The organism is Silvania confinis (genome assembly GCF_025564085.1).
Lineage (GTDB): Bacteria > Pseudomonadota > Gammaproteobacteria > Enterobacterales > Enterobacteriaceae > Enterobacter > Enterobacter confinis.
Map to the genome: position 1 here is coordinate 1 of NZ_JAMGZJ010000071.1, position 115,343 is coordinate 115,343.

The following is a 115,343-nucleotide window of genomic DNA, read 5'->3' on the forward strand; positions in this document are numbered from 1 at the left end:
CCATGAAACAACAGTCTGGCTGCTATCTCGGAGAATATGGTGCATCCGGGAGGATTCGAACCTCCGACCGCTCGGTTCGTAGCCGAGTACTCTATCCAGCTGAGCTACGGATGCATCGGGATTTACTACTGGTACTGCTGATACGACATGCCGCTTTAAAAGCCACACGAAGTAAAAGATGGTGCATCCGGGAGGATTACTCGGCTGCGCCTCACCCTTCGGGCCGTTGCTCACGCAACGTTATCCTCCCTGGTGCTTGCGATTGTCTCGCAGACCATGAAACAACAGTTTAGCTGTTATCTCGGAGAATATGGTGCATCCGGGAGGATTCGAACCTCCGACCGCTCGGTTCGTAGCCGAGTACTCTATCCAGCTGAGCTACGGATGCATCGGGATTTACTGCTGTACTGCTGATACTTCGTCCCGTTTCGAAAACGACAGGAAGTAAATGATGGTGCATCCGGGAGGATTCGAACCTCCGACCGCTCGGTTCGTAGCCGAGTACTCTATCCAGCTGAGCTACGGATGCAAAATGGCGGTGAGGCGGGGATTCGAACCCCGGATGCAGCTTTTGACCGCATACTCCCTTAGCAGGGGAGCGCCTTCAGCCTCTCGGCCACCTCACCACACAACGCCTCTTTCGAGTGCTTCGAGTTGCTCGTTAAGAGCTTCTCGTCGCTGCGTGGCGCATATATTACTTTCTGGGACTTATAAGTCAAACCTTTTTCCATACTCTTTTTTCGTTTGCACAAATCGCAGGCAAATTGCATGTAAAAGCCACAAACAGAGTGTTTTATAAGCGTATTTTTCAGCCCTGATAGCAATAATGTGCAGGTATAAAGAGGATGTCAGCCAGAGATAGCCGATGCTGAGAGGTTAAAAAGGGAGCAGTTGAAATCGAACGGTAACTTTTGATAGGAAGTATAGCGAGTGGGTTGCGTCTCGCCAGACAGCGAGACGCGATAATATCAGTAACTGGACTGCTGGGATTTTTCAGCCTGGATACGCTGGTAGATCTCTTCACGATGAACAGAGACTTCTTTAGGGGCGTTCACACCAATACGTACCTGGTTGCCCTTCACCCCTAAAACTGTCACGGTGACCTCATCCCCAATCATGAGGGTCTCACCAACTCGACGAGTCAGAATCAGCATTCTTTGCTCCTTGAAAGATTAAAAGAGTCGGGTCTCTTGTATCCCGGCATTATCCATCATATAACGCCAAAAAGTAAGCGATGACAAACACGTAATGTGTAGGCAGTCACGGCATTACATTCTGTTAAACGTAAGTTTAGCCGATATACACAAACTCAACCTGACTTTATCATTATCGATAGCGCAGTGCGCCACAACGAAAACGTCATGGCGCCTGTGTACGCTTTGTAGTTTTTACAGTTTAGATCTTACCCAGTCTTCTACACTGGCTAATGCTGCCGGGAGGGCTGCCGCATCGGTACCACCGGCTTGCGCCATGTCCGGACGACCGCCTCCTTTACCGCCCACTTGCTGAGCGACCATACCAATCAGTTCCCCTGCTTTAACACGGTCGATCACGTCCTTAGATACGCCCGCAATCAGAGAAACCTTACCTTCCGCTACCGTTGCCAGAACGATAACCGTTGAACCGAGCTGGTTCTTCAGATCGTCGACCATAGTACGAAGCATTTTCGGCTCAACGCCTGCCAGTTCACTTACCAGCAGCTTGATGCCGTTGATCTCAATCGCTTTGCTGGAGAGGTTAGCGCTCTCTGCAACAGCTGCCTGCTCTTTCAGTTGCTGCAGCTCTTTCTCAAGCTGACGAGTACGCTCCATAACGCTGCGTACTTTCTCGCCCAGGTTATGACTGTCGCCTTTCAGCAGCTGTGCGATATCGTGCAGCTGATCGCTCTGCGCATGCAGAACCGCAATTGCACCTTCACCGGTGACCGCTTCGATACGACGCACGCCTGCCGCTGTACCGGATTCGGAAATGATGCGGAACAGACCGATGTCACCGGTGCGCGCAGCGTGCGTACCGCCGCACAGCTCGGTTGAGAAATCACCCATGCTCAACACGCGTACGCGTTCGTCATACTTCTCGCCAAACAGCGCCATCGCGCCTTTATTTCTGGCGGCGTCGAGATCCATGATGTTGGTTTCGATTGGCAGGTTACGACGGATCTGCGCATTCACCAGATCTTCCACCGCGCGGATTTCCGTCGGTTTCATCGCTTCGGTATGCGAGAAGTCGAAACGCAGCACTTTGTCATTCACCAACGAGCCTTTCTGCGCAACGTGCGTGCCCAGAACCTGGCGCAGCGCGGCATGCATCAGGTGCGTCGCGGAGTGGTTTAGACGAATACGCGCACGGCGAGCTTCGTCAACCAGAGCCTGCACGCCATCACCCACTTTCAGCGCGCCGAAGGTCAGCGTACCCAGGTGGCCAATCGCCTGACCGTATTTCTGCGTGTCGGTCACGGTAAAGCCGAAGTCAGCGCCTTTCAGTTCGCCTTTATCGCCTACCTGACCACCGGACTCTGCGTAGAACGGGGTTTTGTCCAGAACCACGACCGCATTCTGGCCAGCACTGATGCTGTCTACAGCTTTGCCGTCAACAAACAGCGCGGTCACTTTACCGTTCAGTTCCAGATGCTCGTAGCCCTGGAATTCGCTGCTGCTATCCACGCGGATCATTGCGTTGTAGTCGGCGCCAAAACCGCTGGACTCACGCGCACGGCGGCGCTGCTCTTCCATTGCGGCTTCAAAGCCCACTTCGTCAACTTTGATGTTGCGCTCGCGGCAAACGTCAGCCGTCAGGTCAACCGGGAAGCCGTAGGTGTCGTACAGGCGGAAAGCGGTTTCGCCATCCAGCGTGTCGCCTTTCAGCTTAGACAGTTCGTCGTCGAGCAGAGCCAGACCACGCTCCAGCGTGCGCGCAAACTGCTCTTCTTCGGTTTTCAGAACCTGCTCAACCTGCGCCTGCTGGCGTTTCAGTTCGTCACCGGCTGCGCCCATGACGCTCACCAGCGGTCCCACCAGCTTATAGAAGAAGGTGTCTTGTGCGCCCAGCATGTTGCCGTGACGGATAGCGCGGCGAATGATGCGACGCAGCACGTAGCCACGGTTTTCATTCGACGGGATCACGCCATCAGCAATCAGGAACGCACAGGAACGGATGTGGTCGGCAATAACGCGCAGTGATTTGTTACTCAGATCGGTCGCGCCAGTCACTTCGGCCACAGACTTAATCAGGGTGCTGAACAGGTCGATATCGTAGTTGGAGTTCACGTGCTGCAGCACGGCTGCGATACGCTCCAGACCCATGCCGGTATCCACGGATGGCTTCGGCAATGGCTCCATGGTGCCGTCAATCTGACGGTTGAACTGCATGAAGACGATGTTCCAGATCTCAATGTAACGATCGCCGTCCTCTTCTGCGCTGCCAGGAGGGCCGCCCCAGATGTGATCGCCATGATCGTAGAAAATTTCGGTGCATGGGCCGCAAGGACCGGTGTCGCCCATCTGCCAGAAGTTGTCAGACGCATACGGCGCGCCTTTATTATCACCGATGCGAATAATACGTTCGCGCGGGATACCTACTTCTTTTTCCCAGATGTCATAGGCTTCATCGTCGGTTTCGTAGACGGTAACCCACAGACGCTCTTTCGGCAGGTTGAACCAGTTTTCACCGGTCAGCAGTTCCCATGCGTACTGTATCGCGTCATTTTTGAAATAGTCGCCGAAGCTGAAGTTGCCCAGCATTTCGAAGAATGTGTGGTGACGTGCGGTATAACCGACGTTTTCCAGATCGTTATGTTTACCGCCCGCGCGCACGCAGCGCTGCGAAGTGGTCGCGCGGGAATAATTACGCTTGTCGAGACCAAGGAAAACATCCTTGAACTGGTTCATCCCGGCGTTGGTAAACAGTAAAGTCGGATCGTTATTTGGTACCAGGGAGCTGCTGGCAACAACCTGGTGTCCCTTACTATGGTAAAAATCGAGAAACGCCTGTCGGATCTCAGCGGTGCTCTTGCTCATAATTATCCTGAAATCAAGCTAACGAAATGTCACAGCGAGTCGCAACGCAACGTTTGTTGGACGGACCAGCTACTGGAAAAAGTGGGAATAAGATAAGTTTTCTTGTGAGGGAAGTAAAATCCCGCATGCGCTCATTCGATAAAATTACGCCAGATATCCTGAATATCCTCCATCAGATAGCCGCGATAAAGCAAAAAACGCTGAATTTTAACTTTTTCTGAAAACTCGCGCGACAGCGGCTCACCAAACTTACGCACCGCCTGCTCCCGCGCCTGTTCGCACCAGTCGATGTCGCATTCGCGCATCGCTTTTTCGCTGGTTTCTCGCGCAATGCCTTTTTGATTTAACTCCTGACGGATGCGCGCCGGGCCATAACCTTTACGGCTGCGGCTGGCAATAAAGCGTGCGACAAAACGCGTGTCATCGAGATAGCTGTGCTCATAGCACCAGGCGATGACGCGGTCATAATCTTCTGCGGTAGCGTCGATGGCTTCTGGCCCGTTTTTAGTCATAACCGGCGCGACGAGTTTGCGGCGAAGTTCCTGTTCACTGTGGTCACGAACCGCAAGAATGCGTACTGCGCGATCTAACAGGCGGGCATACGCCGGGCGACGTACTGTAGATTCACTCATAGATAAACCTGCTACGGTTGAAAAGCAAAAAGGGCCGCATTATGCGACCCTTGTTTATACCCGTCATACTTCAAGTTGCCTGCGCGTTGGCTTTCCTCGCTCACCCCAGTCACTTACTGGAGTAAGCTCCTGGGGACTCCCTGCGTCACCGCCTTCCTGCAACTCGAATTATTTAGGGTATATTACATCCGATTATCAGAAATCTTCGTTGGTTTCTTCCGCGCCTGCGCCGTCAACGGCGAACTGCGGTTTGGCATCCTGATTGGTGAGCAGAAGCTCACGCACTTTCTTCTCGATCTCTTTTGCTGCAGCCGGGTTATCTTTCAGCCAGGAGATTGCGTTCGCTTTACCCTGACCAATCTTGTCACCGTTGTAGCTGTACCAGGCACCCGCTTTTTCAATCAGCTTCTCTTTCACGCCCAGATCAACCAGTTCACCGAAGAAGTTGATACCTTCGCCGTACATGATCTGGAATTCAGCCTGTTTAAACGGTGCCGCAATTTTGTTTTTAACCACCTTCACGCGGGTTTCGCTACCCACCACGTTGTCACCGTCTTTTACGGCACCGATACGGCGGATATCCAGACGCACAGAGGCGTAGAATTTCAGCGCGTTACCACCGGTGGTGGTTTCCGGGTTACCAAACATCACACCAATCTTCATACGGATCTGGTTGATGAAGATCAGCAGCGTGTTGGACTGCTTCAGGTTACCGGCCAGCTTACGCATCGCCTGGCTCATCATACGTGCCGCGAGGCCCATGTGAGAGTCGCCGATTTCGCCTTCGATTTCTGCTTTCGGAGTCAATGCGGCAACGGAGTCGACGACAATCACGTCTACTGCGCCAGAGCGTGCCAGTGCGTCACAGATTTCAAGCGCCTGCTCACCGGTATCCGGCTGAGAACACAGCAGGTTGTCGATATCCACGCCCAGTTTACGCGCGTAGACCGGATCCAGCGCATGCTCAGCATCGATAAAGGCACAGGTTTTGCCTTCGCGCTGGGCTGCAGCCACAACCTGTAACGTCAGGGTGGTTTTACCGGAGGATTCTGGCCCGTAGATCTCTACGATACGACCCATTGGCAGGCCGCCAGCACCCAGTGCAATATCCAGAGAAAGCGAACCGGTGGAGATAGTTTCTACATCCATGGAACGGTCTTCACCCAGGCGCATGATGGAACCTTTACCGAATTGCTTTTCGATCTGGCCCAGTGCTGCCGCCAACGCTTTCTGTTTGTTTTCGTCGATAGCCATTATTTCCTCTCATGCCGGGAGAAGCGACTGTGCTTCACCGTGGATTTCTGTTCTGTTGCTGCAATTATACTGTATGGTCATACAGTATCAAGTCTTTTGTAGAAATTGTTGCCAGAGCGTTTTTAACGCATAGGCGGCCGCCTGCCGACGCACGCTTTCACGGTCGCCGCTAAAGCACTCCCGTCGGGTGACCCCCTCTCCCTGCGCCGTCGCAAAGCCAAACCACACGGTGCCGACAGGCTTCTGTGCACTGCCGCCGTCCGGCCCGGCGATGCCGCTTATCGAAATCGCGTAATCCGCACGGGCGGCACGCAACGCGCCAATCGCCATCTCGACCACCACCGGTTCGCTCACTGCGCCATGCTCTATCAACGTCGGTTCACGCACGGCGATCATCTGCATTTTTGCTTCATTACTGTAGGTGACAAAGCCGCGATCAAACCAGGCGGAGCTGCCGGCAATATCGGTGATGACTTTCGCCACCCAGCCGCCGGTACAGGATTCTGCCGTGGTTACCGTCGCGCCGCGCTGTTTGAGCGCCTGCCCCACCGCTTCACTCAGCTGCATCAATTCATGGTCAGTCATCGTGTTTTGCTCCAAAAGAACCTGCTGCACAAGATAACACTTTACCTGACGACCGGCAGGATCGGGCTGCAGTTTTACGAGCGCCCTTCCGCAAAACCAGCCCAGCATGCACGCAAAGTAAAAAAGGTGAGCGGAGGTCATCCGCTCACCTTTCTTCCTGCACAATCAACCCATTAATTGAACGGGGATGTGGCCTGCGCCTGCGCCACCGCCAGCCCTAACTGCCAGACCGCCATCGCATAGTGGGTGCTGTGGTTATAGCGGGTGATGGTGTAAAAGTTCGGCAAACCGTACCAGTATTGATAACCCGTACCAATGTCCAGACGCAACAGGCTGACCTGCTGATTACCGGCGATCGGCTGCTGCGGCGTTAACCCTGCTGCGGTCAGCTGCGCCGCGCTGTACTTGGTTTTGAAGCCATTTTCCAGCCCGACTGCCTGGCCATTGGCCTGAATAGCAACCGGCTCGCCTTTCTTCCAGCCGTGGCCTTTGAAATAGTTGGCGACGCTGCCAATCGCATCTTCGGGATCCCACAGGTTGATGTGTCCGTCCCCGTTAAAATCGACCGCGTATTCCTTATATGACGACGGCATAAACTGCCCATAGCCCATCGCCCCGGCGAAGGAACCTTTCAGATCCAGCGGATCGTCCTGCTCATCGCGCGCCATCAGCAGGAAGGTTTCCAGCTCGGAAGAGAAGTACTCCGCGCGGCGCGGGTAGTTAAAGGAGAGGGTCGCCAGCGCATCAAGAATGCGGGTTTTACCCATCACCCGGCCCCAGCGGGTTTCGACGCCAATAATCCCGACGATGATTTCCGGCGGCACGCCGTACACCTGCCACGCGCGGGTCAGCGCATCCTGATATTGATTCCAGAACGCCACGCCGTTTTGCACGTTGTCCGGGGTAATAAATTGCTGGCGGTAGCGCAGCCACGCGCCGTTCGGCCCGGCCGGTGGCTGGGTGGTCGGTGCCTGGCGGTCCATCAGACGCAGGACATAGTCCAGACGTTTGGCCTGAGAGAGGATCTCCTGCAGCTGGGTCTTATTAAAACCGTGTTTGCTCACCATTTTATCGATGAACTGCTCTGCATTCGGGTTGTTGGCAAAGTCGCCCCCCATCTGCATCACATTGTGCTGAGGTTCCAGCAGGAAGCCGCCGGAAGGCGCACCCGCGGTTTGCTGGGCCGCTGCTTCGGTTTTCGGTTTACTGCTGCAGGCTGAAAGCAGAATTAGCGCAGGCAATAAGACTGCATAACGACGCTTGAACATGGCACATCCATTCCAGGGAATTCGATAAGTGGCAAGTATGGTAAAGCATCCGGGACACCTCAAGGAAGGGGCGCGGACCTGCCCCGCAAAATCTTTACGCTGCCCAAAGACAAATTCAGCGCCTTCTCAGCCAGAGATGACGTCCATGCATCAAAATCTTTCAAAATGATCTATTTTTCTTTCATTGTGAGATCTGTTTAACACTTTAAAACCTTTCAAAGTGATTATTATTAGCGTGTATCAGACATGTACCCCCACATCCACAGGAGAGAAGAATGATAGAAACCATTACCCACGGTGCCGAGTGGTTTATCGGGCTGTTTCAGAAAGGTGGCGAGGTCTTTACCGGGATGGTCACCGGGATCCTGCCGCTGCTGATCAGCCTGCTGGTGATCATGAATGCGCTGATCAACTTCATTGGCCAGCAGCGGATCGAAAAATTCGCCCAGCGCTGCGCCGGTAATCCACTGTCCCGTTACCTGCTGCTGCCTTTCGTCGGCACCTTTGTGTTCTGTAACCCGATGACCCTGAGCCTCGGACGGTTTATGCCCGAGCGCTACAAGCCGAGCTACTACGCTGCGGCCTCATACAGCTGCCATTCGATGAACGGCCTGTTTCCGCACATCAACCCTGGGGAGCTGTTCGTCTACCTCGGGATCGCCAGCGGCCTGACCACCCTTGGGCTGCCGCTGGGTCCACTGGCGGTCAGCTATCTGCTGGTTGGGCTGGTCACCAACTTCTTCCGCGGCTGGGTCACCGACCTCACCACCGCCATTTTCGAAAAGAAAATGGGCATTCAACTTGAAGAGAAAGTCCATCTGGCAGGAGCAGCAGCATGACGCGCATTCGGATTGAAAAAGGCACGGGTGGCTGGGGCGGCCCGCTGGAACTGGACGCCACCGCCGACAAAAAGATTGTCTATATCACCGCCGGCACGCGCCCGGCGATCGTCGACAAGCTGCGCGAGCTCACCGGCTGGGAAGCGGTCGACGGCTTTAAAGAGGGCGAACCGCCGGAAGCAGAAATTGGCGTGGCGGTCATCGACTGCGGCGGCACCCTGCGCTGCGGGATTTACCCTAAGCGACGCATTCCCACCGTCAATATTCATTCGACCGGCAAGTCCGGGCCGCTGGCGCAGTACATCCTGGAGGACATTTACGTCTCCGGGGTGCGGGAAGAGAACATCACCCTGGCGGACGGTGCCACGCCGGTGAAAAAGAGCGCGCCGCGCGAGTACGACACCAGCAAGAAAATCACCGAACAGAGCGACGGCCTGCTGGCCAAAGTCGGAATGGGGATGGGTTCAGCGGTGGCGGTGCTGTTCCAGTCCGGGCGCGACACCATCGATACGGTGCTGAAAACCATTCTGCCATTTATGGCATTCGTCTCGGCGCTGATCGGCATCATCATGGCCTCGGGGCTTGGCGACTGGATCGCCCACGGCCTTGCCCCGCTGGCCAGCCATCCGCTGGGGCTGGTGACGCTGGCGCTGATCTGCTCCTTCCCCCTGCTATCGCCCTTCCTCGGCCCCGGGGCGGTGATCGCCCAGGTCATCGGCGTGTTAATCGGGGTACAGATTGGGCTGGGCCATATCCCGGCGCATCTCGCCCTGCCCGCACTGTTCGCCATTAATGCCCAGGCCGCCTGCGACTTTATCCCGGTCGGCCTGTCGCTGGCCGAAGCGCGGCAGGACACGGTGCGCGTCGGCGTGCCATCGGTGCTGGTCAGCCGTTTCCTGACGGGTGCGCCTACTGTGCTGATCGCCTGGTTTGTCTCCGGCTTTATTTATCAATAAGAGGTGCTTGCGATGACTGTGATTTACCAGACCACCATTACCCGTATCGGCCAGAGCGCCCCGGATGCGCTCTGCGACCAGATGCTGATTACCTTTCGCGAGGGCGCGCCTGCGGATATCGAAGAGTTTTGCTTTATCCACTGTCACGGCGAGCTGAACGGCGAACTGCTGCCCGGCAGCCAGCTCACCCTTGGGGAAACCTGCTACCCGGTGACAGCCGTGGGCAGTGTCGCCGGGCAAAACCTGCGCGAGCTGGGGCATATCACCCTGCGTTTTGATGGCCAGACCGAGGCGGAATATCCGGGCACCGTGCATGTCGCCGGGCCGGTTCCGCAGGCGGTGATGGCCGGTTGTGTCCTGAAATTTGTTGCTTAATAAAGGAGAGAAAGATGAATCAGGTTGCTGTTGTCATTGGTGGGGGACAAACCTTAGGGGAATATCTCTGCCGTGGGCTGGCCGCAGAAGGTTATCGCGTCGCGGTCGTGGATATTCAAAGCGAAAAAGCCGCTCGGGTTGCCAGCGTCATCAATCAGGAGTTTGGCGAGGGGATGGCATACGGCTTTGGTGCCGACGCCACCAGCGAACAGAGCGTGCTGGCGCTGTCGCACGGGGTGAATGAGATTTTTGGCCGCGTCGACCTGCTGGTCTACAGCGCCGGGATCGCCAAAGCCGCGTTTATCAGCGACGTGGCACTCGGGGATTTCGACCGCTCTTTACAGGTGAATCTGGTCGGCTATTTCCTCTGTGCCCGCGAGTTCTCCCGGCTGATGATCCGCGACGGCATTGCCGGGCGCATCATTCAGATCAACTCCAAGTCCGGCAAGGTGGGCAGTAAACATAACTCTGGCTACAGCGCAGCGAAATTTGGCGGCGTGGGGCTGACGCAGTCCCTGGCGCTGGACCTGGCCGAGTACGGCATCACCGTGCATTCCCTGATGCTCGGCAATCTGCTGAAATCGCCGATGTTCCAGTCTCTGCTGCCGCAATACGCCAGCAAGCTGGGAATTGAAGCGGATCAGGTGGAGCAATATTACATCGACAAAGTACCGCTCAAGCGCGGTTGCGATTATCAGGATGTGCTGAACATGCTGCTGTTTTATGCCAGCCCAAAAGCGTCTTACTGCACTGGCCAGTCGATCAATATCACCGGCGGGCAGGTGATGTTCTGATCGTGCTTAAACGCTGACTTGTAGGCCGGGCAAGCGCAGTGCCGCCCGGCAAAACCACAGGAGCCAAACATGGTCACCACATTAATCACCGTCGCCGTTATCGCCTGGCTGTGCCAGCTGGTGCTTGGCGGCTGGCAAATCCACCGTTTCAATCGCGCCTTCGACGCCCTTTGCCAACGCGGTCGCGTCGGCGTGGGCCGTTCCGGCGGGCGTTTCAAACCGCGGGTGGTGATTGCCATCGCGCTGGATGATAACAACCGGGTCTGCGACTCGCTGATGATGCGCGGGCTGACGGTCTTTGCCCGCCCGATGAAAATTGCCGCACTTAACGGCCTCCCCCTGCAGGAATTAGAGCCGGGTGTGATCTTTCCCCATGATTCACTCTGTCAGAATGCACTATCATTAGCGCTTAAATTGAAACATGGATAATTTCGTTGTGAACGTTATAAGCTTGCGAAATTATCATTTCGCAACGTAAGGAACTCAACGTCTATGAAACCACGCCAGCGGCAGGCGGCCATTCTTGAGCATCTGCAAAAGCAGGGAAAGTGCTCAGTCGAGGATCTGGCCCACTACTTTGATACCACCGGCACCACCATCCGCAAGGATCTGGTGATCCTCGAAAACGCCGGGACGGTGATCCGAACCTACGGCGGCGTGGTGCTGAATAAAGACGAAGCCGATCCGCCGATCGATCACAAAACGCTGATCAATACTCACCAGAAAGCGCTGATCGCCGACGCTGCCGTGAAATTTATCCATGACGGCGATTCAATCATCCTCGACGCCGGCAGCACGGTGCTGCAGATGGTGCCGATGCTGAGCCGCTTTAATAACATCACGGTGATGACCAACAGCCTGCATATCGTGAATGCACTGGCGGAATTCGACAACGAACAGACCATCCTGATGCCCGGCGGAACCTTCCGCAAAAAATCCGCGTCGTTTCACGGCCAACTGGCAGAAAACGCCTTCGACCATTTCAGCTTTGACCGCCTGTTTATGGGCACCGACGGCATCGATCTCAATGCGGGCGTCACCACCTTCAACGAGGTCTTCAGCGTCAGCAAAGCCATGTGCAATGCCGCCCGGGAAGTGATCCTGATGGCCGACTCATCGAAGTTTGGCCGCAAAAGCCCTAACATTGTCTGTGCACTTGAAAGCGTCGATACGCTGATCACCGACGCAGGTATCGATCCGGCGTTCAAAACAGCGCTGGAAGAGAAAGGAATCAACGTGATCGTAACCGGAGAGAAAGATGAGTGATTTTCTGATCAACGCAGGCCGGCAAACCCTGATGCTGGAACTGCAGGAAGCCAGCCGCCTGCCGGATCGTCTGGGTGATGATTTTGTGCTTGCCGCCAACACCATTATTCAGTGCGAAGGCAAAGTGATTGTCGCGGGCATCGGTAAGTCCGGGCATATCGGCAAAAAAATCGCCGCAACGCTTGCCAGCACCGGCACCCCGGCCTTTTTTGTCCATGCGGCCGAAGCGCTGCACGGCGATCTGGGGATGATTGAGAGCCGCGACGTGCTGCTGTTTATCTCCTACTCTGGCTCGGCGAAAGAGCTGGATCTGATTATCCCGCGCCTGCAGGAAAAGTCGGTCGCGCTGCTGGCGATGACCGGCAAATCCCGCTCGCCGCTGGCGCTGGCCGCCAAAGCCACGCTGGATATTTCGGTCGAACGCGAAGCCTGCCCGATGCACCTTGCGCCTACCTCCAGCACCGTCAATACGCTTATGATGGGCGATGCGCTGGCGATGGCGGTGATGCAGGCGCGCGGCTTTAACGAAGAAGATTTTGCCCGCTCCCATCCGGCAGGCGCGCTGGGCGCACGCCTGCTGAACAAGGTGCATCACCTGATGCGCACCGACGACGCGGTTCCACAGGTGAAGCTGGATACCAGCGTGATGGACGCGATGCTGGAGCTGAGCCGTACCGGGCTGGGGCTGGTAGCGGTCTGCGATGACGACCATCAGGTCAAAGGCGTCTTTACCGACGGCGACCTGCGCCGCTGGCTGGTGGGTGGCGGCAAGCTGGAGGTGAAGGTCAGCAGTGCGATGACCCACGGCGGCCTGACCCTGAACGCTGATAGCCGCGCGGTAGAAGCCAAAGAGCTGCTGATGAAGCGCAAAATCGCTGCCGCCCCGGTGGTGGACGACAGCGGCCGCCTGTGCGGGGCCATTAACCTGCAGGATTTCTACCAGGCCGGGATCATTTAAGGCTTCAGCCCCAGACGTTTTGCCAGCCGGTGCAGGTTGGCAACGTCTGTCTCCAGCGCCCTTGCGCTCGCCGCCCAGCTGCGGCTGTTCTGCTCCAGCGCCCGGCTGATCATCTGGCGCTGAAAATCTTCCGTGGCTTCGCGCAGATTTTGATTCGCCATCAGCGGCGTCTCCGGCATCACCACAGGCGTATTCTCATCGTACAGCGCAAAGTGCCGGGCGTGGATCACCACTTCATTGCCCCCGCGTGCGGCTCTCGCCAGCACCACGGCGCGATGAATGGCATGTTCCAGTTCGCGCACGTTGCCCGGCCAGCCGTAGCTCAGCAGGTGCGTGCGGGCACCCGGGCTAAGCACTACCCGGGATAAGCCCATCCGTAACCGGCACTGCTCGCAGAAATAACCCGCCAGCAGCACCACATCCTCGCCCCGCTCGCGCAGCGGCGGCACCAAAAGCGGGAACACGCTCAGCCGATGGAACAGATCGGCACGGAAGTTCCCGGCCAGCACCTCTTCGCGCAGATCGCGGTTGGTGGCCGCCAGCACCCGGACATCAACCCGCAGGCTGCGGTCGTCGCCCACCCGCTGGATATCACCATACTGCAGCACGCGCAGCAGCTTGGCCTGTAACGCCAGCGACAGCTCGCCAATCTCATCGAGGAACAGCGTGCCGTTATCGGCCATTTCAAACTTGCCGCTGCGGTTGCTGATGGCCCCGGTAAACGCCCCTTTAACGTGACCAAACAGTTCGCTCTCGGCCACGCTCTCCGGCAGCGCGGCACAGTTCAGGTACACCAGCGGGTTAACGGCGCGTGGCGAAGCCTCGTGGATGGATTTCGCCACCAGCTCTTTGCCGGTGCCGGTTTCACCCTCGATCAGCACGTTGAGGTCGGAAGCGGCAACAATTTCAATCTCTTTCTTTAACTGCATGATGCCCGGCGACAGGCCGATCATTTCCGTGTGCGCCACCTGCTCAAACGCCGGCGGGCTGGCGGGCAGGCTGTTTTGGCTCTCCAGCTGTTCAATCAGCAGCGCATTGTTCAGCGCCCCGGCGGCCAGGGCGGCAATCAGGCGCAGCTCCTCATTGCTGAAGGTATCGAACTGATCCGGCGACAGACCGTCGAGGGTCAGTGCGCCAATCAGGTTTTGCCCGGCAAACAGCGGCAGGCCAATGCAGGCGTGGACTTTCAGGCTCTCCTGACCGGGGATCAGGCCGTCGTAGGGATCGGGCAGGTCGCTGTCGGCCGGGAAGCGCACCACGTCCCCGGCGCGGGCGATGGTCTCCAGCCGCGGGTGGCCTTCGAGGGTAAAGCGACGACCCAGTACATCCTGCGCCAACCCGTCGATCGCCAGCGGAATAAACTGTCGCCCTTCATAGCGCAGCAGCGCCGATGCATCGCAGTCCAGCACGTGGCGCAGGGTGGAAATCAGGCGCTGAAAACGATCCTGATGGCCAATCCCGGTCTGCAGCTCAATTGCGATCCTCGCCAGTACCTCTACGGAGAAACTCATTCGCACCTCACAGTCTTTTTGACAATGCATCATGTCATATTGACTACATCAGCGACAGTCAAATTGACTACCCATAAAGCATTAATTTATAATTAATTCATATAAATCAATTAATTAAAAAGTTGGCACACAACCTGCAATAAGCAAAACAACTTAATCCTGATTTGCTAAATAATTTTTCGAGGTTGCTATGTCTATTCTGGTTAAAAACAACATTCATTGGGTGGGTCAACGTGACTGGGAAGTGCGTGATTTCCACGGGACCGAATACAAAACTCTGCGCGGCAGCAGCTACAACAGTTACCTCATTCGTGAAGAGAAAAACGTGCTGATCGACACCGTCGACCATAAATTCAGCCGTGAATTCGTGCAGAACCTGCGCAGCGAAATTGACCTCGCCGACATCGATTACATCATCATTAACCACGCCGAAGAAGACCACGCCGGTGCGCTGACCGAGCTGATGTCCTGCATCCCGGACACCCCAATTTACTGCACCGCTAACGCCATCGACTCCATCAACGGCCATCACCATCACCCGGAGTGGAATTTCAACATCGTCAAAACCGGTGACTCACTGGATATCGGTAACGGCAAACAGCTGATCTTCGTTGAAACGCCAATGCTGCACTGGCCTGACAGCATGATGACCTATATGACCGGCGACGCGGTGCTGTTCAGTAACGACGCCTTCGGTCAGCACTACTGCGACGAACGTCTGTTCAATGACGAAGTGGATCAGACTGAGCTGTTCGAACAGTGCCAGCGCTACTACGCCAACATTCTGACCCCGTTCAGCCGTCTGGTGACGCCAAAAATTACCGAAATTCTCGGCTTTAACCTGCCGGTGGATATGATTGCCACCTCTCACGGCGTGGTATGGCGTGATAACCCTACCCAGATCGTTGAAATGTACCTGAAATGGGCCGCTGACTATCAGGAAGATCGCATCACCGTCTTCTACGACACCATGTCCAATAACACCCGCATGATGGCCGACGCGATTGCCCAGGGCATCAACGAAGTGGATCCTAACGTGGCGGTGAAAATCTTCAACGTGGCGCGCAGCGACAAGAACGAGGTGCTGACTAACGTCTTCCGTTCTAAAGGCGTGCTGGTGGGCACCTCCACCATGAACAACGTGATGATGCCAAAAATTGCCGGCCTGGTGGAAGAGATGACCGGTTTGCGCTTCCGTAACAAACGCGCCAGCGCCTTCGGCTCCCACGGCTGGAGCGGCGGCGCGGTTGACCGTCTGTCCACCCGTTTGCAGGATGCCGGCTTTGAGATGTCCCTGAGCCTGAAAGCGAAATGGCGCCCGGATATCGACGCGCTGGAAATCTGCCGCCAGCACGGCCGCGACATTGCACGTCAGTGGGCACTCGCTCCGCTGCCAGCAGCGACTACCCCAGCCTCTGTTCAACAGCAGGAACAATGCGCCTGTGCCGCAGCGGCCGCCGCCGATCTCGGTCCGAGCATGCAGTGCAGCGTCTGCCAGTGGATTTACGATCCGGCAGTCGGCGAGCCGATGCAGGATGTCCAGCCAGGTACACCATGGAGCCAGGTGCCAGACAACTTCCTGTGCCCTGAATGCTCGCTGGGTAAAGACGTGTTCGACGAACTGGCCACGGAGGCAAAATGAACCACGGCATCGTGATTATCGGCTCGGGCTTTGCCGCCCGCCAGCTGGTGAAAAACATTCGTAAACAGGATGCAAACGTCCCGCTGACGCTGATTGCCGCCGACAGCATGGACGAGTACAGCAAGCCCGACCTGAGCCACGTCATCAGCCAGAGTCAGCGTGCCGACGACCTCACCCGCCAGACGGCGGGGGCGTTTGCCGAAGAGTACAACCTGCGCCTGTTCCCCTATAGCTGGGTGACAGACATCGACGCCGCTGCCCACGTGGTCAAAGCGAAAGACACCCAGTGGTCGTATGACAAACTGGTGCTGGCAACCGGCGCTGCGGCCTTTGTGCCGCCAGTCGACGGCCGCGAGCTGATGCTCACCCTCAACAGCCAGACCGAGTACCGGGCCTGCGAAACCACCCTGCGTGATGCACGAAGGGTGATGATTGTCGGCGGGGGCTTGATCGGCACCGAGTTGGCGATGGATTTCTGCCGGGCCGGAAAAGCCGTCACCCTGGTTGACCATGCCGCCAGCATCCTGTCTGCGCTGATGCCAGCCGAAGTAAGCAGTCGCTTACAACATCGTCTGACCGATATGGGCGTACACCTGCAGCTCAAATCCCAGCTGCACAGCCTGACCCAAACCGGGAACGGGATTTGCGCCATGCTCGATCGTGACCGCTGCATTGAAGTGGATGCGGTGATTGCCGCCACCGGCCTGCGGGCCGAAACCGTGCTGGCCCAGCGCGCCGGTGCTGAGGTGGATCGCGGCGTGAAGGTCGACAGCTACCTGCAAACCACCCAGCCAGATATTTATGCTCTGGGCGACTGCGCCGAAATTAACGGTCAGGTGTTACCGTTCCTGCAGCCGATTCAGCTCAGCGCCATGTATCTGGCAAAAAACCTGCTCGGCGGCAGCGCGCCGTTGAAACTACCCGCCATGCTGGTGAAAGTGAAAACACCGGAACTGCCGCTGCATCTGGCCGGTGCAACGCAGCGCCAGGATTTGAGCTGGCAGATTGCCATTGAGCCGCAGGGAATGGTGGCGAAAGGTGCCGATGCCGAAGGCAACCTGCGCGCTTTTGTGGTCAGCGAAGATCGGATGAAGGAGGCGTTCGCCCTGCTGAAGTCATTACCCGTTTAACCCTCTGTCGTTTGTCTTACTTATTGTTCGTATGTTCGATTTTTACCTTTTCAGCCCCGCTGCCCCGGGGCTTTTTTATGCGGAACAGCTGCAAAATCTCGCCCTGTTTTAATCCCCTTTCCCGGCCTACTCTGGTGTGGTAATCCTCAACCAGAGACCGGACATGGCTAACTTCACCAAAGAACTTGCGTATCTTGCGGCCTACTTTAAACAGGTCCACAACAGAGAGCGCATCCTGTTTAGCTGGCTGTACCTTAGCCCGCAGGCACGAATGGAGAGACTCAACGAGTTGATGGCCCCGGTTAGCAAGATAAAACGCTAAACGCCAAAAACCGGAACAGTTCTTTTATCTAAACCTTATTTCTTCCGCAAAAGCCCCTACACTCTCGGTATCCGTGTGATTTGTATCAGGACGCTATGCGCCAGCTTCAAAAAATTCGCCAGTATCAGCGGCTCTCTGTGCATTACGGCTTTACGCCACAGCTCACCACCCTCGCCGACGTTGCCGGGGTGATGCTGTGCAGTGAACGCCACGCCCGCACCCTGTTACGCCAGCTGGCGCAAAGCGGCTGGCTGAGCTGGAACGCCCAACCGGGACGCGGGCATCGCGCCACTCTGCACTGCATGGCGACCACCCACGAACTCAGCGCCCCGCTGATGCACGCCTGTCTGGAAAAAGGTGATTATCAGAGCGCGTTGCAGCTGGCGGACGGCGATCCGGCCAGCCTGCACCACATCATTACGCCGTTTCTCGGCGGCAAATGGCTTAAGCACCAGCCGACGCTGCGTATTCCCTGGCACCGTCCGCTGACCTCGTTGCACCCGGCCCTGCATCGCCGCCGCGCCGAACAGCACATCATCTGCGCAGTCCACGCCGGGCTGACGCGCTACGAGCCGGGGCAGACGCAGCCGGTGGCCGACCTGGCGCACCACTGGGCCTGCTCCGAAAACGGGCTGCGCTGGCATTTTTACCTGCGCAGCGGCGCGCACTGGCATAACGGCCAGCCGGTCAGCGATGACGATATTCTGAGCGCCGTGCAGCAGCTGCTGGCCGATCCGGCCCGTAACAGCGGCTTGTTGCATATTGCGGCAGTGACGCTCGCCGCCCCCTGGTGCCTGGCCATCAACCTGCACAGCGCCGATGCGCTGCTGGCACATCGCCTTGCGCACCACGCCTGCCGCTTGCCGCATCCCCGACAGCCGGAAGTGGGTGCCGGGCCATTCACCATCGCCCGCCATCATTCGCATTTTCTGCGCCTCGAGCGCCAGCCGTGGTACTTCGCCACCCATCCGCTGCTCCACGCCATTGAATTCTGGCGTACCGGCGTGGCGACGGAGAAACCGGCCTGGATAACAGTGGGCAAAGGCCACGTCCCGCAGGAAGCGGTCACCTCCACCAGCGGCGGCTTTGCCTGGCTGATGGTCAATGCGAAACTGCCCGCGGCGCTGGCCGCCAGCCTGCGACAGCAAGCCTTAAGCCTCACCCGCCAGCGCTTTGCCCGGCGTGATGATCTGCAAACCCGCACCGAAATTCTGCCCGGTATGCCGGTACCCGACCTGCCTGTACCTGACAACGTCGCGCTGCCGACACGCCTGACGCTGGTGGGCTACGACGCCCCCGAGCTACGGGAACTGGCGGAAAAATGGCGGGTTCAGCTCCAGCAGCGTGGCTGCGAGCTACACACAAACTGGAAGGATCGCGACGGCTGGTATGCACCGGAGACGCTGGACGAGGCCGATCTGCTGCTCGGCGATCATCTGGCAAGTGGGATGGCAGAGTTTGCACTGGCGGAGTGGTTTGTGCATGAACCCGCGTGGTCAATGGCGCTGGGCGAGGCGCGTTGGCAGACCAGCAAGCGCCAGCTAATGCAACACAGTGACAGCGAAGCGCATTTCCACACGCATCTGACGCACCTGTTCCAGCAGCTGCTGGCCCAGGGGATTTGTACGCCGCTGTATCACTATCGCTATCGCATCAACGCCCTGGAAAACGTTCAGGATATGGTGCTGACCGCAGGCGGCTGGCTGGATTTCACCCGCGCGTGGCTGCCTCCGTCTGCAGTGCTTTAAGGTCAGCGATGCGGGCCAGGCATCACTGAATCGCGCAGGATCAGCTCCCCGTCGAAGGTCTGACGGAAGGTAAAATCGCCCCCGTCGAGCATAAAGATCACCCGGCTGATGGTCTCTTTCACCATCTCGGTGACCGGCACCCGCACGCTGGAGAGCGCCGGGATCACGTACGGTGCCATCGCGATGTCATCGAACCCGGCCACCGACACCGCGCCAGGCACAGCCACCCCGCTTTCGTGCAGCTGCTTGATAGCGCCAATCGCCATGTCGTCGTTACTTGCCACCAGCGCCGTAAAATGTTCGCCCCGCGCCAGCAGTTCTGTTACGCCTGCCGCCCCGCTGGCCGGGGTCCATTTACCTTCGACAATCAGCGATTCACGCAGCGGGATCCGCTGCGCTGCCAGCGCATCTTTATAGCCCGAAAGACGCTCAATCCCGGTGGGTGAATCGAGTGAGCCGGTGATAAACGCGATATCCCGATGGCCCTGGCCGATTAGCTGCGCCACCGCCGCCTGGCTGGAGGCTTTATGATCCGACCACACGCAGTGGCTGCTGTGCTTGCGCAGGCGGCGGTTCAGCACCAGCACCGGCTGCTCATGTTTCTCAATGATTTCGTCCATCTCATCGACGCTGAGAAAACGCGGGTAGATGATGATCGCATCGCAGCGCATATCCAGCAGATACTGAATCGCTTCACGCTCTTCATTGGCGCTGTGCTTGCCGTCGGCGAGGATCAGCTGCCGCCCCTTTTCTTCGGTCATTCTGGCCGCGTGGAACAGCAGCTCGCTGAAATACACGCCGTGGTAGAGGGTGTTGGTCACCACCAGCCCGAGAGTTTGCGTGCGTTTAGTCGCCAGGTTGCGCGCCAGTAAGTTCGGGCGATAGCCGCTCTCTTCAATCGCCTGAAATACCCTGTCTTTTGTCTCCTGGCTCACGTAGCCATTGCCCGACAGCACCCGGGAAACCGTCGCCTTCGAGACCCCTGCCCGCTTCGCCACTTCCAGCATCGTGGTCATAATCTGTTCCATCTAAAACCGATGAGCGGCAGTGTACTGCACCGCGTGAAAATTGTCCCCGCGCGGATCGCATACGCTTTAGCACCTTTAGTGATCGCTATCACGAATAGAAAAAATGACCAAAACACAGTCTTGTTTCATTCAAAGAAACTCTTCATGATTTTGTGGAACCGGTTTCCTATATAAGTTTCATCGCGCAGGCGGTGAAGACGTACCTTACTGATAAAACAGGATATAACCCGATGGCCAAAAATTATGCTGCGCAGGCGTTTGCCATTGTCAGCGCGCTCGGCGGTAAAGACAACATCGTTGCCGTCACTCACTGCATGACGCGCCTGCGTTTTGTGGCGAAAGATGAAAGCCTGATCGACAGCGCCACGTTGAAAAGTATCAGCGGCGTGATGGGCGTGGTGCGTAATGACAACCAGTGCCAGGTGATCATCGGGAATACTGTTTCCCAGGCGTACCGCGAAGTGCTGACTCTGCTGCCGAGCGATATGCAGCCTGCCGCGCCGCAAGGGCCGCAAAAGCTGACCTTCAAGCGCGTTGGCGCGGGGATCCTGGATGCGCTGATCGGCACCATGTCGCCGCTGATCCCGGCGATCATCGGCGGGTCGATGGTCAAGCTGTTAGCAATGATCCTCGAGATGAGCGGTGTGCTGACCAAAGGCGATCCCACGCTGACCATTCTGACGGTGATCGGCGATGGCGCGTTCTTCTTCCTGCCGCTGATGGTGGCCGCCTCTGCCGCAGTAAAATTCAAAACCAACATGTCGCTGGCGATTGCTATCGCGGGCGTGCTGGTCCATCCGAGCTTTATCGAGCTGATGGCTAAAGCGGCGCAGGGTGAACACGTCGAGTTCGCGTTTATTCCGGTAACGGCGGTGAAATACACCTACACGGTGATCCCGGCGCTGGTCATGACCTGGTGCCTGTCGTACATCGAACGCTGGGTGGATAAGATCACCCCGGCGGTGACCAAAAACTTCCTTAAACCGATGCTGATCGTGCTGATTGCCGCCCCGCTCGCCATCGTCCTGATTGGGCCGCTGGGGATCTGGATCGGTAGCGCCATCTCCGCGCTGGTGTACACCATTCACGACTATCTGGGCTGGCTGTCGGTCGCCATCATGGGCGCACTGTGGCCGCTGCTGGTAATGACCGGGATGCATCGCGTCTTCACCCCAACTATCATTCAGACCATTGCCGAAACCGGCAAAGAAGGGATGGTAATGCCATCCGAAATCGGTGCCAACCTGTCACTTGGCGGTTCATCGCTGGCGGTGGCATGGAAAACCAAAAACCCGGAACTGCGCCAGACGGCGCTGGCCGCGGCGGCCTCTGCCATCATGGCGGGTATTTCTGAACCGGCGCTGTACGGCGTCGCCATTCGCCTGAAACGCCCGCTCATTGCGAGCCTGATCAGCGGCTTTATCTGCGGCGCGGTTGCCGGGATTGCCGGACTGGCCAGCCACTCGATGGCGGCACCGGGCCTGTTTACCAGCGTGCAGTTCTTCGACCCGGCCAACCCGATGACCATCGTCTGGGTATTCGGGGTGATGGCGCTGGCCGTGGTGCTCTCCTTTGTTCTGACGTTGCTGCTGGGCTTTGAAGATATCCCGGTTGAAGACGAAGCAGAAAAAGCGCGCGCCCTGCAAACCGCACCGGTTCAGGCCAAAGCAGCACAAGCATAAATTTTAGCGAGGTAAAGATGTCTGTTTTTCCAGAAGGATTTTTATGGGGCGGCGCACTGGCTGCCAACCAGAGTGAAGGCGCATACCGTGAAGGCGGCAAGGGCCTGACGACCGTCGATATGATCCCCCACGGCGCAAACCGTCTGGCGGTGAAAGTCGGTAAGGAAAAACGCTTTGCGCTGCGTGAGGACGAGTTCTATCCGAGCCACGACGCGATTGATTTTTACCATCGCTACAAAGAAGACATCGCCTTAATGGCCGAGATGGGCTTCACGGTGTTCCGCACCTCGATTGCCTGGAGCCGTCTCTACCCGAATGGCGACGAACCGCTGCCCAATAAAGAAGGCATTGCGTTCTATCGCGCGGTCTTTGAGGAGTGCAAAAAGTACAACATCGAGCCGCTGGTCACGCTGTGTCACTTCGACGTGCCGATGCACCTGGTGACCGAGTACGGCTCCTGGCGCAACCGCAAGATGGTCGACTTCTTCGCCCGCTATGCACGCACCTGTTTTGAAGAATTTAACGGTCTGGTGAAATACTGGCTGACCTTCAACGAAATCAACATCATGCTGCATAGCCCGTTCTCCGGTGCCGGGCTGGTGTTTGAGGACGGCGAAAACGAAGACCAGGTGAAGTATCAGGCGGCGCACCATGAGCTGGTCGCCAGCGCGCTGGCCACCAAAATCGCCCACGAAGTGAACCCGGAACATCAGGTTGGCTGCATGCTGGCGGGCGGCAATTTCTATCCTTACTCCTGCAAGCCGGAAGACGTGTGGATGGCGCTGGAAAAAGACCGCGAAAACCTGTTCTTTATCGACGTGCAGGCGCGCGGTCGTTATCCAGCCTATTCCGCGCGCGTGTTCCGCGAAAAAGGGGTGGCGATCGTGAAAGAGCCGGGCGATGACGCGCTGCTGATGAACACCGTCGATTTTGTGTCGTTCAGCTATTACGCCTCGCGTTGTGCCTCGGCAGATATGAATGCCAACAACACCAGCGCGGCCAACATCGTTAAATCCCTGCGCAACCCGCACGTCGAAGTGAGTGAATGGGGCTGGGGTATCGATCCGCTGGGCCTGCGCATCACCATGAACATGATGTATGACCGCTACCAGAAACCGCTGTTCCTGGTGGAAAACGGGCTGGGCGCGAAGGACGAGATCGACGCCAACGGCGAGATCAACGACGACTACCGCATCAGCTACCTGCGCGAGCACATCCGCGCAATGGGCGATGCCATCGAAGACGGTGTTCCGCTGATGGGTTACACCAGCTGGGGCTGTATCGACCTGGTGGCGGCCTCAACGGGCGAGATGAGCAAACGCTACGGCTTTATCTATGTCGATCGCGATGATGCCGGGAACGGCACCCTTGATCGTAAACGCAAAAAATCGTTCTGGTGGTACAAGAAAGTGATCGCCAGCAACGGCGCAGAGCTGGATTAACCTTCCCTTGTGCCGGGCGGCGCTGCGCTTGCCCGGCCTATAACCCTTCAGATAAATTCAATAATTTCATCGCGTTATTGTCATTCATTGACACCATCAATGTATCATTGTATAAAACTCCGCCGTAATAATGATATTCATTCTCAGCCAGGTGCCCCGGCTGTCAAAATACATCAATGAAGGAAAGCGTTTCATGAAAAAGGTCATCAGCGCATTAGGATTACTCATCGCAACAGCAGGTTCCGCTTTTGCGACCACGTATCCTCTGACGATTGAGAATTGCGGATTTAAAGAAACCTTCACCAAAGCACCTGAACGCGTTGTCGCGCTGGGACAAAACACCGTTGAAATTCTGCTGCTGCTGGGCCTGCAGGATAAAGTCGCCGCCAGCGCCTTCTGGCCGACCAAAGTGCTGCCGCAGCTGGCCGAAAAAAATGAAAAAGTGAAAACGCTGACCGTGGAGATCCCGACGTTAGAATCCATTCTGGCGCAAAACCCGGACTTCATACCTGCCCAGCTGCCTTTACTGCTCGGCCCGGAAAGCAAAGTCGCGAAACGCGAAGATCTGGCGACCCTCGGGATCAACAGCTATTTATCGCCGGGCATGTGCGCGACCAAAAAAGGGATCGGCGATATGTACGGCAGCCGTCAAAAGCTGTGGGACATGGCGTATCTCTACCAGGAGATCGCGGATTTCGCGACCATCTTTAACGTGCAGCCTGCCGGTGACGCACTCATTTCCGACTTCAAAAAGCGCGAAGCGGACCTGCGTGCTGAATTCAGTAAAAACAAAAAAGACCTTTCGTATGTGTTCTGGTTCTCCAGCTCGTCGCCGTCATCTGACGCCTACGTTGGCGGCAAAAACAGCGCCTCCGGCTTTATTGCCAACGTACTCGGTGGCCACAACGCCATCACCTCCGAGACCGAATGGCCGACCGTCGGCTGGGAAAGCATCATTGCCGCCAACCCGGACGTGATTGTGGTCTCCAGCCTCGACCGTAACCGCTGGGCGCTGGACAGCGCCGAGGAAAAAATCAAATTCCTGAAGAGCGACCCGGCCATCAGCCAGCTGGATGCCGTCAAAAAAGGTCACATTGTGATCATGGATGGTCAGGCGATGAACCCGACCATCCGCACTATCTACGGCGCGGAACAGATTGCTGAGCAGCTCAGAAAAATGGGGCTCAATTAATGACCGCAGTGGTTCAGCCCACCCGGCGGGGGTGGTTTCTGCCTGGCGCCTTCGCGCTGGCGGTGGTGCTTTTGCTGCTGGTGATTGCCACCGGCGTCAGCGTGGGGGAACTGTCGATCCCCCTGCAAAGCGTGTTCTATGCCTTCAGCAATAAAATCGGTTTAACCGACGTCCCCCTCAACCGCATCTATGAGAGCGTGATCTGGGACTTTCGCCTGAGCCGGGCGCTGGTCGCCGCCTGCTGCGGCGCGGGGCTGGCCATTTGCGGCGCCGTGCTGCAAAGCCTGCTGAAAAACGCCCTCGCCGAACCTTACGTGCTGGGCGTGTCGGCGGGTGCCTCGACCGGTGCCGTCTCCGTGGTGGTACTGGGCATTGGCAGCGGCACAGTGACGCTGTCTGCAGGGGCCTTTGCCGGGGCCTTTGCCGCGTTTGCCTTTGTCGCCTTCCTGACTAACGGCGCGCGCGGCGGCAGCGAACGCACCATTCTGGCCGGGGTCGCCGCCTCGCAGCTGTTTAACGCCATTACCGCCTGGACCGTCAGCACCTCCGCCAGCGCGCAGCAGGCGCGAGACGTGATGTTCTGGCTGCTGGGCAGCTTCAGCGGCGTGCGATGGCCGGAGTTCCAGCTGGTGCTGGTGGTGGTGCTAATCGGTCTGGCCATCTGCCTGTATTATTCCCGGGCGCTGGACGCCTTCACCTTTGGCGACGATGCCGCAGCCTCGCTTGGCATTGCGGTGCCGTGGGTGCGCCTGATGCTATTTGTCACCACCGCCATCATTACCGCAACCATCGTCAGCATGGCGGGCTCAATTGGCTTTGTCGGGTTAGTGGTGCCGCACGTGATGCGCTTCTTCTTTGGCCCGCTGCACCGCACCTTGCTCATCGCCAGCGCGCTGGCCGGTGCGATCCTGATGGTGCTGGCGGATATCGCCTCTCGCCTGCTGATCGCCCCACAAAGCCTGCCTGTTGGCGTGGTGACGGCGCTGGTTGGCGTACCGTTCTTCGCCATGATCATCTATCGCTCCAGGACTAAATAATGAGTATCAGCGCTGAAAACATCACCTGGAAAGTGGGCAAAAAGGTGATCGTTAATAATGTCTCCCTTGCGGTATCGCAGGGGCAGACGGTGGGTCTGCTGGGGCCGAACGGCTGCGGAAAATCCTCTCTGCTGCGGATCCTGGCAGGCCTGCGTCGCCCGCATACCGGCACCGTCGCACTGGACGGCACAAGCATCGCCGGGATGGCTAAAAAGCAGTTCGCCCGTCGGGTGGCCTTTGTTGAACAACACGGTATGACCGATGCCAACATGCGCGTGCGCGACGTGGTGAAGCTGGGGCGTATCCCGCACCACTCGCCGTTTTCCAGCTGGACCCCGCAGGATGATGAGACGGTCACCTCGGCGCTGAAAACCGTCGATATGCTGGATCACAGCGATCAGGGCTGGCAGAGCTTGTCCGGCGGCGAGCGCCAGCGGGTACACATCGCCCGGGCGCTGGCGCAAATGCCTACCGAGATCCTGCTGGATGAACCGACTAACCACCTGGATATTCACCATCAAATCCAGCTGATGCAGTTAATCAGCCAGCTGCCGGTGACAAGCCTGGTCGCCATTCACGACCTGAACCACGCCTCGATGTTCTGCGATGCGCTGATCGTGATGCAGCAGGGCCAGATTGTCGCCACCGGCACCCCGCAGGACATTCTGACAGAAGCGTTGCTGTGGGATGTGTTCCGGGTAAAAACCAAAATTGAGCGCTCGCCTTTCCATGGCAAAAAGCACATTCATTACCTCGTCTGAGGCGAGGTAAGTTGTGATCGCACTCCGCCCTGCAACCCAGCTCTGGCCGCCCGTATTACTGGGCAGCCAGTTTGTGTTCAACATCGGTTTTTATGCCGTTGTCCCCTTTCTGGCGATATTTTTACGCGACGATATGCTGCTCTCCGGCGGGCTTATCGGGCTGGTTCTCGGGCTGCGTACCTTCTCCCAGCAGGGGATGTTTATTGTCGGTGGCGCCCTCTCCGACCGTTACGGTGCCAGAACGATCATCCTGTGCGGCTGCATCGTACGCGTGGTGGGCTATCTGCTGCTGGCCTACGGACATTCACTGCCGCTGATTATTGCCGGGGCCTGCCTCACCGGGATTGGCGGGGCGCTTTTTTCCCCTTCCATCGAAGCCTTACTGGCGAAAGCCGGCACTCGCAGCGAAGCGCAGGGCAAACGCAGTCGTGCGGAGTGGTTCGCCCTGTTTGCTGTCTGCGGTGAGCTGGGAGCGGTACTTGGCCCGGTGGCGGGCGCGCTGTTGACAGGGTTGGGTTTTCGCCAGGTAGCGCTGGCGGGTGCGGCGGTGTTTGTAGTGGCCTTAATTGTGCTGTTCTTTTGCCTGCCCCCCGCCGCTAGCAAAAATCAGCCGCTGCAAATTACCCCGTGGTGGACCACCTTTCGTCAGCCGCGCTTTGTGGCGTTTATCATCGCCTGGAGCAGCTGGTTATTAAGCTATAACCAGCTCTATCTGGCGCTGCCGGTAGAGATCCAGCGGGCCGGCGGCAGCGAAAAAGATCTCGGTCCGCTGTTTATGCTGGCCTCGGTGCTGGTGATTCTCTTCCAGCTGCCGCTGGCCCGCGTTGCCCGCCGGGTGGGGGTGGTGCGGATCCTGCCTGTGGGGTTCATGCTGATCTCAGCGGCGTTTCTGAGCGTGGCGCTGTTCGCCGCCTCAGAGCCGGCACAGGGCTGGCTGCGTCTGCTGCCTGCCGCCTGTTTCGTCACCCTGCTGACCTGCGGGCAGATGCTGCTGGTGCCGTCCGCGAAAGACGTGGTGCCATGGTTTGCCAGCGAATCAACGCTGGGGGCGCATTATGGTGCGCTCGCCACCGCAGGCGGCTGCGCGGTGCTGGCGGGGAATTTACTGCTCGGCGACCTGCTCGACAAGGCGCTGACGCCCTCTGCCGAAGCGGCCTTCCCGTGGCTGCTGCTGGCGGTGTTCCCGCTGTGCAGCGCTATCGCCATGATCTTTATCTGCCGACCGATGCGTAGACCGCAGGCCTGACATTACTTTTTAGGGCGATATTTTTCCGGTAGTTCGGGCACCGGGCGGCGATCGTCAATCAGATGGCGGATCGTTAAAATCGGGTGTCGCCAGAGCATACGCGGCCCTGCCCAGCGCATCACCTGCTTCATCTCTTCACGTTTGGCAGGCTGATAACAGTGGACCGGACACTGCTTGCAGGCCGGTTTTTCTTCGCCAAACACGCATTTATCCAGTCGTTTGTCGGCGTAATCGTTCAGCGCCGGATAGTGCCCGGCCTCTTTCGAGGCCTGCGGGCACTGCTGTTCATACAGCGCGATCATCTTGCGGATGGTCTCTTTTTCACGCGTGATTCGTTTTCCAGACATAGCAGCGTTCCGACCGATAAGTTGTATTTATGATACCCCTTTCAGGTTGCGTTTTCAGCCCGATTTCATCTTTTGCATGTCGTTTTCTGAAGGCGCTCCGCAGTTATAAATTTGTCCTCGCTGCTTTTTACTGGCATTTTATACAGGTGTTTATGTCATCCGGTGTAACCGAAGAAAAAGGAGTTTCTATGTCAGAGATGTGTATTGCCCTGCCGAGCCGCCGTTTAACGGTTGGCTATTTCAGAAAGCGTCATGAAGATCGCAAAACCAAGATCCCGCGACGCTACAGCGTGCATGCGTCGCTGAGCCTGAAAGGCGACTGGCTGGAAGAGGCCGGGTTTAAAACCCACGCTCAGGTGCGGGTGCTGGTCGAGCAAGGCAAATTAGTGATTGAACTGGTTGCGGAAGAGGCCTCGTAAAGTCGCGACATTTTGCTGCGCGGTGCCATTTTTTCATGCGACAATAGCGCCAACTTATGGCCCTAATGTCGCCTGAACCGCACTAATTTCAAAGAAATGGACATCATCACTCCATGACCACTACAGACAATCTCGACGCCCACACCCCAATGATGCAGCAGTACCTGAAGCTCAAAGCACAGCATCCGGAAATTCTGCTGTTTTATCGCATGGGTGACTTTTACGAGCTGTTTTATGACGATGCGAAACGCGCCTCGCAGCTGCTCGACATCTCGTTGACCAAACGCGGTGCGTCCGCCGGGGAACCGATCCCGATGGCGGGCATTCCGCATCACGCGGTAGAAAACTACCTCGCGAAGCTGGTTAACCAGGGCGAATCGGTCGCGATTTGCGAACAGGTTGGCGACCCAGCAACGTCAAAAGGCCCGGTCGATCGCAAAGTTGTCCGCATCGTGACGCCAGGCACCATCAGCGATGAAGCCCTGCTGCAGGAGCGTCAGGACAACCTGCTGGCGGCCATCTGGCAGGACAGCAAAGGTTTCGGCTATGCCACGCTGGATATCAGCTCCGGGCGTTTTCGCCTGAGCGAACCGGCCGACCTCGAGACCATGGCGGCCGAGCTGCAGCGCACCAATCCGGCAGAGCTGCTGTATGCCGAAGATTTTGCCCAGATGTCGCTGCTGGAAGGCCGTCGCGGCCTGCGCCGTCGTCCGCTGTGGGAATTTGAAATCGACACCGCGCGCCAGCAGCTCAACATGCAGTTTGGCACCCGCGATCTGGTCGGCTTTGGCGTCGAAAACGCCCCGCGCGGCCTGTGCGCCGCAGGCTGTTTGTTGCAGTACGTCAAAGACACCCAGCGCACCTCCCTGCCGCATATTCGCGCCATCACCCTCGATCGTCAGCAGGACAGCATCATTATGGATGCCGCCACGCGCCGCAATCTGGAGATCACCCAGAACCTGGCGGGCGGTGTGGAAAACACCCTGGCATCGGTGCTCGACAGCACCGTGACGCCGATGGGCAGCCGCATGCTCAAACGCTGGCTGCACATGCCGGTGCGTGATACCGACACGCTCACTGGCCGCCAGCAAACCATCGGCGCGCTGCAGGACCGATACAGCGATTTGCAGCCGGTACTGCGTCAGGTGGGCGACCTGGAGCGTATTCTGGCCCGACTGGCACTGCGCACGGCTCGTCCACGTGACTTAGCCCGCATGCGCCATGCGTTCCAGCAACTGCCGGAACTGCGCAGCCAGCTGGCAGAAATTGACAGCGCACCGGTGCAGAAGCTGCGTGAAACCATGGGTGAATTCAGCGAGCTGCGCGAACTGCTCGAGCAGGCGATCATCGACGCGCCGCCGGTACTGGTGCGCGACGGCGGCGTCATCGCCCCGGGTTACAACGACGAGCTGGACGAATGGCGCGCGCTGGCCGATGGCGCGACGGATTATCTGGATAAGCTGGAGATCCGCGAGCGCGAACGCCTCGGGCTGGATACGCTGAAAGTGGGCTATAACGCCGTGCATGGCTACTTCATTCAGATCAGCCGTGGGCAGAGTCACCTGGCACCTATTCACTATGTGCGCCGCCAGACGCTGAAAAACGCCGAGCGCTACATCATTCCTGAGCTGAAAGAGTACGAGGACAAAGTACTCACCTCGAAGGGCAAAGCGCTGGCGCTGGAAAAACAGCTGTACGACGCCCTGTTCGACAGCCTGATGCCGCATCTGGCGGATCTGCAGCAGAGCGCAGCCGCGCTGGCAGAGCTGGACGTACTGGTGAACCTGGCAGAACGTGCCGAAACCCTGAACTACAGCTGCCCAACCTTTAGCGATAAGCCCGGCGTGCGCATAACCGAAGGCCGCCACCCGGTGGTCGAGCAGGTGTTGAACGAACCCTTTATCGCCAACCCGCTGAACCTGTCCCCGCAGCGTCGGATGCTGATCATTACCGGTCCAAACATGGGCGGTAAAAGTACCTACATGCGCCAGACGGCGCTGATCGCGCTGCTGGCCTATATCGGCAGCTACGTCCCGGCGCAAAAAGTGGAGATCGGCCCCATCGATCGCATTTTCACCCGCGTGGGCGCAGCGGACGATCTGGCGAGCGGGCGTTCAACCTTTATGGTGGAGATGACCGAAACTGCCAATATTCTGCATAACGCCACCGAAAACAGCCTGGTGCTGATGGACGAAATCGGTCGCGGCACCTCGACCTACGACGGCCTGTCGCTGGCGTGGGCCTGTGCCGAAAGCCTGGCGAATAAAATCAAAGCCATGACCCTGTTTGCCACCCACTACTTCGAGCTGACGCAGTTGCCGGAGAAAATGGAAGGCGTGGCAAACGTGCATCTGGATGCGCTCGAGCATGGGGACACCATCGCCTTTATGCACACCGTGCAGGACGGCGCCGCCAGCAAAAGCTACGGGTTGGCCGTTGCCGCACTGGCGGGTGTACCGAAAGAGGTGATTAAGCGCGCGCGCCAGAAGCTGCGCGAGCTGGAAAGCCTGTCGCCAAACGCGGCGGCAACCCAGGTTGATGGCACCCAGATGTCGCTGCTGTCGCCAGCTGAAGAGACCTCACCGGCACTGGAAGCGCTGGAAAACCTTGACCCGGACTCCCTGAGCCCGCGCCAGGCGCTGGAGTGGATCTACCGGTTAAAAAGCCTGGCATAAGTCCTAATGATTACGGAGAAAGTATGAACGCCTATACAGCAGAAATTATTGATGCCCACATCGCGCTGGAACAGTGGTTAGGCCAGGGTGAAGGCGATCTTACGGCGCTACTCGCGCGTTTTCGCCCGGACTTTATGATGATTGCCCCGACAGGCGCGCATTTTGATCACGCAGGGCTGGCGCAATTTCTGCAGAACCAGCGTGGTAGCCGACCGGGGTTGAAGATTATGCTCGATGAGTTAACGCTGTTGCAAAGCTGGGAGAACGGCGCACTACTTCACTATCGTGAGACGCAAACCCGTCCTGAACAGCCGGTGAACGTGCGCTGGTCGACAGCCGTTCTGACGCAAGAGGGCGATAACATCACCTGGCGTCTGCTGCACGAAACATCCGCCCAGCCGTGATCCAAAAGAAAAAGGCCCGTCTCTCGACGGGCCTTTTTTGATGAAGAGTGGCTTACTCGCGGAACAGCGCTTCGATGTTCAGCCCTTGCCCCTGCAGGATTTCACGCAGGCGACGCAGACCTTCTACCTGAATCTGACGAACACGTTCACGGGTCAGGCCGATTTCACGACCGACGTCTTCCAGTGTCGCAGCTTCATACCCCAGCAGACCGAAACGACGCGCCAGCACTTCACGCTGTTTGGCGTTCAGTTCGAACAGCCATTTGACGATGCTCTGTTTCATATCATCGTCTTGCGTGGTGTCTTCCGGACCGTTGTCTTTTTCATCGGCCAGGATATCCAGCAGCGCTTTCTCGGAATCGCCACCCAGCGGGGTGTCGACGGAGGTAATACGCTCGTTGAGACGCAGCATACGGCTGACATCATCGACGGGTTTATCCAGTTGCTCGGCAATCTCTTCCGCACTTGGCTCATGGTCCAGTTTATGGGACAACTCGCGTGCGGTACGCAGATAGACGTTCAGCTCTTTCACAATGTGAATCGGCAGACGGATCGTACGGGTTTGATTCATGATCGCCCGTTCAATAGTCTGTCGGATCCACCACGTTGCGTAAGTCGAGAAACGGAACCCACGTTCAGGGTCAAATTTCTCCACGGCGCGGATCAGCCCCAGGTTACCTTCTTCAATCAGATCCAGCAGAGCCAGACCACGATTGCTGTAACGACGGGCAATCTTCACCACCAGACGCAAGTTACTTTCGATCATGCGACGGCGTGAGGCAACATCTCCACGCAGCGCACGGCGCGCGAAATACACTTCTTCTTCTGCTGTTAACAGTGGGGAGTATCCGATCTCCCCAAGGTAAAGCTGAGTTGCGTCGAGCACGCGCTGAGTGGCACCCTGCGATAACAGCTCTTCTTCAGCTAAATCGTTATCACTGGGTTCCTCTTCTACTAAGGCTTTTTCGTCAAAAGCCTCTGTTCCGTTCTCGTCAAACTCCGCATCTTCATTTAAATCATGAACTTTCAGCGTATTCTGAGTCATAAAGGTGGCTCCTACCCGTGATCCCTGGGCGTAACACACCAAATGGTATGTCCCGCCAATTTATCGCTGCGGTAAATACTGCAGCGGGTTTACGGATTTCCCCTTGTAACGAATTTCAAAATGCAAGCGTGTAGAACTGGTTCCGGTGCTACCCATGGTCGCTATTTTTTGCCCCGCCTTAACTTCTTGTTGTTCCCGGACCAGCATCGTATCGTTATGGGCGTAGGCACTCAGGTAATCATCGTTATGTTTTATGATAATAAGATTACCGTAACCGCGCAGAGCGTTCCCGGCGTATACCACACGACCATCTGCGGTCGCGATAATAGCCTGTCCCTTACTTCCTGCGATATCGACCCCTTTATTTCCCCCCTCGGAGGAAGAAAAGTTCTCGATAACTTTGCCTTCAGCCGGCCAGCGCCATGAAGAGATTGGCGAACTGGACGTCATACTACTGGCAGCGGGCACGGTAGAGCTAACCACAGGTGCCGTAACGGGTGCTGTGACAACGGTCGCAGTCCCTTTATTATTCGGCAACATCTTGTTAGCACTCTGTTCACCTGAGTCCTCAGAATACGTAATTGTCGGTTGCGACGCAACCACTGTGCTTGATTTTTGCGCAGGAATCACACTGTTATTTTGCGCAGAGACATCGGCAACCGAAACGGTGTTGCCTGGCGTTAATGGTGTCCCTGTCGCGTTGCCCACCTGCAGCGCCTGGCCCACTTCCAGGCCATACGGGGCCTGCACGTTATTTCGTTGCGCAAGGTCACGGAAATCGTTTCCGGTGATCCAGGCAATATAGAAGAGGGTATCGCCGCGCTGAACGGTATAGGTACTGCCGCCGGTATAGCTCCCTTTCGGAATGTTCCCATACTTACGGTTATACACAATGCGGCCATTTTCGGTTTGCACAGGCGTATTCACTGCCTGGATCTGCGTTGGCTGGGTAACTGGGCGCTGCACAGGCTGAATTTGCGGAGTTTGCTGCGCAGGCATGGTGCCCATTTTAGGCGGTGGGGTGATCAGCATACCGCCCGACGAACTGCCCGAGCTGCTGTTGCCGCCAACCGAGCTCACTGGCGCAGGGGCGTTATTGGATGTTGTACAGCCTGCCAGCCAGAGTGAAACCAGTGATAATGCCGCAACACGGCTGATGGTGAATTTTGGGCTTCCCGCGCTCATTTATCCCCCAGGAATGTGTTAAATACCAGTGACTTAATAATAACCGTGGTGTCACGATGCTTTTGCGCCACACCATACGCTGAATTTGCCTGAATAATCCTGGAAAATTCTGAGTCTCAGGCAAGCTCGCCTTTTACCAGCGGCACAAAGCGCACAGCTTCCACGGTATCGATGATGAATTCGTTGCCCCGTCGACGGACACGCTTTAACAGTTGGTGTTCGTCGCCCACCGGTAGCACGAGGATCCCACCGTCATCCAGCTGCGCCATCAGTGCAGAGGGGATTTCCGGCGGGGCTGCCGTCACGATAATGGCATCAAACGGGCCGCGGGCCTTCCAGCCCTGCCAGCCATCGCCGTGACGGGTGGAAACATTATGTAAATCAAGCTGTTTTAGACGACGACGCGCCTGCCACTGCAACCCTTTGATGCGCTCTACCGAGCAGACGTGGTGCACCAGATGCGCCAGAATCGCGGTCTGATACCCCGAACCGGTGCCAATCTCCAGCACCCGTGAGTCCGGCGTCAGTTCCAGCAGCTCGGTCATGCGTGCCACCATATAAGGCTGCGAAATCGTCTGTCCCTGCCCTATCGGCAAGGCGACGTTTTCCCACGCTTTGTGTTCAAACGCCTCATCAACGAACTTCTCACGCGGCACCAGCGAGATGGCGGTAAGCACATGCTCGTCAGCCACTCCCTGAGCGCGTAATTGATCCAGAAGTGTTTGTACACGCTTACTTACCATTGCGAACTCACCCCGGCGCGATCCAGCCAGCCTGACACCACATCATGCGCGTTATACGCGGTCAGATCCACGTGCAGCGGCGTGACGGAAACGTACCCTTCATCTACCGCCGCGAAGTCGGTATCCGGGCCGGCGTCGTGCTTTTCACCCGGCGGGCCAATCCAGTACAGGGTATTGCCGCGCGGATCCTGCTGCGGAATGACTTTATCCGCCGGATGACGGCTCCCGCAGCGGGTGACGCGAATGCCTTTAATCTGATCCAACGGCAGGTCGGGTACGTTGATATTGAGGATCCGTCCGGTGCGCAGCGGCTCGCGATTGAGCGCCCGCAGAATGGAGCAGGTAATGGCCGCAGCGGTGTCGTAATGCTGATGGCCGTTAAGAGAGACCGCCAGCGCCGGGAAGCCAAGATGGCGACCTTCCATGGCGGCGGCGACGGTGCCGGAGTAAATCACGTCATCGCCCAGATTGGGTCCGGCATTTATCCCGGAGACAACCACGTCCGGGCGCGGACGCATCAGGGCGTTAACGCCCAGAAAGACGCAGTCGGTCGGCGTGCCCATTTGAACGGCGATATCGCCATTGTCATAGGTAAAGGTGCGAAGCGACGACTCGAGCGTGAGCGAGTTAGAGGCACCACTGCGATTACGATCGGGGGCCACGACCTGAACCTCGGCAAATTCACGCAGCGCCCTGGCCAGCGTCTGAATGCCTGGCGCATGGATGCCGTCATCGTTACTCAGCAATATTCGCATAGTCACCCGAAGTGTTGATAAGTTCCCTGACAACGCTGGTGGCAAAGCTGCCTGCCGGCAACCAGAAGCGCAGCTCGACGGTTGCGTCATCCCACCAGTTCCAGTTCAGCTGTTGCGGATAGAGCAGCATCGCCCGGCGTGCCGCCTCGACTTTTTCCCGCATCAGCAGAGACAATAATTCTGTTTCACCGGCAACGGCGGCCTGCTCGAAAAGGAGCGCCTCCCCTTGCGGGCCCCACTCGCCGGTCCCCGCCAGCGCGGCGGTGATCAGCAGCGTTTTGGCGTCGACGCGCGCCTGCAAATCGGGCATTTCTTCGTCAGTGGCGACAAACCAGCTGCCGCGCCCCGCTAATTGTAGCGCATCGCCGACAACAACTTGATTCGCGTCCGGTTTTTTCAACCTTTCGCTCACAATTTGATTAAACAACGCACTGCGGGCTGCCGACAACCAAAAACTGCGTTTATTTCGATCCCGTACCGGGGCATCGCTTTGTGCCCAGCGCAGCGCCCCCTGCAGGTTACTGCCGCCAATGCCAAAGCGCTGCGCGCCGAAGTAGTTCGGCACACCCTGCTCGCGGATCGCCACCAGCCGCTGCTCCACATTGTCGCGATGGCTGACGTCGCGCAACACCAGCGTAAAAGCATTGCCTTTTAGCGCGCCGAGGCGCAGCTTGCGCTTGTGGCGGGCGTATTCGAGCACCTTGCAGCCTTCCGGCTGGAATTTGCTTAAATCGGGCATCGCATTGCCCGGCACCCGTGCGCAGAGCCACTGTTCGGTGACGGCGTGTTTGTCTTTCTGCCCGGCGAAGCTCACTTCCCGGGCGGAGATTTTCAGGAATTTTGCCAGTGCCTCGGCCACGAAGCGGGTGTTGCAGTCTGTTTTCAGGATCCGCACCAGAATGTGCTCCCCTTCACCGTCCGGCTCAAAACCCAAATCTTCAACAACCACGAAATCTTCCGGGTTGGCTTTCAGCAGGCCGGTTCCCTGCGGCTGACCGTGCAGCCAGGTCAGGTTGGTGATGTCGATCATTTCGCGGCCTTCACCAGCAGCGCCACCGCTTCACAGGCAATGCCTTCGCCACGGCCCGTAAAGCCGAGCTTTTCGGTGGTAGTGGCTTTAACGTTGACATCGTCCATGTGACAGCCGAGATCTTCGGCAATAAACACCCGCATCTGCGGAATGTGCGGCAGCATTTTGGGTGCCTGCGCAATGATCGTCACGTCGACATTACCAAGGGTAAAACCTTTCGCCTGAATACGACGCCAGGCTTCGCGCAGCAGCTCGCGGCTGTCCGCCCCCTTAAACGCCGGATCGGTGTCCGGGAAAAGCTTACCGATATCGCCCAGCGCCGCCGCACCGAGCAGCGCATCGGTCAGGGCATGCAGTGCAACATCGCCATCAGAATGCGCAAGCAGCCCTTTTTCATAAGGGATGCGCACGCCGCCAATGATAATTGGGCCCTCGCCGCCAAAGGCGTGTACGTCAAAACCATGTCCAATTCGCATTATGCCTTCTCCTGATGGGTCGAACGGGTAAGATAAAATTCTGCCAGCTGTAAATCTTCGGGGCGCGTCACTTTTATGTTATCTGCGCGCCCTTCAATCAGTTGCGGGTGAAAACCGCAATACTCCAGCGCTGAGGCTTCATCGGTGATGGTCGCGCCTTCATTCAGCGCGCGGGTCAAGCAGTCGTGAAGCAGTTCACGTGGGAAAAATTGCGGCGTCAGCGCGTGCCAGAGGTCAACGCGATCCACCGTATGGGCGATCGCCTGCAGGCCTGGCTCGGCGCGCTTCATGGTATCGCGTACCGGCGATGCCAGAATGCCGCCGATGCGGCTGGTTTCGCTGATGGCCAGTAGCCGTGCCAGATCGTCCTGATGCAGGCACGGCCGCGCGGCGTCATGCACCAGTACCCACTGCGCGTCACCGGCAGCCTGAAGACCCGCCAGCACCGAATCGGCACGCTCTGCGCCGCCGTCGACAACGGTGATTTGCGGGTGACTGGCAAGCGAAAGCGCGGCAAAACGGGCATCGCCCGGGCTGATAGCGATAATGACCCGCGTCACACGCGGGTTCGCCAGCAGCGCCGCCACGGCGTGCTCAAGGATCGTTTTGTCGCCAATAGAAAGGTACTGCTTAGGACATTCTGTCTGCATGCGCCGGCCAAACCCGGCGGCCGGAACAACGGCGCATACGTTCGAAAAAGTGACTGCCATGGCGTAATCCTGGGCCTGATTATCGAGTGTTTTGTACTGAGCCCTGGTTGCGTTTAGACGCATCCGGCACCAGACGATAGAAGGTTTCGCCAGGCTTAGTCATGCTGAGTTCGTTGCGCGCACGCTCTTCAATCGCTTCCTGGCCGCCATTGAGATCGTCAATTTCGGCGAACAGTTGATCGTTTCGCGCTTTAAGTTTGCCGTTTGTTGCCTGCTGCGCCGTCACGTCGTCGTTGACGCGACTGTAGTCGTGAAGACCGTTCTTACCGAACCACAGCGAATACTGAAGCCAGACCAGCAAAGCCAGCAACAGCAGCGTAAGTTTACCCATCCTGCCCCCTGAAAAACGGCATCATCATCCCATAACTTTCCCCACGACTCTACATCGGGGCTACAGAGATGCCGCACCATTGCGGGCAAATGTACCACATTTTTTTCGCAGATTCGCGCAGCCAACATTGTCTCATAGTTGGTTACGGTTTGAATTATGGCTGAACTTATCCCATGAGCCACAAAAATAACAGCCCGAACATCACGGCCACCGCGACGACGGTCGTGAGCGCGCTATAGAGCAGCTTGCCATTGTGCAGAGAGTGCAGCGCAATCCCCACCACGACGGCGACAGGCATCAGCGCCAGGAAGAAAGGCCAGGTGTAGAGGAGGAAGAATAAGGTATTGCTGCCATACAGCAGGAAGGGGATGCCCAGCGCCATCAGCCATGACGCAAAGCCGACGATAGCCCCGGGAAAAGACCAGGTCGTCTCGTCGTTCGCTGCTACCGATTCCGACCTGGTGATAATGTAGTTTTCGCTGTTCCGCATAGCTGATCCCGTGACCATGGCGCACCGATGATGGATAACCAGCTTCCTCATCGGTACCGTCTCAGGATCTGATAATATCGTCCTGCCGGAGCAGGTCTAATAATTCACCCACCAAATTTGTTACCAATTGTTCACCCTTAAGGTGAATGTCTGGTAATTCGGGGGCTTCGTATATGGCATCAATGCCGGTGAAGTTTTTCAGCTCGCCCGCGCGCGCTTTCTTATACAACCCTTTCGGATCGCGCTGCTCGCAAAGTTCCAGCGGGGTATCAACGAAGACCTCAATAAAGCGATCGTTGCCGACCCGCTCGCGCACTCGCTGCCGCTCGGCCCGGTGCGGGGAGATAAACGCCGTTAAGACCACCAGCCCCGCGTCAGCCATCAGGCTGGCGACTTCGCCGACCCGACGGATGTTCTCTTTGCGATCGTCGTTGCTAAAACCCAAATCGCTGCACAGCCCGTGGCGTACGTTGTCACCATCCAGCAGATAGGTGCTAACCCCATGCTTATGCAGCGCCTCTTCCAGCGCCCCGGCCACGGTGGATTTACCGGAGCCAGACAGCCCGGTAAACCACAGCACAACCCCACGGTGACCGTGGAGTTGTTCGCGCGCGGCAACGGTCACCGGATGAGGATGCCAGACGACGTTCTCATCATGCAGGGCCATTACTTGCCTCCCAGCAGATCGCGTGCGCCCCAGTGCGGGAAGTGTTTACGCACCAGCGCGTTCAGCTCCAGCTCAAAGGCGCTGAATTCAGACGGCGCGGCCGTTGATTGCTCATGCGGCTCACGGACCATCCCGGCGCCGACGGTGACGTTGGACAGGCGATCGATAATAATCAGCCCGCCGGTCACCGGGTTCTGCTGATACTGATCCAGCACCAGCGGCTCGTCGAAGGTAAAATCGACCAGACCGATGCCGTTCAGCGGCAGCTCAGCGACGCTGTGCTGTGCCAGGGTGTTGATGTCCACCTGATATTGAATCCCGTCCACGCGGGCGCGGGTTTTCTTACCGGCAATTTTGATATCGTAGCTCTGGCCCACGCTCAGCGCCTGCTCCGCCATCCACACCACATCAATCGAGGCGCTTTGTACCGCAGGCAGGGCATCGTGCGCGTCCACCAGCAGATCGCCGCGGCTGATGTCGATTTCATCCTTCAGCACCAGCGTCACCGCCTCACCTGCACCCGCTTCCTGCAGGTCGCCATCAAAGGTGACAATGCGGGCAACGGCGGACTCGACGCCGGAAGGCAGTACCTTCACGCGCTGGCCGACGCTCACGCTGCCACCGGCAACAGTGCCAGAGAAGCCACGGAAATCGAGGTTCGGGCGGTTGACGTACTGCACCGGGAAGCGCAGCGGCTGGGTGTCAGCGCTGTACTGCAGCTCAACGGTTTCCAGTACTTCCAGCAGCGTCGGGCCGCTGTACCACGGCATGGTGGTGCTCTGGGACGCGACGTTGTCCCCTTCCAGCGCCGACAGCGGCACAAAGCGGATATCGAGGTTGCCTGGCAACTGCTCGGCGAAGGTCAGGTAACTCTCGCGGATCTCGTTAAATTTCGCTTCGCTGAAATCAACCAGATCCATTTTGTTCACCGCCACCACCAGGTGTTTGATCCCCAGTAAGGTGGAGATAAAGCTGTGGCGACGGGTTTGATCCAGCACGCCTTTACGGGCGTCGATCAGCAGGATCGCCAGATCGCAGGTAGAGGCACCTGTAGCCATATTGCGGGTGTACTGTTCATGCCCCGGGGTGTCGGCAATAATAAATTTGCGCTTCTCGGTGGAGAAGTAGCGATAAGCCACATCGATGGTGATGCCCTGCTCGCGCTCCGCCTGCAGGCCATCCACCAGCAGCGCCAGATCGAGCTTCTCGCCCTGGGTGCCGTGGCGCTTGCTATCGTTGTGCAGCGATGAGAGCTGATCTTCATAGATCTGACGGGTATCGTGCAGCAAACGGCCAATCAGCGTGCTTTTGCCGTCGTCAACGCTGCCGCAGGTCAGAAACCGCAGCAAACTTTTGTGCTGTTGCGCGTGCAGGTACGCTTCCACGCCGCCTTCATCGGCAATTTGTTGAGCAATAGTGGTATTCATGGCGGCTCCTTAGAAATAACCCTGACGTTTCTTCAGCTCCATTGAGCCTGCCTGGTCGCGGTCAATCACGCGCCCTTGTCGCTCGCTGGTGGTCGAGACCAGCATCTCTTCAATGATTTCCGGCAGCGTCTGCGCGTTCGACTCCACCGCACCGGTCAGCGGCCAGCAGCCGAGGGTACGGAAACGCACCATCTGTTTTTTGATCACTTCGCCCGGCTGCAGATCGATACGATCGTCGTCAATCATCATCAGCATGCCATCGCGTTCCAGCACCGGACGTTCCGCCGCCAGATACAGAGGCACGATGTCGATATTTTCCAGATAGATGTACTGCCAGATATCCAGCTCGGTCCAGTTGGAGAGCGGGAACACGCGGATGCTTTCGCCTTTATTAATCTGGCCGTTGTAGTTGTGCCACAGCTCCGGGCGCTGGTTTTTAGGATCCCAGCGGTGGAAGCGGTCGCGGAAGGAGTAGATACGCTCCTTGGCGCGGGATTTCTCTTCATCACGACGTGCGCCGCCGAATGCCGCATCAAAACCGTATTTGTTCAGCGCCTGCTTCAGCCCTTCGGTTTTCATAATGTCGGTGTGTTTACCGCTGCCGTGCACGAACGGGTTAATGCCCATCGCCACCCCTTCCGGGTTTTTATGCACCAGCAGCTCGCAGCCGTAGGCTTTGGCGGTACGGTCGCGGAACTCATACATCTCGCGGAATTTCCAGCCGGTATCCACATGCAGCAGCGGGAATGGCAGCGTGCCCGGATAAAACGCTTTACGCGCCAGGTGCAGCATCACGCTGGAATCTTTGCCGATGGAATACATCATTACCGGATTAGAAAACTCGGCGGCCACCTCGCGGATAATATGAATACTTTCCGCTTCCAGTTGCCGCAGGTGAGTAAGTCGTTTTTGGTCCATAACCGTTCCTTAAGCCAAATTTATAACAGAAGAACCAAACCCTTCTGCATCTGTTGTGTGTTGAAACCAGGCGAGCGTGTCGTGCAGTTGCACAACTTCTCCCACTACAATCAGAGCGGGCATCGGAGCGTCTTTTGCAAGCTGCGCAAGCTGTTGTAATGTGCCTGTTGCGACGTGTTGATCCACGCGCGTGCCGCGCGAAATCACGGCGACAGGTGTTGTCCCGTCGCGGCCATGTTGAATCAATTGTTGGCTGATTTCTGCCGCCTTCATGGTGCCCATATAGATGGCAAGCGTCTGGCGACCTTGTGCCAGATGCGCCCAGTCGAGCGGCGCGCTGTCGGCTTTGTAATGTCCCGTCACAAAGGTCACGCTCTGGGCGTAATCACGGTGGGTAAGCGGGATCCCGGCATAGGCCGTCACGGCAGAGGCTGCGGTGATACCCGGCACCACCTGGAATGGCACCCCGGCCTCGGCAGCTGCCTGTAACTCTTCGCCGCCGCGACCAAAGATAAACGGATCGCCGCCCTTCAGACGCACCACAGTTTTGCCCGCTTTAGCCGCCGCAATCAACATCTGGTTAGTGTCGTGCTGGGGCACGGCGTGCCCACCCGCGCGTTTGCCAACGCAGATTTGTTCCGCATCCCGACGGATCAGTTCGCGGATGCCGTCGGTCACCAGATGGTCGTAGAACACCACGTCCGCGTCCTGCAGCACCTGCAGGCCGCGAAGGGTGAGTAATCCGGCGTCACCAGGGCCGGCGCCGACCAGAATGATTTCACCGCTGCTGCTGCCGGGGTTATCCAGCTCATCTTCCAGCAGCTGCTGAGCTGCGGTTTCGTTACCTGCATGCATCAGGCTGGCAAAGCGGCCACGAAACACCCGCTCCCAGAAGCGACGGCGCTCCGTCACGCTGGTCAGGCGGGTTTTCAGATGGTTACGCCAGAAGCTGGCTTTTTCTGCCATCCGCCCAAGGCTGGTCGGCAGTAAGGCCTCAATTTTCTCGCGCAATACGCGCGCCAGCACCGGTGCGGTACCGCCGGAGGAGATCGCCACCAGCAGCGGCGACCGGTCGACAATCGACGGGAAGATAAAAGAGCACAGCGGCTGATCGTCCACCACGTTCACCAGACGGTGGCGAGCATGGGCGGCAGCAGAAATACGCTGGTTGAGCATCTGATCTTCAGTGGCGGCAATCACCAGCACCACATCATCGATGAGTGATTCATTAAAGTCCGACTCGGCCACCACCTGCACGCGCGCGCCTGCACGCTGTAAAAAAGCGATTTTGCGCAAAGCGATGTCGCCGCTGCCGACAACCAGCACCGGACGGTCTTTTATAGCAGCAAATAAAGGAAGGTAATCCACAATGCTACAACTCACTAACAACCAGGAATAGTGGGACTATAGGGGGCGCTTACTGGCGAATGAAATTACGAATTGGAATGAGTAGTTACTCAATGGAATAACGCCGTGGAAAAGCTCATATCAAAAAGTGCTTAAGCTGCGCTATGACAGGCATTTAAGAGCAATTCAAATTGTGTAAGCGCCGTCACGGTTTCATACTGGTCGCGTTAAAATTTTGTTCTAATTTTTTAAGGATGCATTATGTTTTCCGCAATGCGCCACCGATACGCGGCCCTGGCGTTCGGCGTTTGCTTTATCCTGCCTGCTCAGGCAAAAATCCCCGCCATGGGTGAAATGGCTGCCTCGCAGGCGCGTCATATTGCGACATTTTTCCCCGGCCGCATGACCGGCACCCCCGCCGAAATGCTCAGTGCTGACTATGTACGCCAGCAGTTCGCCGAAATGGGCTACCAGAGCGACATCCGTACCTTCCAGAGCCGCTACATCTATACCTCGCGTAACCAGAGCAAAAACTGGCACAACGTGACCGGCAGCACCGTGATTGCTGCCCATGAAGGTAAAACCGAACAGCAAATTATTATTCTGGCGCATCTGGATACCTTTGCGCCAATGAGCGACAGCGATACCGACCACAATCTCGGTGGCCTGACCTTACAGGGCATTGATGATAATGCCGCAGGCGTCGGGGTGATGCTGGAACTGGCCGATAGACTGAAAAACATCTCCACCCAGTACAGTATTCGCTTTATTGCCACCAGCGGCGAGGAAGAGGGAAAACTGGGCGCCGAGAATATGCTTAAGCGTATGAGCGCCGCCGAGAAGAAAAACACCCTGCTGGTGATCAACCTCGATAATCTGATTGTCGGCGATAAGCTCTATTTTAACAGCGGTAAAACCACCCCAGCCCCGGTGCGTAAATTAACCCGCGATCGGGCACTCGCCCTCGCCCGCACTCACGGTATCTACGCCTCTACCAACCCAGGTGGCAACGCCGCGTTCCCGAAAGGAACCGGGTGCTGTAATGATGGTGAGGTGTTTGATAAGGCAGGGATCCCGGTACTGTATGTTGAAGCCACCAACTGGTCGCTGGGTAAAAAAGACGGTTATCAGCAGCGGGCGAAATCGAAAGCGTTCCCGGCGGGAACCAGCTGGCACGACGTGCGGCTGGATAATCAGCAGTACATTGACGCCACGCTTCCGCAGCGAATTGAACACCGCAGCCGGGACGTGGTACGCGTGATGCTGCCGCTAGTGAAGGAGCTGTCGAAAGCGGGTAAAGCCTGAGATGATGCCCGGTGGCGGCTACGCCTTACCGGGCCTACGTTGAGCATTATATAGCGGGCGAAAACAGGCTTACCCTTCGTGCAATCCGCACTCGCGCTTCAGGCCAAAGAAGCGCGTCTCTTCTTCTGCCATGCCGGGCTCCCATTTGCGGGTGGTATGGGTATCGCCAACCGACAGATAACCCTGATCCCACAGCGGGTGATACTTCAGGCCATGCTGCTGCAGGTACTGGTAAACGGTACGGTTATCCCAGTCGATAATCGGCAGCACTTTAAACACGCCGCGCTGGAGACTCAGCACCGGCAGGCTCGCCCGGCTGCCGGACTGATCGCGACGCAAACCCGCAAACCAGGTTTGGGCGTTGAGTTCAGACAGGGCACGGTTCATCGGCTCGACTTTGTTGATGGTGTTGTATTGCTCAATGCCCTCAACGCCCTGCTCCCACAGCTTGCCGTAGCGCGCTTCCTGCCAGACGGCGCTTTGCTCTGCGCGGTACACCTTCAGGTTGAGCTTGAGCTTGTCCGTCAGCTCATCGATAAACTGGTACGTTTCCGGGAACAGATAGCCGGTATCGGTGAGGATCACCGGGATATCCGGGCGGATCTGATTGACCAAATGCAGGCTGACAGCGGCCTGAATACCAAAGCTCGAGGAGAGCACGTATTCACCGGGCAGATTCTCCAGCGCCCAGGCAACGCGACCTTCGGCGTCGAGCTTTTCCAGTTGACCGTTCGTTTCCGCCAGCGCCAGGATGCGTTCGACTTTTGGCAGGTCGTTCAAAACATTCAGATCGAATCTGGACATATACCCCTCACTTCTGCCGGGCGGCACTGCGTTTGCCCGGTCTACGGTTTTGTAAGCCCGGATCGCTGCGCGCAACCGGGCATTGCCACCTTACTCCCAGAAATCCCGAGCGGGATCGCGCACCGGGCGAATAATGCCCGCACGCACCGTAAAGTCGCCGAAGCCTTCACCCGCTTCGCGCTCTTTCGCCCAGCGCCCGACCAACTCGTCAATTGACTCCAGAATTTCCGGTTCGGTAATGTTTTCGCGATACATCCGCGGAATACGCGTTCCACTACGGTTCCCGCCCAGATGCACGTTGTAGCGGCCCGGAGCTTTACCCACCAGACCCAGCTCTGCCAGCAGTGCGCGGCCGCAGCCGTTCGGGCAACCGGTCACGCGCATCACGATATGCTCATCAGGCATGCCGTGTTTTTCCAGTACCGCTTCCACTTTGTCGGTGAACGACGGCAGGAAGCGCTCGGCTTCGGCCATCGCCAGCGGACAGGTCGGGAACGACACGCAGGCCATCGAGTTTTCTCGCTGCGGTTTCACCGCGTCCATCAGCGTATGTTCCCGCGCCAGCTTCTCGATCTTCGCCTTCTGGCTCTCCGGCACACCGGCGATGATCAGATTCTGGTTAGCGGTAATGCGGAACTCGCCTTTATGGATCTTCGCGATCTCCAGCAGACCGGTTTTCAGCGGTCGGCCTGGATAATCCAGAATACGGCCATTCTCGATAAACAGCGTCAGATGCCATTTATTGTCGATGCCCTTCACCCAGCCAATGCGATCGCCGCGACCGGTGAATTCGTAGGGACGGATCGGTTCAAACGTAATGCCTGCCCGACGCTCCACTTCTTCCTTGAAGGTGTCGACGCCGACGCGCTCAAGGGTGTATTTAGTCTTAGCGTTTTTACGATCGGTACGGTTACCCCAGTCGCGCTGCGTGGTGACCACAGCTTCGGCCACCGCAAGCGTATGTTCCAGCGGCAGATAGCCAAACTCGCTCGCGGTGCGGGCGTAGGTTTTCTTGTTACCGTGCTCAATGGATAAGCCGCCACCCACCAGCAGGTTAAAGCCCACCAGCTTGCCGTTCTCGGCAACTGCGACAAAGTTCATGTCGTTAGCGTGCAGATCGATATCGTTCTGCGGCGGGATCACTACCGTGGTTTTAAACTTACGCGGCAGATAGGTCTGGCCGAGGATCGGTTCAACGTCGGTAGTGGCCACTTTTTCCTGATCGAGCCAGATCTCAGCATAGGCACGGGTCTGCGGCAGCAGATGCTCGGAGATCTTCTTCGCCCATTCGTAAGCTTCGGCGTGCAGCTCGGACTCGTACGGGTTGGAGGTGCACAACACGTTACGGTTCATGTCGTTGGCGGTCGCCAGCGCGTCCAGCCCAACCGAGTGCAGCATCTGGTGTACCGGCTTCACGTTCTTCTTCAGAATGCCGTGGAACTGGAAGGTCTGACGGTTAGTCAGACGAATGCTGCCGTAAATCGTGTTGTCGTGAGCGAATTTATCGATCGCCTGCCACTGTTTGGTGGTGATTACCCCACCCGGCAGACGGCAGCGCAGCAGCATCGCATGACGCGGCTCCAGCTTTTGTTCGGCACGCTCGGCGCGGATATCGCGGTCGTCCTGCTGGTACATACCGTGGAAACGGATCAGCAGGAAGTTATCGCCTTTAAAACCGCCGGTCAGACCGTCGTTTAAATCTTCAGCAATGGTGCCGCGCAGGTAGTTACTGTCAACCTTCATGCGCTCGGCATCAGTCAGTTTGCCTTCGACCACCAGAGGGCCAGGATGTTTTTCGCTCATTAGTAGACATCTCGCTGATAACGGCGCTCTACGCGCAGCTCACTTAAAAATTCATCCGCCGATTCGATATCCATACCACCGAACTCGGCAATCACTTCCAGTAAAGCCTGCTCAACGTCTTTCGCCATGCGATTGGCGTCGCCGCAGACATAAATGTGGGCGCCTTCATTAATCCAGCTCCACAGCTCTGCGCCCTGTTCGCGCAGTTTGTCTTGTACGTATATTTTTTGTTTTTGGTCACGGGACCAGGCTAAATCAATGCGGCTCAGTACGCCCTCTTTAACGTAGCGCTGCCACTCCACCTGATAGAGGAAGTCCTCGGTGAAGTGCGGGTTACCGAAGAACAACCAGTTTTTACCGCCAGCATCATCGGCAGCGCGCTGCTGCATAAAGGCGCGGAACGGCGCAATGCCGGTCCCCGGACCGATCATAATCACCGGCGTTTCCGGGTTGGCAGGCAGACGGAAATTGTCGTTATGCTCGATAAAGACCCGAACGTCACCCTCTTCTTCAACGCGATCGGCGAGGAAGCTCGAGGCACCACCCGCACGGGCGCGGCCTTCAATGTCGTAACGCACCACGCCCAGGGTGACATGCACTTCGCTCTCGACTTCCGCTTGCGCAGAGGCGATGGAATAGAGGCGCGGCGTCAGCGGACGTAGCAGACCGATTAACGCCTCCGCACCCAGTTGCGCGGGGGCAAAACGCACCATATCCACAATTGGCGTCGTGGTGGCATAGTGCTGCAGTTTCGCTTTATCACCCACCAGCGGCAGCAGTGCCTCGCTGCGGGTCAGGGTGGCGTAATTTTCCACGATATTGGCAGTGTTGACGGTCAATTCGAGATGCCACTGCAGCGCTTCAGAGAGCGGCAGGGTTTTGCCTTCAAGCGATACGGATTCATCGCCCTTCAGCCACAGCAGCTCTACCAGCTCTTTCACCAGCGCTGGATCGTTCTGATACCAGACGCCAAGCGCATCGCCCGGCTGGTAGCGCAGACCGGAGTCGCCCAAATCGATTTCGATATGGCGGACATCTTTTTCAGAATCGCGACCGGTGATTTTCTGGTTAACCGAAAGACTCGCCGTCAGCGGCGCTTCTTTGGTATACGGGCTGGAGTGGATTTCGTTGACTGCGCCAGCAGCGGTCACGGCCGCCTGAGCCGGTGTATCCTGCGGAACACGGGCTTTCAGCACATCAACAATACGCGTACGCCATTCGGCAGCCGCGGCCTGATATTCGACGTCGGTATCGACGCGATCCAGCAGGCGCTCACCACCCAGTTCCGCCAGCTTGCTGTCGAAATCTTTCCCGGACTGGCAAAAGAATTCGTAGGAGGAGTCGCCGAGGCCGAAGACCGCAAACGCGGTACCCGCCAGTTTCGGTGCTTTTTTCGAGAACAAGAACTTGTGCAGCGCAACGGCTTCTTCAGGCGGCTCACCTTCGCCCTGCGTTGACGTGACGACTACAACCAGTTTTTCTGACGCGATTTGCTTAAATTTATAATCCCCGGCGTTCACCAGGTTCACGTTCAGTTTGGCTGCGAGCAGGTCGTCGCGCAGTGCTTCGGCGACGCGGCGGGCGTTGCCAGTTTGTGAGGCAGAGATAAGCGTAATTGCCGGGATCTCAACGGCCGCAGCGGGTGCAGTTACCGCACTGCCAGGCTGCTGATTGAGCATTCCCCAGAAATAACCGGACACCCAGGCGAGCTGGGTAGGCGAAAAATCAGTGGTGGCCGCCTGCAGGCGTGCCAGTTGCTCCGGGTTCAGGGGAAGCAAATTTGAAGGTGGGGCCTGTGTTGTCATGCGTCGTTATGTTCCAGTAGCAAAGCTGAATTTTTATCTTAAAGACAGAACAGAGTGTAAGGTTAACGGCGCGGATCATAACAATTAAAGAAGGGATGGAAATAATAAATAACCAAAAGAACTAACCTCTTTTAGCTATTGTTCTTAACAATAAAAACGATTAATTAAGCCCATGAAAACAAACCATAAAATAGGTGATCATCGCAGCAGGAGTGCAGGCTCGGGATAATGACGGTTTTAGTTAATGATAAAAAAGGTACTTTCCGGTACTCTACGGCGGTTTTTTCCGCAATTCTGAGAGTTCATGATGTCCACCACACTGTTTAAAGATTTCATCTTCGAAGCCGCCCATCACCTGCCTCACGTCCCGGAAGGGCATAAATGTGGTCGCCTGCACGGGCACTCATTTATGGTGCGCCTGGAGATTACGGGTGACGTCGATCCGCACACCGGTTGGATCATGGATTTTTCCGAGCTGAAGGCTGCGTTTAAACCGACCTATGATCGTCTCGATCATTATTATCTGAATGATATTCCGGGTCTGGAGAATCCGACCAGTGAAGTGCTGGCGAAATGGATTTGGGATGAGATGAAGCCGCTGGTCCCCCTGCTGAGTTCGGTGATGATCAAAGAAACCTGTACGGCGGGCTGCGTGTATCGCGGGGAGTAATTTTCTCTTTCGTTCTGCTGCTCCCGAGTCCTCGGGAGCACGTTGGCTGATTCGTTAGCGCACCAGATACCCGCCATCAACGGCCAGAATATGGCCATTCACATAGTCAGACGCCCTGCTGGCAAGAAAAATCATCGCCCCCATTAAATCTTGCGGATCTCCCCAGCGGTTAGCGGGAATATGCTCCAGCACGCGCTTATATTCTTTTGGTGTACTGCGCGTTATCGCGGTGATGTCCGTTTCGTAATAGCCCGGCGCGATACCGTTAACCTGAATATTGTACTGGCCTAATTCATCGCAGTAGGCTTTTGTTAAGCCCGCCAGCGCATGTTTTGTGGCGGAATAAGCCGGAGACCATCTGCCGCCCAGAGATGAGAAAACCGAGCAGACATTGATAATCTTACCGCTACGACGCGGGATCATAATTTTTGCCGCCTCGTGGCTGAGTTCAAATGCCGCGGTCAGATTCACGTTAATCATGGGATCCCAGTCATCGCGCCCAAAACGTTCGACTTTGTTTAGCTTACAGATCCCGGCATTATTGACCAGAATATCCAGCGAACCAAAATGCTGGCAGCAGGCATTGATTATCTGTTGCGGCACACCCTCAGCGGCAATATCCACAGACAAGAATTCAACCTCAACGCCCTGCGCTTCAATAAGCTCGCGGGTTCTGACATTCTCGCTACTGATGCCTGCGATAAACAGATTTGCTCCGGCTTTCGCCATCGCCACGGCAAAAGCTTGCCCCAGCCCCCGGTTGCCGCCGGTCACAATGGCCGTCTTTCCCTTGAGGGAGAAAAAATCCATGGAAAATGCGTTGAGTGATTCTGTAGACGTCATGTCGATTACTCTCCCTGAAACACAATGATTGCCGGCCCGCCCGACAATCACGATGACAATGCTAAGCGATATTCAGATATTTATGGGTTTGCATTGAGAGGCGCCAGTTGCGCGCAATGCAGGTTTCGATGCACAGACGGGTAGCATCCTCTTTCTGACTGATTGGCTGTAGCGCAATCACACGCTGCTTGTCGTCAGACAACGTGGCCAGCAGTTCATCCAGCGCTTCGATATCACGCATACGACCGACCGGGTGCTTGATTTCATCGGCACGCTCCAGCGCCTGGGACAATACGTCATATCCGCCGCGCATATTCACTTTTGGCGAAACCGTTACCCAGGTCGTATGTGTGCAGCGCACTTCGTGCGTACCGCTGGTCTCGATCTGACAGCTGAAACCGTTGTGCTCCAACAGCGAGGTCAGCGGGGTGAGATCGTGGATGCAGGGTTCACCGCCGGTGATCACCACATGGCGCGCCGTCCAGCCCTGACGACCAATAATCGCCAGCAGATCTTCCGGGTTTGCCGCACCCCATTTATCGCTCTCTTTGGTTTTGGCCAGAATGCTGAACAGCGACACTTCCCGATCGCTAAGCGTATCCCAGGTATGTTTGGTGTCGCACCAGGCACAGCCAACCGGGCATCCCTGCAAACGAATAAAAATTGCGGGCACGCCGGTGAAGTAACCCTCGCCTTGCAGGGTCTGGAACATCTCATTAATCGGGTACTGCATAGTCAACTCTGAAAAAAGGGGTAATCTGTAATTATCGCAGATGTTGGCCTGCAGGTCATGTGCGAGAGCTGCTTTACCGCAGGCATAAAAAAACCCGCCGAAGCGGGTTTTTATTAAGAGTTAAGGTTCAGAATTACTGACCTTTGATCTCTTTACGGCCGTTGTATGGTGCTTTTTCGCCCAGTGCTTCTTCAATACGAATCAGCTGGTTGTATTTAGCAACACGGTCAGAACGGCTCATAGAACCAGTTTTGATCTGGCCAGCAGCGGTACCAACAGCCAGGTCAGCGATGGTCGCGTCTTCAGTTTCGCCTGAACGGTGAGAGATAACGGCAGTGTAGCCAGCGTCTTTCGCCATTTTGATCGCAGCCAGAGTTTCGGTCAGAGAACCGATCTGGTTGAATTTGATCAGGATGGAGTTAACGATGCCTTTGTCGATACCTTCTTTCAGGATCTTGGTGTTGGTTACGAACAGATCGTCACCCACCAGCTGGATTTTGTCGCCCAGAACTTTAGTCTGGTAAGCGAAGCCATCCCAGTCAGATTCGTCCAGACCGTCTTCGATAGAGACGATTGGGTACTGTTTGGTCAGGTCTTCCAGGAAGTGAGTGAACTCTTCAGAGGTGAACGCTTTGTTGCCTTCGCCAGCCAGAACGTATTTACCGTCTTTGTAGAATTCAGATGCTGCACAGTCCATCGCCAGGGTGATGTCGGTGCCCAGCTCATAGCCTGCTGCTTTAACCGCTTCAGCGATTACAGCCAGTGCTTCGGCATTAGAACCCAGGTTAGGTGCATAACCACCTTCGTCACCAACAGCCGTACCCATGCCTTTAGATTTCAGAACTTTAGCCAGGGTGTGGAACACTTCAGAACCCATACGGATGGCTTCTTTCAGAGTTTTCGCGCCAACAGGCTGAATCATGAACTCTTGAATATCAACGTTGTTGTCTGCGTGCTCGCCGCCGTTGATGATGTTCATCATCGGAACTGGCATAGAGTATTTGCCTGGGGTGCCGTTCAGTTCAGCGATGTGTTCGAACAGCGGCTGACCTTTAGAAGCAGCTGCTGCTTTGGCGTTTGCCAGAGACACAGCCAGGATTGCGTTCGCACCGAAGTTAGATTTGTTTTCAGTACCGTCCAGGTCGATCATGATCTTATCGATGCCAGCCTGGTCTTTGGCGTCTTTGCCAAGGATTGCCTGAGCGATTGGGCCGTTAACCGCGCCAACTGCTTTGGTTACGCCTTTACCCAGGTAACGGGATTTGTCGCCATCGCGCAGTTCCAGCGCTTCGCGGGAACCAGTAGAAGCACCTGACGGCGCAGCTGCCATACCGACGAAACCACCTTCAAGGTGAACTTCAGCTTCAACGGTAGGGTTACCACGGGAGTCGATGATTTCACGACCGATGACTTTAACGATTTTGGACATTAGATTTTCCTCAGTACAAGTTAAACTAAAACTCCAGACAAACAGCGCGTCCCCAAGGTACGCGCTGCCGTGCTAACTTTTCTTACTTCGCCTGACGCTTCTGGAACTCGTTGGCGGCTTTCACAAAGCCAGCAAACAGCGGATGTCCATCACGCGGCGTGGAAGTAAATTCCGGGTGGAACTGACAGGCAACAAACCACGGGTGGTTCGGCACTTCGATGATCTCGACCAACTGATCATCCCCGGAGCGGCCCGCAATACGCAGACCCGCAGCTTCAATTTGTTTCAACAGCAGGTTGTTGACTTCATAACGGTGACGATGGCGTTCGGTGATAACCGGTGCACCGTACATCTGGCGTACCAGGCTGTCGTCAGAGACCTGACAGGCCTGCGCACCAAGACGCATCGTGCCGCCCAGATCGCTCTTCTCGGTACGGACTTCGACGTTACCTTCTTCGTCGCGCCATTCGGTAATCAGCGCCACAACAGGGTACTTACAGTCTGGCACAAATTCCGTTGAGTTGGCGTTTTCCATACCCACCACATTACGAGCAAATTCAATCAGCGCAACCTGCATACCCAGGCAAATGCCGAGGTAAGGAATATTGTTTTCACGCGCATAGCGTGCGGTAGCGATCTTGCCTTCAACGCCACGGTAGCCGAAGCCGCCAGGGATCAGAATAGCATCCAGATCTTTCAGAATTTCTACACCGCGGGTTTCAACATCCTGCGAATCAATCAGCTTGATGTTGACGGTTACGCGGTTTTTCAGGCCACCGTGTTTCAGCGCTTCGATAACTGACTTATAGGCGTCCGGCAGTTCAATGTACTTGCCGATCATACCAATAGTCACTTCGCCTGCCGGGTTTGATTCTTCGTAAATAACCTGTTCCCATTCTGACAGGTTTGCTTCCGGACAGTTCAAGCTGAATCGTTTACAAATATAATCGTCCAGACCCTGTGATTTCAACAGGCCCGGGATTTTATAAATGGAATCGACGTCTTTCATTGAAATAACGGCTTTTTCTGGCACGTTACAGAACAATGCAATTTTCGCACGTTCGTTGGCCGGTACGGCGCGATCGGAGCGGCAAACCAGGATATCAGGCTGAATACCGATAGAGAGCAATTCTTTAACGGAGTGCTGAGTAGGCTTGGTTTTTACCTCACCGGCAGCGGCCAGGTAAGGCACCAGCGTCAGGTGCATGAACAGCGCATGTTCACGACCGATATCAACCGCCAGCTGACGAATCGCTTCGAGGAACGGCAGGGATTCGATATCACCTACGGTACCGCCGATTTCAACCAGTACCACGTCGTGGCCTTCGCCACCCGCAAGGACGCGCTCTTTAATGGCGTTGGTGATGTGCGGGATGACCTGAACGGTTGCGCCCAGATAGTCGCCACGGCGTTCTTTACGCAGAACGTCGGAGTAGATACGGCCCGTAGTGAAGTTATTGCGACGGGTCATTTTGGTGCGAATGAAGCGCTCGTAGTGACCCAGGTCCAGATCGGTTTCAGCGCCGTCTTCAGTAACGAACACTTCCCCGTGTTGGATAGGGCTCATGGTGCCAGGATCGACGTTGATGTACGGATCCAGTTTCATCATGGTCACGTTGAGGCCACGGGCTTCAAGAATGGCTGCCAGGGAGGCTGCGGCAATGCCTTTACCCAGAGAGGATACGACCCCGCCGGTCACAAAAATATAGTTCGTTGTCATGCTGAACCTGAGAAGTTAGGGTGAAACGATGGAATAACCAGGACGGGAAAGTAGTATACCCGAACACGGCGAGCGCCACAAACTTTCATTCTCCGTCTCCTGTCTCAGGCTTTGACTCACATTGGGAGTGAGAAAATAGCCCCTTTGGGGTAAATGTTTTTGACGCAAATCAAGCGCTTGTCATTTAAAAAATCACACAAATTGCGCTTGATCGCAAAAACCCGTTAGAGATCATATTCCTGGCGTTTTACTTCCTGCCAGACTTCTTCCATCGCCTCGAGGTCAACGCCGGTCATTTCCAGCCCGCGCGCGGCGATGATGCGCTCCACTTCGCGGAAGCGACGCTCAAATTTGAGGTTGGCTTTTTGCAGTGCCGTTTCGGCTTTCACCCCTAAATGGCGTGATAAGTTCACCGTCGCAAACAGCAGGTCGCCCATCTCCTCTTCCAGCCTGTCCTGATCGACGACAGCCTGCTGCGCTTCGTGCATGACTTCGTCGATTTCTTCGTGCACTTTGTCGAGCACCGGGCCAATAGTGGTCCAGTCAAACCCGACCGTCGAACAGCGTTTCTGGATCTTATGCGCGCGCATCAATGCTGGCAGGCTGAGTGGGATATCATCCAGCGCCGAGTGCTGTGCTTTTTCAGCCCGTTCAGCCGTTTTTATCTGTTCCCAGCGGGCCAGTACCTCATGGCTGTTTTCGGCGGTGGCATCGCCAAAAATGTGCGGGTGGCGGCGTTCCAGCTTATCGCTGATGGCGGCGCAAATGTCATTGAAATCAAAGCGCCCCTCTTCCTGGGCCATTTGTGCATAGAACACCACCTGGAACAGCAGATCGCCCAGCTCGCCGCGCAGATCGTCAAAATCTTCACGGGAGATGGCATCCAGCACTTCGTAGGTCTCTTCGAGGGTGTACGGCGCGATGGTCGCGAAAGTCTGTTCTTTGTCCCACGGACAACCGGTTTGCGGGTCGCGCAAACGTTGCATAATGCCTAGCAGGCGGTCAATTTGGGTCATATCAGTTCCTGATAAATAAAAGAGGCCGGGGGGCGTTTTGCGCCTGACCCGGCCTGAAAGGAGGGTAATCTTATCCGCCGTGCAGACGACGCGCGTCGATCACATCCGGCACCTGGTTCAGCTTGCCGAGCACCCGGCCCAGCACCTGCAGGTTATAGATTTCAATCGTCATATCGATGGTAGCAAGCTGCTGTCGGGTATCGCTGCGGCTGGCGACCCCCAGCACGTTCACTTTTTCGTTGGCCAGAATAGTGGTGATGTCGCGCAGCAGGCCGCTGCGATCGTTGGCCGAGACCCGTACCACCAGCGAATAGCCTGCTGAGTAGCTCTCGCCCCACACCGCATCAACGATACGTTCCGGCGCATGCGACTGTAAATCTTCCAGCTGATCGCAGTCCGCCCGGTGGATGGAGATCCCGCGTCCCTGAGTGATAAAACCGATGATCTCGTCACCCGGGATTGGCTGACAGCAGCGAGCAATGTGGTGCATCAGATTGCCAACGCCCTCTACCACAACCCGACCGTTATCTTTGCTGCGATGCGGTGGCGTGTAGCTTTTCTGCTGCAGCAGCTTCAGCGCCGCTGCATCCTGTTCGGCCGCGCTCGGTTTATTGAACTGCGCCTGCAGGAAATTCACCATCTGGTTGAGGCGAATATCCCCGCCGCCAATCGCCGCCAGCAGCTCGTCCAGCTCGTTAAAGTTATAGCGCGGCAGCAGGTGCTTCTCTGCCTCTTTCAGGTGGATACCTAAATGCTCCAGCTCATCGTCGAGGATCTGGCGACCGGCAAGAATATTCTTGTCACGATCCTGCTTGCGGAACCACGCGTGAATTTTCGAGCGTCCGCGGCTGGTGGTGACATAGCCCAGATTCGGATTCAGCCAGTCCCGGCTCGGGTTCGGCTGTTTCTGGGTGATGATCTCAATCTGATCGCCCATCTGCAGTTGATATGTGAACGGCACGATGCGCCCACCGATTTTGGCGCCGATGCAGCGGTGCCCCACATCGCTGTGGATATGGTAGGCAAAGTCGAGCGGCGTCGAACCCGCCGGAAGATCGACGACATCACCTTTCGGCGTAAAGACGTAAACCCGATCGTCAAAGACCTGGCTGCGCAATTCGTCGAGCATTTCACCGGAGTCGGCCATCTCTTCCTGCCACGCAATCAGCTTGCGCAGCCAGGCGATACGGTCTTCGTGGCCGGAACGCGCACCGCTGGAAGTCCCTTCTTTGTACTTCCAGTGCGCGGCGACGCCCAGTTCAGACTCTTCGTGCATTTGTTTGGTACGAATCTGGATTTCAACCGTTTTACCGCCCGGCCCGAGCACCACGGTATGGATCGACTGGTAGCCGTTCGGTTTCGGGTTGGCGACGTAGTCGTCAAACTCATCCGGCAGGTGGCGGAAATGGGTATGAACGATACCCAGCGCGGCGTAGCAGTCCTGCAAGCGCTCGGCCACGATACGCACCGCACGCACGTCAAACAGCTCATCGAAGGCAAGATGCTTTTTCTGCATTTTGCGCCAGATGCTGTAGATGTGTTTCGGGCGACCATAGACTTCTGCTCGCACGTTTTCTTCTTTCATCGCCTTACGCAACCCACCGACGAATTCGTCGATGTAATGCTCCCGGTCGATACGGCGTTCGTGCAGCAGTTTCGCAATGCGCTTGTATTCCGCCGGGTGCAGGTAGCGGAAGCAGTAATCTTCCAGCTCCCATTTCAGTTGCCCGATCCCTAAGCGGTTAGCCAGCGGCGCGTAGATGTTGGTGCACTCTTTTGCCGCCAGCACGCGCTCATCTTCTGGCGCATCTTTCACTTCGCGCAGATGGGCCACGCGTTCGGCCAGTTTGATCACCACGCAGCGGAAATCGTCCACCATTGCCAGCAGCATGCGGCGGACGTTATCGACTTGTTCAGCGGAAACTGAATCGGTATGAGCAGCTTTAAGCTGGCGAATGGCCGCCATATCACGCACGCCGTGGATCAGTTCGACGACCGGTTTGCCGACGCTCTCACGCAGCACCTCTTCGCTGACCACCCCGGCATCGGCAAGCGGGAACAGCAGGGCCGCCTGGAGTGTTTCAATATCCATATTAAGCATGGAGAGGATTTCGACCATCTCCACACCGCGCCACAGCAGCAGATCCGCATCGGGGTGCCCCTGGGTAGTGCGCAGACAATAGGCCCAGGTTTCGGTTAAACGTTCACACGACTGCTGGCTGGATATGCCCAGACTGGCGATCCATTTTTGTGGGTCAAACTCTCCAGCTTTATTGAGATGTGCACTTCTTACCGCAACCATCGTCCTCTCCTTTAGGGACCCGTGCCTGTCGAATTCGACAAGCCGAAATTCATCAGTTAAGCGTGAACAACGCCATTGATTCCAGATGCCCAGTGTGCGGGAACATATCAAGCATTGCCAGACGCTGAATCTGGTAACCCGCGGCTAATAATGCCTCACTGTCCCGGGCAAGCGTCGCCGGGTTACAGGACACATAGACCACACGTTGTGGCGCGAGTTTAATTATATGCTGCATCACGCCTGGGGCGCCGGCACGTGCCGGATCCAACAGGATTTTGTCAAAGCCGTGCTTCGCCCAGGGCTGCTGAGTGACATCTTCTTCCAGATTCTCATGAAAAAATGTCACATTATGCAGCGCATTGTTAACTGCGTTGTCGCGCCCTTTCTCCACCAGCGCCGCCACGCCTTCAACCCCAACCACGCTTTGTGCCCGTTTTGCCAGCGGCAGGGTGAAGTTGCCCATCCCGCAGAACAGATCGAGCACCCGGTCATTAGGCTGAATATCCAGCCAGGCCAGCGCCGTCGCGACCATCTGCTGGTTGACACCATCGTTGACCTGAATGAAATCGCGCGGACTGAACGATAAGCGTAGCCCGTCTGAGTCGTACCAGGGCGCTTCACCGGTTACGTGCTCAAGTATGTCGCTTTGCGGAGCGAGATACAGCGCGAGGTCATGAGAATGCGAAAAGCGTTCCAGTTTTTCGCGATCCCGGGCAGAAAGTGGCGCGGTATGGCGCAGCACTATCATTGGGCCGCCGTTCGCCAGCACCAGCTCGACGTGTCCCAGATGGCGAACGCCCTGCAGTTCAGAAAGGCATGTGCGCACTTCTGGCAGCAGCGCCTCAAGACGGGGCACCAAAATGGGGCACTGATTGATATCGACAATGTCGCTGGAATTGGCCTTGCGAAATCCCATCTCCAGGCGCGCGGTTTTTGGCAGATAATTCAGGCTCAGACGCGCGCGACGGCGGTAGCCCCAGGGCTCACCGGCGATAATCTCGTTAACGTCATGCTTCAGAAGTCGCGCCAGAGCACGGCTTTTGCTGCGTTCCTGCAGCGCAACGCTGGCATGCTGTTGCTGGCAGCCACCGCATACGCCATAGTGCGGGCAGCGAGGCTTCACGCGTTCCGGGCTATCATTAAGACGGCGTTTAACCTGCCCGCGCGCGTACTGGCGTTTCTCTTCCGTCAGAGTGATTTCTGCCCGCTCATCCGGCAACAGGCCGGGGATAAACAAGGCCTTACCGTCATGGCGCGCCACGCCTTGACCGAAGGGATCGAGGTCTGTGACATCAACAGTTATGATCTGACGCGTCGTCACGCGTCGCTTTGCAGAGTAGAATTGCGCCATTACCGGGTATTTTCTCAAATGAACATATTGACTCTAATTGTCCCATAACGGAACTCCATGACCAACTACAGCCTGCGTGCGCGCATGATGATTTTGATCCTTGCCCCTACCGTACTCATTGGTTTGCTGCTGAGCACCTTCTTTGTGGTGCACCGTTATAACGACCTGCAACGCCAGTTAGAGGATGCGGGAGCCAGCATTATTGAACCGCTGGCGGTCTCCAGCGAATACGGCATGACCCTGCAAAATCGCGAATCCATTGGCCAGCTGATCAGCGTTTTGCACCGCCGCCACTCGGACCTTGTGCGCGCCATCTCCGTCTATGACCAAAATAACCATCTGTTTGTGACGTCCAATACCCACATTGACCCCAGCACGCTTAAAATCCCTGACGGAATGGCGTTTCCCCCACGTCTGAGCGTGATCCAACAGGGCGACAGGATGATCCTGCGCACGCCGATCACCTCAGAAAGTTATTCGTCAGATGAATCTGCGGGTTCAGATGCCAAGCCCGACAACAATATGCTGGGATATGTGGCGCTGGAGCTGGATCTCAAGTCCGTGCGCCTGCAGCAGTACAAAGAAATTTTTATCTCCACCGTCATGATGCTGTTCTGCATCGGCATTGCCTTGATCTTCGGCTGGCGGCTGATGCGTGATGTGACAAGCCCAATCCGTAACATGGTGAATACCGTAGACCGGATCCGCCGGGGCCAGCTCGACAGCCGCGTTGAAGGCTTTATGCTCGGCGAACTGGATATGCTGAAAAACGGCATCAACTCGATGGCAATGTCGCTGGCGGCATACCATGAAGAGATGCAGCACAACGTCGATCAGGCCACCTCCGACCTGCGCGAAACACTGGAGCAGATGGAGATCCAGAACGTCGAGCTGGATCTGGCCAAAAAGCGAGCCCAGGAAGCGGCGCGCATTAAATCTGAGTTCCTGGCAAACATGTCTCATGAGCTGCGAACCCCGCTGAACGGCGTGATTGGTTTTACGCGCCTGACCCTGAAAACCGAGCTCAATCCAACCCAGCGCGACCATCTGCATACCATCGAACGCTCGGCCAATAATCTGCTGGCGATCATCAACGACGTGCTCGATTTCTCCAAGCTGGAGGCGGGTAAACTGCTTCTGGAAAGTATCCCGTTCCCGCTGCGCAATACGCTGGATGAAGTGGTAACGCTGCTGGCGCACTCCTCCCATGACAAGGGTCTGGAGCTGATGCTGAATATCAAAAATGACGTGCCGGATAACGTGATTGGCGATCCGCTGCGCATGCAGCAGGTGATCACCAACCTGGTGGGTAACGCCATCAAATTCACCGAAAGCGGCAACATTGATGTCCTGGTGGAAAAGCGTGCCCTCAGCAATACCAAGGTGCAGATTGAGGTGCAGATCCGCGATACCGGGATTGGCATCCCGGAACGCGATCAGTCCCGGTTATTCCAGGCTTTCCGCCAGGCCGATGCGAGCATTTCACGCCGTCACGGCGGTACCGGTCTGGGCCTGGTGATCACGCAAAAGCTGGTCAAAGAGATGGGCGGGGATATCTCCTTCCACAGCCAGCCCAACCGGGGGTCGACCTTCTGGTTCCACATTAGTCTCGATCTGAATCCAAACGTTCTGACCGACCGGCCTGCAATGGATTGCCTGCAGGGTAAACGGCTGGCCTACGTTGAACCCAACGCCGCAGCGGCGCAGAGTACGCTGGATGTGTTGAGCACCACGCCGCTGGACGTTATCTACAGCCCGGCGTTTTCTGCCCTGCCGGTTGAACATTACGACATTCTGCTGATGGGGATCCCGGTGACGTTTACCGGCGAGCTGACCATGCAGCAGGAGCGTCTGGCAAAAGCGGCTTCGATGACCGATTACCTGCTGTTGGCGCTGCCGTGCCATGCGCAGATAAACGCCGAAGAGCTAAAGCACGACGGCGCAGCAGCCTGTCTGCTCAAACCGTTGACCGCTACGCGTCTGCTGCCCACGCTGACGGAATACTGCCGCCTGAATCACTACGTTGCGCCAATCATCAGCGATGAAAGTAAACTGCCAATGACCGTGATGGCGGTGGATGACAATCCCGCTAACCTGAAGCTGATTGGCGTACTGCTGGAGGATCAGGTTCAGCACGTTGAGCTGTGCGAGAGCGGCCTGCAGGCGGTTGAACGTGCCCGGCAGACGCAGTTTGATCTGATCCTGATGGATATCCAGATGCCCGGCATGGACGGTATTCGCGCCTGCGAGCTGATTCGCCAGCTCCCGCATCAGCAGCAAACGCCGGTTATCGCCGTGACCGCACACGCAATGGCTGGCCAGAAAGAGAAGCTGTTGAGTGCCGGAATGAACGACTATCTGGCCAAACCTATCGAGGAAGAGAAGCTGCACAACCTGCTGCTGCGCTACAAACCGGGTCCGGCGACCGGTAGCTGGATTGCGCCGTCAGAGGCAATAGAGGCCCCGGCCAACACCAGCGAGACGCTCGACTGGCAGCTGGCTTTGCGCCAGGCGGCAGGCAAACAGGATCTGGCCCGGGAGATGTTGCAGATGCTGATCGCCTTCCTGCCGGAGATCCGCAATAAAGTGGAAGAACAGCTGGTCGGTGAAAAACCGGAAGGCCTCACCGAGGCGATCCATAAACTGCACGGCAGCTGCAGCTATAGCGGCGTTCCACGGCTGAAGAATCTGTGCCAGTTGCTGGAACAGCAGCTGCGCTCGGGGACGCCGGAAAGTGAACTGGAACCGGAGTTTCTGGAATTGCTGGATGAAATGGCTAACGTCACGCGGGAAGCAATGAAGGTGTTAAGGACGTAAGGACCCTCTCACGTCGGGGAAAAGGTCAGTTGTCGGGGATCGGCCTGGGTTAAACCGCCATCCCCATTTTCAACACGGCAGCAATATTCCTCGCCGCCATCCGCACATTTTCAGCCGCGTCTTCCAGCGCCTCTTCCAGCGTACAGACGGTGTAAATCACGCTAAAGACCGCGTCGATTCCGTGATCGTGCACCACGCCGACGTCTGCCGTCAGGCTACCTGCGATACCAATCACCGGTATGTTATGGCGTTTGGCAATTTTTGCCACGCCAACCGGGACTTTGCCATGAACGGTCTGGCTGTCGATTCGCCCTTCGCCGGTGATCACCAGATCGGCATCGGCGACCAGGCTGTCAAGATCGAGTGCATCGGTGACAATTTCAATACCCTGGCGAAGTGTTGCGCCGCAGAAGGCGTACAGTGCCGCCCCCATTCCGCCTGCCGCCCCGCCGCCTGCCAGATTGAGCACCTCAACGTCGAGGTCGCGGGCAATGATTTGCGCATAGTGCGCCAGCGCGCGATCGAGACGTTCGATCATCTCCGGTGTGGCCCCTTTTTGCGGCCCGAATATTGCACTCGCCCCGCTTTCTCCGGTCAAGGGATTGGTCACGTCGCAGGCGACTTCGATCCGACACTCTGCCAGCCGTTTATCCAGCCCGCTGATATCGATGCGCGCCAGCTTTTCCAGCTCACTGCCGCCTGGGCCAATGGACTTGCCCTGGTCATTCAGCAACGCGGCGCCCAGCGCCTGCACCATGCCTGCACCGCCGTCATTGGTGGCACTGCCACCAATGCCGATAATAATGTGTTTAACACCCGCATCCAGTGCATGGCGGATCAGCTCGCCGGTGCCCCAGGAGGTGGTGGTCAGTGGATTGCGTTGGGCAGGAGCCACCAGCTCCAGACCACTTGCCGCCGCCATCTCGATAAATGCACTTTTCTGGTCTCCGGAGCGGCCATAAAAACCGTCAACATGCTCGCCCAGCGGCCCGGTTACACGCACCTTAATAATCTGACCCTGGGTGGCGGCCACCATCGCCTCTACGGTGCCTTCGCCGCCGTCAGCAACCGGCAGTTTTACATATTCTGCCGAAGGGAAAATCTCGCAAAACCCCTCTTCTATCGCCGTCGCCACTGCCAGGGCACTCAAACTTTCCTTATAGGAGTCCGGTGCGATAACAATTTTCATAAGCCGTCCTTACGCATGTTAACTACCATAAGAATACACCCGGAACGAAAGAGAAAATGCCGGCTCCCGCAGGAACCGGCACCCGCCTTAGCGCACCATACAAGGGCGCTTGTTGTTAAATGTCCATTCCGGAATCAGGTACTGCATCGCCATCGCATCATCGCGCGCGCCAAGACCGTGCTGCAGATACAGCTCATGCGCCTTCATCACCTGATCCATATCCAGCTCAACACCAAGGCCTGGGGTGGCCGGCACCTGCACCATACCGCCTTTGATTTCGAACGGCTGTTTGGTCAGACGCTGGTTGCCTTCCTGCCAGATCCAGTGGGTGTCGATTGCGGTAATGTTGCCCGGCGCGGCAGCCGCCACATGGGTGAACATCGCCAGCGAGATATCGAAGTGGTTATTGGAGTGTGAGCCCCAGGTCAGACCGAACTCGTGACACATCTGCGCCACGCGGACCGAGCCCTGCATGGTCCAGAAGTGCGGGTCAGCCAGCGGAATATCGACCGACTGCAATGACAGCGTATGGCCCATCTGACGCCAGTCGGTGGCGATCATGTTGGTCGCGGTCGGCAGGCCGGTGGCGCGACGGAATTCCGCCATCACTTCACGCCCGGAGAAGCCCTGCTCAGCGCCACACGGATCTTCGGCATAGGCCAGCACGCCTTTCAGCTGTTTACCGATCCGAATCGCCTCCTCCAGCGACCAGGCTCCGTTTGGATCCAGCGTTACGCGCGCCTGTGGGAAACGCTTCGCCAGCGCGATAATGGATTCGGCCTCTTCTTCACCTGCCAGCACGCCGCCTTTCAGTTTGAAATCGTTAAAGCCGTACTTCTCGTAGGCCGCTTCCGCCAGACGCACGACCGCATCCGGGGTCATCGCCTCTTCATGACGCAGGCGATACCAGTCACAGGCTTCGTCCGGCTGGCTCTGATACGGCAGTGGGGTCAGTTTGCGATTGCCAACAAAGAACAGGTAGCCCAGCATCTCGACTTCGGTGCGCTGTTGCCCGTCGCCCAGCAGTGAAGCCACGTTAACGCCCAGGTGCTGACCCAGCAGGTCGAGCATGGCGGCTTCAATACCGGTTACCACGTGGATGGTGGTACGCAGATCAAAGGTTTGCAGGCCGCGTCCGCCCGCATCGCGGTCGGCGAATTCAGCGCGTACCGCATTAAGGATATTTTTGTAGGCACCCAGCGTTTGGCCCACCACCAGCGGGATGGCATCTTCCAGCGTTTTACGGATCTTCTCGCCGCCCGGGATTTCACCCACGCCGGTATGACCGGAGTTGTCTTTGATAATCACAATATTACGGGTGAAGAACGGGGCGTGTGCTCCGCTCAGGTTCATCAGCATGCTGTCATGACCGGCAACCGGTATAATCTGCATGGAGGTGACAACAGGCGTAGTAAATGTGCTCATAATTCAATCCTTTAATCAGTGGCGACCGAACGCCGGGCGTTTACGGTCAAATGTCCAACCGGGAATAAGGTACTGCATCGGGCCTGCGTCATTACGCGCGCCGCCAGGCAGCTTCTTGTAGGCTTCATGCGCTTTGTGGATCTGATCCCAGTCGAGTTCCACGCCAAGCCCCGGTGCATCAGGGACGGCAATCTTGCCGTCTTTAATTTCCAGCGGATTTTTGGTCAGGCGCGCTTCGCCTTCCTGCCAGATCCAATGGGTGTCGATGGCGGTCGGCGTGCCTGGGGCGGCTGCGCCAACATGGGTGAACATCGCCAGCGAAATATCAAAGTGGTTATTGGAATGGCAGCCCCAGGTTAAGCCCCAGTCGTCGCATAGTTGTGCGACGCGCACCGCGCCGGAAAGCGTCCAGAAGTGCGGATCCGCCAGCGGAATATCCACCGAATTGAGCATCACCGCATGGCCCATCTCGCGCCAGTTCGTGGCGATCATGTTGGTAGCCACCGGCAGGCCGGTGGCGCGGCGGAACTCTGCCATCACCTCACGCCCAGAGAAACCCTGCTCTGCGCCGCACGGATCTTCGGCGTAGGTCAGGACATCCCCCAGGCCTTTGCACAGTGCAATGGCTTCATCCAGCAGCCAGGCCCCGTTCGGGTCGACGGTAATGCGCGCATCCGGGAAGCGTTTTTTCAGGGCGCGGGCGCTGTCGATCTCCTGTTCGCCCGGCAAGACGCCGCCTTTCAGTTTGAAATCTTTAAAGCCGTAACGATCCTGCGCCGCTTCGGCCAGCCTGACCACCGCATCGCTGGAGAGCGCTTCCTGGTGACGCAGGCGATACCAGTCGTGGTTGCCTGCAGAGTGTTCCAGGTAAGGTAAGTCAGTTTTGGTGCGATCGCCGAGGTAAAACAGATAACCCAGCACGGTGACGGCATCGCGCTGCTTGCCGGGGCCGAGCAGTTCGCACACCGGCACGTTCAGCGCTTTGCCGAGCAGGTCGAGCAGCGCGGCTTCCAGCGCCGCCACCGCGTTAACCCGCAGTTCAAATGTCCAGGCGCCTTTCGCGAAAGTATCAAAATCGGCGGACTGATTGCCCTTGTGTACGCGCTGCACCACTTTGTTCAGGCGGGCGACTTCCTGGCCGACCACCTGCGGGATAGCATCGACCAGGGTCTGGTAAATCACTTCACCGCCCGGGGCTTCTCCGACGCCGGTATTCCCGGCGTTGTCTGTCAGCACCACGATGTTGCGGGTAAACCAGGCGTTATGTGCGCCGCCGATATTCAACAGCATGCTGTCCTGGCCGGCGACCGGGATCACCTTCATTTCAGTCACAACGGGACTCGATTGCATACTCATCATGAACGCTCCGGAACAGGTTTCAGCTCGATACGTTTGATATCACCCACCAGCACCAGGTAACTCAGTACCGCCACCAGGGCATGAATACCAACGTAGATCAGCGCGCCGTTAAACGACCCGGTAGTGCCGACGATGTAGCCAATCGCAATCGGGGTCACGATGCCAGAGACGTTACCAAACATGTTGAACAGGCCGCCGCTCAGACCGCTGATCTCTTTCGGTGCAGTATCTGCCATTACCGCCCAGCCCAGTGCACCGATACCTTTACCGAAGAAGGCCATTGCCATAAAGCCGATAATCATCCACTCGGCGTCAACGTAGTTACATACCACCATCGACATGGAGAGCAGCATACCGACTACAATCGGCGTTTTGCGGGCAATATTCAGTGACCCGGTACGACGCATCAGCCAGTCGGAAATGACCCCACCGAGCACACCGCCGATAAAGCCACAGATAGCAGGAACAGAGGCCACAAACCCGGCTTTCAGAATCGACATGCCGCGAGCCTGCACCAGATAGACCGGGAACCAGGTAATAAAGAAGTAGGTTAATGCGTTGATGCAGTACTGACCGAGATAGATCCCCACCATCATGCGGGAGCCCACCAGCTGTTTGATTTGGCCCCACTTCTGACTGAACGGGACTTTCTCTTTGCTGCTTGTCTGATCCATGTTGATCAGCGCGCCACCGGCGGCGATGTAGTCGAGCTCTTTCTGGTTTACGCCCGGATGCTGGTTAGGTTCGTGGATCACTTTCAGCCACACGAAGCTAATGATGATGCCCAGACCGCCCATAAAGAAGAACACATGCGACCAACCCACTTCGTGCGTCAGCCAACCCATGATAGGGGCGAAGATTACCGTGGCGAAATACTGCGCGGAGTTAAAAATGGAAACGGCAGTTCCCCTCTCCTGCGCCGGGAACCAGGCCGCGACGATGCGACTGTTGCCCGGGAAGGATGGCGCTTCTGCCAGCCCCACGAGGAAGCGCAGCGTAAACAGCGCGATAATGATGCCAAAGCCGTTAAAGATATCAACGAAGCCCTGCAGTAGGGTGAACATGGACCAGATAAAGATGGACCAGAAGTAGACGCGTTTTGAACCGAAGCGATCCAGTAACCAACCGCCCGGGATTTGGCCGATAACATAGGCCCATGAGAATGCGGAGAAAACGTAACCCATTCCAACCGCATCCAGACCGATATCTTTTGCCATTTCTGAACCGGCAATTGACAGCGTGGCGCGGTCGCCATAGTTGAAGGATGTGACGATAAACAGCATCACCACAATCCAGTAGCGAGCATTTGTGCGCTTTTCAGCGCTGCTTGCAGCCTGGCTTAATGTACTCATTATTGCACTCCTGAATCATAGCTTTTTCGCTACGTTCATTCTGAACAACGCAACCTGTAGGGTAATCAGAATGACGTGTTTGTGTTTTTTGCAGTTTTGAACATGAAGGTCGTATCGCCTTGCTGACTGCATTTTTATTAACTGGCGAAAAAAGTATAAGTAAGGATCAAGCTCCCTCTCACCGTGCAACAACACAACATTGGTCCGATCATGTTCAGTTGTTTATGGCAAAAGCCCTGGCTGATGGAAGAGACTTCACGGAAATGAAAACTGCCTGTTGGTAAGCGGCAGACGAGCGGCAGGGAATGGCGGGAGTGTGAAACAGGTCGCTTGACGCAGTGAAAATGTCGGCTATTGCCCCTGATTCAGATAAGGATTTGCGGGCGATTGCCCAATGCTAACTCGATTCAGTGACCTTACACTGGATGTAAGGTCGCTTTGTTAACTGGCAACGGGTTCTGGCCCTCCGCATCCGGGAGGGCCAGACCTTATTTTAACAACGTACCCCAGTTTTCTACCCAGGGATTGGATTCGCTTTCCGGTTCTGGATGTTCAGAGGCATCAATCATCAGCATTTCACCCACACGCTGGGCGCTTTGCTCTTGCAGCAGGGCATCGAACTGCTTACCGCCACCGCAGAAATTCGCATAGGAGCTGTCGCCAAGGGCGATAATGCCGTAGCGCGTCTCTGGCTGATAGCCGAGGGTATTTTTGATGGCCTCAAACAGCGGCACGATACTGTCGGGTAGATCGCCCTGTCCGGTTGTCGAGGTCACCACCAGCACATAGTCGCTCTGGTATTTTTGCCAGTCGGCCAGATCTGAATCTTCATAGACCGTGGCTTTATGCCCCATCCCCGCAAGAATAGCTTCGGCCTCTTCTGCCACCAGCAGCGCATTGCCATACATCGTACCGACAAAAATTCCGACTACAGCCATGTTTTACTCCCTGATTAGACGCAATTACCGATCATCCTGAACGTTGGCGACGTCAAACTCAACCCTTTCATTTTCGGGGAGTTGCCCGCACCAGCCAAACTGTGACAGCGCCTGCATCCACACCGCATCGAGTCCGGCCCGAATGATCAGCGGCTCATGGGTAAACGGGTGAGTCAGGCTCAGCTGGCTGGCGTGCAGCATCAGCCGATTGCAGCCAAAATGCTCTGCGGCACTGCGATTCTGGCGCAGATCGCCATGCTTACTGTCGCCGATAATCGGGTGGCGCAGATGCGTAAGATGACGGCGCAGCTGGTGTTTGCGTCCAGTTTTCGGCTCCAGTTCGACCAGGCTGTAGCGCGAAGTCGGGAACTTGCTGACCGGGATCGGCATCTCGGTGGTCGCCAGCCCACGATAATTCGTCACTGCAGGCTGTGGGCCTTTGTCATCGCGGGCAAATTTATCGGCGATTTTGTCCAGCTCTTCAACCAGCGGATAATCCAGCGTTGCGGCATCGGTCAGCCAGCCGCGGGTGATGGCATGGTAGCGTTTCTGGATCTGGTGCTGCTCAAACTGCTGCGACAGCCGTCGGCCAGCCTCGCTCGACAGCCCCATCAGCAGTACGCCGGACGTCGGTCTGTCGAGCCGATGAGCCGTAAAAACGTGCTGACCAATCTGGTCGCGCACCGTCTGCATCACCACCACTTTCTCATCCCGATCGAGCCAGCTACGGTGAACCAGCCAGCCGGACGGTTTGTTGACGGCGACTAACCACTCGTCCTGATAAAGGATCTCAATCATAACGGGTCGCCAAATAACGCATCCAGCGCCAGCAGCTCTGCCAACACCACAGAGCGGGCCGGATGGGCGGCATCCAGTGCCATTTCATAATAGGGCGCAATCGCAAAGCCGTTTGGCAGCGGGTGACCGCCATCAATCAATGCGTGCATCCGGGGAATGAGCACCCACTGCAGCCATTCAAACGGCTCCAGGGTATCCATGCAGAAGGGTTGTGTACTCTCAAACGCGTTGGGCTGCGGCGCCGTCTCTTGCCACAGTTGATGATCGCGCAATAAGGCTTCGAGTGCCTGCAGCTGTGCGCGCACGCTGTCGTGATGCGTCATGAAAACCTCAACTGAAAAACTGAACGGCGCGCAGCATAGCAAAGACTGCGCAGAAATAAAAAAAGGGAGCACTGTAAAAACAGTGCTCCCGGTTCGTTTCGCAGCAATCCAGCTACTTTTTTGGTGCTCCCTGCTCATCCGTGACAACTTTTCCTCTGACCCGAAGGTCTGGTCATCCCTCGACCGCTGCATCCTGCACACATCATCCTGATGTGTCTGTTTCATCCTGAAACGTCCTGGCCTTCCTGACCCACCGGACATCCATACCGGCTCTCGTTCTCCTTCCTGGAGGTGTCCTTCAACGCGTCCTGCGTTATCCTCTTGCTTCTTCCTGAAGCCTTCCTTGTTGCGCCTTCCTGACGTATCCAGATTAAGAAACGCCATCATCCTGATGTTCGTTTCTTGCGTCGGCATCCTGTCGACAGACATAGAATCCCTTATTCCGCTTCGTCTTACAAGGTACCCTGTAAGCCAGATAAAAGAGATAACGCGGGCGAGACTGCCGAGAAAAACAAACAATCCACTGATAATTAATAAGTTTTCATAGAAAGAGTGAATAAAGAATTTGATCAGATACGGCGATCTCTCACAACCTGTGTAAGAGATCTCTCACAAACGCAGTAGTAATCTGGATTACACGATGGGATGAAGTTGGTTGAGGAAAACCGCAAGAGAGTCAGAGAGTACCTGGCGATTGCGCGTACCAATTGTCTCTTTGAGCACTTCGCCCGTAAGATTACAGACGGAGATAATATCCAGTTCGCTGTCCAGCGTAGCGATGAAGAACGTTGGCGACAGCTTCAGGCGTTTTTGCGTAACCAGATGCCCGATCAGGTTCTCCTGCACGCGCTGAAAGTCATCTTCGCTCCAGGTTTGTAGCAGCATCAGCGTTTCGTTATCGAAACGAGCGCCCATATCCCCGGCAAACTGTGTGGTATAGAACGCAGTAACGGCTGGTTGTACCACAATATTCATGGCACGTTCAATTGGCTTTACATTCTGTTCTGCCGTGAATGGCTGAGGCTGCCAGATAACGCTGTCTCCGGCGGCGGTAATAATGCAGGGCGAAGGAATGCCGGACAGCGCTTCGCTCTGGGGCCATGTTCCATTTTGTTCATGCCATGCGTCACAATAGCGCGCGGTAAATGCCTTCAAAGCCGCAGCAGTCTCTTTATCCACCGGTTTCTCTCTTCATATAAGCCAGGATACACTCAGTCCTATAGTTTACCTTTAAAGTGACAATGAAACATGTCTTACGAAAACCATGATGCCTTATCAGGCTTAACGCTGGGCAAAACCACCGCCTACCGTGACATCTACGATGCCAGCCTGTTACAGGGCGTGCCGCGCAGCCTCAATCGCGATCCGTTGGGCCTGAAAGCTGACGCTCTGCCCTTCCACGGCGGCGATATCTGGACCCTGTATGAACTCTCCTGGCTGAATGCCCGCGGTTTACCGCAGGTGGCAGTGGGTCATGTTGAACTCGATTACGCCAGCATTAACCTGGTGGAATCAAAAAGCTTTAAGCTCTACCTCAACAGTTTTAACCAGACTCGTTTTGACAGTTGGGAAGCGGTTCAACGCACGCTGGAGCGCGATCTGAGTGCCTGTGCACAAGGCAACGTGACTGTCGCGCTATATCGCGTTGACGAACTGGAAGGTCAGCCGATCGCCCACTTCCACGGCGCCTGCATTGATAATCAGGATATTGAGATAGACAACTACCAGTTTGATACCGCCTGGCTGGAAAATGCCGCCAGCGGCAAAGTAGTGGAAGAGACGCTGGTCAGTCACCTGCTGAAATCCAACTGTCTGATCACCCATCAACCCGACTGGGGTTCGGTACAAATCCAGTATCGCGGGGCAAAAATCGACCGTGAAAAGCTGCTGCGCTATTTGATCTCATTCCGTAACCACAATGAATTCCACGAGCAGTGCGTCGAACGCATCTTTAATGACATTCTGCAGTTCTGCCAGCCAGAATCGCTGAGTGTCTACGCGCGTTACACCCGACGCGGCGGTCTGGACATCAATCCGTGGCGCAGCAATACCGATTTCGTGCCGGCAACCGGCCGCTTAGTCCGTCAGTAACAGAAATAATTTCACAATATGCGCGCTAGCTTCCGCGCTTTGGGTTGTGAAAGGTCATAAGCCAGGGCTATTGTAATCAACAGGGAAAGACGATAAACGTCCCATAAGGAGCTCACTTGATTACACATATTAGCCCGCTTGGCTCAATGGATATGTTGTCGCAGCTGGAAGTGGACATGCTCAAGAGCACGGCCAGCAGCGATCTTTATCAACTGTTTCGCAACTGCTCACTTGCCGTTCTGAACTCCGGTAGCCTGACCGACAACAGCAAAGAGCTGCTGTCCCGCTTTGAAAGCTTCGATATTAATGTCCTGCGCCGGGAACGTGGCGTGAAGCTTGAGCTTATCAACCCGCCAGAAGATGCCTTTGTTGATGGGCGAATCATCCGTGCTCTGCAGGCCAACCTGTTTGCGGTACTGCGCGATATTCTGTTTGTTAACGGTCAAATCAGCAATGCCGGGCGTTTCCAGCATCTGGATCTGGAAAGCTCAGTCCATATCACCAACCTGGTCTTCTCTATTCTGCGCAACGCCCGTGCCCTGCACGTGGGCGAAGCACCGAGCATGGTGGTCTGCTGGGGCGGGCACTCTATCAACGAGAACGAATATTTGTACGCCCGTCGCGTGGGAACCCAGTTGGGTCTGCGCGAGCTGAACATCTGCACGGGTTGCGGCCCTGGCGCAATGGAAGCCCCAATGAAAGGCGCAGCGGTGGGCCATGCCCAGCAGCGTTATAAAGAGGGACGCTTCATTGGCATGACCGAACCGTCAATCATTGCCGCTGAACCACCCAATCCGCTGGTCAACGAACTGATCATCATGCCGGATATCGAGAAGCGTCTTGAGGCGTTTGTGCGTCTCGCTCACGGGATAATCATCTTCCCTGGCGGGGTGGGCACGGCAGAAGAACTGCTGTATCTGCTGGGCATTCTGATGCATCCGGCCAACCAGGATCAGGTACTGCCGCTGATCCTGACCGGCCCGAAAGAGAGCGCCGACTACTTCCGCGTGCTGGATGAATTCATCGTCCACACCCTGGGCGAAGCCGCGCGTCGTCACTATCGCATCATCATTGATGATCCCGCAGAAGTCGCGCGGCTGATGAAAAAGGCCATGCCATTGGTGAAAGAGAACCGCCGTGACACCGGGGATGCCTACAGCTTTAACTGGTCGATTCGTATCTCTCCAGATCTGCAAATCCCGTTCGAACCCTCGCACGAGAATATGGCGAACCTTAAGCTGTATCCCGATCAGCCAGTGGAAGTGCTCGCTGCCGATCTGCGTCGGGCGTTCTCCGGCATTGTGGCGGGTAACGTGAAAGAGGTAGGTATCCAGGCTATTGAAGAGTTCGGTCCATATAAAATTCATGGCGATCGCGAGATGATGCGCCGCATGGACGATCTGCTGCAGGGCTTCGTTGCTCAGCACCGCATGAAGCTACCAGGCTCTGCCTATATCCCTTGTTACGAGATTTGTGCGTAGCCTTTTTAAGCCCGTGCGTCAGCCGGGCTAACCATTTCCGCTTCCTAAGCCGGGTAAGGCGTTCTCGCCGCCCGGCTTTTATCTTCCTGTCAGACACATAGTCCGCAATCCACTATCGTTTTCGCTTATGTTTTTGCTAATTCACAACACGACGCAAACGATTACCTCGATTTTGAAACCGTGTCTTATCATCCCTAAGTGCCAAAAACCGCAAAAAAACACTATAAACAATCGTCTTTACAGCGTAAGTCACCTATCTTTCAGGCCCTCTATCTGACGGCATGTCGTTAATGGTAGCCTTCGCGACCATTAATTTGCCATGACGATTCCTTAGCAGACAAATGGTCTAAATATATCCATATCAAAAGTGGATTATCGCATTTGGGATCGCGATCACTGATAGATCCATTACTAAAATGTATCTTTCCGCCCGCCAAAAGAGACGGGTGAAAATTATATAAAAACCGTCACTGAACGAATTTCATATTACAGTCAGGACGTTTTTCATCGGATTTGACTAGAAACCTGACATTTAGCTACTTCCCGGAGATACAGATGGAAACCACCCAAACCAGCACCGTTGCTTCGATTGAATCCCGAAGCGGATGGCGTAAATCAGATACCATGTGGATGCTTGGCCTGTATGGCACAGCAATCGGCGCTGGTGTTCTTTTCCTGCCTATTAACGCAGGCGTTGGCGGATTAATTCCGCTGATTATCATGGCGATTATCGCGTTCCCAATGACCTACTTTGCACACCGCGGCCTGACCCGCTTCGTGCTGTCCGGTAAAAATCCGGGTGAAGACATCACCGAAGTTGTAGAAGAACACTTCGGTATCGGTGCAGGCAAACTCATTACCCTGCTGTACTTCTTCGCGATTTACCCGATTCTGCTGGTGTATAGCGTCGCTATCACTAACACCGTAGAAAGCTTTATGACCCACCAGCTGCACATGACGCCGCCACCGCGTGCGATCCTGTCGCTGATTCTGATTGTCGGTATGATGACCATCGTGCGTTTCGGCGAGCAGATGATCGTAAAAGCGATGAGTGTGCTGGTCTTCCCGTTTGTTGTGGCTCTGATGGTGCTGGCCTGCTACCTGATCCCACAGTGGAACAGCGCGGCGCTTGAAACCCTGTCCTTCAGCAGCGCATCTGCCACCGGCAAAGGCCTGTGGATGACCCTGTGGCTGGCAATCCCGGTGATGGTGTTCTCTTTCAACCACTCCCCGATCATCTCCTCCTTCGCGGTAGCGAAACGTGAAGAGTACGGTCAGGGCGCAGAGAAGAAATGTTCCAGCATCCTGGCACGCGCCCACATCATGATGGTGATTACCGTTATGTTCTTCGTCTTCAGCTGTGTACTGAGCCTGTCCCCGGCGGATCTGGCAGCAGCAAAAGCCCAGAACATCTCGATTCTGTCTTACCTGGCAAACCACTTTAATGCACCACTGATTGCCTGGATGGCGCCAATCATCGCGATTATCGCAATCACCAAATCCTTCCTCGGCCACTACCTGGGCGCACGTGAAGGCTTTAACGGCATGGTGATCAAATCACTGCGCGGTAAAGGCAAAAGCATTGAAATCAACAAGCTGAACAAAATCACCGCGCTGTTCATGCTGGTGAGCACCTGGGCCGTTGCGACCATGAACCCGAGCATCCTCGGCATGATCGAAACCCTGGGCGGCCCGATTATCGCGATGATCCTGTTCCTGATGCCGATGTACGCGATTCAGAAAGTACCTGCGATGCGTAAATACAGCGGCCATATCAGCAACGTCTTCGTTGTGATTATGGGTCTGATTGCCATCTCCGCTATCTTCTTCTCGCTGTTCGCTTAATTCCTCTCGCGCCGTCTTCGGACGGCGCACCCTTCTCTACACACGGAAAGCAAGAGACGCATCATGATTAGCGTTTTCGATATTTTTAAAATCGGCATTGGTCCTTCCAGCTCGCATACCGTCGGGCCAATGAAAGCCGGTAAACAATTCACGGATGACCTCATTTCACGCGGCATTTTGCGCGATACCACCCGCGTGGTGGTTGATGTCTATGGTTCCCTTTCGCTCACCGGCAAAGGCCACCATACCGATATCGCCATCATTATGGGCCTGGCAGGCAACCTGCCGGATACCGTTGATATTGACGCGATCCCTGATTTTATTCAGGACGTGAATACCCATGGCCGACTGCTGCTGGCCGATGGCGAACATGAAGTTGAATTCCCCGTAGATCGCTGCATGAATTTTCATGCTGATAATCTGTCGCTGCACGAAAACGGGATGCGGATCACCGCCCTGGCCGGCGACAAAGCAATTTACAGCCAGACTTATTACTCCATCGGCGGCGGGTTTATCGTCGACGAAGAACACTTTGGTCAGAGCAACAGCGCGTCTGTGGCGGTGCCGTATCCGTATAAATCGGCGGCAGACCTCCAGCGCCATTGCCAGGAAAGTGGCCTGTCGCTCTCCGGCCTGATGATGAAAAATGAACTGGCGCTACACAGCAAAGAAGCGCTGGAAAAGCACTTTTCCGACGTCTGGGACGTCATGCGCGGCGGTATTGAACGCGGTATCACTACCGAGGGCGTTCTGCCGGGCAAACTGCGCGTCCCGCGTCGTGCGGCTGCGCTGCGCCGGATGCTGGTCAGTAGCGATAAAACCACCAGCGATCCAATGGCGGTCGTGGACTGGATCAACATGTTCGCGCTGGCTGTCAACGAAGAGAACGCCGCGGGTGGCCGCGTGGTTACCGCACCCACCAACGGCGCCTGCGGCATCGTTCCGGCGGTGCTGGCCTATTACGACAAGTTCATTCGCGAAGTGAACGCCAACTCGCTGGCACGCTATATGTTGGTCACCAGCGCGATCGGTTCGCTGTATAAAATGAACGCCTCTATTTCTGGCGCAGAAGTCGGCTGTCAGGGTGAAGTGGGCGTGGCATGTTCCATGGCGGCAGCAGGCCTTGCTGAGCTGCTGGGCGGCAGCCCGATGCAGGTGTGCATTGCGGCGGAAATTGGCATGGAGCATAACCTTGGTCTGACCTGCGATCCGGTGGCCGGTCAGGTTCAGGTGCCGTGCATCGAACGTAACGCCATTGCCTCGGTGAAGGCGGTCAATGCTGCACGTATGGCGCTGCGCCGTACCAGCGAGCCGCGTGTATGCCTCGATAAAGTGATCGAAACCATGTACGAAACCGGCAAAGACATGAACGCCAAATACCGTGAAACCTCTCGCGGTGGACTGGCAATGAAAGTGGTCACCTGCGATTAAGCCCCACAGGAGCTTCGTTTTGCGAAGCTCCTTCCCGTTCTCCCCGCCTCTCGTAGTTTCATCCCGCCGACGGTGTTACCCTTGATCCATTGGATTTAAGAGGGATTATCCGTGGCTGTTCATCTACTTATTGTCGACGCGCTGAATTTAATTCGCCGTATCCACGCGGTTCAGGGCACGCCCTGCAAAGATACCTGCCTGCACGCGCTGGAGCAGCTTATTCGCCACAGTCAGCCCACCCATGTGGTGGCAGTGTTCGATGACGAGGCGCGCAATACCGGTTGGCGCCATCAGCGTTTAGCCGACTACAAAGCCGGACGCGCGCCGATGCCGGACGATCTGCACGCCGAAATGCCGGTCATTCGCGCGGCCTTTGAGCAACGCGGTGTGCCCTGCTGGGGCGCACAGGGCAACGAAGCGGACGACCTGGCCGCCACGCTGGCGGTAAAAATCGCCAGTGCCGGGCATCAGGCCACTATCGTCTCCACTGACAAAGGCTACTGTCAGCTGCTTTCTCCGACCATCCGCATCCGCGATTATTTCCAGAAGCGCTGGCTGGATGCTCCCTTTATTGCCGCCGAGTTTGGTGTGTCGCCCCATCAGTTGCCGGACTACTGGGGTCTGGCGGGGATCAGCAGCTCAAAAGTACCGGGCGTAGCGGGCATTGGCCCGAAAAGCGCCGCTCAGCTGCTGACCGATTTTCAGGATCTGGAAGGCATTTATGGGCATCTGGATGAGGTGCCGGAGAAGTGGCGCAAAAAACTGGAGGCACACAAAGAGATGGCATTTATTTGCCGGGACGTGGCTCGGTTACAGACAGATTTACAGCTCGACGGGAATTTACAGCAGTTGCGGTTAGAACGGTGATTTGACTCTTCCCTCTCCGCGATAGGGAGAGGGTTAGAGTGAGGGAGATTATCTCTCGTCGCGACGTCCACCTGTCGATGCCCACCAGCGGCGGACATGCACAGTCACTTCTTCGCGATCGTGGTACAGCTGGCGCGCCTGAATCACCACGTTAATGCCGTGTTCATCCATCTGCTGCTGGATGTAGGCCAGGTTTTGCGAAACTTCCTCATAGCGCTTTTTCATTGGCAGCTTAAGGTTAAAAATGGTCTCACGACACCAGCCGTTTACCAGCCAGGAGGCCATCAACGCCGCCACTTTCGCGGGTTTCTCGACCATATCGCACACCATCCAGGTGATGTTGTTACGGGTTGGACGATAGCGGAAACCATCTTCACGCAGCCAGGTCACCTGCCCGGTATCCATCAGGCTTTGCGCCATTGGGCCGTTGTCGACGGAAGAAACCCACATATTGCGTTTCACCAGTTGATAGGTCCATCCCCCCGGACATGCTCCGAGATCGACTGCGTACATTCCGTTTGCCAAACGCTCGTCCCACTCGTCAGCAGGAATAAAGACGTGAAACGCCTCTTCCAGTTTCAGCGTTGAACGGCTTGGTGCATCAGCCGGGAATCTCAGGCGAGGGATGCCCATAAAAAATGGCGAGTTATTGGTGGTGTACGAGTACCCGGTATAGCAACACCCTGGGGCAATAAAGAAGATATGCACAACCGGACGTTTTGGCGTCTCGTAGTTGGTCAACACCCCCACTTCGCGCAATGCCGCACGTAGCGGCACGGTGAACTTGCGGCAGAACTTCATCAGTTCTTTGCTTTCGTTGGTATCTGCGACTTCAACGCGCAGATCGCCACCCTTTTCAACCACGCCTTGCAGCATGCCAACAATCGGCGTAATGCGATCTTCAGGGGGAAGATCTTTCAGTAGTTCACCCGCAACGAACATCTGGCGGGCAAAAATCATCGAGCTAAACGGCAGTTCGCGAACCAGTTTGTCCGCGTCTTCTACCTGATAGCATTCAAAAATGACATAGCCAGCATTTTCTTTTACGCGGGCAAAACCAAACACGTCGCGCTTCGCCGCTTTATCAGTGATTTCCGCGGCACACTCTTTTTCAAAGCCCGGGCGACAATATAAGACAACTTTATTCATGAACAACGCCCTTGCGTTTCAGACGGATAGAACCGATTAACATTAATACCCACCCGACGAGGAAGCTAACGCCGCCGACCGGGGTAACAAACGCCCACAGGCGTAGATGAGACAGCGCAAGGCAGTACAGGCTACCGCTGAACAGCACGGTACCCAGCGCCATAAATACGCTGCTCCAGTAAAACCAGATACTGATGCGACGCTGCATCGCCACGGCCAGTCCGAAGATGGCCAGCGTATGAAACGCCTGATATTCCAGGCCGGTGTGGATCCAACCCATCTCCACAACGCCCAATGATTTACGCAAGACATGTGCGCCAAAAGCACCCAGCGCAACAAAAATAAAGCCACTTACTGCGGCAAAAATCAGCATAAAACGGCTGGTCATCTGTCTGTCCTAAAGTAGTGCGCATCCTGCGCGCAAAAGAGAGTGTTACTCATAGCGAAAGCGAAATTTTTCTTGCTCGTTTGCCGTCTTTGCCAGGATCCACTGGCGAAACGCGGCTATTTTACCCAGTTCTGCCTGACTGTCATGACAAACCAGATAAAACGCGTTCTTACTGACCAGAACATCATTAAAAGGACACACCAGACGACCTGCCTCTATTTCGGATTGCGACATCACGTTATTCGCCAGCGCAACGCCCTGACCGTGGATGGCCGCTTGCAGCACCATTGCGCTATGGCTAAAGATCGGCCCCTGCTGCACGTTGATATGGTTCAGACCAAGCTGGCGAGTATAAGTTTGCCAGTCACGACGAGAAGCATCATGCAACAGCGTGTGCTTCGCCAGATCGGCAGGCGTTTTTAACGCCTTATCACCCGTTAACAGTAGCGGTGAACAGACCGGCAGCAAATATTCTGCGTACAATTTTTCGACACGCAGTCCTGGCCAGTTGCCTCGACCATAAAAAATTGCCACGTCAACGTCGTCCGCGAGCTTGTCTTCCTGACGGTCGACCGCCTGGATACGAACATCGATTCCCGGATAAGCTGAGTTAAAGCTTGAGAGTCTTGGCACCAGCCATTGGATAGCAAAACTGGGCAATAAACTGACCGTCAGCGCGCCTTTCGCGCTCCGGGCCTGAAGCTTGCGAGTCGCCTCGGTTAAATGGGAAAAGATCTCTTTGATATCCTGGAAATAGCTCTGCCCTTCTTCCGTCAAAAGCAGCGAACGATTGCGCCGACGGAACAGCTTGAGCCCCAGGAAATCCTCGAGAGACTTGATTTGGTGGCTGACTGCGGCCTGAGTCACAAAAAGCTCATCAGCCGCACGCGTGAAGCTTAAATGACGCGCAGCTGCATCAAATACACGTAATGCATTCAGTGGTGGTAATCGCTTGGACATGGTTATCTGGCTTAGATGTTAACGGCTTTTAACAAACAGGAAACAACGTTTAACCTATTAGTTTTTTTTATCTGAGCCATTATAATTTGTCCGTTGAGGAACTACCAGCAAATACCTATAGTGGCGGCACTTCCTGAGCCGGAACGAAAAGCTTTTTTTGGAATGCGTGTTCTGATGGGCTTTTGGCTTACGGTTGTGATGTTGTGTTGTTGTGTTTGCAATTGGTCTGCGATTCAGACCTCGGTAGCAACGCTACCAATTTTTCACTTCCTGTACATTTACCCTGTCTGTCCATAGTGATTAATGTAGCACCGCCCAATTGCGGTGCTTTTTTTTGTCTGCTATTCCGTTATTTTTTGAGCTCAACCATCTCTTTCACATCTGAGTGGTTAATTTGCTGCTTGTTCCCATTCGCATCCTTGTACGAGATCATCCCGGTTTCATTGTCGGTTTGCGGCTTGCCGTCAGAAACAATCGAGCGGCCATCGTTGGTGTGCATCACGTAGTTAGGGCTGGAACAGGCGCTCAGTGCAAAGGACAGCATACAGGCAGAAACTATTGCGATAGACTTTTTCATGTTCTTCTCCTTCAGCAATTAATGCTATGTGAACCTTAATTAATAACAGGCTAAAACATCTTCCTGACTCTATTTCAGCATAACCTGCTTCCTCCGTTACGCTTGAATAAACAGACAATTCCGATAGAGATCAACCTCCTTGCCCTGCCGCTCATTTTGCGCGACGATCTGACGATGACGAAGAGGAATTCCATGAACGCATTCAGCCCTGCCCATTTCCGCGCGCAGTTTCCGGCGCTGGCCGATGCCGGTGTCTATCTTGACAGCGCAGCGACAGCACTCAAGCCGCAGGCCGTCATTGACGCGACGCACCAGTTTTACAGCCTGAGCGCAGGCAATGTTCACCGTAGCCAATTTGCCGAGGCGCAACACTTAACCGCGCGCTATGAAGCCGCGCGCGATCAGGTTGCCAGCCTCCTCAATGCCGAAAGCGGCAAAAATATTGTCTGGACGCGAGGCACCACCGAAGCCATCAATATGGTGGCCCAGTGCTATGCCCGTCCACACCTGCAGCCGGGCGATGAAATTATCGTTAGCGAGGCAGAACACCACGCTAACCTCGTGCCGTGGCTGATGGTAGCCGAACAAACCGGTGCCCGGGTGGTGAAGCTCCCCCTGGGTGCAGACCGCCTTGCAGATGTCGCCCGCCTGCCGGAACTGATCACCCCGCGCAGCCGCATCCTCGCGCTGGGGCAGATGTCCAACGTAACTGGTGGCTGTCCGGATCTGGCCCGCGCCATCAGCATCGCCCACGCCAATGGCATGGTGGTGATGGTGGACGGCGCGCAAGGGGTAGTACATTTCCCGGCAGACGTGCAGTTGCTGGATATCGACTTCTACGCCTTCTCCGGGCATAAGCTATACGGACCGACCGGTATCGGGGCCCTGTACGGCAAAGCGGAACTGCTGGAACAGATGACCCCGTGGCTCGGCGGCGGCAAAATGATCACCGAAGTGAGTTTCGACGGCTTTAAAACCCAGGACGTACCCTATCGTCTGGAAGCCGGCACGCCGAACGTCGCCGGGGTGATTGGCCTGAGCGCAGCGCTGGAGTGGCTGGCGGATATCGATCTGCATCAGGCCGAGAGCTGGAGCCGCGGCCTGGCAACGCTTGCTGAAGACGCCCTGCAAAAGCGCCCCGGTTTTCGCTCTTTCCGCGTGCAGGATTCGAGCCTGCTGGCGTTCGATTTTGCTGGCGTGCATCACAGTGACATGGTGACCCTGCTGGCGGAGTACGGCATTGCCCTGCGCGCCGGTCAGCACTGCGCACAGCCGCTGTTGGCGGCACTTGGCGTCAACGGCACGCTGCGCGTCTCGTTTGCCCCTTATAATACGCAAAGTGATGTCGACGCGCTGGTTGCTGCCGTCGATCGCGCCCTTGCCCTGCTGGTGGATGAATGACAAGCTCAACTCTGGCCGGACACCCGTTCGGCACCGTCATCACTGAAGAGACGTTAAAACAGACCTTCGCCCCGCTGAATCAGTGGGAAGACAAATATCGCCAGCTGATCCTGCTGGGCAAACAGCTGCCTGCCCTGTCCGATGAACTGAAGGCGCTGGCAAAAGAGATCCCCGGCTGCGAAAACCGCGTCTGGCTTGGCGTCACGCGCATTGAGGAGAAGCTACATTTCTTTGGTGACAGTGAAGGTCGGATTGTACGCGGGCTGCTGGCGGTTCTGCTGACGGCGGTAGAAGGGAAAACGGCGGCACAGCTGCTGGACGCAAGCCCGCTGGCGCTGTTTGATGAGCTGGGTCTACGCGGCCAACTGAGCGCCTCGCGCAGCCAGGGGCTGGCTGCGCTGAGTGAAGCGGTGCTGGAGGCGGCGCGTCAGGCCTGACGGTCAGCCTTCGCCATCATCTTTTTCAGGGCGTGAGATACCGCAATAAAGCCAAATGTCGCGGTCACCATGGTGGCCGCGCCAAAACCGGAGGCACAGTCCATCCGTTTTGGCCCTTCTGCCGTGCTTTTCATCGCACACACCGAGCCATCCGCCTGCGGGTACACCAGCGCTTCAGTTGAGAAAACGCAGTCCACGCCCAGTTTGCCTTTGCTGTTTTTTACCACCCCAAAGTCACTCTTCAACCGCTCGCGCAGTTTTGCCGCCAGCGGATCCTGAATGGTCTTTGCCAGATCGCTCACCTGGATCTGCGTCGGATCGATCTGCCCGCCCGCGCCGCCGGTGGTCACCAGCGGAACTTTGTTGCGACGACACCGGGCGATCAGCGCGGCTTTAGGCCGCACGCTGTCGATAGCATCGATCACGTAGCTGTAACCTGCGCCCATGTACTGCGCAACGTTCTCGGCCGTCACAAAATCGTCGATCACCGTTACCCGGCATTCCGGATTGATCTGACGGATGCGATCCGCCATCACCTCAGACTTGGCCAGCCCGACGCTGTCACGCAGAGCGTGGATCTGCCGATTGGTGTTGGTAACGCAAACATCGTCCATGTCGATTAATGTAATGGCGCCGATCCCGGTTCGTGCCAGCGCTTCCGCCGCCCATGAGCCCACGCCGCCAATCCCGACCACGCAAACGTGCGCTTCGGCAAAGAGTTGTAGGGCTTTTTCACCATATAAACGCGCGGTGCCACCAAAACGCTGGCGCCAGGCTTCGCTCATTACTACAGACATAGGACCTCAGATGTAAAAAGGGTGAGAGTCGCCCCTCACCCCAGCCCTCTGTTAATCAGAGGGAGGAAAACAGTGCCGAAATATTATCACACTCAGCCGCTAAAAACGTTGCCTGCTCCCGGTGCGGTTTTCAGCACCCAGACGCGTCCGTAGTGGTTATACCAGCCCGCGCGGTGGCCTGCATCCGGGCCAATACCCTGGTAGATGTCAAAGTGCTGACCTTTAATGGCACCGCCCACGTCCAGCGCCACCATCAGGCGTAATTCGTACTGGCCGCTGAACTTGCCTTCATTATTCAGCAGCGGCACTTCGGCAAGCAGAGTGGTACCCGGTGGGATCACGGTCTTGTCAGAGGCAACCGATGCACGACCGATCAGCGGTACGGCACTCGCACCTTTCACCGGGGCAAAGTTTTGCGGTTTAAAGAAGACAAAGGAAGGGTTTTGTTCCAGCAGCTCGCGTACTTCATATTCACTGTGCTTTTCCCCCCACTCGCGGATCGCCTGCATCGACATATCTTCTCTCTTCACTTCACCGCGGTCGATCAGCACCTTGCCGATGCTGCGATAGGCGTGACCGTTCTTGCCGGAGTAGCTAAAGAAGTTGAGCGGGCTACCGTCGCCATAATCAATATAGCCGCTGCCCTGCACATCCATAATGAAGTTATCCATTAGCGAGTTGCTGTACGCGAGGATGTAACTCTCGTTCAACGCACCGGAATAGATCTCGGCGCGGGACGGTAGGCGGCCACGTTTTGGCGGCATGCGGTATATAGGATACTTGAACTCACCCTGTGCGGTATGACGCGCCTGCACGACCGGGGTGTAGTAGCCAGTGAACTGGACGTTACCGTAATTATCGGTACCTTCCATCTGCCAGGCATCAAGACCGTACTGGCGCATGGTGCGAGTATCACCCCCAGCGCGGAGCCAGTCCTGAACGGCATTATAAATAGTGTTCTGCGAACCATACAACCGCGGTGACGCACTGCGGATCTGGCTCACCTGTTCCGCATAGTCGCCGCCGTTGATTGGCGCGCCCACGGCTTCAGGCTGGTTCACTAAAGAGAAAGGCTGGGTGAATTTCCCGTCTTTATATTGCTGACCGCGATCGGTCGGTTTGGAGGTACAGGCTGCAAGCATTGTTACCAGTGCGCCCGTCATCAGATACTTCGCCCAACGTCCTTTCATTGTCTCTCGTCTTTAAGTTGCCCGTTTCTGCGAATTGAAGATAACAAACCGACAGGGGTATTGAAATGCGATTACATGCCCTTAGCTAAATTTTGCGCAATAAACACTCTGATTGTTGCCAAATTGTTCAAACAAAGCCTAATTTTATGAATATTACCAAAAAGGGTTGCAACAAAAAGTCATCCGAGTATAGTGCGCATCCACGGACGCGGGGTGGAGCAGCCTGGTAGCTCGTCGGGCTCATAACCCGAAGGTCGTCAGTTCAAATCTGGCCCCCGCAACCAATTAAAATTTGATGAAGTATTTTTCTACAGAGTAGAAAGACGGACGCGGGGTGGAGCAGCCTGGTAGCTCGTCGGGCTCATAACCCGAAGGTCGTCGGTTCAAATCCGGCCCCCGCAACCAATCAAATTTGAAGAAGTGAAGAAGTAAGTTTCTACAGAGTAGAAAGACGGACGCGGGGTGGAGCAGCCTGGTAGCTCGTCGGGCTCATAACCCGAAGGTCGTCGGTTCAAATCCGGCCCCCGCAACCAATACTTCTTAAAACAAATAACACCCTCAAGGGTGTTTTTTTGTATCTGCAGTTTGTCATTTTACCGGGCGTTAACCCGGCATCCCTGATTATCCTCTTCTGGCAAGCGTCGCCCCGTCAGAGAAATAGGCCTTTATCCCGGCCAGAATTGACTCCGCCACTTCCTGCTGGAACGCCGCCGTTTTGAGCTTGCGCTCCTCTTCCACGTTACTGATAAATGCCGTTTCAACCAGAATCGACGGGATATCCGGCGCTTTCAGGACCGCAAACCCTGCCTGTTCAACGCTGTTCTTATGCAGTTTATTCACCCTGCCCAGCTTCCCCAGCACCGCTTTACCAAACTTCAGGCTGTCGGTGATGGTCAGCGACTGCACCATATCGAACAGCGTGTGATCGACATAGCGATCGCCGCTTTTGCTGACGCCACCGATCAGGTCAGAGGCGTTCTGTGAATCCGCCAGCAGTTTTGCAGCGGTACTGGTTGCCCCTTTGGTCGACAATGCAAACACCGACGACCCACTGGGCTGACGGCTGGTAAAGGCGTCCGCATGAATTGAGACAAACAGATCTGCGCGCTGCTTTTGCGCTTTGGCAACCCGCACCTTCAGCGGAATAAAGACATCTTCGTTGCGCGTCATGTAGGCGCGCATATTGCTTTCTCTGTCGATCAACGCCTTCAGGCGACGACCAATTTGCAGCACCACGTCTTTTTCACGCGTGTGGTATTTCCCCACCGCACCGGAGTCTTCCCCGCCGTGTCCAGGATCGAGCATGATCACAATCGGGCGGTCGCGCCCGGCTCTCCCCGGTTTCGGCCCGCTTTGTGCTGGCGGAACCTGCTTTTCGAGATCGCCCTTGTTGTAATCTTCGAGTAAGGCCAGCAGCGGATCCTGAATATCCGTCGCATTCGCCGGATAGAGATCCATCACCAGACGTTCTTTGAAACCGGCTACCGGCGCGAGGGCAAACAGCTGCGGCTTCACGTTCTGCTTCAGTTCAAACACCATCCGCACGGTGTTGGGATCAAATTGCCCGACGCGCGCGGACTTGATGTAAGGATCGTCGCCACGGATCTGCGCACTCATCCCTTTCAGCACCGAGTTCAGGTTTACGCCTTCGATATCCACCACCACACGCTCAGGATTGCTCAGCGCGAACTGCTTATAGTTCAGGATCCGGTTTGACTCGACCGTGACGCGGGTATAAGTCGACGATGGCCAGACGCGCACCGCGACGACCTGACTGACGGCAGCGAGCCCCACCTGACTTACGCTAAGCAACCACATGGCCCCGGCCCCTTGTAAAAGGCGGCGACGACTTAATGCTTTACTGGATCCCGACATGCCTCTCCCGAGCAAAGATATCGAATAATTTCTCATTACGTCCAAATTGACCGAAAACTTTAACGAATGATGCATAAGCTGTCACCCAGAAAAGGGTAAACAATCATACGTTAACCTGCGCTTCGGTCTGATTTTCTTTCTTACGACAAAAAGTTTGGCTTGCGCGCAAGGTGATATTCGAATAAAAATACAAAAATTACGAATAAACATTCATTAAGGGGTTGTGCTGTGGTGAAGGAACGTCGAATCGAACTGGTCCAGGGTTTCCGCCATTCTGTTCCCTATATCAATACCCATCGGGGAAAAACGTTTGTCATCATGCTGGGCGGCGAAGCCATTGAGCATGAAAACTTCTCCAGCATAGTTAATGATATCGGCCTGCTGCACAGCCTGGGTATTCGCCTCGTGGTGGTTTATGGCGCCCGCCCGCAGATTGAAGCCAATCTGGCCGTTCATCAGCACGAACCGCTTTACCACAAATATACCCGCGTCACCGATGCTAAAACGCTGGAACTGGTTAAGCAGGCCGCTGGCCTGCTGCAGTTGGACATTACCGCGCGGCTGTCGATGAGCCTGAACAATACCCCGCTGCAGGGCGCGCATATCAACGTGGTCAGCGGCAACTTTATTATTGCGCAACCGCTGGGCGTTGATGACGGCGTGGATTACTGCCACAGCGGACGTATTCGTCGTATTGATGAAGAGGCAATCCACCGCCAGCTGGATGGCGGTGCGATTGTCCTGACCGGCCCGGTCGCCGTCTCCGTCACCGGTGAGAGCTTTAACCTCACCTCAGAAGAGATTGCCACTCAGTTGGCCATCAAGCTGAAAGCCGAGAAAATGATCGGCTTCTGCTCCTCGCAGGGTGTAATCAACGAGCTGGGGAATATTGTCTCTGAGCTGTTCCCTAACGAAGCGCAGGCACGGGTTGAAGCCCTGGAAGAACAAGGCGATTACTACTCCGGCACGGTGCGTTTCCTGCGTGGGGCGGTCAAAGCCTGCCGCAGCGGCGTGCGTCGCAGCCACTTAATCAGCTATCAGGAAGACGGTGCCCTGCTGCAGGAGCTCTTCTCCCGCGACGGTATCGGTACCCAGATTGTGATGGAGAGTGCCGAGCAGATCCGCCGCGCCACCATCAATGACATCGGCGGGATCCTTGAGCTTATCCGCCCGCTGGAGCAGCAAGGGATCCTGGTACGTCGCTCGCGCGAGCAGTTGGAAATGGAGATCGATAAGTTCACGATTATTCAGCGCGACAATCTCACTATTGCCTGTGCCGCGCTGTATCCGTTCCCGGAAGAGAAGATTGGTGAAATGGCCTGCGTGGCCGTCCACCCGGACTACCGCAGCTCTTCACGCGGCGAGGTGCTGCTGGAGCGGATCGCCGTTCAGGCGCGTCAGCAGGGCCTGAGCAAACTGTTTGTGCTCACCACCCGTAGCATCCACTGGTTCCAGGAGCGCGGTTTCTCACCGGTGGATATCGATTCCCTGCCTGAATCCAAGAAAGAGATGTACAACTATCAGCGCCGCTCGAAGGTGCTGATGGCGGATTTAACCTAACCCGCCTTTCCCTCTCAGGCCGGCACATGCCCGGCTAACTGAATTACATCGCTTCGAAAATAGCACTCAGGCCGCTGCGTCGCTCGGTACGCGTTGTGACGGCCTGCGCCAGCACACCTTCATCGGCATACAGTGACAACCGCTGACGGGCGCGGGTGATAGCGGTGTACACCAGCTCCCGCGTCACCACAGGTGACATCTGCACCGGCAGTATCAGCGCCGCATGATCGAACTCAGAGCCCTGAGATTTGTGTACCGTCATCGCCCAGGCGGTTTCATGCTCCGGCAGGCGGCTGGGTTGCACCGACTTCACGCTGCCATCCGGCATCTGGAACCAGACGCGCAAGCCCTGACCGCGATCCAGCGCAATCCCGATATCGCCGTTAAACAGCCCCAGTGCGCTGTCGTTGCGTGAAATCATCACCGGTCGCCCCTCAAACCAGCGGGAATACGGCTGATGGCTGATTCGTCGTTTTTGCACCAGTACCTGCTCCAGCCTTTCGTTGAGCCCGGCAACGCCGAAGGGCCCATCGCGTAAGGCACACAGCAGTTGATAACGTCCGAATGCGGCCAGAACCTCTTCTGCCGGGGCCTGCTGGTGTACGGTGTCGAGAAAATACCGGTAGCCCAGCAGGGCATCCTCGAGCATCGCCAGATACTCTTCGCCACTCTGCAGCTGTTTTTTCTCGATATCGTCGAACCCACCGTCAAACACCGCGCGCATCGCCTGCCGATCGCCGCGATTCACCGCCGCCGCCAGCTTGCCGATACCGGAATCACTGCCAAAACGATAGCTTTTTTGCAGCAGGCACAGGCTGTCGCGCAGCGCGCCAGCGACCGGGCTGACGTTGCCCTCTATGTGACACCCGGTCAGTTCAGACAGCTCCTGCGCACGCTGGGCAGTAAAGCCCGCGCTGGCCCAGGTGCAAATATCCCCCAGTACCGCCCCCGCTTCCACGGAGGCCAGCTGATCGCGATCGCCAAGGAAAACCACCCTGGCATGGGACGGTAAGGCGTCGATCAGACGCGACATCATCGTCAGGTCGATCATCGAGGCTTCGTCTACTACCAGCACGTCCAGATGCAGCGGATTACCGGCATGGTAGCGCAGACGCTGGCTGCCGGGCTGCGCGCCAAGCAAACGGTGCAGCGTACTGGCTTCGGTCGGGAACAGCTTGCGCTGGCTGTCGTTTAGCGGCAGCTTTTGCAGCGCCCCGCCCAACGACTGGGTCAAACGTGCGGCAGCTTTCCCGGTGGGGGCGGCCAGCCTGATGCGACACCGCCCTTCCCCCGTCATCTGGATCAGCGCCGCCAGCAGCCTGGCGACGGTGGTGGTTTTGCCGGTTCCCGGCCCACCAGAAATCACCGAGATGCGGCGGGTTAACGCCACCGCTGCCGCCACTTTTTGCCAGTTGACGGCTTCGTCCGAGCTAAACAGCGCGTTCAGCGTGCGCTGCATGTCACCCCTGTCGTGCACCAGCGGCTGGTTGGCTTCATTGAAGAACCCGGCCACCGCCCGTTCGTAGCGCCACAGCCGGTTGAGATAAAGCCTGTCGCCAATCAGCACCAGCGGCGTGGGTAAGTCCCCGACGCTGACGGCCGGCGAGCGCAGCAGCGTCTGCGACCAGTCAAGATTGTCGTCGTGCAACGCAAAACAGGCCTGTAGCAGCGCAGGGGTTTTCGCCTCTACCCGCAGCTGCGACAGCGGCAGGCAGACGTGCCCTTCTCCCGCATCGCGGCTTAGCATCGCTGCCGCCAGCATTACCGCGGGTTCATCGTTCCCCGCCACCATCATTGCGAACTGCACGTCAAGACGACGCAGCACCCGCTGTTCCACGGCTTCCAGTAACAGTTTCTGCATCGTCATTGCGCAAGCTCCTCAAGGCTGGCGGAAAACAGGCTATCCATGCGATCAATGAGTGCTTCATCCGGGCGAGTCGCAAAACATCCTGCGCCTGGCGCGCTGCCGTCGACCCCACGTAAAAAGAGGTAGATAACGCCGCCAAAATGCTGCTGATAGTCGTAGTCAGCAATGCGGTGGCGGAGGTAGCGGTGCAGCGCCAGGGTGTAGAGCTGATATTGCAAATCATAGCGATGGGACTGCATTGCCCTGGCCATTGCCTGCGGGGTATAGGATTCACTGTTTGCCCCCAGCCAGTTGGATTTGTAGTCCAGCAGGTAGTAGCGTCCGTTATGGCGGAACACCAGGTCAATAAAGCCTTTTAGCATCCCGCGCACCTGGCGGAAATCGAGCGGCGGGCAGTGTTGCGATAGCGGATCATACTCGCGGATCAGGGCGTCCAGCGCATCAGCAGTCAGCGGTCCGGCGATGGGCAGATAAAACTCCATCTCCACCTGCTTGTCCACTTCACGCAGCTGGTTCAGGGCGATCCCTTCTTCGTTAAGCGACGCCTGCAGCACCTGGTTTATCCATTCGGTCAGAACGGGCTCCCAGCGGGCGTCGTAGCCGCCCTTTTGCAGCATCTCCAGCATCCACTCCGGGGAGACGGGTTGGGTAAAATCAAGCGCTTCAAACAGGCTGTGTAAAAAGGTGCCCGGCGACGCGCCACGCGGGAACTGGTGCGGAGTAAGCTCCGGCTCCTGCGCCACGTCACCGACGCCTGCGGCATCGACATCGAGCCGCGGCATCAAATCCTGAGCGATGCTGTGTCCATGCTGCTGCAAACCGGAGTAGCTGGTCACCCGCCAGTCATCGTACAGCACGCGGGTAATCTGCCGCGCCTGCAGATCCGGGGTTGACGGCTCCGGCATCTGCCAGCGGGCCGTGTCGGCGACCCCGGCCACCTGCAGCGCAATGGCGTCAGTGCACAGGGTTTGCAGACACTGGCGCAGGCCCGCCGCGTCTTTCGGCTCACCTTTTTGGATCAGCCGCCCGAGCGCGCTCAGATGGAAATCGCTCTCACCCGATTTGTCGCCGCGACGGCGAAACAGCGGCGCGACACCTAAGCTGCAATGCCATACGGATCGCGTCAGCGCGACGTACAGCAGGCGTAAGTCTTCCGCCAGTCGTTCGGCTTCGGCAAGCTCTATGTTGTCGTCGGCCTGGCTTAAGTCGAGTACCGCTTCAAAGGTTTTACGATCGTGATAGAACGCCTGATCCTGCGCGCGGTAATTGGCAATAAACGGCAGCCACACCAGCGGATACTCCAGCCCTTTCGATTTGTGAACGGTGACGATTTTGACCAGATGCTTGTCGCTTTCAAGGCGCATCTGCTGGCTGGAAGCGTTGCTGTTCGGATCGGCAATATGCTGCGCCAGCCAGCGCACCAGAGCGTGTTCGCTCTCCAGCTGGGTTCCCGCCTCCTGCAGCAGTTCGCTGATGTGCAAAATATCGGTCAGCCGGCGCTCGCCCCCGGCGGTAGCCAGCATGTTTTCGGCGATGTTGCGCCGGGCCATAATGTCGCGCAGCATCGCCATAACCCCGCGCTTCTGCCAGCGATCGCGGTAACGGGTGAACTCTTCCACCGCCTCATCCCACCGATCTTCGCTGTCGTTGAGCATGTCGATATCGAGCGCGTTAAGGCCGAGCATCGAGCTTGCCAGCGCGCTGCGCAACGTGCTTTCGCGCTCAGGTGCCAGCACCGCCTGCAGCAGCCAGAGCATCTCCTGCGCTTCCAGGGTTTCAAATACGCTGTCGCGGTTCGAAAGATACACCGATGGAATGTGCAGCAGGGTCAGCGCGTCACGCACCAGCGCGGCTTCCAGACGGCTGCGCACCAGCACCGTAATGTCGGACGCTTTCACCGCCTGGGCTTCATCGCCCCGATACAGGATTGCTTCGCCGCGCACGCCCGCGCTCAGCCAGTCGCGGATTTGCGCCGCGCAGTGCTGGGCCATAAAGGCTTGATAATCCCCGACGCCGCACCCTTCGCCCTCCATCAGCCAAACGTTCATCGCGGGCTGGGTCTCCCCCTGCAGTTCAAAGCGCAGTCCGGCATTTTTGGCGGCGGATTTTACCGGCTGGAAAGGGATCTCACGGAACATAAAAGCATCGTTCATCTGTGAAAACAGGGTATTCACGCTCTCGACCATGCCCGGCGCCGAGCGCCAGTTGGTGTCGAGGGTGTAATGGGCAGCGACTTCGCCCCGCGCCTTCATGTAGGTGAAGATATCCGCGCCACGAAACGCATAGATTGCCTGTTTGGGATCGCCAATCAGCAGCAGCGCGGTGTCCGGCTGCTGACGCCAGATGCGGCGGAAAATACGGTACTGCTGGGGATCGGTATCCTGAAATTCATCAATCATCGCCACCGGGAAACGACCGCGGATCGCCGCAGCCAGCGCCTCGCCGTTCTCACCGTTCAGGGCGGCATCGAGACGACTCAACATATCGTCAAAACCCAGCTCTCCGCGACGGCGCTTCTCACGTGCGACCGCGTCACGGATCTCCGCCAGCGCGCGGGTGATCATCAGATCGTTAAGGGTCAGGGGTTCGGCCAGCAGGGTATCGATCGCAGAAAACAAAGGATGTTCCGGCACCTCGCCACCCGCTTTGGTGCGTTCCGCGAGGAAAGTCTGGGAGAACTTTTCCAGCGCGTCGGGCAATTGATAGCTGTGCTTCTCTTCCTGCGCCCAGGCGGAGAGGCGTTCCACGTATTTTGCCTGATTGCCACGGTTAAACTTGCGCCGGTCAATGCCAGAACGTTCGATAACGGCGTCGATTTCACCCACGCTGTCAGACCACTTTTGTTTCATCCCGGCGATAAGGGCGACGATCTTCTGATGGCGCGAGGCCAGCGTTTCATCCGCCGGTGGTGGCGATTTGATGACGGGGGCTTCCCCCTGCAGATAGCGATCGATGGACCGCAGCAGCGCTTCCGGGCCTTTCCACTGATTGTGTACCGCTTCGGCAATATCGCGCGGCAGCGGGTAGCAGTGGCGACGCCAGAAGTCCGCACAGGCCTGATAGCGTAAGGCTGACTCGTCTTCAATCAGCTGCTGTTCAAACAGCATCCCGGACTCGAAAGCATTGAGGCTGAGCATGCGCTGGCAGAAACCGTGGATAGTGAACACCGAGGCCTCGTCCATCTGCCGTTCGGCCAGCAATAGCCATTGCGCCGCCTGCTGTTTATCGACGATTTCATCCAACAGACGGGCATATAAGGGGTTATCGGTGCTTTGTCGCAGACAGGCGATGCGCAGCTCATGAATGTTGGCGCGGATACGTCCGCGCAGTTCTTCAGTGGCGGCTTCGGTGAAGGTCACCACCAGCAGCTCTTCCACGCTCAGGGGGCGGGAAAAGGCTGCGCTGTCGCCCAGTTTGAGCAACAGTCGCAGATAGAGTGCCGCGATGGTGAAGGTTTTTCCGGTTCCCGCTGAGGCCTCTATTAATCGTTCCCCCTGTAACGGTAAACGTAGGGGGTCAAGGGACTCAGCGGTATCGGTCATTCGTTCTTGCTCCTGGGCATAGATTGCTGCAATTCACTCACGCTCTTCCAGACGGTCCAGCCTTTCGGTGGGGTGTCGGTGGCTTGCTTACTCTGGCTACCGGACACCTGCGACAGGATGGCCATCCCCTGCGGGGCAATCACCGCATGATGGAAGAAGTCGGCCACTTTCTGCGGCGTGAGCTGTTTGATCTCGGCCACTACTTTATCACGCGAATCGAAGCGCATATTGCCGCGATCAAAATCTTTGCTGATCCTTGAGGCCTCTTCACCCAGGGTTTGCGGTGGCTGCGTCACCTGCGTAATGACGGCCTGCTGGATCTGAGCAAATTCTTCAGGCTTTAAGGCCCGCAGCTTCGCTTCTGCCTGCGGGAAGAAGGCCTGGAAACGCTCCCAGAGGAAGGCTGGCTGCTTATCGCTGCTTTGCAGCAGGAAGCCCATCCCCCATTGGCGGCCAACGTTCATCGAGAAGGCAAACACCGCATAGCCAAGCTGCTCTTCGGTGCGCAGCTGATTGTAGAACCACGGCTGAACGATTTGCCCAAGCACCGCGCTGTACGCCGAGCTGGCATATTCATCATAGCTCGTCGGGACAAACACCGCTGCCAGTGCAGAATCGGTACTGCTGCCTGCTTTCTCAAAGATGACGTTCTGCTGTTTATCGACCAGCACATCCTCGTTGCGGCACCATTCGTTCCCGTTAGCCCCCAGCTGCGTACGGACGTTTTGCGCCAGCGTTTTGGCCTGATCTTCGCTCATATTACCGACCACCAGAAACTCCGGTCTGGCGTTGGTTTTCAGGGCTGCACGGTACGCCATCACCTCTTGCAGCGTGATGGAAGGCAGCAGCGCCCGGCGCTCTTCACGCTGGAAATACGGAATTTGCGACAGCATCTGGACCGGCATAATGGCCTGGTCGAAGGCTTTGCCCTTCTCGGCAGAGTCCATCATCTGGGCATACCAGGATTTCGCCTGCGCCAGTTGGTCATCTGTCGCGGTATAGCTGAAATATCCTTCCAGCAACGCCTGGAACAGCTGCGGTAAACGCTGGGTGTAGCCGTTGGCATTGAGCATCAGGCCATTGTTGGCATTGGTGGAGAAGCTGATGCCACCTACCGCTGCCTGGTTGCTAAGCTGATCCAACGCGATCCCGGCCAGGTAATCATTGAGAGCAAACAGTACCTGATTTTTGGCGCTGTCCATCGCCTGTGGGTTACGCAGCACCATGCTGACGTTGGCTTTCGGCTCGCTGGCAAAATAGCGGCTCGGGGTGTAAACCACGCGCAGGTTGGACTCATCCATAATCAGCTGTGGCTGTGGATAGTCTTTGACGGGTTTGATCAGCGTGAAGTCGTCCGGAATATAGGGGTTCAGCTCCGGCAGCTTAAGCGCGATCCCGGCGGCTTTCTGCTGCCAGTCCGCGAAGGTTTTTTCGCTGATCTTGTCTACCTGATACTCGGCATTCACAAAGTAGGCGGTTTTGTTATGCGGTTCGTTCGGGCTGATATACCAGATACGCGCATTCTGCGGCGTCATCATCGCCAGGCGGGCTTTTACCGCGTCGGCATCATACTGATCCGCGATGTTAACGGCATCCAGCGTATGCGCGACTGGCACGCGGATCATGGTGTCAGCCAACCACTCGACATAGTCCATATCGCGGGTGATCGATGGATAGCGGAAATCGAGATCCAGCACGTGCGCCAGCTCGTCAAAGTAGCGTTTGTCCACGCCCTTTTCACGCAGCAGCGAGAGATAGCTAAAAATGGCCGCGACAACTTCATCGCGGTGAGCCAGCCCTTTGTCGGTTAAGGTGGCAGAGATCGCCAGTACGCCGCTGTTGCCGTTGACGACAGGGTCGGAGTCGGCGCGAATACCTTCCACCAGTCCCTGATTTTGCAGCCAGTCGGAGAGCGTGTCGGGGCTACGGTTGCCGACCAGATAGGTCACCAGCTCATCGGTTTTGCTGCGGAACTGGGCGGTGTTGTTATCAATACGGAACTCGACGCGCAGCACCTTGCGCGGCATCGCGGGAACGTAGTGAATGATTAACCCTTTCTGCGCATCAGTCACCACTGGAACGGTGGTTTCCGGTTTGGCGATATCTTTATTCGGCACCCGGCCATAGGTCTGGGCCGCGAGCGTTGCCAGCTCGGGCAGCGGTTTGTTGCTGTACACCACCGCCTTCATCAGGTTGGCAGAGTAATATTTGTCGCGAAAGGCATGCAGCGCGTCAAGAACCGGGCTGTCAGGTTTGTCGCTCAGCGTCTCGAGGTTACCCCCAGAAAAACGCGAGCCAGGGTGTGCCGGGTTGATGGTTTCTGCACTGACCTGGGCCATGCGCATCCCGTCCCGGGTGCGAGCCATGGTCAGCTCGGCGTTCACGGCATTACGTTCACGATCGGCATATTTTTTATCCAGCAGCGGTGCGGCAATGGCGTCCGCAAGGCGATCGACTGCGCCTTCCAGCGCATCGTTTTCCACTTCAAGATAATAGGCAGTACGGTACGGCGCGGTGCTGGCGTTATGGCTGCCACCGTGCATTTTTAAAAATTCGGCAAGGCTGTCAGGCTGCGGATACTTCTTTGAGCCCATCAGCGTCATGTGCTCGAGATAGTGCGCAAGGCCAGGATGAGAGTCAGGATCTTCCAGCGAACCAACCGGCACTACCAGCGCCGACAGGGATTTGACGGCCTGGGGATCGGACACCAGCAGCACGATCATCCCGTTATCAAGGCGGATCGCCTGATACTCGCGGGTATCTTTATCGCTTTTGCGAATCGTTTCCTGAACGGGTTGCCAACCGGTATTTGCCTGACTGAGGGGTGCCCAAAGGGCGACGAACAAAACCAACGTTTTAAATAAGGTGCTGCCTGACATTCACTACCTCTTCATCACGGACATCATCATTAACACGCTTCGTGCCGGGCAAGCCAGCATCTCTTAATGGCGGTACATCAGTCCATGACAAGATGGGCATCATAAATGAATGCCCAAATCTGCGCAATTTTTATACAGACGTCAGGACTAATTAAATCTATACAGCGGTAACAGGTAGCGTCGGGCCTCTTCGGTAATGGTATCGACGTATTCTGGCTCAAGGGTTCGCCACAGGCGTTGATACCAGACATCCTCCCCTTCTCCCCGCACTATCATGTTTCCTTCGTAGGCCTGCAAAAATTTACTGCGCGCTTTTTGCAGGGTGGCCTCATCCGTTAACATGGCATCATTCGTGGCGTCATAACAGGTTTTAATCCACGCCCCCCCACTTTCTGGCAGCAACAGCAGCGGTTTATTCATCCCCAGCTTAAAGCCTTCGATGTACAGTGAGAGATACTCCATCGCCTGCTCGGCGGGCAGCGCCGGGAAGCGCCATTCGCCGTCTTTGCGCACGAACAACCGGCTTTCACCTTCACCGCCGCTCGCACAGTAGACAAGGTGTTCCAGCCAAAGTTGCAGACCTTGCGAAACGCTGAGCATCGATGGCCGCCAGCGCAGCAGCCCGTCCGCCTGCACATGCTGCAGCCAGCCCGTCAGATTGATACCGTTACTGTGAAGATCGATCTCCATGCTTTTGCCCGGCTGGCGGCACTCAATCACCCTTCCTGCCAGCGCCTGCATCTCCTGACATTGGGCATCCCAGGCGATTTCGCCAAAGGCTCCGTAAGGGAGCTCACCCGCCGCGCGATAACGACGGAACAGCTTCTGAGCGTCTTCCTGCTCCACCAGCGCATTCAGCAACTGCTGGTTAAGCTGATAGCGGCTTAACCCCTCGAGGGTAAAGGGCTCTTCATCCGGTATCTCGCTCTCTTCGGAGCGGAAGTTAACCTGCAGACGCATCTGGAAAAAAGCGCGCACCGGATGGGCCCAGAAGCGCTGGAGCTGCTCAAACGCCAGGGTATCAAACTGCCCTGGCGCCAGAGTCTGGATAAAATCGCTGTGGGCCACCCCTTCTCGCTTCGCCGCCGGGAGCCATTCCCGGGCGTAGCTCTGCTGCTCGTTGTGTTCATAGTTCACCGCGTCAAACGGCATCCGGCTATGGCAGCAGGTGATATGCGCTTTCACCCGCCGTTCACTTTCATCACAGTTGAGCGCTTCGTCGCCCGGCAGGTAATGGCTTTGCCCGATGTAGTCGACCAGCTCCTGAACCAATACGGAGGGGAAGCGCTCGCTGTTATCCTGAATAGAGCGGCCGATATAGCTGATATACAGCTGCTGCTGGGCGGAGATTAGCGCCTCGAGGAACAGGTAGCGGTCGTCATCCCGACGGCTACGATCGCCGCGCTGCGGTTTTTGACTCATTAAATCAAAGCCCAGCGGCGACAGCGCGCGCGGGTAGATTCCATCGTTCATGCCCAGCAGGCAGACAACCTTAAAGGGAATAGAGCGCATTGGCATCAGGGTGCAGATATTGACCGGTCCGGCCAGAAAACGCTGGCTGATCCGCTCCTGATCGAGCCGCTGGGTGAGTTCATCACGCAGCAGCGACAGCGGGATCGCTTCGCCATAGTGTGATTCGATACCCTCTTCAATAATGGCCTGCCACTGATGCTCGATGAGCGCCATCGCGGCTTCGGTTTCCTGATCCGGCAGGAAGAAGTCATTGAGCATTTCGCGACAAACCGGAAGCCAGGCCTCAAGCGACCGCGTCTGCATCAGCTCGCGTCGCCAGCGGTTAAGCTGCATCAACAGCGAGGCCAGATGCCCCACCAGCTCGGCGATTAACCCGCTGGATTCATCATACGGCAGGACGGCATTCCATTCGCCCTGGCTGCTCTCCATGGCATAGCCGAGCAACATACGCGTCAGGCCAAATTGCCAGGTGTGCTGACCGGTGACCGGCAGGTCAAATTCCTGCACGTTGTCGTCATCCATCCCCCAGCGCACGCCCGATTCATTAACCCACTGACGCAGGTAGCGCAGGGCATCTTCATCAATATCAAAGCGGGCCGCCAGTACCGGAACATCCAGCAGCGCCAGCACGTCTTCGGGAACAAAGCGGCTGTCCGGCAGGGAGAGCAGGCTGACAAAAGCTTGCAGCGCCGGATGCGACTGGCGCGCACGTCGGTCTGATATGGCAAACGGCAGATAGCGATCGCCCGTGGCGCTGCCGAACACAGCCTGAACATAGGGGCTGTAGCTGTCGATGTCGGCCACCATCACCACGATATCGCGCGGCGTGAGTTCAGGATCGTCTTCCAGCATCGCCAGCAGTTTGTCATGCAGCACTTCGACTTCGCGCTGCGGACTGTGACAAAGGTGCAGCGTCACGCTGCGATCGTCGGGATCAAGCAGACGTTTGCGGTCGCTGCGAGCGAACTCCTTAGCGTTAATGCCTTCTACCGAGCGTTTCTCAAGATCCAGAATATCCAGCTGCACATTATGCAGCAGGCTGTCCGGGGTGATATCGGCAAAGGCATCCACATCCCCTTCACCGGAAGCGGTGAGCTCTGAAAGCATGTAGATATAGTCGCGGCCCAGTTTTCCCCACGAGGCCAGTAACGGATTCGGTAAGTTCTGCACGCCCGCGTCATCAAAGAGCTGCTCCGCCGTGCTGCTGTCTTTAAACAGCGGTACCGTGCGCTCATCAAATAGGCGGCGGCGCTGGCGCGTCACGATGCGGGATAGCCAGCGGGCATCCTGAATATCCCCCCAGTAATGGCGGCAAGGATTGGTGAACAGAATATGGATATCGATGTGTCTGCCCAGCGCATTCAGCGCTTTGAGGTAGACCGGCGGTAAGGCGGAAATGCCGCAGATAAAGACTCTGGACGGCAGCCCGGCGGGCGTCTCGGTTGCTGCGTCCAGCGTGGTGATAAAACGATCGTACAGATTCGCACGGTGCCATTGCGGTTGACCCAGCTTTTCGGTGTGTTCGACCAGCGCCTTCCACAGCGGTGCCTGCCAGATTTGGGCCTGCTCGAGGCCATCAATCCGTTCACCCGCTTCCCAGCGCGTCAGCCATTCCGGGCGATAGACCAGATACTGGTCATAGAGATCCGCCGTCCGCGACGCCAGCTGGAACAGCTTTCGCTTGTCGGTATCGTCGTTAAGATAGTGGCGCAGCATGGTAAATTCATCCTGCGTCAGCATCTCCGGCAGCAGCGACATCAGCTTCCAGCTCATGCTCTGCTTGTTAAATGCGCTCTGTTTCGGGATCTCCGGCAGCACGCGAACAAACATATCCCAGATAAAGCTGGCGGGTAGCGGGAAGTCGATATTGGCGGCAATGCCAAATTTTTGCGAGAGGGACATCTGCAGCCACTGCGCCATACCGGTACTCTGAACCAGGATCATTTCCGGTTCAAAGGGATCGTCGAGCCGCTGTTGCTCGACAATAAATTCCATCAGCGCTTCCAGCACGTCCAGACGGTTTGAGTGGTAGACCCTTAACATCGCTGCTCCCAACTACTGGCTAACCGGGCAGTGCAGGCGTGTCATCTGACCCCGCCGACCCAGAGGAGAAATAAGTGTGACCGCGATGCTGACACATCCGGACGGCGTTGTCTGCATTCGGTTCACCTGCCAGCCTGCAGGGATTTCTGCAGGCGTGAGCTGTGACTGATTCCAGGCCTGACGCCAGACCTGGCGGTACTGTTCCAGCGCCACGAACCGGCTGGCTAATACACGATGATAGCCCGCCAGCGCAGTGACGACGATGACCATCAGCATCATGGCCAGTAAAACTTCCACGAGGCTAAACCCCTGCTGTTTCGCTACGGTTGCTGACACAGCGCACGCTCCTTAAGCGGGCAAAAATCACGCCAGCCGTGCGGTAAAAAGACAATCCCTTCGGCTGTCACCTTTCCCTCGCGCCACAGCGTGATGCTTCCGCTACTGGCAATAAGTACGGCACGCTCATCGAGGATGCGCAGGCAGGCGCGCCACGGCTGCTGGTGATGCTGCTGGCATGCCGCGTCGGCACCCATCGGCCACGGAAGCGTTCTCCCCCACTCCAGCGCTGACTGGGCTGTCGCCTGATGGTAAATGGCCTGACTGTCTGCCCTGACAATACGCATCAGGGTATCAAGCTGCTGGTTGAGCCCGGTCAGCATCAGGCTACCCAACATGAGCAGCAGGAGCACCAATGCCAGCGACGACATCCCCTGCTGGCGGTTCATAAGTTAAACCCGGTGACGCGATGATGGGCTTCAAACCGACCGCCGTGCTGCCCTTTGAGAGAGGCACCTAGCACTATCGTTAATTCCGGTGCAAACCCCGCTCGCAGGACTCGCTGTACCTGAAAATACTCCACGGTGATCCTGCCGGGGTCGGTCACTCTTTCCCACCCGTTGGCGCTGCACTGTGTAGCACCCCGCAGCGTCTCCAGTGCGCCATCACTGAGGCGAAACCCCGTCTGTTCCGCTGCGCCTGCGGGCGTCGTCTCCCAGCGGCCATTGCTGTTTTCATCCCACTGAACAATAACGCATTCGCTCCCCTGGGCAATTTTCAACGCCTCACCCTGGCAGTCACCCGCACAATAGCCCGCCCGCTGCAGGTGCTTACCGATCCCGGCAACGCGCAGCCAAATCTCCTCTTCAAGCTCCTGCTGCTGCGTCTGTAGCAGTATTGCCCGCTGCAAACCCGGTAAGAACCGCGCCGCACTCATCAGCAATACGCTGCTTATGGCCATCGCGACCAGCACTTCGGTCAGTGAAAATCCCTGCTGAGCTACTGGCATGCGAATCCTCCTTTGCCGTTGCACATGCGTATGCGCCCCCACGCCGACACGATAATCAACCATTCACCGGCCTGGCTTTTCAGGCGTATTCGCCCTGCCCAGGCGGTATCCCGCAGGCCATAAAACCCCAGCGCGGGGGTGAGTTCAGTGATGCTGATGTCCGGCCACAGCGGGGCCAGCACAAAAGCATTGTTGCCCTGGCACACGGGAATATCCGTTTCGAGTAAGCACCACTGTTGGCCGGTTTGCTTTAGCGCCACCACGTGATCCCGGTTATATCGCCAGGCGTCGTTGCGCAGCACCACCAGAAAATCGCGCACCTGGCGCGCCGTCTGCCAGAGCTGCTGCTGTTGCTGCCAGCGTCGCCAGCTATAAAGCCCCGTCGCGCTGAGCGTAACGATGAGTGCGACGGCAACCAGCATTTCAATGAGCGTAAAGCCCTTTTCCTTTTTCATGGCGACAGTGTGATGGAAGGAGAAACGCAATTCGAGGCACAGTGATGGGAATTTCGAGACGGGTTCAGTGCTTTCTTGCCGTTTGCACGGCCTTGCAAACGAGCCGGATACAGGCTCGCAAAACCACAATTTGGGCATAAAAAAACCGGCGCGGAAGGCGCCGGTTATGTCAGGATTGCAATATCAGATGGCGACAGGGGCTTTGATACCCGGGTGCGGGTCATAACCTTCGATGTCGAAATCGTCAAAACGGTAGTCGAAAATCGATTCCGGCTTACGCTTGATGACCAGCTTCGGCAACGCACGCGGTGCGCGGGATAGCTGAAGATGGGTCTGTTCCATATGGTTGCTGTACAGGTGAGTATCCCCGCCGGTCCAGACAAAATCACCCACTTCCAGATTGCATTGCTGAGCCATCATATGCACCAGCAGCGCATAGCTGGCGATATTGAACGGCAGGCCGAGGAACACATCGCAGGAGCGCTGGTACAGCTGACAGGAGAGCTTACCGTCCGCCACATAGAACTGGAAAAACGCGTGGCACGGTGCCAGCGCCATTTTGTCCAGCTCGCCCACGTTCCAGGCAGAAACGATGATACGACGCGAATCCGGATCGTTTTTCAGCTGGTTCACCACGGTGGTGATCTGGTCGATATGGCGGCCATCCGGCGTTGGCCAGGCACGCCACTGCTTGCCGTAAACCGGGCCCAGGGAGCCATTTTCGTCAGCCCATTCGTCCCAGATAGAGACGTTGTTCTCACGCAGGTACGCGATGTTGGTATCACCCTGCAGGAACCACAGCAGCTCATGAATAATCGAGCGCAAGTGGCAGCGCTTGGTTGTCACCAGCGGAAAGCCTTCCTGCAGGTTGAAGCGCATCTGGTGGCCAAAAATGGATGTCGTACCGGTACCGGTGCGGTCATTTTTCGCCGTGCCCTCATCGAGCACTTTTTGCATCAGTTCAAGATACTGTTTCATGATGACTCAGGAGACCTGTTGCTGTGGACGACGATACGCCCAGACCATCATCGCGATACCCACGACAATCATCGGAATAGAGAGGATCTGCCCCATGCTGATGTACTGCACCCACTCACCGGTGAACTGCTGATCCGGCTGGCGGAAGAATTCCACGATGATACGGAACGCGCCGTAGCCAATCAGGAACAGGCCAGACACAGAGCCCGTCGGACGCGGTTTGCGGATGAACAGGTTCAGAATGATAAACAGCACCACCCCTTCCAGCGCCATCTCATACAGCTGTGACATATGGCGCGGCAGGGCACCGTAGGTGTCGAAAATAGACTGCCACTCGGGATGTGAAGGCAACAGGGCAATATCTTCTGCCCGCGACTGCGGGAACAGCATAGTAAACGATACGCTCGGATCGACGCGGCCCCACAGTTCGCCATTGATGAAGTTGCCCAGACGACCAGCACCCAGCCCAAACGGGATCAATGGCGCAATAAAATCAGACACCTGGAAGAAACTGCGTTTGGTGCGCTTCGCGAAGATCACCATCACCAGGATGACGCCAATCAGGCCGCCGTGGAAGGACATGCCGCCATCCCAGACGCGGAACAGATAGAGCGGATCGCTCATGAACACCGGGAAGTTGTAGAACAGCACATAGCCGATACGTCCACCCAGGAAGACGCCGAGGAAGCCTGCGTACAGCAGGTTTTCAACTTCGTCTTTGGTCCAGCCGCTGCCAGGGCGTTTGGCGCGACGGCCAGCCAGCCACATAGCAAAGACAAACCCGACCAGATACATCAGGCCATACCAGTGAAGCGCTACGGGTCCAATTGAGAAAATGACCGGATCGAATTCCGGAAAATGCAGATAGCCACTGTTCATCTGTCACCACAAGATGTTGTTATTCCGCTGAAAGTGGACAGCGGTAAAGAAGTGCGCGAGGGGTTGCCTGCGCTCCAAAGTTGCGAATCATAGCACACGCAGGCGTGGAGAATGCGCCCGAGATGTAAAAGATGTGTATAGAGACGTCGCACGTTTGTCTCCCCCAGCCCGGTGCGGAGGGAGACCTGTGGTTAACGTCCGCCGCGGATCAGGCCGCCCATCCCGCGACGCTCCATAAAGGCCGCCACCTGATGGCGGACTTCGGTTGCCAGCTGGGCTTCAAGACTGCGGGTCGCCAGCAGTTGTGCCTCTTCGAAATCAATGTGGCGCAGCAGGTACTTCACGCGGGCTACGGAGCGTCCGTTCATGGACAAATGATGGAAGCCGAGGCCAATCAGGATCGCCACACACATGGAGTCCCCCGCCATCTCACCGCACAGACGCAGGTCGATACCGTGGGTTTGCGCCTCGCGGGCAATCATCGCCAGCGCCCGCAGCATCGCCGGGTGCAGGCTATCGTACATGCTCGCCACGCGGGTGTTGTTGCGATCCACCGCCAGCATATACTGGGTCAGGTCGTTGGTGCCCACCGAGATAAAGTCTACGCGATTGGCCAACTGCGGCAGCATAAAGACCATCGACGGGACTTCGAGCATCACCCCCAGCCGGGGTTTCGGAATTTCGTAGCCGATCATCTCTTCGACTTCGCGGCCGGCACGTTCGATCAACCGTCGGGCTTCGTCGATTTCGTCAATGCTGGTTACCATCGGCAGCAGAATGCTGAGATTGCCCGTCGCGGCATTGGCGCGCAGCATCGCGCGCACCTGGATGAGAAAGATCTCCGGCTGATCGAGGGTGATGCGAATGCCGCGCCAGCCCAGACAAGGGTTTTCTTCGCTGATCGGCATGTACGGCAGCTGTTTGTCCGCGCCGACGTCCAGGGTACGCAGCGTCACCGGTTTGTCATTGAACATCTGCAACATGCCCTGATACTGCGCCACCTGCTCCTCTTCCGAGGGGAAGCCGCTCTGCAGCATAAACGGGATTTCGGTGCGATAAAGACCGATGCCATCGATGCGCCCACCAAGCTTCTCTTCATGCGCCGGACTAAGACCGGCATTGAGCATCACCTTGATCCGCTCGCCGCTTTTCAACGCTGCAGGTTGGTTAACGTCGTCTTCTGCCAGACGGCTCAGCTCGTTCTCTTCGCTGATAAGCCGCTGGTACTCCTGCAGCAGAACCGGCTCAGGATCAACCAGCAGCTCGCCGCGATAGCCGTCCACCACCAGCGTACGGTGATGCAAGGCCGACGGCTGGATATCCGCGCCCATGACGGTTGGGATCCCCAGCGCGCGCACCATAATGGCGGCGTGCGAGTTGGCCGCACCATCGCGAACCACAATCCCGGCAAGTCTGTCCTGCGGCAGTTCCGCAAGAGTAGTGGCCGAAAGCTCATCGGCCACCAGCACAAAGCGCGGTGGCCAGGTGTTTGGCCCCTGAATGGTGTCATCGAGATGGAAAAGCAGGCGCTGGCCCAGCGTGCGCAGGTCTCCGGCGCGCTCTTTAAGATACCCGTCGGTTAAAGTGGCAAACTGCTCAGCGAATTTCTCGATGCTCTTTTTGACCGCCCACTCGGCGACCGAGCCGTTATCCACTTCGGCAAACAGCTCCCGACGCAGTCGGGCATCGGAAAGCAGGTGGGAGTAGAGATCGAAAATGGCGGCGGTTTCTTTCTGTGCACCGGCGGCAAAACGTTTGCTGTAGCGGCGAAACTCGTTAGCTGCCTCTTCCAGCGCGCCGGTCAGACGCTCGCGTTCAAGCGCGGTATCCAGCGTTGACGCTTCGTAAACCTGTTCCATCAGCGGCAGGGTGGCATCCATCCAGCCTTGAGCTATTGCCACGCCGGGTGATGCAGGTAAGGCACGAATACGCGTCTGTCGGTACTGACCAAACAGCGCCGTCAGCTGAGACTGGGAGAGGATCGCCGCCATTTGCGTGGCCAGCGTAACGAGGAAAGACTCTTCGCTTTCGTCGTATTGCCGCAGTTCACGCTGCTGGACCACCAGCACGCCAAGCAGCTGGCGGCGCTGGATAATCGGCACACCAAGAAACGCCCGAAAGCGTTCTTCTCTTACTGCAGGAATATATTTAAAGCTGGGGTGCTTCTGTGCATCGGCAAGGTTGATGGGCTCAGCCAGACGCCCGACCAGGCCCACTACGCCTTCATCAAAGGCGAGCGCGACGGTACGACCACGCGGTTTTTTCAGGCCGCGCGTCGCCATCAGGTAATAGCATCTGCGGTCATGGTCGGCCAGATAAACCGAACAGACTTCGGTTTCCATCGCAAGGCAGATGTCAGTGACCAGAATATCCAGCGCCTCGTTGAGCCGTGGAGCACTGGCCACCTTCTCGACTATTTCACGCAGGCGGGTGAGCATAATGTGCGTAGCTTAACCTCTTTTACGTCGCCAGGCAGGTGCGATCTGCGGCTTAGGAGGAGCCTCCTGAAGCATCATCACAGCACTTGCGAACTCTTTCATCACCCTGCGGTAAACGTCGCGCTTAAACGACACGACCTGACGAACGGGATACCAGTAGCTGACCCAGCGCCAGCCATCGAATTCCGGCGTGCTGCTGGTTTGCATATTGATTTCCGCATCGCTGCTCACCAATTGCAGAAGAAACCACTTCTGTTTCTGGCCGATACATACCGGCTTTGTGTCCCAACGCACCAAACGCTTCGGTAACTTGTAACGCAACCAGTTGCGGGTCGAAGCCAGAATGCGGACATCCTTACGGCTTAAGCCAACTTCTTCGAACAGCTCCCGATACATCGCTTGCTCTGCGGACTCTCCCGGGTTAATTCCCCCTTGGGGAAACTGCCAGGAGTGCTGACCATATCGCCGGGCCCACATTACCTGCCCCTGGCGATTACAAATTACGATACCTACGTTCGGGCGGTAGCCATCGTCATCAATCACCGGACTACCTCAAACTAAATCTGATATATGAATGATTGTTTCACACTCCTGAGAGGCGGTAAACCACTCTCTTACGGGCCTGGAGCCGAATAACATTTGAATAACTCACAATTATCATCATAGTTATAAACAGACAGACGATCAGAAGCGCAATTTTATGCACTTTTTCTGTGGATAGAGTTGTGAAGAAGTTCGTGATTACCCATGGACAACCTAAACCGCCCAGGATAATGCAGAATTTTCTTAACTTAATAAAATTTTATATTTCATTTAGTTAGCGTTATAAAATTGCAACAAACAACATATAGTGTGATACAGCTCACTCTTAAGATCTGCGCATTGATGAAAGATCGAACAGCGTCGGTTTTATCCACAGATTGTGCCAATAAGTTAGTCACATTTTGTCGAATTTTTCGATTTTCATCGCACGTCAAGGCTGTAAATGGAAACAGTAGTAGGGGTTATTCCCAGTTATCCCACTTTTCTGTGGATAAGTAGGGGTAAGATCCTGTTTATTGCCAGTGACCAGATTTGAACAACCTGAAGCACAATCGGCTGCTCGCAACAAAATACTGTCTAAAAAGATATATAAATCATCAGCCTGTAACAAGCAAAAAGAAAAAGTTAAACTCTGTCTGTGCGGTGGAAAACTAGTGCTCATTTTTTAACCAATGGATAAATTATCATGCTTCCCCTCGTCCCGATGGCCTCTCCTCCCGAAACGGAAGCGGCTTTACTGCAGCAGGCACAACGTCTGGCGGGTTACTCGCTGGGGGAGCTGGCCGCCCTTGCAGGTATGCCTATTCCCCCGGATCTCAAACGTGATAAAGGCTGGACAGGGGTTCTACTGGAACTGTGGTTAGGGGCCAGCGCAGGCAGCAAGCCTGAGCAGGATTTTGCCGCACTGGGCGTGGAGCTGAAGACCATTCCCGTCGACAGCCAGGGCCGGCCGCTGGAAACAACGTTTGTGTGCGTGGCACCACTCACCGGCAATACAGGGATTACGTGGGAAAGTAGCCATGTGCGGCATAAGCTTAAGCGCGTGCTGTGGGTGCCGGTCGAAGGGGATCGGGCGATCCCGCTGGCGTCACGTCGCGTCGGCGCACCGTTAATCTGGAGCCCGGATGAAGAAGAGGATCACCAGCTGCGGCTGGACTGGGAAGAGCTGATGGACATGATTGTGCTCGGTCAGGTCGAGCGGATTACGGCTCGCCACGGTGAGGTGCTGCAGCTACGGCCAAAGGCGGCAAACAGTAAAGCCCTTACCGAGGCGATTGGCGCACGCGGCGAGCCGATTTTGACCCTTCCACGCGGTTTTTACTTGAAAAAGAACTTCACGGGCCCCCTGTTGGCACGACATTTTTTGCTGAATACCTGATTTTTTGGCCTGAATTGTGATGTTTTTAACAAATCGCCCGTTTTTTAAGATATTCCCTCTTTCGGGAAACCGTCTCAGCAGTTATTACTACACTAAGAACTAACACGAACCAGGTGAGGTGATAAGAATGAAAAAATGGGCAGTGATAATCTCGGCTGTTGGTTTAGCGTTTGCCGTTTCTGGTTGTAGTAGCGATTACGTCATGGCGACCAAAGACGGTCGCATGATCCTGACCGACGGCAAACCCGAAGTCGACGATGATACCGGTCTGGTCAGCTACCGCGATCAGCAAGGTAATAATATGCAGATCAATCGCGACGATGTGTCGCAAATTATCGAACGATAATGTGTAAGGTCAGCGGCTGGCTGGCCTTTTGATTTTTCTCTTCCCCTTTTGCTTCCCCTCTGCCATGTTTATATCCCGCTGTCGGGAGGTTCCTGACGCCGCTAACATGTCCAATAAGGAAGCCGGCTATGCATTATCACCGTATCCCCCATAGTTCTCTTGAGATAAGCCAGCTGGGGTTGGGCACGATGACATTCGGTGAACAAAATAGCGAAGCCGATGCCCATGAACAACTCGATTACGCCGTCAGCCAGGGTATCAACCTTATTGACGTCGCTGAAATGTACCCGGTGCCACCACGCCCGGAAACCCAGGGATTAACCGAGACCTACGTCGGCAACTGGCTGGCAAAACGCGGCAACCGCGAAAAGCTGGTGGTCGCGTCTAAAGTCAGCGGCCCTTCCCGCCTTAATGACACCGGTATTCGCCCAAATCAGATCCTCGATCGCAAAAATATCCGCGCGGCGCTGGATGACAGCCTGAAACGCCTGCAGACCGATTATCTCGATCTCTACCAGGTGCACTGGCCGCAGCGTCCAACCAATTGTTTTGGCAAGCTGGGCTACAGCTGGAGCGACGGTGCGCCGGTAGTGACGCTGCTGGAAACGCTGGAAGCGCTGACAGAATGCCAGCGCGCCGGGAAGATTCGCTACATCGGCGTCTCTAACGAAACGGCCTTTGGGGTGATGCGCTACCTGCATCTGGCCGATAAGCACGACCTGCCGCGCATCGTAACCATTCAAAACCCGTACAGCTTGCTGAACCGCAGCTACGAAGTGGCGCTGTCGGAAGTGACGCAGTATGAAGGCGTCGAACTGCTGGCATACTCCTGCCTGGGCTTTGGCACGCTGACCGGTAAGTACCTCAACGGCGCACAGCCAGCGGGGGCGCGCAATACGCTGTTCAGTCGCTTCACTCGCTACAGCGGCGAGCAGACGCAGAAAGCGGTGGCGGCCTATGTGGAGATCGCCAAACGTCACGGGCTCGATCCGGCACAGATGGCGCTGGCCTTTGTTCGTCGTCAGCCGTTTGTGGCCAGCACCCTGTTGGGCGCAACCACTATGCAGCAGTTGAAAACAAACGTCGAAAGCTTCCATCTGGAGCTGAGCGAAGAGGTGTTAGCGGAGATTGAAGCGGTGCATCAGGTGTATACCTATCCGGCTCCGTAACAAAAGCAAAAAGGCAACGTCAGTTGCCTTTTTTAATGTTTGCGCCCTCTCCCAGACCGTAGGCCGGGTCAGGTGAAGCCGCCACCCGGCATTTTTTTACCGACGTCGCTGCCACACCCAAAGCCCCGCGATGGCCAGCGCAAACAGCCCACCAAACCCGACGCCGATGCCCACCACCGACAGGCCCGCTTTGACGGCCAGCGAATAGAGCCCCAGCATCAGCAGCATGGCGGCGTTTTCGCCCAAGTTTTGCACCGCAATGGCATTGCCTGCCCCAACGGTATGCTTGCCACGCTCCTGCAGCAGGGCATTAAGCGGCACCACAAAGAATCCGCCGAGGATCCCCATCAGGAACAGCAGCACATACGCCGGTAACAGCGCATGCTGCAACGAGAACAGCAGCACTACCAACCCAATCAGCACCCCGGCTGGCATGCAGCGGGCGACCGTTTGCAGCGTTACCAGCTTTGCCGCAGCACCCGCACCGACGACGATCCCGACTGCCACCATCGCATTAAGATAGGTTGGCGTGGCGTTATCGGTAAGCCCCAGCACCGTTGGTACCCACAATACCAGCAGGAAGCGCAGCGTAACGCCCGCCCCCCAGAACATGCTGGTGCCAATCAGCGAGAAGCGGGTTTCGCCGTTATGCCACAGCACGCGGCAGGCATTAAAGAAGCTCGCCGTCATCGGGGTAAAGCGCCAGGACTGTCCCGGACGCGCCACGGGTAGCGTTGGGATAAACAGGTTTGCCACCACTGCGCCCGCATACACCACAGCGCATACGCCCAGCGCCGCCAGCACATGCCAGTCGGCCAGTACGCCGCCGGCCATCGAGCCCAGCAGGATCGCCGCAATCGTCGATGACTCCATCAGGCCGTTAGCTTTAACCAGTTTATCCCCGGTGGTGAGTTCCCCCAGGATGCCGTACTTGGCAGGGGAATAGGCCGCAGCCCCGATCCCCACCAGCGTATAGCCGATAAACGGATTCACGCCGAGGCAGATACTGGCCGCCCCCAGCAGTTTCAGGCTGTTGGCGAACATCATCACCCGGCCTTTGGCAAAACTGTCCGCCACCTGACCAACAAAGGGGGCAAAGACGATGTAAGCCCCGACAAACACCATCTGCAGGATCGGTTGGCTCCAGTCCGGGTAAAACTGCGACTTCAGCAGCGCCAGGGTGGCAAACAGCAGCGCGTTATCGCCAAAGGCCGAGAGGAACTGCGCAGCGGTAACCGCCATCATCCCCTTCGACCAGATCGAGGTGTTTTCAGGAACTGACTTACTCATGCTGCGGCTCCACCTGTTCAACCCACTCTTTCAGGGTGACAAAATCCGGTTTACCACTGCCCAGCAGCGGAAGTTGCTTCAGATAACGAATATCACGCGGCACCGCCAGCTCCGGAATGCCCTGCGCGCGCGCCCGCTGGAGCAGCTGCTCGCGCTTGAGCTCGCCGTCGGTGGTAAACAGCACCAGCGCCTCGCCTTTACTGGCATCGGTTTTCACCGCGGTCGCGTGCATTTTGTCAGCGGATACGGACAGCGCCAGCTGTTCGACCATCTCCAGCGAAACCATTTCGCCCGCGATTTTGGCAAAGCGTTTTGCCCGGCCCTGGATCTGCACGTAGCCCTGTTCGTCGAAGCGCACGATATCGCCGGTGTCATACCAGCCGGCTTCCACCTCGCCCTGAGCGTTCTCCGCCGTTGGCGCTTCCAGCACGCCGGGGTTTTCTACCCGCAGATAGCCGTTCATCACGTTTGGCCCTTTCAGCTGCAGGCGACCGCCCTCTTCAATACCCGGTACTTCCAGCAGCCGTGCGTCCATCCCCGGTAAAATGCGCCCGACCGTGCCGGGCTTCGCCGCCATCGGTACGTTAATCGAGACTACCGGCGCGCACTCCGTCACACCGTAGCCTTCGAGAATGCGCAGACCAAACTTGTCCTGCCACAGCTGACGGGTGCTCTCCTGCAGTTTTTCCGCGCCAGCCACCACATAGCGTACGCGATGGAAGTCATACGGATTGGCAAAGCGCGCGTAATGCCCGAGGAAGGTGGAGGTGCCAAAAATCACCGTACAGTTACGGTCATAGGTCAGCTCCGGCACAATGCGGTAATGCAGCGGACTCGGATAGAGAAACACCTCTGCGCCGGTCAGCAGCGGGGTGAAAAGCCCCACCGTCAGGCCGAAAGAGTGGAACAGCGGCAGCGCCGACATAAAGCGGTCATCGGCGGTGAAGTCGGCGATAGTTTTAATCTGTTCGACGTTTGCCAGCAGGCTTTTGTGGCTGTGCACCACCCCTTTCGGGTTCCCTTCAGAGCCGGAGGTAAACAGGATAACGGCCGCATCTTCCGGCTGCTGTTTCACCTGCGCCAGCCGTGGGGCCAGCAGGTGGGCAAAGATCCACAGCTTGTCACCGGTTGTCACTTCGGCTTTGAGATCTTCAAGGAATACCCAGCGTACCTGGGTGAGCTGTTCCGGCAGGTGCCAGAGCTTGCCTTTATCGAGGAACGTGCGCGAGGTAAAGACCGTGTTGATCTGTGCGGCAGTCATGGCGCTGCTCAGCCCTTTTACCCCGGCGGTGTAGTTCAGCATTGCCGGGATACGTGCGCGCGAGACGGCACCAAAAATCACCGCCGCGCTGATGCCCGCATTGGGTAGCATCAGGCCAATCTTTTCGCCCTGCTGGCTGTATTTCTCAAGAATACGCCCGACAAACAAGGTCTTGGTCAGCAGCTTACGGTAGGTATCGGGGGCAAAGTTGATGTCGTCGATGCAGTTTTTCTTCGCGCCATAGCGCGACATCGCCGTCAGCAGCGATTCATACAGCGTTTCGCGCGGGCGCACTGCCATCCGGGCTTCCATCATAATCTGATGCAGCATTTCACCGGCGATTTTACGCCGATCGCGGGCGCGGGGCGCCTCGGGCATCGGCAACGACGTTGGCGGCAGCAGATGCAGCGTAATGCGCGGGAACAGGCGCTGTTTCACTCGCCCTTTCAGACGGCTGAAGTAGGTCAGCTCAGCCCCTTCGATGCGCAGCGGCACCACCGTGGCACCGGATTTCGCCGCCACAAAGCCCGCCCCGTCATAAATCTTCATCAGCGAGCCGGTTATCGAGATCCGCCCTTCGGGGAAGATCACGACCGGACGACCCTGCTCGATCAGGCGCACCAGGTGTTTGATCATCATTGGCTTGGTAGGATCGAGCGGCACAAAATCAATTAGCTTCGTCAGCCAGCGCATGTACCACTGCTCGCTGACGGAGGTATAGACCGCAAACACCGGGCGCACGGGCAAAAACAGCGCCAGCAGGATGCCATCAATAAAAGAGACGTGGTTGGGGGTGATAAGGACGCGTGAGGCATGTAATGACTGGGTGTCGCCAGTCAGACGCACACGAAAGAGGATACGAAACAGCGTGCGGAAGAACCCTAATAGCATCTCAACTCCCTTTGCCGGTCAATTTGTCGGGTTACGGTAAATTGTGGCAGATTACACGAGAAGTGTAGCAGGGGCGACAGCTGTGTTCAGACAAAAAAAAACCTGCGCATCTGCGCAGGTTGGTGCAAGTGATGAGTACGCAGTACGTACTAAGAATTCTCACCAATCAATACCTCTGGGATCTTGATTGTGGCGTTTGCCCCCTCACTTCACCAGCAGGAAAAAGCAACAGCCTGAGGCAAAGTGTAACTAATGATTCCGATTAACATTCTTCTGTTACGCTTCGCTGTGTAACGTTTACACGCTTTACTATGGTGTGCATCACGTTTGTGGACAGCCCAGGGGCTGCAAGCTTGAATACACCTCACTTTTCCGCAACACTAGTTGGTGTGTAAACGCTTACCCCAAAGAGAAGGTATCGAATGGCGACAATTAAGGATGTGGCCCGGCTGGCGGGAGTTTCTGTCGCCACTGTTTCGCGTGTAATCAATGACTCACCGAAGGCCAGCGAGACATCCCGAAAGGCGGTGCTGACCGCCATGGAATCGCTCAATTACCACCCCAATGCCAATGCACGCGCGCTTGCTCAGCAGTCCACCGACACCGTCGGACTGGTGGTGGGCGATGTCTCGGATCCGTTTTTCGGGGCGATGGTCAAAGCTGTGGAGCAGGTCGCCTATCAGACCGGCAATTTTCTGCTGATCGGCAATGGCTATCACAACGAGCAGAAGGAGCGTCAGGCCATAGAGCAGCTGATTCGCCACCGCTGCGCGGCGCTGGTGGTGCATGCTAAAAAGCTGGCGGACGAAGAGCTGGTGCATCTGATGAAGCAGATCCCAGGCATGGTGATCATTAACCGCATTATCCCCGGCTATGAACAGCGCTGCGTGGCGCTGGACGACCGCTACGGCGCCTGGCTTGCCACCCGCCATCTGATCCAGCAGGGGCACAGCCGCATCGGCTACCTCTGTTCAAATCACTCTATCTCCGACGCCGATGATCGCCTGCAGGGTTACTATGATGCCCTGCGCGAAAACGGCCTGCCCTGTAACGACCGACTGGTGACCTACGGTGAACCCGATGAGAGCGGCGGCGAACAGGCAATGACGGAGCTGCTGGGGCGCGGACGTAACTTCACCGCCGTCGCCTGTTATAACGATTCGATGGCGGCCGGAGCGATGGGGGTGTTAAACGACAATGGGATTGATATTCCGGCTGAGATTTCGCTGATTGGCTTTGATGACATTCTGATTTCGCGCTACGTGCGTCCGCGCCTGACCACCGTGCGCTACCCGATTGTCACCATGGCGACCCAGGCCGCCGAGCTGGCGCTGTCACTGGCCGATAAGCGCGTGCCGCCTGACGTGACCCACATCTTCAGCCCGACGCTGGTGCGTCGTCACTCGGTCACGCCACCGGCGGAATCGGCCAGCATATAGCGATAAAGGTGGACCGTTTTATGCGGGTATTCCAGCGCATCGCCAATGTAGTGCCAGCCGTAGCGTTCATAAAAATCGCGACAGGCTGACCAGAGATGCAGGTCGCGATGCCCGGCCTCTGCGGCATACGCCTGCACGTGACGCTGGAGTTGCCCTGCAAGCCCCTTCCCGCGCGCGGATTCATCCACATACAGCGCCGCCAGCCACGGACAGAGATCCTGACGGGTGATCAGGTCGCAGCGCCATAATCCCACCGTGCCGAGCAGGCGCTGGCCTTCGGTGGCGATAAAGGTCAGCGGCAGTGCGCCGGGGATCTGACTGTGGGCCACAATGCTGGCAAAAAATTCACGCGGTAATCCGTCGCCAAATGCCTGCCACTGCCAGTCGATGACCTGTTCAGCGTGTTGGGGGGCGGTGTAAAGTGGCTGAATATTCACACCGGTTTTCCCTGGAAAATGGGCACCGATTCAAACAGGTAGCCGTCAAAATCCGGGGCATCTTCATCAGAGAGCTCCAGCAGGCTCTTTTTCACGTTTTCGAGATGTTGCCACATCGCCTGCCAGGCCCCCATCACGTCGCGGCGGCGCAGTGCGGCCAGAATAGTCTGCCTGTCGCCCAGCCACTTCAGGCGATACGCCCGGCTGGCAATATGCACGTTAAACTGCTGCCACAGCGGGCTGCTGTCCATGTGGTGCCAGACGCTTTCGACAGTCGCCAGCAGCATCTGATTCTGCGTGGCCCCCGCCAGCACCAGGTGGAACATCTTGTTGTTGTCCTGGCTGTTGTCGTTGGCAGCGATAGCGCGCTGCTCCTGCTCGATGATGCGACGCAGATTGTCGATGTCCGCCCGGGTGGCCATTTTGGCGGCAAAGGCGGCGATATTGCTTTCGAGCAACTGGCGCGCCTGCAGGATTTCAAACGGGCCGACGTCGCTTTTTAGCAGGCGTTCTTCCTCGTTCTCGTGCTCCTCGGGGATACGCATTACATACACACCGGAACCCTGGCGGATATCCACGGTGCCCTGCAGTTCAAGCATCAACAGCGCTTCGCGCACGATGGTGCGGCTGACGCCGTAGGTTTCCGCCATATTGCGCTCCGGCGGCAGGCGTGAGCCCACGGGATAGTGCCCCTGGATGATTTGGGCGCGAAGATCCTCGCCTATCTCCTGGTACTGTTTCTTTTCCGCCGGGACGACTGCCTTATCCACGTTATCACCTGTGCTGTGAGTTAATGCGCGGGCCGGGCATCCTCCCGGCCAGTGTGGGCGCTATGTTACCAGAACCGCCGCCATCTTCGCCTACTTCCATTCATCATCAACGTTTAGCGTCAGCCTGCGTTCATCGCGCAGCTGACGGAACCAGCTGGCCGATTTTTTGGCGCGGCGGGCGCGGTTGTTATCAAGGTCGATCTCAATCAGCCCGTAGCGATTTTTAAAGGCATTCATCGGCGAGACGTTATCGGTAAAGGCCCACAGCATATAGCCGTGGCAGTTAGCCCCTTCCTCACGCGCCAGCAGCGCGTAATACAGATGCTCGCTGATAAAGTTGATGCGGTAGTCGTCGGCAATCACGCCGTCGCAGTTGCGATACTGAGCTTCGTTTTCGACCCCCATTCCGCTTTCGGCGACGAACCAGTCAATGTTGCGATAGTCGTTTTTAATCCGCATCGCCATGTCGTAAATAATGCGCGGGGCAATTTCCCAGCCGCGCGACGGATTCATCCTCCGCCCAGGCAGCTCAAACGGCTCGTAGTAGTACGCCGGATGGAACGGCGTCTCAGGATGCCAGGCGCGGGACGGGGCTTTTACCCGATGCGGGTAGTAAAGGTTAATCCCCAGCTCGTCGACGGTGTTGTCGGCGATCAGCGCCAGCTCATCGTCACTGTAATCCCACTGCACCTGATGTTTTTCCAGCAGGGTAAACAGTTCCTGCGGGTAGCGACCGTGCACCAGCGGGTCGAGGAACACCCGGTTGTAGAACAGATCGTAGATCGCCGCGGCCTTTACGTCGTGGGCAGCGCGAGAGCGGGGATACGTGACCTCCGGGTTGAGGATACAGCCCACGCTGCCCGCGTAGCCTTTGTCGCGAAACAGCTTCACGACCTTCGCCGTCGCCAGCACCTTATGGTGGTTCCACTGCATCCAGGTGCCGGTGTTCTGCTCGTACGGCCAGCGCAGCGCATCCAGATAAACCCGGGTCTGCACCACAATCGGCTCGTTAAAGGTAAACCAGCGCTTTACCACGCGGTGATAGCGAGCGAAGACCTGTTCAGCGTAGCGGGTGAACAGCTCAACCACGTGTTTCGAGGCCCAGCCGCCGTAGGTTTCCAGCAGCGTGCCCGGCAGCTCGTAGTGCTCAAGGCAGATCATCGGCTCAATGCCCTGACGCTGCATCTCGGCAAACAGGGCATCGTAATACGCGGCGTACTCCTCATCCACCGTCGCGGTTTCATAGTCGATGAGAAAACGTGACCAGTTGATCGAGGTGCGATAGTGGGTCAGCCC

General features: G+C 56.6%; 99 protein-coding genes and 7 tRNA genes (1 of these 106 running past the window's edge). 38 read left to right on the forward strand and 68 right to left on the reverse strand.

Annotated features, from left to right (window positions below; genetic code table 11):
* Window positions 1-37 precede the first annotated feature (37 nt).
* From M8013_RS06810 to mltB, 10 genes are all read right to left on the reverse strand, one after another.
* Window positions 38-114 (reverse strand) — tRNA-Arg (locus M8013_RS06810).
* A gap of 197 nt (window positions 115-311) precedes the next feature.
* A tRNA-Arg gene (locus tag M8013_RS06815) sits at window positions 312-388 on the reverse strand.
* Window positions 389-452: 64 nt separating this feature from the next.
* A tRNA-Arg gene (locus tag M8013_RS06820) sits at window positions 453-529 on the reverse strand.
* Window positions 530-533: 4 nt separating this feature from the next.
* Window positions 534-626: transfer RNA gene (locus M8013_RS06825), tRNA-Ser, on the reverse strand.
* Between the two features lie 342 nt (window positions 627-968).
* A complete protein-coding gene (gene csrA / locus M8013_RS06830) occupies window positions 969-1,154 on the reverse strand; it encodes a carbon storage regulator CsrA (RefSeq protein ID WP_000906486.1) in 186 nt (61 codons plus the stop codon).
* A 234-nt stretch (window positions 1,155-1,388) separates the two neighbouring features.
* Complete coding sequence (gene alaS / locus M8013_RS06835; RefSeq protein ID WP_271267046.1) at window positions 1,389-4,016, reverse strand: alanine--tRNA ligase; 2,628 nt, start codon at window positions 4,014-4,016, stop codon at window positions 1,389-1,391.
* A 131-nt stretch (window positions 4,017-4,147) separates the two neighbouring features.
* A complete protein-coding gene (recX, locus tag M8013_RS06840) occupies window positions 4,148-4,648 on the reverse strand; it encodes a recombination regulator RecX (RefSeq protein ID WP_271267047.1) in 501 nt (166 codons plus the stop codon).
* A gap of 195 nt (window positions 4,649-4,843) precedes the next feature.
* Window positions 4,844-5,902, reverse strand: a complete 1,059-nt coding sequence (gene recA / locus M8013_RS06845; protein ID WP_271267048.1) for a recombinase RecA — start codon at window positions 5,900-5,902, stop codon at window positions 4,844-4,846.
* 87 nt (window positions 5,903-5,989) lie between these two features.
* Window positions 5,990-6,487, reverse strand: a complete 498-nt coding sequence (gene pncC, locus M8013_RS06850; protein ID WP_271267049.1) for a nicotinamide-nucleotide amidase — start codon at window positions 6,485-6,487, stop codon at window positions 5,990-5,992.
* Between the two features lie 173 nt (window positions 6,488-6,660).
* On the reverse strand, window positions 6,661-7,755 hold the full coding sequence (gene mltB / locus M8013_RS06855; protein ID WP_271267050.1) for a lytic murein transglycosylase B: 1,095 nt from the start codon (window positions 7,753-7,755) through the stop codon (window positions 6,661-6,663).
* Between the two features lie 275 nt (window positions 7,756-8,030).
* Between mltB and srlA the strand changes: the two genes are divergently transcribed.
* The 7 genes from srlA (at window position 8,031) to gutQ (ending at window position 12,943) form a co-directional block, all read left to right on the forward strand.
* Window positions 8,031-8,594, forward strand: a complete 564-nt coding sequence (srlA, locus tag M8013_RS06860) for a PTS glucitol/sorbitol transporter subunit IIC (RefSeq protein WP_271267051.1) — start codon at window positions 8,031-8,033, stop codon at window positions 8,592-8,594.
* Complete coding sequence (gene srlE, locus M8013_RS06865; RefSeq protein WP_271267052.1) at window positions 8,591-9,550, forward strand: PTS glucitol/sorbitol transporter subunit IIB; 960 nt, start codon at window positions 8,591-8,593, stop codon at window positions 9,548-9,550. Before srlA ends, srlE begins: the two co-directional genes overlap by 4 nt.
* Before the next feature lie 12 nt (window positions 9,551-9,562).
* Window positions 9,563-9,925 (forward strand): PTS glucitol/sorbitol transporter subunit IIA, encoded by a 363-nt coding sequence (srlB, locus tag M8013_RS06870; RefSeq protein WP_271267053.1) that lies wholly within the window; start codon window positions 9,563-9,565, stop codon window positions 9,923-9,925.
* A 14-nt stretch (window positions 9,926-9,939) separates the two neighbouring features.
* Window positions 9,940-10,719, forward strand: a complete 780-nt coding sequence (gene srlD / locus M8013_RS06875; protein ID WP_271267054.1) for a sorbitol-6-phosphate dehydrogenase — start codon at window positions 9,940-9,942, stop codon at window positions 10,717-10,719.
* A 69-nt stretch (window positions 10,720-10,788) separates the two neighbouring features.
* On the forward strand, window positions 10,789-11,148 hold the full coding sequence (gutM, locus tag M8013_RS06880) for a transcriptional regulator GutM (RefSeq protein ID WP_271267055.1): 360 nt from the start codon (window positions 10,789-10,791) through the stop codon (window positions 11,146-11,148).
* Between the two features lie 63 nt (window positions 11,149-11,211).
* Window positions 11,212-11,985: a glucitol operon DNA-binding transcriptional repressor SrlR gene (gene srlR / locus M8013_RS06885; protein WP_271267056.1), complete on the forward strand. Its 774-nt coding sequence runs from the start codon at window positions 11,212-11,214 to the stop codon at window positions 11,983-11,985.
* Window positions 11,978-12,943 (forward strand): arabinose-5-phosphate isomerase GutQ, encoded by a 966-nt coding sequence (gene gutQ / locus M8013_RS06890; RefSeq protein ID WP_271267057.1) that lies wholly within the window; start codon window positions 11,978-11,980, stop codon window positions 12,941-12,943. The genes srlR and gutQ overlap by 8 nt, the downstream gene beginning before the upstream one ends.
* Here gutQ and norR read toward each other — a convergent pair.
* Window positions 12,940-14,454 (reverse strand): nitric oxide reductase transcriptional regulator NorR, encoded by a 1,515-nt coding sequence (norR, locus tag M8013_RS06895; RefSeq protein WP_271267058.1) that lies wholly within the window; start codon window positions 14,452-14,454, stop codon window positions 12,940-12,942. The two genes, gutQ and norR, sit on opposite strands and share 4 nt — an antisense overlap.
* Window positions 14,455-14,644: 190 nt before the next feature.
* On the opposite strand from norR, the gene norV reads away from it, so the two are divergent.
* The 4 genes from norV to M8013_RS06915 all read left to right on the forward strand — a co-directional run bounded on the left by norV (window position 14,645) and on the right by M8013_RS06915 (window position 19,296).
* Window positions 14,645-16,096, forward strand: a complete 1,452-nt coding sequence (gene norV, locus M8013_RS06900; RefSeq protein WP_271267059.1) for an anaerobic nitric oxide reductase flavorubredoxin — start codon at window positions 14,645-14,647, stop codon at window positions 16,094-16,096.
* Window positions 16,093-17,226, forward strand: a complete 1,134-nt coding sequence (norW, locus tag M8013_RS06905; protein ID WP_271267060.1) for an NADH:flavorubredoxin reductase NorW — start codon at window positions 16,093-16,095, stop codon at window positions 17,224-17,226. The genes norV and norW overlap by 4 nt, the downstream gene beginning before the upstream one ends.
* A gap of 163 nt (window positions 17,227-17,389) precedes the next feature.
* Entirely contained in the window at window positions 17,390-17,548 is a 159-nt protein-coding gene (locus tag M8013_RS06910; protein WP_271267061.1) for a hypothetical protein, read from the forward strand.
* A 95-nt stretch (window positions 17,549-17,643) separates the two neighbouring features.
* Window positions 17,644-19,296, forward strand: coding sequence for an SgrR family transcriptional regulator (locus tag M8013_RS06915; protein WP_271267062.1), 1,653 nt, complete (start codon window positions 17,644-17,646; stop codon window positions 19,294-19,296).
* Between the two features lie 2 nt (window positions 19,297-19,298).
* Here the strand turns inward: M8013_RS06915 and M8013_RS06920 are convergent, their stop codons facing one another.
* A complete protein-coding gene (locus tag M8013_RS06920; protein ID WP_271267063.1) occupies window positions 19,299-20,312 on the reverse strand; it encodes a LacI family DNA-binding transcriptional regulator in 1,014 nt (337 codons plus the stop codon).
* A 242-nt stretch (window positions 20,313-20,554) separates the two neighbouring features.
* Here M8013_RS06920 and ascF point away from each other — a divergent pair, with 242 nt between their 5' ends.
* From ascF to M8013_RS06950, 6 genes are all read left to right on the forward strand, one after another.
* Window positions 20,555-22,006 carry a PTS cellobiose/arbutin/salicin transporter subunit IIBC gene (ascF, locus tag M8013_RS06925; protein ID WP_271267064.1) on the forward strand — a complete coding sequence of 484 codons (1,452 nt, stop codon included), beginning with the start codon at window positions 20,555-20,557 and terminating at the stop codon, window positions 22,004-22,006.
* A gap of 17 nt (window positions 22,007-22,023) precedes the next feature.
* Entirely contained in the window at window positions 22,024-23,448 is a 1,425-nt protein-coding gene (locus M8013_RS06930; RefSeq protein WP_271267065.1) for a 6-phospho-beta-glucosidase, read from the forward strand.
* Window positions 23,449-23,641: 193 nt separating this feature from the next.
* A complete protein-coding gene (gene eitA, locus M8013_RS06935; protein WP_271267066.1) occupies window positions 23,642-24,640 on the forward strand; it encodes a siderophore ABC transporter substrate-binding protein EitA in 999 nt (332 codons plus the stop codon).
* Window positions 24,640-25,677, forward strand: a complete 1,038-nt coding sequence (locus M8013_RS06940; protein WP_271267067.1) for a FecCD family ABC transporter permease — start codon at window positions 24,640-24,642, stop codon at window positions 25,675-25,677. Before eitA ends, M8013_RS06940 begins: the two co-directional genes overlap by 1 nt.
* Window positions 25,677-26,438, forward strand: coding sequence for a siderophore ABC transporter ATP-binding protein EitC (gene eitC, locus M8013_RS06945; RefSeq protein ID WP_271267068.1), 762 nt, complete (start codon window positions 25,677-25,679; stop codon window positions 26,436-26,438). The genes M8013_RS06940 and eitC overlap by 1 nt, the downstream gene beginning before the upstream one ends.
* Window positions 26,439-26,454: 16 nt before the next feature.
* Entirely contained in the window at window positions 26,455-27,684 is a 1,230-nt protein-coding gene (locus M8013_RS06950) for an MFS transporter (protein ID WP_271267234.1), read from the forward strand.
* A 2-nt stretch (window positions 27,685-27,686) separates the two neighbouring features.
* Here M8013_RS06950 and M8013_RS06955 read toward each other — a convergent pair whose 3' ends face one another.
* Entirely contained in the window at window positions 27,687-28,031 is a 345-nt protein-coding gene (locus M8013_RS06955) for a nitrous oxide-stimulated promoter family protein (RefSeq protein WP_271267069.1), read from the reverse strand.
* A 188-nt stretch (window positions 28,032-28,219) separates the two neighbouring features.
* On the opposite strand from M8013_RS06955, the gene M8013_RS06960 reads away from it, so the two are divergent.
* The 3 genes from M8013_RS06960 to M8013_RS06970 all read left to right on the forward strand — a co-directional run bounded on the left by M8013_RS06960 (window position 28,220) and on the right by M8013_RS06970 (window position 31,529).
* Window positions 28,220-28,450 (forward strand): SymE family type I addiction module toxin, encoded by a 231-nt coding sequence (locus M8013_RS06960; RefSeq protein WP_271267070.1) that lies wholly within the window; start codon window positions 28,220-28,222, stop codon window positions 28,448-28,450.
* A 113-nt stretch (window positions 28,451-28,563) separates the two neighbouring features.
* Window positions 28,564-31,125, forward strand: a complete 2,562-nt coding sequence (gene mutS / locus M8013_RS06965) for a DNA mismatch repair protein MutS (RefSeq protein ID WP_271267071.1) — start codon at window positions 28,564-28,566, stop codon at window positions 31,123-31,125.
* A gap of 23 nt (window positions 31,126-31,148) precedes the next feature.
* Window positions 31,149-31,529 carry a DUF4440 domain-containing protein gene (locus tag M8013_RS06970; protein ID WP_271267072.1) on the forward strand — a complete coding sequence of 127 codons (381 nt, stop codon included), beginning with the start codon at window positions 31,149-31,151 and terminating at the stop codon, window positions 31,527-31,529.
* A 52-nt stretch (window positions 31,530-31,581) separates the two neighbouring features.
* Here M8013_RS06970 and rpoS read toward each other — a convergent pair whose 3' ends face one another.
* From rpoS to cysG, 13 genes are all read right to left on the reverse strand, one after another.
* Window positions 31,582-32,574, reverse strand: coding sequence for an RNA polymerase sigma factor RpoS (gene rpoS, locus M8013_RS06975; protein ID WP_271267073.1), 993 nt, complete (start codon window positions 32,572-32,574; stop codon window positions 31,582-31,584).
* 60 nt (window positions 32,575-32,634) lie between these two features.
* Window positions 32,635-33,708: a murein hydrolase activator NlpD gene (gene nlpD, locus M8013_RS06980; protein ID WP_418939527.1), complete on the reverse strand. Its 1,074-nt coding sequence runs from the start codon at window positions 33,706-33,708 to the stop codon at window positions 32,635-32,637.
* Between the two features lie 167 nt (window positions 33,709-33,875).
* A complete protein-coding gene (locus M8013_RS06985; protein WP_271267075.1) occupies window positions 33,876-34,502 on the reverse strand; it encodes a protein-L-isoaspartate(D-aspartate) O-methyltransferase in 627 nt (208 codons plus the stop codon).
* A complete protein-coding gene (gene surE / locus M8013_RS06990) occupies window positions 34,496-35,257 on the reverse strand; it encodes a 5'/3'-nucleotidase SurE (protein WP_271267076.1) in 762 nt (253 codons plus the stop codon). Before surE ends, M8013_RS06985 begins: the two co-directional genes overlap by 7 nt.
* Window positions 35,238-36,287 carry a tRNA pseudouridine(13) synthase TruD gene (gene truD, locus M8013_RS06995; protein WP_271267077.1) on the reverse strand — a complete coding sequence of 350 codons (1,050 nt, stop codon included), beginning with the start codon at window positions 36,285-36,287 and terminating at the stop codon, window positions 35,238-35,240. Before truD ends, surE begins: the two co-directional genes overlap by 20 nt.
* On the reverse strand, window positions 36,284-36,763 hold the full coding sequence (gene ispF, locus M8013_RS07000) for a 2-C-methyl-D-erythritol 2,4-cyclodiphosphate synthase (protein ID WP_040074259.1): 480 nt from the start codon (window positions 36,761-36,763) through the stop codon (window positions 36,284-36,286). Before ispF ends, truD begins: the two co-directional genes overlap by 4 nt.
* Window positions 36,763-37,473 (reverse strand): 2-C-methyl-D-erythritol 4-phosphate cytidylyltransferase, encoded by a 711-nt coding sequence (gene ispD / locus M8013_RS07005; protein ID WP_271267078.1) that lies wholly within the window; start codon window positions 37,471-37,473, stop codon window positions 36,763-36,765. The genes ispF and ispD overlap by 1 nt, the downstream gene beginning before the upstream one ends.
* 19 nt (window positions 37,474-37,492) lie before the next feature.
* On the reverse strand, window positions 37,493-37,804 hold the full coding sequence (ftsB, locus tag M8013_RS07010) for a cell division protein FtsB (RefSeq protein WP_271267079.1): 312 nt from the start codon (window positions 37,802-37,804) through the stop codon (window positions 37,493-37,495).
* Between the two features lie 166 nt (window positions 37,805-37,970).
* Complete coding sequence (locus M8013_RS07015) at window positions 37,971-38,294, reverse strand: DUF3561 family protein (RefSeq protein ID WP_271267080.1); 324 nt, start codon at window positions 38,292-38,294, stop codon at window positions 37,971-37,973.
* A 61-nt stretch (window positions 38,295-38,355) separates the two neighbouring features.
* Window positions 38,356-38,961 (reverse strand): adenylyl-sulfate kinase, encoded by a 606-nt coding sequence (gene cysC / locus M8013_RS07020; protein WP_271267081.1) that lies wholly within the window; start codon window positions 38,959-38,961, stop codon window positions 38,356-38,358.
* Window positions 38,961-40,388, reverse strand: coding sequence for a sulfate adenylyltransferase subunit CysN (cysN, locus tag M8013_RS07025; protein ID WP_271267082.1), 1,428 nt, complete (start codon window positions 40,386-40,388; stop codon window positions 38,961-38,963). The genes cysC and cysN overlap by 1 nt, the downstream gene beginning before the upstream one ends.
* A 9-nt stretch (window positions 40,389-40,397) precedes the next feature.
* Window positions 40,398-41,306, reverse strand: a complete 909-nt coding sequence (gene cysD / locus M8013_RS07030; protein WP_271267083.1) for a sulfate adenylyltransferase subunit CysD — start codon at window positions 41,304-41,306, stop codon at window positions 40,398-40,400.
* Window positions 41,307-41,315: 9 nt separating this feature from the next.
* Complete coding sequence (gene cysG / locus M8013_RS07035) at window positions 41,316-42,674, reverse strand: siroheme synthase CysG (protein WP_271267084.1); 1,359 nt, start codon at window positions 42,672-42,674, stop codon at window positions 41,316-41,318.
* A gap of 240 nt (window positions 42,675-42,914) precedes the next feature.
* Between cysG and M8013_RS07040 the strand changes: the two genes are divergently transcribed.
* On the forward strand, window positions 42,915-43,958 hold the full coding sequence (locus M8013_RS07040) for an aminopeptidase (RefSeq protein ID WP_271267085.1): 1,044 nt from the start codon (window positions 42,915-42,917) through the stop codon (window positions 43,956-43,958).
* Between the two features lie 69 nt (window positions 43,959-44,027).
* Here the strand turns inward: M8013_RS07040 and cysH are convergent, their stop codons facing one another.
* The 3 genes from cysH to cysJ all read right to left on the reverse strand — a co-directional run bounded on the left by cysH (window position 44,028) and on the right by cysJ (window position 48,370).
* Window positions 44,028-44,762: a phosphoadenosine phosphosulfate reductase gene (cysH, locus tag M8013_RS07045; RefSeq protein WP_271267086.1), complete on the reverse strand. Its 735-nt coding sequence runs from the start codon at window positions 44,760-44,762 to the stop codon at window positions 44,028-44,030.
* Window positions 44,763-44,852: 90 nt separating this feature from the next.
* Complete coding sequence (gene cysI, locus M8013_RS07050) at window positions 44,853-46,565, reverse strand: assimilatory sulfite reductase (NADPH) hemoprotein subunit (RefSeq protein WP_271267087.1); 1,713 nt, start codon at window positions 46,563-46,565, stop codon at window positions 44,853-44,855.
* Window positions 46,565-48,370 carry an NADPH-dependent assimilatory sulfite reductase flavoprotein subunit gene (cysJ, locus tag M8013_RS07055; RefSeq protein ID WP_271267088.1) on the reverse strand — a complete coding sequence of 602 codons (1,806 nt, stop codon included), beginning with the start codon at window positions 48,368-48,370 and terminating at the stop codon, window positions 46,565-46,567. Before cysJ ends, cysI begins: the two co-directional genes overlap by 1 nt.
* Before the next feature lie 304 nt (window positions 48,371-48,674).
* Here cysJ and queD point away from each other — a divergent pair, with 304 nt between their 5' ends.
* A complete protein-coding gene (gene queD, locus M8013_RS07060; protein ID WP_271267089.1) occupies window positions 48,675-49,040 on the forward strand; it encodes a 6-carboxytetrahydropterin synthase QueD in 366 nt (121 codons plus the stop codon).
* A gap of 54 nt (window positions 49,041-49,094) precedes the next feature.
* On the opposite strand, the gene M8013_RS07065 is transcribed toward queD, so the two are convergent.
* From M8013_RS07065 to rlmD, 7 genes are all read right to left on the reverse strand, one after another.
* On the reverse strand, window positions 49,095-49,883 hold the full coding sequence (locus tag M8013_RS07065) for an SDR family oxidoreductase (RefSeq protein ID WP_271267090.1): 789 nt from the start codon (window positions 49,881-49,883) through the stop codon (window positions 49,095-49,097).
* 61 nt (window positions 49,884-49,944) lie between these two features.
* Window positions 49,945-50,616, reverse strand: coding sequence for a 7-carboxy-7-deazaguanine synthase QueE (queE, locus tag M8013_RS07070; RefSeq protein ID WP_271267091.1), 672 nt, complete (start codon window positions 50,614-50,616; stop codon window positions 49,945-49,947).
* A gap of 133 nt (window positions 50,617-50,749) precedes the next feature.
* Window positions 50,750-52,045, reverse strand: coding sequence for a phosphopyruvate hydratase (gene eno, locus M8013_RS07075; RefSeq protein ID WP_271267092.1), 1,296 nt, complete (start codon window positions 52,043-52,045; stop codon window positions 50,750-50,752).
* Window positions 52,046-52,127: 82 nt separating this feature from the next.
* Window positions 52,128-53,765 carry a glutamine hydrolyzing CTP synthase gene (pyrG, locus tag M8013_RS07080; RefSeq protein WP_271267093.1) on the reverse strand — a complete coding sequence of 546 codons (1,638 nt, stop codon included), beginning with the start codon at window positions 53,763-53,765 and terminating at the stop codon, window positions 52,128-52,130.
* Window positions 53,766-53,989: 224 nt separating this feature from the next.
* A complete protein-coding gene (gene mazG / locus M8013_RS07085) occupies window positions 53,990-54,781 on the reverse strand; it encodes a nucleoside triphosphate pyrophosphohydrolase (protein ID WP_271267094.1) in 792 nt (263 codons plus the stop codon).
* A gap of 70 nt (window positions 54,782-54,851) precedes the next feature.
* Window positions 54,852-57,083, reverse strand: a complete 2,232-nt coding sequence (gene relA / locus M8013_RS07090; RefSeq protein WP_271267095.1) for a GTP diphosphokinase — start codon at window positions 57,081-57,083, stop codon at window positions 54,852-54,854.
* Between the two features lie 52 nt (window positions 57,084-57,135).
* Window positions 57,136-58,434, reverse strand: coding sequence for a 23S rRNA (uracil(1939)-C(5))-methyltransferase RlmD (gene rlmD, locus M8013_RS07095; RefSeq protein WP_271267096.1), 1,299 nt, complete (start codon window positions 58,432-58,434; stop codon window positions 57,136-57,138).
* Window positions 58,435-58,491: 57 nt separating this feature from the next.
* On the opposite strand from rlmD, the gene barA reads away from it, so the two are divergent.
* Window positions 58,492-61,251 carry a two-component sensor histidine kinase BarA gene (gene barA / locus M8013_RS07100; RefSeq protein ID WP_271267097.1) on the forward strand — a complete coding sequence of 920 codons (2,760 nt, stop codon included), beginning with the start codon at window positions 58,492-58,494 and terminating at the stop codon, window positions 61,249-61,251.
* Window positions 61,252-61,300: 49 nt separating this feature from the next.
* On the opposite strand, the gene M8013_RS07105 is transcribed toward barA, so the two are convergent.
* The 8 genes from M8013_RS07105 to syd form a co-directional block, all read right to left on the reverse strand.
* Window positions 61,301-62,440, reverse strand: a complete 1,140-nt coding sequence (locus M8013_RS07105; protein WP_271267098.1) for a glycerate kinase — start codon at window positions 62,438-62,440, stop codon at window positions 61,301-61,303.
* Window positions 62,441-62,527: 87 nt separating this feature from the next.
* Window positions 62,528-63,868 carry a glucarate dehydratase gene (gene gudD, locus M8013_RS07110; RefSeq protein ID WP_271267235.1) on the reverse strand — a complete coding sequence of 447 codons (1,341 nt, stop codon included), beginning with the start codon at window positions 63,866-63,868 and terminating at the stop codon, window positions 62,528-62,530.
* Between the two features lie 12 nt (window positions 63,869-63,880).
* A complete protein-coding gene (locus M8013_RS07115) occupies window positions 63,881-65,221 on the reverse strand; it encodes an enolase C-terminal domain-like protein (protein ID WP_271267236.1) in 1,341 nt (446 codons plus the stop codon).
* On the reverse strand, window positions 65,221-66,576 hold the full coding sequence (locus M8013_RS07120; RefSeq protein WP_271267099.1) for an MFS transporter: 1,356 nt from the start codon (window positions 66,574-66,576) through the stop codon (window positions 65,221-65,223). The genes M8013_RS07115 and M8013_RS07120 overlap by 1 nt, the downstream gene beginning before the upstream one ends.
* Before the next feature lie 488 nt (window positions 66,577-67,064).
* The gene (locus M8013_RS07125; RefSeq protein ID WP_271267100.1) at window positions 67,065-67,514 is read right to left on the reverse strand and encodes a flavodoxin; all 450 of its coding nucleotides are present in this window, start codon (window positions 67,512-67,514) and stop codon (window positions 67,065-67,067) included.
* A gap of 24 nt (window positions 67,515-67,538) precedes the next feature.
* A complete protein-coding gene (gene truC / locus M8013_RS07130; RefSeq protein WP_271267101.1) occupies window positions 67,539-68,312 on the reverse strand; it encodes a tRNA pseudouridine(65) synthase TruC in 774 nt (257 codons plus the stop codon).
* A complete protein-coding gene (locus tag M8013_RS07135; protein ID WP_271267102.1) occupies window positions 68,309-68,635 on the reverse strand; it encodes a YqcC family protein in 327 nt (108 codons plus the stop codon). The genes truC and M8013_RS07135 overlap by 4 nt, the downstream gene beginning before the upstream one ends.
* Window positions 68,636-69,268: 633 nt before the next feature.
* Entirely contained in the window at window positions 69,269-69,814 is a 546-nt protein-coding gene (gene syd / locus M8013_RS07140) for a SecY-interacting protein (protein ID WP_271267103.1), read from the reverse strand.
* A 69-nt stretch (window positions 69,815-69,883) separates the two neighbouring features.
* Here syd and queF point away from each other — a divergent pair, with 69 nt between their 5' ends.
* The 5 genes from queF to xni all read left to right on the forward strand — a co-directional run bounded on the left by queF (window position 69,884) and on the right by xni (window position 76,350).
* Window positions 69,884-70,726 carry an NADPH-dependent 7-cyano-7-deazaguanine reductase QueF gene (queF, locus tag M8013_RS07145; RefSeq protein ID WP_271267104.1) on the forward strand — a complete coding sequence of 281 codons (843 nt, stop codon included), beginning with the start codon at window positions 69,884-69,886 and terminating at the stop codon, window positions 70,724-70,726.
* A gap of 116 nt (window positions 70,727-70,842) precedes the next feature.
* Window positions 70,843-72,207, forward strand: a complete 1,365-nt coding sequence (ppnN, locus tag M8013_RS07150; protein WP_271267105.1) for a nucleotide 5'-monophosphate nucleosidase PpnN — start codon at window positions 70,843-70,845, stop codon at window positions 72,205-72,207.
* A 555-nt stretch (window positions 72,208-72,762) separates the two neighbouring features.
* Window positions 72,763-74,052: an HAAAP family serine/threonine permease gene (locus tag M8013_RS07155; protein ID WP_271267106.1), complete on the forward strand. Its 1,290-nt coding sequence runs from the start codon at window positions 72,763-72,765 to the stop codon at window positions 74,050-74,052.
* A 63-nt stretch (window positions 74,053-74,115) separates the two neighbouring features.
* Window positions 74,116-75,483: an L-serine ammonia-lyase gene (locus M8013_RS07160; protein ID WP_271267107.1), complete on the forward strand. Its 1,368-nt coding sequence runs from the start codon at window positions 74,116-74,118 to the stop codon at window positions 75,481-75,483.
* Window positions 75,484-75,594: 111 nt separating this feature from the next.
* Window positions 75,595-76,350, forward strand: a complete 756-nt coding sequence (gene xni, locus M8013_RS07165; RefSeq protein ID WP_271267108.1) for a flap endonuclease Xni — start codon at window positions 75,595-75,597, stop codon at window positions 76,348-76,350.
* 48 nt (window positions 76,351-76,398) lie between these two features.
* Here the strand turns inward: xni and rlmM are convergent, their stop codons facing one another.
* From rlmM to M8013_RS07185, 4 genes are all read right to left on the reverse strand, one after another.
* Window positions 76,399-77,499: a 23S rRNA (cytidine(2498)-2'-O)-methyltransferase RlmM gene (rlmM, locus tag M8013_RS07170; protein ID WP_271267109.1), complete on the reverse strand. Its 1,101-nt coding sequence runs from the start codon at window positions 77,497-77,499 to the stop codon at window positions 76,399-76,401.
* Complete coding sequence (locus M8013_RS07175) at window positions 77,492-77,887, reverse strand: DUF423 domain-containing protein (RefSeq protein WP_271267110.1); 396 nt, start codon at window positions 77,885-77,887, stop codon at window positions 77,492-77,494. The genes rlmM and M8013_RS07175 overlap by 8 nt, the downstream gene beginning before the upstream one ends.
* Window positions 77,888-77,932: 45 nt before the next feature.
* Window positions 77,933-78,847: a glycine cleavage system transcriptional regulator GcvA gene (gene gcvA, locus M8013_RS07180; protein WP_271267111.1), complete on the reverse strand. Its 915-nt coding sequence runs from the start codon at window positions 78,845-78,847 to the stop codon at window positions 77,933-77,935.
* Between the two features lie 349 nt (window positions 78,848-79,196).
* Window positions 79,197-79,424 (reverse strand): YgdI/YgdR family lipoprotein, encoded by a 228-nt coding sequence (locus M8013_RS07185; RefSeq protein WP_271267112.1) that lies wholly within the window; start codon window positions 79,422-79,424, stop codon window positions 79,197-79,199.
* 192 nt (window positions 79,425-79,616) lie between these two features.
* On the opposite strand from M8013_RS07185, the gene csdA reads away from it, so the two are divergent.
* The gene (gene csdA / locus M8013_RS07190) at window positions 79,617-80,825 is read left to right on the forward strand and encodes a cysteine desulfurase CsdA (protein ID WP_271267113.1); all 1,209 of its coding nucleotides are present in this window, start codon (window positions 79,617-79,619) and stop codon (window positions 80,823-80,825) included.
* Window positions 80,822-81,262, forward strand: coding sequence for a cysteine desulfurase sulfur acceptor subunit CsdE (gene csdE / locus M8013_RS07195; RefSeq protein ID WP_271267114.1), 441 nt, complete (start codon window positions 80,822-80,824; stop codon window positions 81,260-81,262). The genes csdA and csdE overlap by 4 nt, the downstream gene beginning before the upstream one ends.
* Here csdE and tcdA read toward each other — a convergent pair.
* Both tcdA and mltA read right to left on the reverse strand, forming a co-directional pair.
* A complete protein-coding gene (tcdA, locus tag M8013_RS07200; protein WP_271267115.1) occupies window positions 81,253-82,059 on the reverse strand; it encodes a tRNA cyclic N6-threonylcarbamoyladenosine(37) synthase TcdA in 807 nt (268 codons plus the stop codon). The genes csdE and tcdA overlap by 10 nt on opposite strands.
* 92 nt (window positions 82,060-82,151) lie before the next feature.
* Window positions 82,152-83,249 carry a murein transglycosylase A gene (gene mltA / locus M8013_RS07205; RefSeq protein ID WP_271267116.1) on the reverse strand — a complete coding sequence of 366 codons (1,098 nt, stop codon included), beginning with the start codon at window positions 83,247-83,249 and terminating at the stop codon, window positions 82,152-82,154.
* Window positions 83,250-83,456: 207 nt separating this feature from the next.
* On the opposite strand from mltA, the gene M8013_RS07210 reads away from it, so the two are divergent.
* The 3 genes from M8013_RS07210 (at window position 83,457) to M8013_RS07220 (ending at window position 83,782) form a co-directional block, all read left to right on the forward strand.
* A tRNA-Met gene (locus M8013_RS07210) sits at window positions 83,457-83,533 on the forward strand.
* Between the two features lie 44 nt (window positions 83,534-83,577).
* Window positions 83,578-83,654: transfer RNA gene (locus M8013_RS07215), tRNA-Met, on the forward strand.
* Between the two features lie 51 nt (window positions 83,655-83,705).
* Window positions 83,706-83,782 (forward strand) — tRNA-Met (locus M8013_RS07220).
* An 88-nt stretch (window positions 83,783-83,870) separates the two neighbouring features.
* On the opposite strand, the gene amiC is transcribed toward M8013_RS07220, so the two are convergent.
* Window positions 83,871-85,124, reverse strand: a complete 1,254-nt coding sequence (gene amiC / locus M8013_RS07225; protein WP_271267117.1) for an N-acetylmuramoyl-L-alanine amidase AmiC — start codon at window positions 85,122-85,124, stop codon at window positions 83,871-83,873.
* 228 nt (window positions 85,125-85,352) lie between these two features.
* On the opposite strand from amiC, the gene argA reads away from it, so the two are divergent.
* Window positions 85,353-86,684: an amino-acid N-acetyltransferase gene (gene argA / locus M8013_RS07230; RefSeq protein WP_271267118.1), complete on the forward strand. Its 1,332-nt coding sequence runs from the start codon at window positions 85,353-85,355 to the stop codon at window positions 86,682-86,684.
* A 43-nt stretch (window positions 86,685-86,727) separates the two neighbouring features.
* Here the strand turns inward: argA and recD are convergent, their stop codons facing one another.
* From recD to rppH, 12 genes are all read right to left on the reverse strand, one after another.
* Window positions 86,728-88,551 (reverse strand): exodeoxyribonuclease V subunit alpha, encoded by a 1,824-nt coding sequence (gene recD, locus M8013_RS07235; RefSeq protein ID WP_271267119.1) that lies wholly within the window; start codon window positions 88,549-88,551, stop codon window positions 86,728-86,730.
* A complete protein-coding gene (gene recB, locus M8013_RS07240; RefSeq protein ID WP_271267120.1) occupies window positions 88,548-92,093 on the reverse strand; it encodes an exodeoxyribonuclease V subunit beta in 3,546 nt (1,181 codons plus the stop codon). The genes recD and recB overlap by 4 nt, the downstream gene beginning before the upstream one ends.
* Window positions 92,090-94,972, reverse strand: coding sequence for a pitrilysin (gene ptrA / locus M8013_RS07245; protein WP_271267121.1), 2,883 nt, complete (start codon window positions 94,970-94,972; stop codon window positions 92,090-92,092). The genes recB and ptrA overlap by 4 nt, the downstream gene beginning before the upstream one ends.
* 147 nt (window positions 94,973-95,119) lie before the next feature.
* Window positions 95,120-98,488 carry an exodeoxyribonuclease V subunit gamma gene (gene recC / locus M8013_RS07250; protein WP_271267122.1) on the reverse strand — a complete coding sequence of 1,123 codons (3,369 nt, stop codon included), beginning with the start codon at window positions 98,486-98,488 and terminating at the stop codon, window positions 95,120-95,122.
* 12 nt (window positions 98,489-98,500) lie between these two features.
* Window positions 98,501-98,824, reverse strand: coding sequence for a prepilin-type N-terminal cleavage/methylation domain-containing protein (locus M8013_RS07255; protein ID WP_271267123.1), 324 nt, complete (start codon window positions 98,822-98,824; stop codon window positions 98,501-98,503).
* Entirely contained in the window at window positions 98,809-99,213 is a 405-nt protein-coding gene (locus M8013_RS07260) for a DUF2509 family protein (RefSeq protein ID WP_271267124.1), read from the reverse strand. Before M8013_RS07260 ends, M8013_RS07255 begins: the two co-directional genes overlap by 16 nt.
* Window positions 99,210-99,773 (reverse strand): prepilin peptidase-dependent protein, encoded by a 564-nt coding sequence (locus M8013_RS07265; RefSeq protein ID WP_271267125.1) that lies wholly within the window; start codon window positions 99,771-99,773, stop codon window positions 99,210-99,212. Before M8013_RS07265 ends, M8013_RS07260 begins: the two co-directional genes overlap by 4 nt.
* The gene (locus M8013_RS07270; protein WP_271267126.1) at window positions 99,764-100,228 is read right to left on the reverse strand and encodes a prepilin peptidase-dependent protein; all 465 of its coding nucleotides are present in this window, start codon (window positions 100,226-100,228) and stop codon (window positions 99,764-99,766) included. The genes M8013_RS07265 and M8013_RS07270 overlap by 10 nt, the downstream gene beginning before the upstream one ends.
* A 183-nt stretch (window positions 100,229-100,411) precedes the next feature.
* Window positions 100,412-101,206 carry a thymidylate synthase gene (gene thyA, locus M8013_RS07275; protein ID WP_271267127.1) on the reverse strand — a complete coding sequence of 265 codons (795 nt, stop codon included), beginning with the start codon at window positions 101,204-101,206 and terminating at the stop codon, window positions 100,412-100,414.
* 6 nt (window positions 101,207-101,212) lie between these two features.
* Window positions 101,213-102,085: a prolipoprotein diacylglyceryl transferase gene (lgt, locus tag M8013_RS07280; RefSeq protein WP_271267128.1), complete on the reverse strand. Its 873-nt coding sequence runs from the start codon at window positions 102,083-102,085 to the stop codon at window positions 101,213-101,215.
* 191 nt (window positions 102,086-102,276) lie between these two features.
* The gene (ptsP, locus tag M8013_RS07285) at window positions 102,277-104,523 is read right to left on the reverse strand and encodes a phosphoenolpyruvate--protein phosphotransferase (protein ID WP_271267129.1); all 2,247 of its coding nucleotides are present in this window, start codon (window positions 104,521-104,523) and stop codon (window positions 102,277-102,279) included.
* Between the two features lie 12 nt (window positions 104,524-104,535).
* The gene (gene rppH, locus M8013_RS07290) at window positions 104,536-105,066 is read right to left on the reverse strand and encodes an RNA pyrophosphohydrolase (RefSeq protein ID WP_271267130.1); all 531 of its coding nucleotides are present in this window, start codon (window positions 105,064-105,066) and stop codon (window positions 104,536-104,538) included.
* A 685-nt stretch (window positions 105,067-105,751) separates the two neighbouring features.
* Between rppH and mutH the strand changes: the two genes are divergently transcribed.
* From mutH to M8013_RS07305, 3 genes are all read left to right on the forward strand, one after another.
* Window positions 105,752-106,444: a DNA mismatch repair endonuclease MutH gene (mutH, locus tag M8013_RS07295; RefSeq protein ID WP_271267131.1), complete on the forward strand. Its 693-nt coding sequence runs from the start codon at window positions 105,752-105,754 to the stop codon at window positions 106,442-106,444.
* Window positions 106,445-106,571: 127 nt separating this feature from the next.
* Window positions 106,572-106,790, forward strand: a complete 219-nt coding sequence (ygdR, locus tag M8013_RS07300) for a lipoprotein YgdR (RefSeq protein ID WP_032613767.1) — start codon at window positions 106,572-106,574, stop codon at window positions 106,788-106,790.
* Window positions 106,791-106,918: 128 nt separating this feature from the next.
* Window positions 106,919-107,959, forward strand: a complete 1,041-nt coding sequence (locus tag M8013_RS07305) for an NADP(H)-dependent aldo-keto reductase (RefSeq protein ID WP_271267132.1) — start codon at window positions 106,919-106,921, stop codon at window positions 107,957-107,959.
* Between the two features lie 96 nt (window positions 107,960-108,055).
* On the opposite strand, the gene lplT is transcribed toward M8013_RS07305, so the two are convergent.
* Together lplT and aas are read right to left on the reverse strand one after the other, a co-directional pair.
* Entirely contained in the window at window positions 108,056-109,249 is a 1,194-nt protein-coding gene (gene lplT / locus M8013_RS07310; protein WP_271267133.1) for a lysophospholipid transporter LplT, read from the reverse strand.
* Window positions 109,242-111,401 carry a bifunctional acyl-ACP--phospholipid O-acyltransferase/long-chain-fatty-acid--ACP ligase gene (gene aas / locus M8013_RS07315; protein WP_271267134.1) on the reverse strand — a complete coding sequence of 720 codons (2,160 nt, stop codon included), beginning with the start codon at window positions 111,399-111,401 and terminating at the stop codon, window positions 109,242-109,244. The genes lplT and aas overlap by 8 nt, the downstream gene beginning before the upstream one ends.
* A 422-nt stretch (window positions 111,402-111,823) precedes the next feature.
* Here aas and galR point away from each other — a divergent pair, with 422 nt between their 5' ends.
* A complete protein-coding gene (gene galR / locus M8013_RS07320; protein WP_271267135.1) occupies window positions 111,824-112,840 on the forward strand; it encodes an HTH-type transcriptional regulator GalR in 1,017 nt (338 codons plus the stop codon).
* On the opposite strand, the gene M8013_RS07325 is transcribed toward galR, so the two are convergent.
* From M8013_RS07325 to M8013_RS07335, 3 genes are all read right to left on the reverse strand, one after another.
* Window positions 112,801-113,277, reverse strand: a complete 477-nt coding sequence (locus M8013_RS07325; RefSeq protein WP_271267136.1) for a GNAT family N-acetyltransferase — start codon at window positions 113,275-113,277, stop codon at window positions 112,801-112,803. The two genes, galR and M8013_RS07325, sit on opposite strands and share 40 nt — an antisense overlap.
* Window positions 113,274-114,047 (reverse strand): GntR family transcriptional regulator, encoded by a 774-nt coding sequence (locus M8013_RS07330; protein ID WP_271267137.1) that lies wholly within the window; start codon window positions 114,045-114,047, stop codon window positions 113,274-113,276. The genes M8013_RS07325 and M8013_RS07330 overlap by 4 nt, the downstream gene beginning before the upstream one ends.
* Before the next feature lie 90 nt (window positions 114,048-114,137).
* Window positions 114,138-115,343 carry the 3' portion of a glycoside hydrolase family 1 protein gene (locus M8013_RS07335; protein WP_271267138.1) on the reverse strand. 222 nt of this gene lie beyond the right edge of the window, so the window shows 1,206 of its 1,428 coding nt (coding positions 223-1,428); the start codon falls outside the window, past its right edge; its stop codon occupies window positions 114,138-114,140.

Bases quoted from the DNA above. Each gene is read 5' to 3' on its own strand.
- truC (WP_271267101.1), bottom strand. From the start codon at position 68,312: ATGATTGAGATCCTTTATCAGGACGAGTGGTTAGTCGCCGTCAACAAA.
- M8013_RS07260 (WP_271267124.1), bottom strand. From the start codon at position 99,213: ATGAACCGCCAGCAGGGGATGTCGTCGCTGGCATTGGTGCTCCTGCTG.
- M8013_RS06930 (WP_271267065.1), top strand. From the start codon at position 22,024: ATGTCTGTTTTTCCAGAAGGATTTTTATGGGGCGGCGCACTGGCTGCC.
- cysH (WP_271267086.1), bottom strand. From the start codon at position 44,762: ATGTCCAGATTCGATCTGAATGTTTTGAACGACCTGCCAAAAGTCGAA.
- mazG (WP_271267094.1), bottom strand. From the start codon at position 54,781: ATGACCCAAATTGACCGCCTGCTAGGCATTATGCAACGTTTGCGCGAC.
- srlB (WP_271267053.1), top strand. From the start codon at position 9,563: ATGACTGTGATTTACCAGACCACCATTACCCGTATCGGCCAGAGCGCC.
- cysD (WP_271267083.1), bottom strand. From the start codon at position 41,306: ATGGACCAAAAACGACTTACTCACCTGCGGCAACTGGAAGCGGAAAGT.
- recB (WP_271267120.1), bottom strand. From the start codon at position 92,093: ATGACCGATACCGCTGAGTCCCTTGACCCCCTACGTTTACCGTTACAG.
- M8013_RS07265 (WP_271267125.1), bottom strand. From the start codon at position 99,773: ATGCCAGTAGCTCAGCAGGGATTTTCACTGACCGAAGTGCTGGTCGCG.
- thyA (WP_271267127.1), bottom strand. From the start codon at position 101,206: ATGAAACAGTATCTTGAACTGATGCAAAAAGTGCTCGATGAGGGCACG.
- mutS (WP_271267071.1), top strand. From the start codon at position 28,564: ATGACCACTACAGACAATCTCGACGCCCACACCCCAATGATGCAGCAG.
- gutQ (WP_271267057.1), top strand. From the start codon at position 11,978: ATGAGTGATTTTCTGATCAACGCAGGCCGGCAAACCCTGATGCTGGAA.
- M8013_RS07270 (WP_271267126.1), bottom strand. From the start codon at position 100,228: ATGAAAAAGGAAAAGGGCTTTACGCTCATTGAAATGCTGGTTGCCGTC.
- alaS (WP_271267046.1), bottom strand. From the start codon at position 4,016: ATGAGCAAGAGCACCGCTGAGATCCGACAGGCGTTTCTCGATTTTTAC.
- M8013_RS06920 (WP_271267063.1), bottom strand. From the start codon at position 20,312: ATGACCACGATGCTGGAAGTGGCGAAGCGGGCAGGGGTCTCGAAGGCG.
- cysI (WP_271267087.1), bottom strand. From the start codon at position 46,565: ATGAGCGAAAAACATCCTGGCCCTCTGGTGGTCGAAGGCAAACTGACT.
- mutH (WP_271267131.1), top strand. From the start codon at position 105,752: ATGCTTCCCCTCGTCCCGATGGCCTCTCCTCCCGAAACGGAAGCGGCT.
- ftsB (WP_271267079.1), bottom strand. From the start codon at position 37,804: ATGGGTAAACTTACGCTGCTGTTGCTGGCTTTGCTGGTCTGGCTTCAG.
- M8013_RS06955 (WP_271267069.1), bottom strand. From the start codon at position 28,031: ATGTCTGGAAAACGAATCACGCGTGAAAAAGAGACCATCCGCAAGATG.
- ygdR (WP_032613767.1), top strand. From the start codon at position 106,572: ATGAAAAAATGGGCAGTGATAATCTCGGCTGTTGGTTTAGCGTTTGCC.
- recX (WP_271267047.1), bottom strand. From the start codon at position 4,648: ATGAGTGAATCTACAGTACGTCGCCCGGCGTATGCCCGCCTGTTAGAT.
- recC (WP_271267122.1), bottom strand. From the start codon at position 98,488: ATGTTAAGGGTCTACCACTCAAACCGTCTGGACGTGCTGGAAGCGCTG.
- csdE (WP_271267114.1), top strand. From the start codon at position 80,822: ATGACAAGCTCAACTCTGGCCGGACACCCGTTCGGCACCGTCATCACT.
- rlmM (WP_271267109.1), bottom strand. From the start codon at position 77,499: ATGAATAAAGTTGTCTTATATTGTCGCCCGGGCTTTGAAAAAGAGTGT.
- truD (WP_271267077.1), bottom strand. From the start codon at position 36,287: ATGATCGACATCACCAACCTGACCTGGCTGCACGGTCAGCCGCAGGGA.
- M8013_RS07155 (WP_271267106.1), top strand. From the start codon at position 72,763: ATGGAAACCACCCAAACCAGCACCGTTGCTTCGATTGAATCCCGAAGC.
- cysJ (WP_271267088.1), bottom strand. From the start codon at position 48,370: ATGACAACACAGGCCCCACCTTCAAATTTGCTTCCCCTGAACCCGGAG.
- M8013_RS07065 (WP_271267090.1), bottom strand. From the start codon at position 49,883: ATGACGTCTACAGAATCACTCAACGCATTTTCCATGGATTTTTTCTCC.
- srlR (WP_271267056.1), top strand. From the start codon at position 11,212: ATGAAACCACGCCAGCGGCAGGCGGCCATTCTTGAGCATCTGCAAAAG.
- ispF (WP_040074259.1), bottom strand. From the start codon at position 36,763: ATGCGAATTGGACATGGTTTTGACGTACACGCCTTTGGCGGCGAGGGC.
- galR (WP_271267135.1), top strand. From the start codon at position 111,824: ATGGCGACAATTAAGGATGTGGCCCGGCTGGCGGGAGTTTCTGTCGCC.
- M8013_RS07015 (WP_271267080.1), bottom strand. From the start codon at position 38,294: ATGCGGAACAGCGAAAACTACATTATCACCAGGTCGGAATCGGTAGCA.
- M8013_RS06985 (WP_271267075.1), bottom strand. From the start codon at position 34,502: ATGGTAAGTAAGCGTGTACAAACACTTCTGGATCAATTACGCGCTCAG.
- cysC (WP_271267081.1), bottom strand. From the start codon at position 38,961: ATGGCCCTGCATGATGAGAACGTCGTCTGGCATCCTCATCCGGTGACC.
- srlE (WP_271267052.1), top strand. From the start codon at position 8,591: ATGACGCGCATTCGGATTGAAAAAGGCACGGGTGGCTGGGGCGGCCCG.
- recD (WP_271267119.1), bottom strand. From the start codon at position 88,551: ATGACGATGCAGAAACTGTTACTGGAAGCCGTGGAACAGCGGGTGCTG.
- lplT (WP_271267133.1), bottom strand. From the start codon at position 109,249: ATGAGTAAGTCAGTTCCTGAAAACACCTCGATCTGGTCGAAGGGGATG.
- csrA (WP_000906486.1), bottom strand. From the start codon at position 1,154: ATGCTGATTCTGACTCGTCGAGTTGGTGAGACCCTCATGATTGGGGAT.
- cysN (WP_271267082.1), bottom strand. From the start codon at position 40,388: ATGAATACCACTATTGCTCAACAAATTGCCGATGAAGGCGGCGTGGAA.
- tcdA (WP_271267115.1), bottom strand. From the start codon at position 82,059: ATGTCTGTAGTAATGAGCGAAGCCTGGCGCCAGCGTTTTGGTGGCACC.
- M8013_RS07305 (WP_271267132.1), top strand. From the start codon at position 106,919: ATGCATTATCACCGTATCCCCCATAGTTCTCTTGAGATAAGCCAGCTG.
- queD (WP_271267089.1), top strand. From the start codon at position 48,675: ATGATGTCCACCACACTGTTTAAAGATTTCATCTTCGAAGCCGCCCAT.
- relA (WP_271267095.1), bottom strand. From the start codon at position 57,083: ATGGTTGCGGTAAGAAGTGCACATCTCAATAAAGCTGGAGAGTTTGAC.
- M8013_RS06960 (WP_271267070.1), top strand. From the start codon at position 28,220: ATGTCAGAGATGTGTATTGCCCTGCCGAGCCGCCGTTTAACGGTTGGC.
- recA (WP_271267048.1), bottom strand. From the start codon at position 5,902: ATGGCTATCGACGAAAACAAACAGAAAGCGTTGGCGGCAGCACTGGGC.
- ispD (WP_271267078.1), bottom strand. From the start codon at position 37,473: ATGGCAGTCACTTTTTCGAACGTATGCGCCGTTGTTCCGGCCGCCGGG.
- pyrG (WP_271267093.1), bottom strand. From the start codon at position 53,765: ATGACAACGAACTATATTTTTGTGACCGGCGGGGTCGTATCCTCTCTG.
- gutM (WP_271267055.1), top strand. From the start codon at position 10,789: ATGGTCACCACATTAATCACCGTCGCCGTTATCGCCTGGCTGTGCCAG.
- M8013_RS07185 (WP_271267112.1), bottom strand. From the start codon at position 79,424: ATGAAAAAGTCTATCGCAATAGTTTCTGCCTGTATGCTGTCCTTTGCA.
- M8013_RS06910 (WP_271267061.1), top strand. From the start codon at position 17,390: ATGGCTAACTTCACCAAAGAACTTGCGTATCTTGCGGCCTACTTTAAA.
- M8013_RS06970 (WP_271267072.1), top strand. From the start codon at position 31,149: ATGAACGCCTATACAGCAGAAATTATTGATGCCCACATCGCGCTGGAA.
- queF (WP_271267104.1), top strand. From the start codon at position 69,884: ATGTCTTACGAAAACCATGATGCCTTATCAGGCTTAACGCTGGGCAAA.
- M8013_RS07105 (WP_271267098.1), bottom strand. From the start codon at position 62,440: ATGAAAATTGTTATCGCACCGGACTCCTATAAGGAAAGTTTGAGTGCC.
- surE (WP_271267076.1), bottom strand. From the start codon at position 35,257: ATGCGAATATTGCTGAGTAACGATGACGGCATCCATGCGCCAGGCATT.
- M8013_RS07175 (WP_271267110.1), bottom strand. From the start codon at position 77,887: ATGACCAGCCGTTTTATGCTGATTTTTGCCGCAGTAAGTGGCTTTATT.
- eitC (WP_271267068.1), top strand. From the start codon at position 25,677: ATGAGTATCAGCGCTGAAAACATCACCTGGAAAGTGGGCAAAAAGGTG.
- ascF (WP_271267064.1), top strand. From the start codon at position 20,555: ATGGCCAAAAATTATGCTGCGCAGGCGTTTGCCATTGTCAGCGCGCTC.
- mltA (WP_271267116.1), bottom strand. From the start codon at position 83,249: ATGAAAGGACGTTGGGCGAAGTATCTGATGACGGGCGCACTGGTAACA.
- barA (WP_271267097.1), top strand. From the start codon at position 58,492: ATGACCAACTACAGCCTGCGTGCGCGCATGATGATTTTGATCCTTGCC.
- aas (WP_271267134.1), bottom strand. From the start codon at position 111,401: ATGCTATTAGGGTTCTTCCGCACGCTGTTTCGTATCCTCTTTCGTGTG.
- queE (WP_271267091.1), bottom strand. From the start codon at position 50,616: ATGCAGTACCCGATTAATGAGATGTTCCAGACCCTGCAAGGCGAGGGT.
- srlA (WP_271267051.1), top strand. From the start codon at position 8,031: ATGATAGAAACCATTACCCACGGTGCCGAGTGGTTTATCGGGCTGTTT.
- M8013_RS07160 (WP_271267107.1), top strand. From the start codon at position 74,116: ATGATTAGCGTTTTCGATATTTTTAAAATCGGCATTGGTCCTTCCAGC.
- rlmD (WP_271267096.1), bottom strand. From the start codon at position 58,434: ATGGCGCAATTCTACTCTGCAAAGCGACGCGTGACGACGCGTCAGATC.
- pncC (WP_271267049.1), bottom strand. From the start codon at position 6,487: ATGACTGACCATGAATTGATGCAGCTGAGTGAAGCGGTGGGGCAGGCG.
- M8013_RS07040 (WP_271267085.1), top strand. From the start codon at position 42,915: ATGTTTTCCGCAATGCGCCACCGATACGCGGCCCTGGCGTTCGGCGTT.
- norV (WP_271267059.1), top strand. From the start codon at position 14,645: ATGTCTATTCTGGTTAAAAACAACATTCATTGGGTGGGTCAACGTGAC.
- ptsP (WP_271267129.1), bottom strand. From the start codon at position 104,523: ATGCTCACCCGCCTGCGTGAAATAGTCGAGAAGGTGGCCAGTGCTCCA.
- eno (WP_271267092.1), bottom strand. From the start codon at position 52,045: ATGTCCAAAATCGTTAAAGTCATCGGTCGTGAAATCATCGACTCCCGT.
- norW (WP_271267060.1), top strand. From the start codon at position 16,093: ATGAACCACGGCATCGTGATTATCGGCTCGGGCTTTGCCGCCCGCCAG.
- M8013_RS07135 (WP_271267102.1), bottom strand. From the start codon at position 68,635: ATGACGCATCACGACAGCGTGCGCGCACAGCTGCAGGCACTCGAAGCC.
- gcvA (WP_271267111.1), bottom strand. From the start codon at position 78,847: ATGTCCAAGCGATTACCACCACTGAATGCATTACGTGTATTTGATGCA.
- amiC (WP_271267117.1), bottom strand. From the start codon at position 85,124: ATGTCGGGATCCAGTAAAGCATTAAGTCGTCGCCGCCTTTTACAAGGG.
- eitA (WP_271267066.1), top strand. From the start codon at position 23,642: ATGAAAAAGGTCATCAGCGCATTAGGATTACTCATCGCAACAGCAGGT.
- M8013_RS07120 (WP_271267099.1), bottom strand. From the start codon at position 66,576: ATGAGTACATTAAGCCAGGCTGCAAGCAGCGCTGAAAAGCGCACAAAT.
- lgt (WP_271267128.1), bottom strand. From the start codon at position 102,085: ATGAACAGTGGCTATCTGCATTTTCCGGAATTCGATCCGGTCATTTTC.
- rpoS (WP_271267073.1), bottom strand. From the start codon at position 32,574: ATGACTCAGAATACGCTGAAAGTTCATGATTTAAATGAAGATGCGGAG.
- M8013_RS07125 (WP_271267100.1), bottom strand. From the start codon at position 67,514: ATGGCTGTAGTCGGAATTTTTGTCGGTACGATGTATGGCAATGCGCTG.
- M8013_RS06915 (WP_271267062.1), top strand. From the start codon at position 17,644: ATGCGCCAGCTTCAAAAAATTCGCCAGTATCAGCGGCTCTCTGTGCAT.
- norR (WP_271267058.1), bottom strand. From the start codon at position 14,454: ATGAGTTTCTCCGTAGAGGTACTGGCGAGGATCGCAATTGAGCTGCAG.
- mltB (WP_271267050.1), bottom strand. From the start codon at position 7,755: ATGTTCAAGCGTCGTTATGCAGTCTTATTGCCTGCGCTAATTCTGCTT.
- ptrA (WP_271267121.1), bottom strand. From the start codon at position 94,972: ATGTCAGGCAGCACCTTATTTAAAACGTTGGTTTTGTTCGTCGCCCTT.
- M8013_RS07115 (WP_271267236.1), bottom strand. From the start codon at position 65,221: ATGAGTATGCAATCGAGTCCCGTTGTGACTGAAATGAAGGTGATCCCG.
- srlD (WP_271267054.1), top strand. From the start codon at position 9,940: ATGAATCAGGTTGCTGTTGTCATTGGTGGGGGACAAACCTTAGGGGAA.
- csdA (WP_271267113.1), top strand. From the start codon at position 79,617: ATGAACGCATTCAGCCCTGCCCATTTCCGCGCGCAGTTTCCGGCGCTG.
- M8013_RS06940 (WP_271267067.1), top strand. From the start codon at position 24,640: ATGACCGCAGTGGTTCAGCCCACCCGGCGGGGGTGGTTTCTGCCTGGC.